The sequence below is a fragment of the Aquimarina aggregata genome (assembly GCF_001632745.1).
Taxonomy (GTDB): domain Bacteria; phylum Bacteroidota; class Bacteroidia; order Flavobacteriales; family Flavobacteriaceae; genus Aquimarina; species Aquimarina aggregata.
Genome location: NZ_LQRT01000060.1, coordinates 57,672 through 173,014, shown reverse-complemented (window position 1 = coordinate 173,014; position 115,343 = coordinate 57,672). Strand labels below are relative to the sequence as shown.

The 115,343-nt window shown below is 32.5% G+C and carries 98 protein-coding genes (2 of these 98 cut by a window edge); 46 read left to right on the top strand and 52 right to left on the bottom strand.

All coding sequences use genetic code 11. From position 1 onward, the window contains the following. From AWE51_RS25395 to AWE51_RS25380, 8 genes are all read right to left on the bottom strand, one after another. Window positions 1–123: the 5' portion of a hypothetical protein gene (locus tag AWE51_RS25395; RefSeq protein WP_066320078.1), read on the bottom strand. The gene continues 69 nt to the left of window position 1, outside the view; the window shows 123 of its 192 coding nt (coding positions 1–123); its start codon is at window positions 121–123; its stop codon lies off the left edge, out of view. A gap of 28 nt (window positions 124–151) precedes the next feature. Then, window positions 152–304: a hypothetical protein gene (locus AWE51_RS26780; protein ID WP_157766228.1), complete on the bottom strand. Its 153-nt coding sequence runs from the start codon at window positions 302–304 to the stop codon at window positions 152–154. Between the two features lie 346 nt (window positions 305–650). Next, entirely contained in the window at window positions 651–818 is a 168-nt protein-coding gene (locus AWE51_RS26775) for a hypothetical protein (protein ID WP_157766227.1), read from the bottom strand. Window positions 819–963: 145 nt separating this feature from the next. Beyond that, the gene (locus AWE51_RS25390) at window positions 964–2,664 is read right to left on the bottom strand and encodes a helix-turn-helix domain-containing protein (RefSeq protein WP_157766226.1); all 1,701 of its coding nucleotides are present in this window, start codon (window positions 2,662–2,664) and stop codon (window positions 964–966) included. Between the two features lie 119 nt (window positions 2,665–2,783). Continuing rightward, a complete protein-coding gene (locus AWE51_RS26770) occupies window positions 2,784–2,951 on the bottom strand; it encodes a hypothetical protein (protein ID WP_157766225.1) in 168 nt (55 codons plus the stop codon). A 44-nt stretch (window positions 2,952–2,995) separates the two neighbouring features. Continuing rightward, window positions 2,996–3,169, bottom strand: coding sequence for a class I lanthipeptide (locus tag AWE51_RS26765; protein ID WP_157766224.1), 174 nt, complete (start codon window positions 3,167–3,169; stop codon window positions 2,996–2,998). Between the two features lie 43 nt (window positions 3,170–3,212). After that, a complete protein-coding gene (locus AWE51_RS25385; RefSeq protein ID WP_066320072.1) occupies window positions 3,213–3,392 on the bottom strand; it encodes a class I lanthipeptide in 180 nt (59 codons plus the stop codon). Between the two features lie 146 nt (window positions 3,393–3,538). Beyond that, a complete protein-coding gene (locus tag AWE51_RS25380; protein ID WP_066320071.1) occupies window positions 3,539–5,173 on the bottom strand; it encodes a helix-turn-helix domain-containing protein in 1,635 nt (544 codons plus the stop codon). Between the two features lie 232 nt (window positions 5,174–5,405). Between AWE51_RS25380 and AWE51_RS25375 the strand changes: the two genes are divergently transcribed. Together AWE51_RS25375 and AWE51_RS25370 are read left to right on the top strand one after the other, a co-directional pair. Then, on the top strand, window positions 5,406–6,788 hold the full coding sequence (locus tag AWE51_RS25375) for a hypothetical protein (protein WP_066320068.1): 1,383 nt from the start codon (window positions 5,406–5,408) through the stop codon (window positions 6,786–6,788). Window positions 6,789–7,007: 219 nt separating this feature from the next. Next, window positions 7,008–9,062 (top strand): SMP-30/gluconolactonase/LRE family protein, encoded by a 2,055-nt coding sequence (locus tag AWE51_RS25370; protein WP_066320065.1) that lies wholly within the window; start codon window positions 7,008–7,010, stop codon window positions 9,060–9,062. Between the two features lie 126 nt (window positions 9,063–9,188). On the opposite strand, the gene AWE51_RS25365 is transcribed toward AWE51_RS25370, so the two are convergent. The 6 genes from AWE51_RS25365 to AWE51_RS25340 form a co-directional block, all read right to left on the bottom strand. Further along, complete coding sequence (locus AWE51_RS25365; RefSeq protein ID WP_066320062.1) at window positions 9,189–9,575, bottom strand: thiol-disulfide oxidoreductase DCC family protein; 387 nt, start codon at window positions 9,573–9,575, stop codon at window positions 9,189–9,191. A 25-nt stretch (window positions 9,576–9,600) separates the two neighbouring features. Continuing rightward, entirely contained in the window at window positions 9,601–10,269 is a 669-nt protein-coding gene (locus AWE51_RS25360; protein WP_066320059.1) for an ABC transporter ATP-binding protein, read from the bottom strand. Further along, on the bottom strand, window positions 10,266–11,483 hold the full coding sequence (locus tag AWE51_RS25355) for an ABC transporter permease (RefSeq protein ID WP_066320057.1): 1,218 nt from the start codon (window positions 11,481–11,483) through the stop codon (window positions 10,266–10,268). The genes AWE51_RS25360 and AWE51_RS25355 overlap by 4 nt, the downstream gene beginning before the upstream one ends. Window positions 11,484–11,520: 37 nt before the next feature. Next, a complete protein-coding gene (locus AWE51_RS25350) occupies window positions 11,521–11,880 on the bottom strand; it encodes a TfoX/Sxy family protein (protein ID WP_066320054.1) in 360 nt (119 codons plus the stop codon). A 3-nt stretch (window positions 11,881–11,883) separates the two neighbouring features. Continuing rightward, window positions 11,884–12,549 carry a DUF2461 domain-containing protein gene (locus AWE51_RS25345; RefSeq protein ID WP_066320053.1) on the bottom strand — a complete coding sequence of 222 codons (666 nt, stop codon included), beginning with the start codon at window positions 12,547–12,549 and terminating at the stop codon, window positions 11,884–11,886. Between the two features lie 87 nt (window positions 12,550–12,636). Beyond that, window positions 12,637–12,999 (bottom strand): VOC family protein, encoded by a 363-nt coding sequence (locus AWE51_RS25340; protein WP_066320051.1) that lies wholly within the window; start codon window positions 12,997–12,999, stop codon window positions 12,637–12,639. A gap of 93 nt (window positions 13,000–13,092) precedes the next feature. Between AWE51_RS25340 and AWE51_RS25335 the strand changes: the two genes are divergently transcribed. The 4 genes from AWE51_RS25335 (at window position 13,093) to AWE51_RS25320 (ending at window position 18,320) form a co-directional block, all read left to right on the top strand. Then, complete coding sequence (locus AWE51_RS25335; protein ID WP_066320048.1) at window positions 13,093–14,484, top strand: hypothetical protein; 1,392 nt, start codon at window positions 13,093–13,095, stop codon at window positions 14,482–14,484. A gap of 654 nt (window positions 14,485–15,138) precedes the next feature. Then, a complete protein-coding gene (locus tag AWE51_RS25330) occupies window positions 15,139–15,663 on the top strand; it encodes a hypothetical protein (protein WP_066320045.1) in 525 nt (174 codons plus the stop codon). Between the two features lie 119 nt (window positions 15,664–15,782). Next, window positions 15,783–17,192, top strand: a complete 1,410-nt coding sequence (locus AWE51_RS25325) for a S41 family peptidase (protein ID WP_066320042.1) — start codon at window positions 15,783–15,785, stop codon at window positions 17,190–17,192. A gap of 96 nt (window positions 17,193–17,288) precedes the next feature. Then, the gene (locus AWE51_RS25320) at window positions 17,289–18,320 is read left to right on the top strand and encodes a PorV/PorQ family protein (protein ID WP_066320040.1); all 1,032 of its coding nucleotides are present in this window, start codon (window positions 17,289–17,291) and stop codon (window positions 18,318–18,320) included. A gap of 80 nt (window positions 18,321–18,400) precedes the next feature. Here the strand turns inward: AWE51_RS25320 and AWE51_RS25315 are convergent, their stop codons facing one another. Continuing rightward, complete coding sequence (locus AWE51_RS25315) at window positions 18,401–19,981, bottom strand: solute:sodium symporter family transporter (RefSeq protein ID WP_066320038.1); 1,581 nt, start codon at window positions 19,979–19,981, stop codon at window positions 18,401–18,403. Window positions 19,982–20,450: 469 nt separating this feature from the next. Here AWE51_RS25315 and AWE51_RS25310 point away from each other — a divergent pair, with 469 nt between their 5' ends. Beyond that, window positions 20,451–20,993, top strand: a complete 543-nt coding sequence (locus AWE51_RS25310; RefSeq protein WP_066320037.1) for a hypothetical protein — start codon at window positions 20,451–20,453, stop codon at window positions 20,991–20,993. A 16-nt stretch (window positions 20,994–21,009) separates the two neighbouring features. Then, the gene (locus AWE51_RS25305) at window positions 21,010–21,504 is read left to right on the top strand and encodes a nuclear transport factor 2 family protein (RefSeq protein ID WP_066320366.1); all 495 of its coding nucleotides are present in this window, start codon (window positions 21,010–21,012) and stop codon (window positions 21,502–21,504) included. Here the strand turns inward: AWE51_RS25305 and AWE51_RS25300 are convergent. The 7 genes from AWE51_RS25300 to AWE51_RS25270 form a co-directional block, all read right to left on the bottom strand. Then, window positions 21,501–22,154 carry an HAD family hydrolase gene (locus tag AWE51_RS25300; RefSeq protein ID WP_066320036.1) on the bottom strand — a complete coding sequence of 218 codons (654 nt, stop codon included), beginning with the start codon at window positions 22,152–22,154 and terminating at the stop codon, window positions 21,501–21,503. The two genes, AWE51_RS25305 and AWE51_RS25300, sit on opposite strands and share 4 nt — an antisense overlap. A gap of 20 nt (window positions 22,155–22,174) precedes the next feature. Beyond that, window positions 22,175–24,583 (bottom strand): TonB-dependent receptor, encoded by a 2,409-nt coding sequence (locus AWE51_RS25295; protein ID WP_066320034.1) that lies wholly within the window; start codon window positions 24,581–24,583, stop codon window positions 22,175–22,177. A gap of 4 nt (window positions 24,584–24,587) precedes the next feature. Next, complete coding sequence (gene recO, locus AWE51_RS25290) at window positions 24,588–25,307, bottom strand: DNA repair protein RecO (protein WP_066320032.1); 720 nt, start codon at window positions 25,305–25,307, stop codon at window positions 24,588–24,590. An 81-nt stretch (window positions 25,308–25,388) separates the two neighbouring features. Further along, a complete protein-coding gene (locus AWE51_RS25285; protein ID WP_066320029.1) occupies window positions 25,389–26,582 on the bottom strand; it encodes a DUF5018 domain-containing protein in 1,194 nt (397 codons plus the stop codon). 328 nt (window positions 26,583–26,910) lie between these two features. Continuing rightward, window positions 26,911–27,432: a DUF4136 domain-containing protein gene (locus AWE51_RS25280; protein ID WP_066320027.1), complete on the bottom strand. Its 522-nt coding sequence runs from the start codon at window positions 27,430–27,432 to the stop codon at window positions 26,911–26,913. Window positions 27,433–27,522: 90 nt separating this feature from the next. Continuing rightward, a complete protein-coding gene (gdhA, locus tag AWE51_RS25275; protein ID WP_066320023.1) occupies window positions 27,523–28,866 on the bottom strand; it encodes an NADP-specific glutamate dehydrogenase in 1,344 nt (447 codons plus the stop codon). A gap of 103 nt (window positions 28,867–28,969) precedes the next feature. Continuing rightward, entirely contained in the window at window positions 28,970–30,109 is a 1,140-nt protein-coding gene (locus AWE51_RS25270) for a cystathionine gamma-synthase (protein WP_066320022.1), read from the bottom strand. 114 nt (window positions 30,110–30,223) lie between these two features. Here AWE51_RS25270 and AWE51_RS25265 point away from each other — a divergent pair, with 114 nt between their 5' ends. Further along, window positions 30,224–31,003 (top strand): DUF3298 and DUF4163 domain-containing protein, encoded by a 780-nt coding sequence (locus AWE51_RS25265; protein WP_066320020.1) that lies wholly within the window; start codon window positions 30,224–30,226, stop codon window positions 31,001–31,003. 6 nt (window positions 31,004–31,009) lie between these two features. On the opposite strand, the gene AWE51_RS25260 is transcribed toward AWE51_RS25265, so the two are convergent. Then, window positions 31,010–32,494: a serine hydrolase domain-containing protein gene (locus AWE51_RS25260; RefSeq protein WP_066320017.1), complete on the bottom strand. Its 1,485-nt coding sequence runs from the start codon at window positions 32,492–32,494 to the stop codon at window positions 31,010–31,012. Window positions 32,495–32,582: 88 nt separating this feature from the next. Next, window positions 32,583–33,038: a DinB family protein gene (locus tag AWE51_RS25255; protein WP_066320007.1), complete on the bottom strand. Its 456-nt coding sequence runs from the start codon at window positions 33,036–33,038 to the stop codon at window positions 32,583–32,585. A 235-nt stretch (window positions 33,039–33,273) separates the two neighbouring features. Between AWE51_RS25255 and AWE51_RS25250 the strand changes: the two genes are divergently transcribed. Beyond that, the gene (locus tag AWE51_RS25250) at window positions 33,274–33,621 is read left to right on the top strand and encodes an arsenate reductase family protein (protein WP_066320005.1); all 348 of its coding nucleotides are present in this window, start codon (window positions 33,274–33,276) and stop codon (window positions 33,619–33,621) included. A gap of 4 nt (window positions 33,622–33,625) precedes the next feature. Further along, window positions 33,626–34,519, top strand: a complete 894-nt coding sequence (locus AWE51_RS25245; RefSeq protein WP_066320003.1) for a DMT family transporter — start codon at window positions 33,626–33,628, stop codon at window positions 34,517–34,519. Here AWE51_RS25245 and AWE51_RS25240 read toward each other — a convergent pair. After that, on the bottom strand, window positions 34,511–34,987 hold the full coding sequence (locus tag AWE51_RS25240; protein ID WP_066320364.1) for an acyl-CoA thioesterase: 477 nt from the start codon (window positions 34,985–34,987) through the stop codon (window positions 34,511–34,513). The genes AWE51_RS25245 and AWE51_RS25240 overlap by 9 nt on opposite strands. An 86-nt stretch (window positions 34,988–35,073) precedes the next feature. Continuing rightward, window positions 35,074–36,777, bottom strand: a complete 1,704-nt coding sequence (locus tag AWE51_RS25235) for an AraC family transcriptional regulator (protein ID WP_066320001.1) — start codon at window positions 36,775–36,777, stop codon at window positions 35,074–35,076. 1,183 nt (window positions 36,778–37,960) lie between these two features. On the opposite strand from AWE51_RS25235, the gene AWE51_RS25230 reads away from it, so the two are divergent. Then, window positions 37,961–38,650 carry a LuxR C-terminal-related transcriptional regulator gene (locus AWE51_RS25230; RefSeq protein ID WP_066319998.1) on the top strand — a complete coding sequence of 230 codons (690 nt, stop codon included), beginning with the start codon at window positions 37,961–37,963 and terminating at the stop codon, window positions 38,648–38,650. Window positions 38,651–38,719: 69 nt separating this feature from the next. Here the strand turns inward: AWE51_RS25230 and AWE51_RS25225 are convergent, their stop codons facing one another. The 7 genes from AWE51_RS25225 to AWE51_RS25195 form a co-directional block, all read right to left on the bottom strand. After that, window positions 38,720–39,586: an acyl-CoA thioester hydrolase/BAAT C-terminal domain-containing protein gene (locus AWE51_RS25225; protein ID WP_066319995.1), complete on the bottom strand. Its 867-nt coding sequence runs from the start codon at window positions 39,584–39,586 to the stop codon at window positions 38,720–38,722. A 21-nt stretch (window positions 39,587–39,607) separates the two neighbouring features. Beyond that, window positions 39,608–40,831 (bottom strand): aromatic ring-hydroxylating oxygenase subunit alpha, encoded by a 1,224-nt coding sequence (locus AWE51_RS25220; RefSeq protein ID WP_066319992.1) that lies wholly within the window; start codon window positions 40,829–40,831, stop codon window positions 39,608–39,610. Between the two features lie 25 nt (window positions 40,832–40,856). Beyond that, window positions 40,857–42,230, bottom strand: a complete 1,374-nt coding sequence (locus tag AWE51_RS25215; protein ID WP_066319986.1) for a hypothetical protein — start codon at window positions 42,228–42,230, stop codon at window positions 40,857–40,859. Between the two features lie 61 nt (window positions 42,231–42,291). Beyond that, the gene (locus AWE51_RS25210) at window positions 42,292–43,134 is read right to left on the bottom strand and encodes a SagB/ThcOx family dehydrogenase (RefSeq protein ID WP_066319984.1); all 843 of its coding nucleotides are present in this window, start codon (window positions 43,132–43,134) and stop codon (window positions 42,292–42,294) included. Window positions 43,135–43,208: 74 nt separating this feature from the next. Then, window positions 43,209–44,525 carry a YcaO-like family protein gene (locus AWE51_RS25205; RefSeq protein WP_066319981.1) on the bottom strand — a complete coding sequence of 439 codons (1,317 nt, stop codon included), beginning with the start codon at window positions 44,523–44,525 and terminating at the stop codon, window positions 43,209–43,211. 52 nt (window positions 44,526–44,577) lie between these two features. Continuing rightward, the gene (locus AWE51_RS25200) at window positions 44,578–45,492 is read right to left on the bottom strand and encodes a TOMM precursor leader peptide-binding protein (protein WP_066319974.1); all 915 of its coding nucleotides are present in this window, start codon (window positions 45,490–45,492) and stop codon (window positions 44,578–44,580) included. A 197-nt stretch (window positions 45,493–45,689) separates the two neighbouring features. After that, window positions 45,690–45,956, bottom strand: a complete 267-nt coding sequence (locus AWE51_RS25195) for a hypothetical protein (RefSeq protein WP_066319973.1) — start codon at window positions 45,954–45,956, stop codon at window positions 45,690–45,692. 458 nt (window positions 45,957–46,414) lie between these two features. Between AWE51_RS25195 and AWE51_RS25190 the strand changes: the two genes are divergently transcribed. The 25 genes from AWE51_RS25190 (at window position 46,415) to AWE51_RS25075 (ending at window position 74,090) form a co-directional block, all read left to right on the top strand. Next, window positions 46,415–46,657 carry a hypothetical protein gene (locus tag AWE51_RS25190; protein ID WP_066319970.1) on the top strand — a complete coding sequence of 81 codons (243 nt, stop codon included), beginning with the start codon at window positions 46,415–46,417 and terminating at the stop codon, window positions 46,655–46,657. 61 nt (window positions 46,658–46,718) lie between these two features. Continuing rightward, complete coding sequence (locus tag AWE51_RS25185) at window positions 46,719–49,625, top strand: T9SS type A sorting domain-containing protein (protein ID WP_066319967.1); 2,907 nt, start codon at window positions 46,719–46,721, stop codon at window positions 49,623–49,625. 73 nt (window positions 49,626–49,698) lie between these two features. Then, window positions 49,699–50,700, top strand: coding sequence for a bestrophin family protein (locus tag AWE51_RS25180; RefSeq protein WP_066319965.1), 1,002 nt, complete (start codon window positions 49,699–49,701; stop codon window positions 50,698–50,700). A gap of 6 nt (window positions 50,701–50,706) precedes the next feature. Further along, window positions 50,707–51,675, top strand: a complete 969-nt coding sequence (locus AWE51_RS25175; protein WP_066319962.1) for a YheT family hydrolase — start codon at window positions 50,707–50,709, stop codon at window positions 51,673–51,675. Between the two features lie 196 nt (window positions 51,676–51,871). Next, window positions 51,872–52,036 (top strand): hypothetical protein, encoded by a 165-nt coding sequence (locus AWE51_RS26760; RefSeq protein WP_157766223.1) that lies wholly within the window; start codon window positions 51,872–51,874, stop codon window positions 52,034–52,036. A gap of 103 nt (window positions 52,037–52,139) precedes the next feature. Next, window positions 52,140–55,514: a S8 family serine peptidase gene (locus AWE51_RS25170; RefSeq protein WP_099098820.1), complete on the top strand. Its 3,375-nt coding sequence runs from the start codon at window positions 52,140–52,142 to the stop codon at window positions 55,512–55,514. 642 nt (window positions 55,515–56,156) lie between these two features. Then, the gene (locus AWE51_RS25165; RefSeq protein ID WP_066319958.1) at window positions 56,157–59,618 is read left to right on the top strand and encodes a fibronectin type III domain-containing protein; all 3,462 of its coding nucleotides are present in this window, start codon (window positions 56,157–56,159) and stop codon (window positions 59,616–59,618) included. Between the two features lie 140 nt (window positions 59,619–59,758). Continuing rightward, window positions 59,759–60,940: an outer membrane beta-barrel protein gene (locus AWE51_RS25160; protein ID WP_066319957.1), complete on the top strand. Its 1,182-nt coding sequence runs from the start codon at window positions 59,759–59,761 to the stop codon at window positions 60,938–60,940. A gap of 169 nt (window positions 60,941–61,109) precedes the next feature. After that, window positions 61,110–62,090 (top strand): NAD(P)-dependent alcohol dehydrogenase, encoded by a 981-nt coding sequence (locus AWE51_RS25155; RefSeq protein ID WP_066319955.1) that lies wholly within the window; start codon window positions 61,110–61,112, stop codon window positions 62,088–62,090. Between the two features lie 13 nt (window positions 62,091–62,103). Next, window positions 62,104–62,511, top strand: a complete 408-nt coding sequence (locus AWE51_RS25150; RefSeq protein WP_066319953.1) for a hypothetical protein — start codon at window positions 62,104–62,106, stop codon at window positions 62,509–62,511. Next, a complete protein-coding gene (locus tag AWE51_RS25145) occupies window positions 62,504–62,944 on the top strand; it encodes a DUF5655 domain-containing protein (RefSeq protein WP_066319950.1) in 441 nt (146 codons plus the stop codon). The genes AWE51_RS25150 and AWE51_RS25145 overlap by 8 nt, the downstream gene beginning before the upstream one ends. A gap of 142 nt (window positions 62,945–63,086) precedes the next feature. Next, window positions 63,087–63,506 (top strand): hypothetical protein, encoded by a 420-nt coding sequence (locus AWE51_RS25140; RefSeq protein ID WP_066319948.1) that lies wholly within the window; start codon window positions 63,087–63,089, stop codon window positions 63,504–63,506. A 158-nt stretch (window positions 63,507–63,664) separates the two neighbouring features. Then, a complete protein-coding gene (locus AWE51_RS25135) occupies window positions 63,665–64,426 on the top strand; it encodes a cyclase family protein (RefSeq protein ID WP_066319946.1) in 762 nt (253 codons plus the stop codon). Window positions 64,427–64,755: 329 nt separating this feature from the next. Then, complete coding sequence (locus tag AWE51_RS25130) at window positions 64,756–66,135, top strand: tryptophanase (protein ID WP_066319942.1); 1,380 nt, start codon at window positions 64,756–64,758, stop codon at window positions 66,133–66,135. A 119-nt stretch (window positions 66,136–66,254) separates the two neighbouring features. Continuing rightward, entirely contained in the window at window positions 66,255–66,776 is a 522-nt protein-coding gene (locus tag AWE51_RS25125; RefSeq protein ID WP_066319939.1) for a GNAT family N-acetyltransferase, read from the top strand. Window positions 66,777–66,790: 14 nt separating this feature from the next. Beyond that, window positions 66,791–67,507 (top strand): phytanoyl-CoA dioxygenase family protein, encoded by a 717-nt coding sequence (locus tag AWE51_RS25120; protein ID WP_066319937.1) that lies wholly within the window; start codon window positions 66,791–66,793, stop codon window positions 67,505–67,507. A gap of 17 nt (window positions 67,508–67,524) precedes the next feature. Beyond that, window positions 67,525–68,286: a molybdate ABC transporter substrate-binding protein gene (modA, locus tag AWE51_RS25115; protein ID WP_066319933.1), complete on the top strand. Its 762-nt coding sequence runs from the start codon at window positions 67,525–67,527 to the stop codon at window positions 68,284–68,286. Next, on the top strand, window positions 68,283–68,681 hold the full coding sequence (locus AWE51_RS25110; protein WP_066319932.1) for a TOBE domain-containing protein: 399 nt from the start codon (window positions 68,283–68,285) through the stop codon (window positions 68,679–68,681). Before modA ends, AWE51_RS25110 begins: the two co-directional genes overlap by 4 nt. After that, entirely contained in the window at window positions 68,678–69,352 is a 675-nt protein-coding gene (modB, locus tag AWE51_RS25105; protein WP_066319930.1) for a molybdate ABC transporter permease subunit, read from the top strand. The genes AWE51_RS25110 and modB overlap by 4 nt, the downstream gene beginning before the upstream one ends. Beyond that, on the top strand, window positions 69,349–70,224 hold the full coding sequence (locus tag AWE51_RS25100; protein WP_066319929.1) for a sulfate/molybdate ABC transporter ATP-binding protein: 876 nt from the start codon (window positions 69,349–69,351) through the stop codon (window positions 70,222–70,224). Before modB ends, AWE51_RS25100 begins: the two co-directional genes overlap by 4 nt. Window positions 70,225–70,299: 75 nt before the next feature. Continuing rightward, window positions 70,300–70,731: a hypothetical protein gene (locus AWE51_RS25095; RefSeq protein ID WP_066319927.1), complete on the top strand. Its 432-nt coding sequence runs from the start codon at window positions 70,300–70,302 to the stop codon at window positions 70,729–70,731. Window positions 70,732–70,888: 157 nt separating this feature from the next. Then, window positions 70,889–71,719, top strand: a complete 831-nt coding sequence (locus AWE51_RS25090) for a helix-turn-helix domain-containing protein (RefSeq protein ID WP_066319925.1) — start codon at window positions 70,889–70,891, stop codon at window positions 71,717–71,719. Between the two features lie 59 nt (window positions 71,720–71,778). After that, the gene (locus AWE51_RS25085) at window positions 71,779–72,363 is read left to right on the top strand and encodes a hypothetical protein (RefSeq protein ID WP_066319923.1); all 585 of its coding nucleotides are present in this window, start codon (window positions 71,779–71,781) and stop codon (window positions 72,361–72,363) included. Window positions 72,364–72,366: 3 nt separating this feature from the next. Then, window positions 72,367–72,909 carry a DUF4287 domain-containing protein gene (locus AWE51_RS25080; RefSeq protein ID WP_066319921.1) on the top strand — a complete coding sequence of 181 codons (543 nt, stop codon included), beginning with the start codon at window positions 72,367–72,369 and terminating at the stop codon, window positions 72,907–72,909. A 206-nt stretch (window positions 72,910–73,115) separates the two neighbouring features. Continuing rightward, a complete protein-coding gene (locus AWE51_RS25075) occupies window positions 73,116–74,090 on the top strand; it encodes a hypothetical protein (protein WP_066319920.1) in 975 nt (324 codons plus the stop codon). A 577-nt stretch (window positions 74,091–74,667) separates the two neighbouring features. Here the strand turns inward: AWE51_RS25075 and AWE51_RS25070 are convergent. The 11 genes from AWE51_RS25070 to hemB all read right to left on the bottom strand — a co-directional run bounded on the left by AWE51_RS25070 (window position 74,668) and on the right by hemB (window position 84,505). After that, window positions 74,668–75,381: a 3'-5' exonuclease gene (locus AWE51_RS25070; RefSeq protein ID WP_066319918.1), complete on the bottom strand. Its 714-nt coding sequence runs from the start codon at window positions 75,379–75,381 to the stop codon at window positions 74,668–74,670. Further along, window positions 75,371–76,531, bottom strand: coding sequence for a serine hydrolase domain-containing protein (locus tag AWE51_RS25065; RefSeq protein WP_066319917.1), 1,161 nt, complete (start codon window positions 76,529–76,531; stop codon window positions 75,371–75,373). Before AWE51_RS25065 ends, AWE51_RS25070 begins: the two co-directional genes overlap by 11 nt. A gap of 211 nt (window positions 76,532–76,742) precedes the next feature. Further along, window positions 76,743–77,654, bottom strand: a complete 912-nt coding sequence (locus tag AWE51_RS25060) for a M57 family metalloprotease (RefSeq protein ID WP_066319912.1) — start codon at window positions 77,652–77,654, stop codon at window positions 76,743–76,745. A gap of 164 nt (window positions 77,655–77,818) precedes the next feature. Next, window positions 77,819–78,577 (bottom strand): LytR/AlgR family response regulator transcription factor, encoded by a 759-nt coding sequence (locus AWE51_RS25055; protein WP_066319910.1) that lies wholly within the window; start codon window positions 78,575–78,577, stop codon window positions 77,819–77,821. Further along, entirely contained in the window at window positions 78,574–80,457 is a 1,884-nt protein-coding gene (locus tag AWE51_RS25050) for a histidine kinase (RefSeq protein ID WP_066319908.1), read from the bottom strand. Before AWE51_RS25050 ends, AWE51_RS25055 begins: the two co-directional genes overlap by 4 nt. A gap of 103 nt (window positions 80,458–80,560) precedes the next feature. Next, window positions 80,561–81,043 carry a methylated-DNA--[protein]-cysteine S-methyltransferase gene (locus AWE51_RS25045; protein ID WP_099098819.1) on the bottom strand — a complete coding sequence of 161 codons (483 nt, stop codon included), beginning with the start codon at window positions 81,041–81,043 and terminating at the stop codon, window positions 80,561–80,563. After that, window positions 81,043–82,125, bottom strand: coding sequence for a CNNM domain-containing protein (locus AWE51_RS25040; RefSeq protein ID WP_066319906.1), 1,083 nt, complete (start codon window positions 82,123–82,125; stop codon window positions 81,043–81,045). Before AWE51_RS25040 ends, AWE51_RS25045 begins: the two co-directional genes overlap by 1 nt. Before the next feature lie 58 nt (window positions 82,126–82,183). Further along, a complete protein-coding gene (locus AWE51_RS25035) occupies window positions 82,184–82,699 on the bottom strand; it encodes a DinB family protein (protein WP_066319903.1) in 516 nt (171 codons plus the stop codon). Continuing rightward, window positions 82,699–83,100, bottom strand: a complete 402-nt coding sequence (locus tag AWE51_RS25030; RefSeq protein WP_066319900.1) for a c-type cytochrome — start codon at window positions 83,098–83,100, stop codon at window positions 82,699–82,701. Before AWE51_RS25030 ends, AWE51_RS25035 begins: the two co-directional genes overlap by 1 nt. A gap of 19 nt (window positions 83,101–83,119) precedes the next feature. After that, on the bottom strand, window positions 83,120–83,512 hold the full coding sequence (locus AWE51_RS25025; protein WP_066319898.1) for a tellurite resistance TerB family protein: 393 nt from the start codon (window positions 83,510–83,512) through the stop codon (window positions 83,120–83,122). An 18-nt stretch (window positions 83,513–83,530) separates the two neighbouring features. Next, complete coding sequence (gene hemB, locus AWE51_RS25020) at window positions 83,531–84,505, bottom strand: porphobilinogen synthase (RefSeq protein ID WP_066319897.1); 975 nt, start codon at window positions 84,503–84,505, stop codon at window positions 83,531–83,533. 166 nt (window positions 84,506–84,671) lie between these two features. On the opposite strand from hemB, the gene AWE51_RS25015 reads away from it, so the two are divergent. From AWE51_RS25015 to AWE51_RS24975, 9 genes are all read left to right on the top strand, one after another. Then, window positions 84,672–85,562 carry an ABC transporter ATP-binding protein gene (locus AWE51_RS25015; protein WP_066319895.1) on the top strand — a complete coding sequence of 297 codons (891 nt, stop codon included), beginning with the start codon at window positions 84,672–84,674 and terminating at the stop codon, window positions 85,560–85,562. 88 nt (window positions 85,563–85,650) lie between these two features. Next, window positions 85,651–89,253 carry a M1 family aminopeptidase gene (locus tag AWE51_RS25010; RefSeq protein ID WP_066319893.1) on the top strand — a complete coding sequence of 1,201 codons (3,603 nt, stop codon included), beginning with the start codon at window positions 85,651–85,653 and terminating at the stop codon, window positions 89,251–89,253. Window positions 89,254–89,640: 387 nt separating this feature from the next. After that, complete coding sequence (locus AWE51_RS25005) at window positions 89,641–91,062, top strand: hypothetical protein (protein WP_066319890.1); 1,422 nt, start codon at window positions 89,641–89,643, stop codon at window positions 91,060–91,062. Window positions 91,063–91,097: 35 nt separating this feature from the next. After that, window positions 91,098–91,850: a hypothetical protein gene (locus AWE51_RS25000; protein ID WP_066319888.1), complete on the top strand. Its 753-nt coding sequence runs from the start codon at window positions 91,098–91,100 to the stop codon at window positions 91,848–91,850. 36 nt (window positions 91,851–91,886) lie between these two features. After that, complete coding sequence (locus tag AWE51_RS24995) at window positions 91,887–92,825, top strand: hypothetical protein (RefSeq protein WP_066319884.1); 939 nt, start codon at window positions 91,887–91,889, stop codon at window positions 92,823–92,825. 36 nt (window positions 92,826–92,861) lie between these two features. Next, on the top strand, window positions 92,862–93,605 hold the full coding sequence (locus AWE51_RS24990; protein WP_066319881.1) for a hypothetical protein: 744 nt from the start codon (window positions 92,862–92,864) through the stop codon (window positions 93,603–93,605). 38 nt (window positions 93,606–93,643) lie between these two features. Continuing rightward, entirely contained in the window at window positions 93,644–94,420 is a 777-nt protein-coding gene (locus tag AWE51_RS24985; protein ID WP_066319879.1) for a hypothetical protein, read from the top strand. A gap of 59 nt (window positions 94,421–94,479) precedes the next feature. Continuing rightward, entirely contained in the window at window positions 94,480–96,669 is a 2,190-nt protein-coding gene (locus tag AWE51_RS24980) for a S8 family serine peptidase (RefSeq protein WP_198403869.1), read from the top strand. A 199-nt stretch (window positions 96,670–96,868) separates the two neighbouring features. After that, entirely contained in the window at window positions 96,869–98,374 is a 1,506-nt protein-coding gene (locus AWE51_RS24975) for a carboxypeptidase-like regulatory domain-containing protein (protein ID WP_066319877.1), read from the top strand. A gap of 62 nt (window positions 98,375–98,436) precedes the next feature. Here AWE51_RS24975 and AWE51_RS24970 read toward each other — a convergent pair whose 3' ends face one another. The 8 genes from AWE51_RS24970 to AWE51_RS24935 form a co-directional block, all read right to left on the bottom strand. Then, window positions 98,437–99,099, bottom strand: a complete 663-nt coding sequence (locus tag AWE51_RS24970) for an ABC transporter ATP-binding protein (RefSeq protein ID WP_066319875.1) — start codon at window positions 99,097–99,099, stop codon at window positions 98,437–98,439. A 73-nt stretch (window positions 99,100–99,172) separates the two neighbouring features. Further along, entirely contained in the window at window positions 99,173–101,578 is a 2,406-nt protein-coding gene (locus AWE51_RS24965; protein WP_066319873.1) for an ABC transporter permease, read from the bottom strand. Window positions 101,579–101,589: 11 nt separating this feature from the next. Beyond that, a complete protein-coding gene (locus AWE51_RS24960; protein WP_066319871.1) occupies window positions 101,590–104,097 on the bottom strand; it encodes an ABC transporter permease in 2,508 nt (835 codons plus the stop codon). A 30-nt stretch (window positions 104,098–104,127) separates the two neighbouring features. Then, entirely contained in the window at window positions 104,128–106,512 is a 2,385-nt protein-coding gene (locus AWE51_RS24955; RefSeq protein WP_066319869.1) for an ABC transporter permease, read from the bottom strand. A gap of 34 nt (window positions 106,513–106,546) precedes the next feature. Beyond that, on the bottom strand, window positions 106,547–109,015 hold the full coding sequence (locus AWE51_RS24950; RefSeq protein ID WP_082832617.1) for an ABC transporter permease: 2,469 nt from the start codon (window positions 109,013–109,015) through the stop codon (window positions 106,547–106,549). Between the two features lie 18 nt (window positions 109,016–109,033). After that, complete coding sequence (locus tag AWE51_RS24945; RefSeq protein ID WP_066319865.1) at window positions 109,034–111,457, bottom strand: ABC transporter permease; 2,424 nt, start codon at window positions 111,455–111,457, stop codon at window positions 109,034–109,036. Window positions 111,458–111,483: 26 nt separating this feature from the next. Next, entirely contained in the window at window positions 111,484–113,895 is a 2,412-nt protein-coding gene (locus tag AWE51_RS24940) for an ABC transporter permease (protein ID WP_066319860.1), read from the bottom strand. A 27-nt stretch (window positions 113,896–113,922) separates the two neighbouring features. Next, on the bottom strand, window positions 113,923–115,343 hold the 3' portion of the coding sequence (locus tag AWE51_RS24935) for an ABC transporter permease (RefSeq protein ID WP_066319857.1). It continues 964 nt past the right edge of the window; the window shows 1,421 of its 2,385 coding nt (coding positions 965–2,385); the start codon falls outside the window, past its right edge — the gene reads right to left on this strand; the stop codon is at window positions 113,923–113,925.

Sequence of the window (115,343 nt, the reverse complement as noted above, 5' to 3'; positions counted from 1 at the left end):
AACAATAAAACAGTCTCTTCGTGTTCTACAACCAATCGGGAATTGTATACCACCGTTAATTGTTTCTTGTTGTTTCTTGTTCAATTGTTGAACATCTTTTAGGTTTAAAATTTTTGAAAACATATGGATTTGATTTTAAATTAGAAAAGTATTAAAACATATGGCACCCAATACCACCTAAGTGTCTTGGTACACTATTACACATTATAGCAGTAGGCCCTGTGCCACCACCTTTTACAGCATTAGCTTCAAATTGCGAAATTGTAACCTTTTTAAGTTCAAGTTTTTTTATTGTTTTTTTCATGATAAAAATTTAGATACAATACCTACTCTATTTATGGTTTTCGGTTTCCCCAAAATCAAAAGACAACCAGCAATCTGAATTCGATTATTATTTCCATCAGTCCAGCCAAGCGGAGTCGAGAGCTAATGGTTTGATTAAAAATCACCTCTCGACTCCGCTTGAGGCGACAGAAACAAACAAATCAATACCAATAATCAATAGATTAATAATCGAACACATTTAGTCATCTTCTGACTCTAATGTATTGCAATATTGTATCGCACAAAAACAACATATCCGCATATTATTGAATATGCGGATATGTAAAAATCCTTAATAAGCTTTATTAAAAAAACAGGTTGCTTTTCTAAAAAATATTCTGAGTTGGAACGCAAACGCAAATACTGTTATGGGTATCTGTATCATCGGTTGTTACATTACAATCTCCTCCTTGTATTTGTAGTAGCATTGTATTATTAATCCTTGCTATAGTTAGTTTTCTTAAGTCTATTCCCTTTTTTTGTTTCTTTTTCATAATGAAGATAATTTGCAGAGTCTTTGTTATTAAAAACAATTGACCTCGAAGTTAATTTTATTGAAAAAAGATACTTGTAACATTAGTAACATCATAATTAGCGCACCTCAATTTCATAAAATTGAGGTGCTTTTATACTTGATTATTAGGATACCATCGTTTTTTCTAACTTTTCAATTTCTTTGATATAAAATGATGGATTAAGTCCTGTTTTGGCTTTAAAATGTTTTGTAAAAGAATTATCACTTTTATACCCTATTTCTGATGCTATAGAGGTGATCGAGAATGATCTAAATTTTTTATCGGTTTGTAATCGCTGTAGTACATATTCGATTCTTAAATCATTAATATATTCATTAAAACTCTTTTCCTTATGAGTATTGATAATTTTAGAGAGATAGGTCGTATTAATTTTTACTCTTTTTGCCATAGCTCCCAAGGTACAATCTGTATGTAAAAAATATTCTTTCTCTTCTAATCGATCTAACCCTTTTAAAACAAGGGCTACTTTTTCATCATCAATAACAACTTCTTTGGCTTTTTTATCTGTTATAACTTCAGCTGTTGTTGTATTTACTTTCTGGATTAGATCATCAAAACGTAATTTGTTTTTTTTATATTTTAAGTAATAATACCCAACAATACTAAGTAGCACTATAAAGATTACAGCAAACATTAAGATCATATAATTTCTGGATTGCTTTTCTTTATGTTGCGCATCGGTAAGAACAGCTATCTCCTCTCCTAACTTATCAGTATCCTTTTTATATATTTTAGTAACCGTTTGGTCTTTGGCCTCAACAAATTTATCTCTTAATCGTGTATGTTTATCAATCCAAAACGCAAACTTTTGGTCGTTACCACTTGCCTTATAGCTATCTGCTAATAAACGATACGTATCTAATGTTCTTACATTTCTAGGATCTTTATCATCTAACTTGCTTAGGTTATCTTCTAGTAGTGTGATGGCTTTTGTATATTCCTTTTGTTTGGCATAACAATTTGCTAAAAAATAATTAAGATTAACCACAGATTTTTTATCTGTAATGGTATTGGTTTTTAAAAGTGACGCTGCCTGCTCCAGGTACTTAAAAGCAGTTGCAATATCATTTTGATAAAAGGATGCCGCTCCTTTTTTAGTATACAAATCAATAACCCCAATAAGGTGTTTAATACTGTTACCTATAGCAATACCTTTATCTGCATATAGTATTACAGAATCATACTTCTTTTGATCCAGATATACCTCGCTAATAATGGTATATAGATTAACATGATTTTTTTTGTTTTTGTACCCAGAATTTTCAACCAGTTTTAGGTTATGTTTAGCTATTGCAAGTGCTTTATCTAGTTGTTTTGTTCTTTTTAAAATAATCGTAATCCCAGAATTTGCAATAATCTCATGCTTACGGCTTTTGTTTTGTTTTGCTATCGCTAAAATGGTATCATACACGTCTAGTGCTTTTTGATTTTTCCAATCTTTTAGGTATGCCTCGGCCTTTTTTGTATAAATAGCATACAAAAACTGATCATAGCTGGCAGCTTTTGCTGCTTTGGCTGCATGCCCATAGTAGTAAGCACTGCGCTCATAGTTTTCTTGTGTATTAAAATGACGTCCCAGATAATAATAGGTATTGGTTTTAGCACTATCCTGATCCTTAAGATTAGATAACACCCGCTCGTAGATTTTAGCTTTTTGAGGGTTATTTTTTTTAATATAACTACCTAGCACGTTTGATGGCATAACAGCGATACTATCAGGAATGATGAGTTGTTTTTCTTGAGTATACCCTACTACCGTATAAATACTACAGCAGATAAAAAAAAGCCTTTTAAAAAAAATCATAGATCTTGTGATAAACAACAAATCAAAAATAGGAGTTTTCTTTTTAAGAGCATTTTGATAAAATAAACACATAAAAAAACCTGCATGATGATGCAGGTTTAGTACTATACTATTTTACCTTAATATATATGAACACAAGCCCCATTAACACGGCGTGCTGTTCCTCTTTCATTATTTAGACTAGGAGGAACACTACTCCCTCCTTTAAGCAATAGCAATGTCTCTGGATTAATTCTTGCAACCGTTAGTTTTTTTAACTGTAAAGTATTTGATTTATGTGTTTTCATAGCGTTTGTAATTATGATGTTACTCTGTTTATGGACTTTTAAAGTTAACGCGCCTGTAGATGACACATGCCTCCTCGCCTTCTTATAGTTCCCAAATCATCAGGGCTAGTAGTAGGAGGATAACTACTCCCCCCTTTAAGCAATTGTAATGCATCTGAGTTGATTCTTGCAACGGTTAATTTTTTTAAAGACAAAGTATTTGACTTATAAGTTTTCATAGGATTTATAATTATGATGTTACTCTGTAGAGTTTTTTTTAACTTAACGAACTATCTGGTGGCAAGCAAAACCATTTACACCAGGACGATGAGATCCACCACAATTTCCATTTACTGAAGGAGCAACACTGGTTCCACCCTTAAGCCTTTGTAAGGCTTCTGGATTAATTCTTGCAACTGTTAGTTTTTGTAAACGTAAAGCATTTGATTTGTGTGTTTTCATAACATTAGTATTTAGAATTTATTTCTTATGGCTTTTAAAATTGCCTTTATTAAGACAGTAATGTATTGATTTTTTATAACTTCAAAAAAAAACACCATAAATCATATCAAGACAAGCTTTCTCGTACTATCAAAATTGATACTATTTTAAACTAACTGATCCCTAGTATGTTCTTGTTTTGCTATTTTTTTGATATAATAGGATGGGTTAAGTCCTGTTCTTGTTTTAAAGTGTTTGGCAAAAGAGTAATCACTTTTATACCCAATCTCGGTCGCAATCGATTTGATAGAAAATGCTCTAAATTTTTTATCGTTCTTTAATCGTTTTAAGGCATAATCAATACGTAACTCGTTAAGATAGTCGTTAAAATTTTTCTTTTTATGTAGATTAATAATTTTAGATAAATAGGTCGCATTGGTTTTTACTTTTTTGGCTATGGTACGCAAATTACAATCAGACCGTAAAAAAAACTCTTGTCGCTCTAATCGATCTAAACCCTTAAGAATTTCATTAACCGTATCTTCATCAATTACAACCTCTTTAGCAATCTCTTTGGTTGTTTCTTTAACTGTAACAACTTCTTTTTCTTTTGTTTCTAAAGCAGTGATCTGTTGCAATAACTCATTAAAAATACGTTGATTTGATCTTTGCTTTCGCTTATACAACACTACCAAAATAACGAGACACCCTAACAGCAAACCTGCAATACCATAGGCATATGTTGTTCTTGTTTTGTCCTTATTTCTTTGAGATTGTAATACTTTAATGCCATCTTCTAACTGTTGTGCTTCTTTTTCATAAATTTTATTAACAGTTTGATCCTTCCGCTTTTGATAAGCTTCATTTAGACTTGAATACTTAGCATGCCAATAGGTAGATTGTTCAAAATCTTTTTTAGCTGCATAACAGTTGGCTAGTAACAGATGGGATTGTCGTACGGGTAGTTTTAGCAAATCATTTTTATCTGAGGCTTTTATGGTTAGTAACAATCTATTAATCGCTTTATCATATAGCTGTTGTTGATAATAACAACTAGCTACAAAATAGTTACTATTTACTGTGGGATAAAATCTATTGTTGATATTATTATTTTGTAAAATCTTTTCTGCTTTATATAAATAGTCTAAGGACTGCTCATAATCTTCTTGATAATAGAACACAACTCCCTTTTTAATATAGAGGTCTATCAGACCTTCTTTATGGTTTAAGATTTTACTCATAGCTATCCCTTGATCGGCATAATATACAACAGAATCATATCGCTCTGTATCCAAATAAACTTCAACATTAGTTGTTATTATATCTACATGAATCTTAGTATCTTTAAAAGAAGTTTGATCAATTGATTGTAATGTTTTTCTAGAAACCTTAAGTGCTTTATCAAATTGATTTGTTTTTTTATATACTAATACCAAACCAGAATTTGCAATCGCTTCTTGATCCAAATCTCCTATTTTTTGAGCAATAGCTAAACTCGTATAATAAGCATCTAGAGCTTTCTGATTTTGATCATTCATCATATAGGCATGACCTTTTAAGGTAGACGTCAGGCATAAAGATTTTTCTTCTCCTAGTTTTTTGAAAATTTCTTCTGCATTTTTATAATACGCTACACTTTCTTTGTAGTTTTCTTTACGGTAATAAGACCTTCCCTTTTCAAAAAATTCTTGAGCGGTATCTATTTCACTTTTTTGAGCAGTTATACTGTGAACTCCTACTCCTAATAGTATACAGTAGCTTATACTAAAAAAAAACAAAAATCGTGTTCTAGATAAAATCATATATACCAGTATGTAGTCACTCAAAAATAAGGATTCCTTTTAAAATGAGGGTATCCCTAAAAATGTTGATTAAAAAATACTCTTATTTGATACCAACTTTGTTCAATAAAACTTTAATTAAGTTATTATTAAAAAACTTTCAGTTTCAAAAAATGAAACTGGAAATACTTAGTATTGCAAAACGATGGTGACTTTAAATTATAAAAAGAAAACTGGACAATAAGTACTTCATATGGCACATCCAAAAATTACACAAACCACAACATTTACAGATCAGTTTACAGAAATCTTAAAACTATCTCCCAGTCAAATTCTCGAAATTGATGAGCTAGATTATTATACGCTTAGGGACAATATGTTTTCTATCAACCCTGATTATGATGAAAACATAGTGAAAAGAAAATACTTTAAAGCACTGTTAACACTTTTAAACGATACGCAAATCGCTACATTGCGTGAAGAAAGAAAAGCCTGGAAAGCAAAATCTAAACGTAGTGAACAGGATTTTGGTTTGGATTTGGATTATATGTATAACAAGTTTGAATCGTTAAAATTATCACCAAAAAAATATAAAGAATTTGTAGATACATATGGTCAGACACACAAAACGCTTATCCAACAGCGACAGAGCGAAACATATGACAGAAAGGAACCTATACCCAACTATCAAGACGAATTATTAACCCTTGCTAATCAGATGCTTAACACTTTGCTAAATCAAGAACAATTGGCACAATTTAATGCTATTGAAGCAAAAGAAAAGCAAGAGCTTTTGGATATGACGATACAACAGGTTCAAAGCAGATATAATAATCTAAAACTAAATAAAAAGCAGGCTCATGCTATATTTAACTATGAAGAAGAGGAATTTACGCGTGCTCCTGTTGATGGAGGCTACTATAGCGAGTTTGAAAAACTAGCGCTCGAAGAGCAATTTATGGCGTCGATTCTGGATAAAGCCCAGTTAGATAATTATCAACAGTATATGCAGCAAAAAAATGAAGATATTATAGCATCGATTATCGATAGTAATCAACGTGAAACTCCCAAAATAGAGAGGTTAAAAAACCATAAACAATATGTTATAAATCATTTTTTACCGGCACTATGCAGGTGGCGTAGTGACATAGAAATTCTATTACCAGAAAACGTAAAAGAAGATATTGTTATATTAAGGCAAGAATATTTTGAAGAAAATATTAAAACATACATCGAACATAAAGCAGAAGGAATTCGAAATTATAAAGACTTGTATCCAAACTACTTTTTAAAACTAGAGCTAGAACTGCAACTTAGAATTCTAATCCCGAATGGTTTTTACATTCAAAAAGACATAAGTAATTTCATTTCAAAATTAACACCACAGGTAATAGAAAAAACATCAAATATCTCAGAAGAACTTAAAGCCGCACGGGAGCAATTTAATCAATTTCAGGTCGAAAATTATGAAAATACCGGCGGCACCTATGGCGGTTGGGTGTATAATATACGATCTAATGATCAAAAACATTTGGATGCTGCTACAGTCTCTAGCTTACTTCTTATACCTAATCCAAACGAAAATATCGCACTTATGGATTTTGGAACTCGTAAAATAAAGACAAAAGATCACTAATCCATAACACCTGATATGATCCAACATTCGCTAAACTACTTTTCAATTATTATAATTTATAGTATGATATAAGGCTTAAAGTTTCTGGATAAAGTCTTTTTAACCTATTTCATAAAGTTATAAGACATATATGATATACAATAAGTTATATGTTCTATTTATGATCTTGTTACAGGATCATTAAGGTTATATATTACAAGCACACAAAATAATATTCTTATGACCTATAACCTAACGTACAAAGTAGTTCTCTTTTTTTTATTGACTACTACATTAACCCTTACGGCACAAGCGCCTATAAAACTTAGTTCTGATCAATTTAAATTTACAGAGGGTCCCGTTTGGGACGGAACAAACACAATTTATTTTACCGATATACCTAATAGTAAAGTAATTTCTTATGCATTAAACTCAGGAACTTTTTCTGAAGCCTTTGGCAACACTAATAGAGGTAATGGTCTTATGTTCTCTAAAGATTATGATTTATTAATTTGCGAAGGAGCAGCAGGCAAAATCAATAAAAGATCAGTCGATGGAACTATACTTGAAACTTTAGCGGCGACATATCAAAACAAACGATTTAATAATCCTAATGATTTATGCGTAGATAAACATGGAGGTATTTATTTTACCGATCCTACTTGGGGCACACAATATCAATCATCTAACAATTTATACTATCGCAATAAAAATGGGGTGATTACACAGTTAGATTCGTTCGGAAACGATAAACCTAATGGAGTTATAATTTCACCTAACGGAAAATATCTATATCTTAATAATTCCTGGAGTACCACGATCTACCGATACGACATCAATCAAGAAACAGGAGCACTAAGTAATCGAATAGATTTTGCTACTATCATAGATCCTGATGGATTAGATATCACGGGAGCCGACGGTATGGCTGTAGATACAAAAGGTAATTTATATGTTACTGCAAAATTTACAGTACAGGTATTTGATACTAATGGAAAACCAAGTACTACAATAAATTTTCCTGAAAAAACCACGAACTGTACCTTTGGAGGAAAAAACAAAGACATTCTTTTTGTAACCGCGGGTAAAAATCTATATAAAGTAGAGATGCCTGGCGTAACAGGGTTTCAGCACCCATTTGATCTGTTAGCAATGTATACTACTGTTCCACCGATAGGTAAAGTAATCACATTTCGCAAAGGAGGAGGAGATAAAAAATTTATAACTACGCAAAACAGCAATAACAATCAGTTGGTCGCTGAAACTTCTACGAGCAATACCCGCGCAGAAAGATTTTTGGTAGAAGTACATCCAAAAGGAGGAGTCGCATTAAAATCAATGCTCAATAATAAATATATTCGAGTCTTCAACAAAAATACAGATATCCCAATAAGAGCTGCAGCTACGGGTAAAGGAGGTTGGACTCAATTTACCTGGCTAAGTAAGGGTAATGGTAAAGTTGCTTTAAAAAGCGTACACGCCAATAAATGGATACAAGCAATCTGGACTACTGATAATGCAATATTATTTCCTAAAGGAGAACGTGCTTCTGACTGGGAAACATTTTCCTGGGAAATAGTAGCTAATGTAGATCCTGCACCAGATACAACAGATGCACCGATAGGAAAAACAATATCGCTTCGTAAAACAAACGGAGATAAAAAATACGTAACTGCAGAACAAACGGCCAATAACAAACAATTAATCGCAAGAGCAATTGCAGTTCAGGGTTGGGAGAAATTTAGTATCGAAACACATCCTGATGGAGGAATTGCTTTAAAAGCATTGTCCAATGCTAACTATGTGCAAGTTCAAGGTATAAATGTTAACGCAGCAGCGGCAAAAAAAGATAAGCTTACGCAATTTATATGGAAAAATAAAGGAAATGGTAAAGTTGCTTTAAAAAGTGTATCTGCAAACAAATGGATACAAGCATCTTGGTCATCAGACAATGCAGTTCTTTTTGCAAAAGGAATAGAGGATAAAGGTTGGGAAACTTTTGATTGGAAAATAGAAAACACTCAAAAAACAAAAGCAATCGGCACAACAGATCAAAGTTTAAACGCACACCCTAATCCATTAACAGAAAATACATTAAACATAGATCTTCCTATTAAAGAAACAACAAAACTCATCCTATACGATACTACTGGTAAAGTAATTTTTAACGAAAAGGTTATGGGTGGTACTACTATTGCACGTAATTGTGATGAACTAGGTATTAAAAGCAGTGGGCTATATACTTTAAAAATAACATCAAAATCAACAACAAAAACTATTAAGATACTTCGATAAAGAATAGTGCACTAATGAGTCGTAGTAAAAGACAAACAGTTACTTTTAAAAGCCATATTACAAATTTTGTAGTGTGGCTTTTTTAGAGAACATATATGATCTAAAAGAATGAAATTGTTTAAGTTACTACCTAAAATTTATGGTACAGCTTTTAGACTCACCAAACCATTTTAAACGATTACGAGAGGCTAGATTGTAAACTGCATCTCTAAGCATTCTTGGGATAAATGCTAATAACGCTGCTGCAACTCTCCATCTTGGAATTTTGGCTACTATCTTTAAAAAACCATCAGAATGCGTATGTGCACCTTGTTCATCGATTAAAATAACAGTTTCCAATTGCTGCAATGGATATCCAAAATGTTGTAATAATTCTTGCCCTTTAGGAGATTGAAAAGGTATAAATTCAAAAATCGAAGCGGGAGCAAATTTCATCAACCACCCTACTACACCATTACATAAACTACACTCTCCGTCAAATATAATAATACTTTTTGCTTTATGAGACTCCATTTGATTGGTTTTTAAATTGTTACAACTATAGTCGTATCGAACCATCAATCATTTCAATTGTTCTGGTAGAATTTTTATAAATCTTAGGATTATGTGTTGCAATAAGAACTGTTTTGCCCCTATTTTCTGTAATATTTTGCAGTAGTTTAAATACTATATCTGTATTTTTCTGATCTAGATTGCCTGTGGGCTCATCGGCAATAATAAGTGTTGGGTCATTAATCAGTGCTCTGGCTATAGCAACACGCTGTTGCTGTCCTCCTGATAATTTATAAGATGGGCGATGCGCATACTCTGCAATACCAACCTCGTCTAGTAATGCTAAAGCATCTTGTTGTATAGCTACGCGACTCTTTTCTCTAAGTTTTAAAGCCGGAAGCATTACATTTTGCAACACATTAAACTCTGGCAATAAATAATGAAATTGATACACAAAACCAATGTGCTTGTTTCTAAAATCTGTAAGTGCCGTTGAGTCCAATTTTTTTATATCCTGACCTTGTATAAACAGTTGTCCCTCAAAATCGGTATCTAGTGTCGATAAGATATAGAGTAATGTTGATTTTCCGCTCCCCGACTCTCCGTATATCGAAACCAATTCTCCTTCAGAAATCTGTAGCGAATTATCCTTAAGTACTTGATGTTTATCCGGATCATAAAAGTATTTATTAATATGTGTTCCCTCTAAAATCATATTCCCCTAATTATAGTTACAGGATCTACTCTACTTGCTTTTTTTGAAGGAAAATATCCCGCTAAAACTGTAGTTATTACTCCAAATAAAAACCCTAAAATATAGTATGATAATTTAAAATTGATTGGATACGTTTCTACAATAATAAAATCAGAAGTATCCAATGGTGTGGTAGAAATAATATAGCTTATCAAATATCCCAGGCTAGTGCCAAATACTGCACCCAATAATCCGATGATAATAGATTGAATCAAAAAAATAAAAACAATATCTCGAGCGGCATATCCTATGGTTTTTAATACTGCTATATCCTTCCTTTTTTGAATAACAGTGATATTCAAAATATTATAAATTCCGAACCCTGCCACTAGAAGCAATGCAAAAGAAACCGACCACGTTAGAATATCACGTACTTTATTACCAATTACAATGGTTTTATTACTGTCTTTCCAATCTTGGGTAGTAATTGCTTTGAAATTCTCTGATAGAACTGTTTTTAATGCAACATCATCACGGTTTTTTAATTTTACATGAATATTTGTAATCTTATTTTCTTGATGCATTAGTTTCTGAAGTGTTTTTGCAGAAACATAAGTACGTACATTATCTATTGTTGTAATCCCGAAACTAAAAATACCCGAAACCTCGAGCTTCATATTTTTCCCGTTTGAGAGTAGCATATTTACCTCATCCCCAACTACGACTTCTAATCGTTTAGCCAAACTTACACCTAGCAAAATTGTATGCCCTTGCAATAAACTTTTAAACCCTTTACCGGACAATAATCTGCGATCAAGATCAACCATTTTACGTTCTTCTAAAGGAAATACACCATTTATACTACCTGGTAATTGAGCGGTAGTACTTATTAAGATAGCAGGTGAAATAATTTGGTGTGCAAAAGAACTAACGTTTTGATCATTCTCTAAGAAATGGTCTATTTCTTCAACTTTAGCTAAGGCGTGTATAGCCGTACCAAAATTTTGCTTCTTTTTTTTACCATCTGGTGTGGCGCCAACAATGATATCTGGGCTTCCGTTAAAGACTGCATCATCCAAAAAATCATTAACTCCGGTCATAAAATTAACCATCACAATAAATGTTGTAACACCCAACATCACTCCTAAAGTTGCCAAAATACTTTGCTTTTTTCTCGTTAAGAGATATTGAAAAGCAATAAATAAATTAGTTGTATTTAAAACGGGTTTTGGCATAAGAGATCGGTCGAATAAACCTTGTAAGCATTACAAGTTAGCGTTTTTTGCTTCGTTTTGCTAATGGATTGAAATTTAAACATAACTGAACCCAATATGCTAAGTCTTCATCCAGATCAAAACCATCGGCTGTTACAAAAACATAACCCTTCATGGGTCTTCCAGTAAAATCCATAGGTAAGCATCCTTCTTTTTGCATTGCTTCTTCTACCGCATCAGGACCTATTCTTGCCATTAAAAGATCCATCCCTTTTTTCTTATCAAAATGAATCCCACAACACATCTTATCTTCTACCATAAAACATAACCCGCCCATCATTTTTTTTTCATAAAAATTTGCCTTTTTTTCTTTAAATAGTTGACGTATTCGATCTGCCATAAATTCATTATATGCCATAATTTATCGTATTACTTTACTTAAATACTCATTTACAGGTTGCATTGTTTTCCAATAGTTCATCATTTCTTCAATTAGTGATGGATTGGTAAGAAGCGTTGGTGCTTCTTCCCCAACAAAATAAAACTGTTTATTTTTAATGAGAGGCTCTTGATTACAGGCATCAATCCATTCTTTAGGAATGCGTTTCATGGTTTCACCACGTATTTCTCCAAACTTTTTAACAAATTCTGCGTTATCTATAAGCTTTTTAAAAGTACTAGGGTTTTTATGAATTGAAGTTCTTATTTTATGCAATTGTTCTTTAGAAGGGCCAAAACATCCCCCCATAATACCAATTGTTTCTGGAGAAAATCTAAGAAACATTCCAGGTATACTTTTATCCTTGCGTCCGCCTTTAGAAATAAACGCGGTATAATGTAAATTGTATGGTGATTTATCTTTTGAAAATCGGATATCTCTATTAATTCTGAGTATACAATCTTTAGGTTCAATTTGTAATTCTGTATCATACTTTTGAATGTGTGAGATCATATCTCCTACAAATTGTTCAAAAGGTTTTTTGATACTGGTTTCATATCTTTTTTTTTGAGCATGAAACCAATCTTTATGATTATTCTTTGCCAGTTCTTTAAAAAAACATGTGAAATCTTCTGTAAAATAGGTCATAGGTATAGGTTTACTCTAGTTTTAACAATAGAACTCATTTAGTAAAACAAAAAGTCAAAATGAGTTCTATCTTTAAAACGTTACATATTATTTCATAGAATGAAAAGCCACCCTATTGCCTTCAGTATCTAAAAAAATAGCCATAAATCCATTTTCTCCCAGAGAAGTTTTAGGCATAACAACTTTACCCCCTGCTTTTTCTACTCTGGCTAAAGGTACAGCAAGATCATCACCTCCATTAAGATAGGCAAACGTACCTTCTTGCGAAGGTTTATTTCCGTTACCATGGGTGACACAACCTCCTACTCCTCCATCTTTGTATGGAAAGAATGCCATTTTAAAATCGAGTTCCATAGGTTGTAATTCAACTTCAAGCAATTCGTTATAAAACTGAACTGCTCTTTCAAAATTAGTACTTGGTATTTCAAACCAGCTAATTGCATTAGACATAATAGTTATATTTTATTGATGAATACTATTTCAAAGATACCTGATCATATAAACGAAAAAAATTATATTTTTGAAAAAACATAGGTTTCTAAAATGAAGAAAAAAGAAGAGTTGTTTTATTTGATCCAATCTTTGAGTAAAAGTGAAAAGCGTTATTTTAAGGTAAGTGCTCAAGGAAGTGATGCCGCCGAGTATCTGATTTTGTTTGATGCAATCGAAGCACAAAAAACCTATGATGAATCCAAAATAAAACTACTTTTTAAAGACAAAGCATTTGTAACACAACTTACTACCATAAAGAACTACTTAAAGCATCGTATTTTGCAGGCTTTAAGAAATTACCATGCTCATATCTCTAAAAACGCCGAGCTTCTGGATATCATTCGTAATGTTGAAATTTTATTTCATAAGGGACAATACTCTATTTGTGAAAGTGAACTTAAAAGAGCCGAAAAAAAAGCGAAACACTTTGAACAGGAAATTCTTTTATTTCATATTCAAGAATGGAAGAGAAAAGTACATCAAGCTATGTTTCCACAAGACTTTTCGACTTTAAAAGCAATCACCCTAGAACAAAAGAATATTGTTAAATCTACTCAAGAATACATTGATCTTTTACTGGCTAATATAGATCCTTCACAGTTTTCTTTATCTCATAAAAAAAGTGCTTCTCTTCAAAACAGAACCTTAAAAGCACTACACAAATACCGTAAATCACTACTTTCTAAAGATCATAACAAAGCGAAGCGAAGTATTGAGGACCTAATAAAAGAATGGGAACAGCACCCCGAGTTACTTAAAGAATACTTTACCATGTATTTTTCGATTAGCAATAATCTTCTAGGTTTTTTGGTCTACAAGAAACAATACAAAGAAGCTTTTGTTAGAATTTTAGTTTTAAAACAAAAGGCCCACGCAGTACAAACTATTTCTGCATCTTTTATTAAAGAAAAGCTACGCCTTTACAATATCGAACTTGAAATCCATAGAAACCTTAAAGAATTACACACTACTCATGAAATCATAGAAGAAATTCAGGATTTTATGCAGCAACATAACACGCTAATGCCTTCGACTTACAGATTGTCTTTTTCCTTTCAGTTTGCTACTATTTATTTTCTAAAAAAAGATAATAAAAAGGCGCTACGATGGATTAATGAAATCTTAAATCATCAAACTAAAAAAGACCGTAAAGACTTAATAACGTATACCTACTGGTTAAATCTATTAGTGCATTATGAACTTGGCAATGGATTTACGTTACGTTATCTCGTGGATTCTATGAAAAAACATCTAAAAAAAGAAAAAAACATAGATTTCTATGAGAAAATACTATTGAAATTTATTTCTAAAACAGTAGAACATAGTAACTCTGAAAAAAGAAAAGAGTTTCTTACTCTTCAAGAGAATTTGACAGCACACCCTATTCCAAACACAGTATTGGGTTATGTTGATTTTAACGAATGGATTTCTAGAAAACATTAACCTAAGAAATATATAGTTAATCACTTTCAAAAAAACTAGTAAATCGGTGTATTCTTGTCTTAATACCAAAGGTTATATTTTGCAATAATTGTCCATAAAATTCTACCGGTTTTATATCATGAAGAACATATCATTTTTACATTAGATGTTTTTTTTCGGAAGGAAATTAACAAAAAGTTCTTTTACTATTCAAGAGAATAAAAAAGTATCGGTGACTTTGATTACATCTTTTTATCATAACCTGAGTTCGATTGTTAATTGTTTGATTTTAAATGATTATTCTTTTTCTCTGTTACCTCGAGCGTAGTCGAGAGGTTATTTTTAGTAAAATCTAAAGGTCTCGACTACGCTCGACCAGACAGATGTAGATAACAAATAAGTGACCAGTAGAATATAAATCGAACTCAGGGTCATATGTTTTATTTTAAGTAAGCTTGTATCTAGTCTAAAAATTTATATGCTCTATCAAGAACATGTTACTAATTTTTTAAATAGTCTCTCTTTTCTTTACCCCATTCATAGTCTTTAGAAAGCTTAAAAAAAACGTCCTGATTTATGTATCTGCCCTTTATTAGGACTTCTACAGGCCTAAAATTGCATTTTTATTTTTTCGATCATTATACTTTTAACCGGATAAATCAAAAAACATAAAATATGGTTAAAGTAGTTTTTGCTTCTCTTTTAATAATGAATTCTTATTTCGGGTTTTCTCAAAACGAAAAAGATATATCGGTAGAAAAATCAGTTTTTGGTATTCAAACTGGATTATTGGGTATATGGGCACACAATGAATTAAAATTATCTAATCAAGTTGCCTTACGAAGTGAAATTGGCTTAGGAGGTCTTAATACATCAAATATTAAACCTGTTTTAGCATTAGAACCCCGTTGGTACTACAATCTAAAAAAACGCGCTGACAAGAATAAAAGAATAGACGGTAATAGTGGTAATTACATGTCGCTTAGAGCTCGTTATCATTTTCATAGCACTGAAGAAGCCGAAAGATCTGATCTATACCATCTATTGACCGTTGCTACTTGGGGAATTAGAAGAAATATTGGCAAGCATTTTAATTACGAAGCTGGAATTGGTACAGGGCTTGGTTTTGAAAAAGGCAATAATAGAAATATTGATGTACTGGTACTTTATGCTACTTTCAGTATTGGATACCGATTTTAGCAACCCTCCTAATCTTTAAATAACACAGAATACCTTTTTCTTTAGATCAAGTGTGTTTTTTTAAAAGACAATCAAACTTTACAATTTTTCAATAATAACAATTTCAAAAATAAACAACGATGAATTTATATATCAACACAAAAACAGAAACAATAAAACTTGTTAAAACGTATTTGCTAGTATTTATTCTATCAATTTTTACAGCCTGTCAATCTGATGATGATACCCCTACTATACCAGAAGATTCAAAAAATGGTTTCTGGTTGGTAGCTGATAAAGGGTGGGTTTTTGAATTTACTGACGAAAAAGATGTGTTTTTTAATGTAAACACTGCTGGATGTGTGATTCAGGATGACAATTTTATTCCCGAAGATTTTTTTGGGTTTACATTAAATCAAGTAAACGAAAATGAAATTATAGGAACTTCGGATTTATCAGATTCAGAAATAAAATTTACTCGATTATTAGATCCAAATCCAAGCTGTCTTCCTGATCAAATTTCTGCTACAAAAGATCCTAAAGTAAATTTTGACCATTTCTGGAATATTTTTAATGATTATTATGCTTTTTTTGAAACAAGAAATGTAGACTGGTCTCAATACGAAAACTTAAGAGATCAAGTTACAGAAGATAACTTATACGATATTCTAGAAGAACTCGTTTACTTGTTAGAAGACAGTCATGTAAGCATCTATGACGAAGAAAGTGGTGTCGAAATCCAATCTGGAGATCCAAAATTATTAGAAAGACTTAATGCTAATCTAAGTGGAGATCTTTTTATAGAAAATGAAGATGATTATGCTACTCTTGAAAATCAAAAAGGAACAATAATACTAACAGAATATTTAGGGGGAAATTTTGAAATAGATGAAAACGGAAATATCTTATGGGGATTGATCAATGATACTATTGGGTACATTGTTATTTCAACGATGGAAGGTTACGGAACAAATTTCGGCAATGAGTTGTCTGCACTAAACACTGTATTAGATACTATTATGAATGATCTTGAAGCATCTGGAGTTACTAAACTGATTCTTGACATTCGTTTTAACGATGGAGGATATGATACAGTAGCTTTAAATATGGCATCCCGTTTTATGGATCAGGAACGAACTTTATATTTCAAAAAAGCAAGACTAGGTGATGGCTTTACTGAAAATAAATCCTTTTCTGTAGCACCTAAAGGAAATTTTCAATTTACTAATGATATCGTGTTACTTACAAGTCCTGCTACCGTAAGTGCAGCAGAACTTTTTACACTATGTTTGAAAGATTTGCCATATGTTACTATTGTAGGAGAAAACACGAATGGTGCCTTTTCTACTATCCTTGAGCATGTATTACCTAATGGAGCAGAAATAGGATTATCAAATGAAATATATAGTGATGCACAGGGAGTAGTCTATGAAGTTGTTGGAATTGGACCTGAAAATCAAGAAAATCGAGTGCCATTTTTGTCCTCCTTAGATTTTCAAGAAGAAAAAGATAGTGGTATAGATCGTGCCTTAGAATTACTAAATCAGTAGATCTTATTCAATTTTAGTTAAACTAAACAAGGCCATATTAGTAGTACCGGCCTTGTTTATTTATTAGTGAGATTACACCGTTTATAATCTAAATTTATGAAAGAAAGTGTATTTATTTTCGCATTAATCAGTTTTTACCATCTGTCGGCTCAACGCACTACTGTATCCCCGTTAAGAGATAGTTTTATAAGTATTGCTACAGATGCTAGATCTTCTGGTCAAGGGGATATTGGAGTAGCAACATCTGCCGATGCTTTTTCTCAATTATGGAACCCTTCTAAATATATGTTTTCTAATAAAAAATTCGAATTAGGGATCACTCAAATTCTCGGCGGTGGTGAAGTTTTTAACGAGTTTAATCAATTAAATTTAAGTTTTTACAATAAACTCAATTTCCGAAGTACATACAGCTTAAGTATTAGAGGTTATGCCTATACTATCAGACAATTTCAACTTGTTGAAGTCACTTACGGGGTAGTAGAAGTATCAATCGATGGTTCTTACACACTAAGATTAAGCGATACATTTGCGATGTCTGTCGGAGGCCGTTACTTTTTATTAGGCGGTAAAGAACCGCTTGCCAATGATTTCGATAATTCGTCAAATTTATATGGTATAGATGTTTCGGGATTCTATTACGGAAAAGAAATAGCGTACACTAAATTTAATGGTAGATGGAGAGCTGGTTTTAATTTTTCTAATTTAAGAGGAGAATCTTTCGGTGACAATAAGGCTATTGAAATTTATGCACCTTCTACTGTAAGAGTAGGAACAGGCTTTGATTTTATTATTAACCAAGATGAAATGTTTAGTATCACTACAGAGTATAAAACATTACTTGATTCTTATGTTGAGGATGCCAATGGCGAAAACCTTGAATTTGGCTTAACAGGCTCAGTCATAGCATTAGGATTAGAGTTTGTATATAAAGAAAAAATAATGACAAGAACCGGTTATTCACATGGTATAAATCGATTAACAGATTCTTTTGCCACAATAGGCCTCGGTTTTCAAGGAAAATATGTTGTAGTAGATGTTGCATATCTATTGGGGTTATCAGAAGAAGAAAACCCCGTACGAAAAAAATTGCGCGTCTCATTAAGTCTTAATTTAGAAGAAGTACTTTAATCAAGTAAATCGGATAATCAAGGCCAAAAAATAATAGCTTATTTGCAGGAATAGCTAAATCTAAAAGAATACGCACGTATTTAAGAGAAATAGATATAAATTCCGATTACAATTGCACAAATTAAACCTCCAACAATTTTTACATTCTTCCATGGAGTAATATCCACCTCTCTGGTATACTCTTGCTGGTATGGTACTTCTCTAGGGTGCAGTTTTCCAATAACCAACATAATAACAACATTAAGAACAAAAAGAATCGCCATTACATGTAAAAAATGAGGAAACTGCCCTTTCATTATCGTACTATCAAGAATCATATAAAGCAAATACAATACTGCCCCTGACCCAATTGCAATCTTAGCCGCAATAGCCGGAACATTTTTAGTTAGATATCCCACTACAATAATAGTTAAGATAGGAATACTATAGCAACCATTTACTTGTTGTAAATACCCGAACAATCCGTCTGGCGCATTGGCTATAAAAGGCGCTATAAACATTGACAATAGGGCTAAGACGACACCAAATAATTTTCCTGCTTTTACTACTTGTTGTTCTGAAGCTTCTTTGTTAATGTATTCTTTGTATATATCGATCCCAAATAAAGTAACTGAGCTATTTAATGCACTATTAAACGAACTTAATATAGCCCCAAAAAGAACTGCCGCAAAAAAGCCTACTAACGATAACGGCAATACTTTACTAACTAAAGTCGGATATGCCTCATCAGCATTAGATAGCGTATCTCCAAACATATGAAATGCGATTACTCCTGGCAATACAACAATAAGAGGTCCTAGAATTTTTATAAAAGAAGCTAAAATCAATCCTTTTTGTCCTTCTTTTAGATTCTTTGCTCCTAAGGCCCGTTGAATAATAGCTTGATTAGTTCCCCAATAAAACAACTGCACTAACATCATTCCCGTAAAAATCGTTGCAAATGGCACAGAAGCTTCACTCGAACCTATAGAATTAAATTTTTCTGGATTAGTATCCATCAAGGTAGTAATTCCTTGTCCTAAATTGCCATCTCCTATTTCTAACAATCCAAATATCGGAATCATAACTCCACCAATCAATAACCCAACAGCGTTAATCGTATCAGAAACAGCTACAGCTTTTAATCCTCCAAAAATTGCATATATAGATCCTGTTATACCAATTCCAAAAACACAAATCCAAATAGACATATTTTTAGATACACCTAGTACTTCTGGCACATCAAACATCGTACTAATTGCCAGTGACCCTGAGTAAAGAACTATTGGCAAAAACACAACAACATATCCCGACAAAAACAATCCAGATGCAATTGCCTTGGTCGTGGTATCATATCTTCTTTCTAAAAATTGTGGCACCGTTGTAATACCTCCTTTTAAATATCTAGGTAATAAAAAAATAGCTGTCACTACCATTGCTATGGCAGCAAGTGTCTCCCAAGCCATAACCAAAATACCCTCTGTAAAAGCCTGACCATTTAATCCTACTATTTGTTCTGTAGAAAGGTTAGTCAATAATAAAGAACCAGCAATAACCACTCCTGTAAGACTACGTCCTCCCAAAAAATATCCGTCTGAAGAACTCTCATCAGTTTTTCGAGTAGCCAAATATGAAATAATACCTACTAGTAAAGTAAATCCTAAAAAGGAAAGTATGCCCATGATCTATGTGTTTAGTATAATAACCTCTAAATATATATGATTTATTTTAAGCTAAACTCTAGCACATGCCCCAAACAACATAATATAAATCTCATTTTCAGATTATTACACCCTTCTTCTTTATAGTATCTTAACTTTTGTTTCTGGTTTTTAGAAACCTTAATTTCATCTTAAAAAAATGTTAAGTTTTTAATTTTTATGAAATAAATATACAAGTACAAAGTTACAATGCACATATAGTTTATTGTTCTAATCTTATCACTCTACGTGTATTGATGAACATAGGTATATCATGTTTTATGAAATTTCATTTTCGGTAAAACCAATTTATAGTGCATAGAAAACTACCCAGAATTTTGACCTACACTTATGCATTTGTTAGACCTCAGGTAAATTTTATCTGAGGTCTTTTATTTTCTGTTTGTCATATAATACCCTATTTTTGAGTCTTTATTCATAAACAATACTAATGAATTTGTCTCGACTTCTTTTTTTTGGAATTATAGCACTCCTGTTTTCGTGTAACAGTAAAAACGATTCTAACGCGCAACAAATAGAGACTGTTGCCAAATTAGATAGTCTATCAAAGGATAAAATCACACTTGATTTATTAAAACTTTCTACAGAAACCGAAAAAGATCTTGAAAGTTTCGAGGATTTTCAAAACCTTAAAACACTATTGTATTCTCTTCGTGATGCCAACCCGTATTACATAGACAAATACACCGACAGTTTAGAATTACTGATTCAAACTTTTGAAGAAAATCTTTCTGAAGATTTAAATGTAAACACGATCAATTCTCGAATTACTGTATTGCAAACAGAATCTGGTTTATTAAGTTTACTATCTTCTCACAAAAACCCAAAAGCAGAAAAACTTTTGGAAGCAAATACTCGTTTAGCCAAAGCTTATAATAGTTTAGTTATCCAACTAAATGAATTATCGCTTGCTATACCCGAGAGTATCGAAAAAGAGCTTTTAAGAGAATTAGAAGACGAGGATAACAAATAAACAAACTCGAATGAATATGCAAAAACTAGTCTTATTATTGTTATTATCAATCTGTGGTTTTTGTTTTTCGCAAGAAAAAGATCAAATCAACACGGCTTTAGAAAACTGGCATAAAGCTGCTGCAGACGCCAATTTTGACAACTATTTTAACTTAATGACATCTGATGTCATTTTTATAGGTACTGACCCTACTGAAAACTGGAATCTTAAAGACTTTAAAGCATTTTCTAAACCCTATTTTGATAAAGGAAAAGCTTGGAGTTTTTCTACATTAGAAAGAAACATTTTTATCCAAGATGATGCAAAAATTGCCTGGTTTGATGAGCTTTTAGATACACAAATGGGTATTTGCCGTGGTAGCGGCATTATGCAAAAAACAAACAATGGTTGGAAAGTAAAGCATTATGTTTTATCAATAGCTATCCCTAATGACAATGTTAAGGATATTACGGCTATGAAAAAGAAGTTTGATACTGATTTAATGAAAAAATTAAGAGCGGAAAGAAACTAAACCAATGTTTTTTTAAATTCGTTTAAATCAGTAAAACATTTTTTTGCACCTTCTGCGATAAGCTTTTGTTTATTTTTATCTCCCACTCCCACAAAATCTAAAGATAAGTTTTGGGCAGTTTTAAGATCCCAAAGCCCGTCCCCAATAGATACAATTTGATCAAAATTCTTTTTACCATAATACGATTTAGCTTTTCGGATTGCATCGTTTACAAAGCCTTCTCGCGATTCATGAGTTTTTGAAGTGGATAAAAGATTTTGATCATACCAAATATCACATTGATCAAGCTTTATCATTGCTGGTTTTGGCAATGCACCTGTTGCAAAGCAAAACGGCACTTCTTGCTCTCTAAAAAACTGAATTAATGATTTTGCTCCTTCTATTTCTCGTACTGGATCAAATCTGCTCATTTGATAAACTAAATCATTTTCAAAATCATCAAGCAGTCCAGCATGAAAACCCTGATTAAAATTACGTTCGTAATTATACCTGAGCGCATAACTATCTGTGTGATGTTTATAATTATTATAGTCTGTATCTATATTAGCAATCCCTAGTGCAGCTAATGACCTAGTTACCGATTCTAGATACATCGGTACACTATCTGTTAGTGTTCCATCAATATCAAAAATGAATAAAGTATTTCTCAAAGCTTAGTTGTATGTAAATTTTAAAGGGAATATTTTAAAGACATTATGAAATTTCTTCCTGCCGCTGCTACTCCAGATGAATATGGCCTATATCTCTGATCGGTAATATTTTCAACAGAAAGAATACCCTTAAGTTTATCTGTAATTTGATATTGTGTTCTTAGGTTTAATGTATACCAAGAAGGAGAGTATGGATTTCCGTTTTCATCGGTAGCATATAAAAATGCATTATTTTGTTGGGAAGGAGCTAGATCTTCAAAATCAAATTGACCATTATATTCTGCAAATGTAGCTACGGTCCATTTTTGTGAGGTAAATGTAAAACGTGTAGTTCCAAACTGAGGTGACACATGTCTAGAAGGGCTTGTTATACCATCTTCAAGTTCTTCTTCTCCTCCTACAAAAGTATATTGCGATTCTAATTTAAAGTTTTTAGTAAAATCATAACGCATTCCTGCTTCAAAACCATAAACTCTTGCCCTGGCAGCATTTTGAATAGCTTGCACATTACTTAACTCATCTCCAAAGATAATTTGGGTTTCCCCATTAAGATTAAAATCTCTTCTTACCAATGCATTATCTAAATATGTATAATAGGTTGCTAAATCTAACGAGAGTTTTTTTCCAAAATTTGCAGTTAATCCTAATTCACCATTATATGCGTATTCTGGCTTTAAGTCAGGATTAGGAACCACTACAGAACCTGGTTCTGAATCAAAAATCTTACCAACATCATCAATATTTGGCGCTCTAAAAGCTGTAGAAAAGTTTAGTTTCCACTGTAGTATATCATTTGGTAACCAACTCAAACCTGCGGTACCTGTAAGTGCATCGGTATCTATATTAGCTTCGTCAAAGGGGAAATTAAAAAAGTCATTATTAAACTGAGAGTATAAAATGATCCTATTGTATCTAAGTCCACCTTGAAACCTTAATTTTTCACTGAATTTATTCTTTACACTTGCGTATGCTGCGATAGACTGCCAAGTTGATCCATCTGGATATCTAGACGGCGCTGCCTTAACGAGGCCTGATTCTATATTACGTTCAGAACCTTCAGAAAACACATTATTTAATATGTATTCTAACCCGTAATAAAATGATGTCTTATCATTGAATTTCTTTTCAAAATCCAGATTAAGAGAGTACACATCTACTTGTTCCTGAGTTCTAGACAAAACATCACTACCAAAATCGCGATCATTTCTGCTTTCTTCAAAATACTGATACGCTGCTGTAATTTTCATCTCATTATAAAGATCACTTTCTGACTTATGGTATACTTGAAAATTTCCCATCCCCCATCTTTGAGGCCCATAATACCACTCAGCAGATCTTAACTCTCCATCTGTACGTCTTATTAAACGGTCATATCTAGGATAATCTGATGTGGTAGTATATATAAGACCTACATTAAAATCCCATTTATTATTAGGCTTGAAATGTATTTTTTGTAGTAGATTTATCTGATTATAGCCTGTGAAGACTTGTTTTTCAGGATCTTTATTTTGCACCACAACATCTTCTCCATTAATTCTATCTACAAACTCTGTTCGTAAATAATCATCTGGACCGTGACTTCCCATTTTTAAGTCATCAAAATCAGTATAACTTACACTTGTTAAAAAAGCCCACTTTTCTAAACCAATATTAAAATCGATGTGCCCTGTCTTTTCTTGACTTGCGCTAGCATATCTCGCTAAGGCATTACCACTAAATTTATGTTCTCCTTCACTGGCAAAAGTTGGTTGTGCTGTGTAAAAATTCAACACTCCCCCTACTGCATCACTCCCATACACCACAGAACCTGGTCCCAAGATCACTTCTGTTCTATCTATTGTAAAAGGATCAACTGATATCACATTTTGTACGTTTCCACCTCTAAAGATTGCGGTATTCATTCGCACACCGTCAACGGTAAGCAATAATCTATTTGTAGAAAATCCTCTAATAATAGGACTACCACCGCCCAACTGGCTTTTCTGAATAAATACCTGCCCACTGCTCTGTAATAAATCTGCAGAAGTTTGAGGAGTCGACATCTCAATATCTTCAGATGATATACTTACTATTTTTTGTGCTATATCTTTTTTGTCCTGTTCCCATTTAGAAATCGAAATAACAATTTCGGATAATTGATTTTCATTTGCCTCTAAGAACACCTTATTATTTCCTTTCTTCAATTTAGATTTTAGAATGGCATATGAAATATGTGAAACATGGGCAAAATGCAGTATTTCTTGATCAGAAAACATAGAAATATCAACTAGTCCGTCGAAATCAGTAATAGCGCTTTTTGTTTTTTCTTTATTGTAAACAGTAACATCAGGAATCGGTGAGTTTGACGATTTGCTTAACACAGTAATTGTTTGTGAATTTGCAAATTGTACAGAAAAGAATAACAGTAAAACCGAGGTAAATAAGCGCATTACTCTAATTAAAAATTTCGTTTAAAACCGAAAGTGATTTTGGCTTCTTAAAACCGTGCAAATGTAGTTCAAAATATACTAATAGCATAGTAAGAATCTCACTTCGTGTATTTTTAGACAATCTAATATTTATACTCTCTTCAAATGTTGTGCCTAAAAATTCTTTAAACTCAAATATATGTTCATCGTTAGTACAATATATATTAGTATTCGTACTTTGAAAGACGCCATCCTGCATATTAAAATATTCCAAAGATATCTGTGAAGTATCTGGATAAAATCCTAAAAATTGAGTTAATTTAATCAAGAAGGTAATGTGAAAATTACCTATTGTGTTATGCGAATCTAACCACAGTAAAGCGGTTTCGATATACTCAAACAAATCAGTATTAGCTTCTTCTTCTTGAATAGCATTTTTTAAGATATCTGCAATAAAAAAGACTAATGCACTCTTAACAATATCAGTATGTAGCGTGGCATATTGCTTTATAACCTTAGCATCTTTTAATCGTTCTAAGGTACCCTTGTTTTTATGTAACGCTTCAATTTCTAGAAGCATTAAGGGTTGAAAAAATGATGCACGAATTTTACCTCTTTTCGATTTTAAAACTCCTTTTTGCAAATATGTTCGTAATCCATCAGTCTTGGTAAATAAAGTCACTATCAAGTCTGCTTCACCATATCGCAAAGAATGAATTACTATTGCTTCAGAATTTATAATCATAATAGGTGAAAATAACCAAAAAAAGCCGGTTGATTTATAATCAACCGGCTTTAGATCTTAAAATTAGTTTTTATTTAACGCTTATTGCTTTCCTTCTAATCTAAAATTAAAATTAACACCCCAAAATTCCCAAATTTCCCAATTTTCAAGAGATGAATTCTCCTCTTTTCTGGAAGTTCCACAAAAACCTCCATTTCCACAAAAGCCTAAAGAAGTATCATCTATATTTCGTCCTTGCGAACCAGTATTAACCCCTAAACGCTCACCATCCAACAAGTACCAAGTAAAATAATACTTTCTTTTTTCTTTTAAAATCAAACTTAATGATGATACATCAAAATCTACTCGACCACCATCAAAAGGCGCTTTAATTGTTACTCTAGCACTTTTTATAATACTTCCATCTTCTTCTCTAATATCCAAATTCAATTCTAAGTCTTCTATATATACCGTGTTATTTTTTGAACTTAAGAAAGGGCCACTTAAGAATATTCCGAATTTAGTAGGATACAAATCCTTGTCGACAATAATTGCTTGACCCGCTCCTACATTCCTAGGTTTAAATGCACCAGGGAAACTAGGATCCGGGTCTCGGTCATCTCCACCAAACCATTTGGAAAAATCTGAAATTTGACATCCATCAGAAAAATCTTCATCCATCAATGCCAGTGTTACTAAATATTCTTTTGTTTCTCCATTTTCTGCGGTAACGGTAAAAGCAACAGGACTACTATAATCAAAAATTGTTTTTGGGTCAGGAGTTATAGTTGCTCCATTAGATACCTCAATAGTTGTTTCTATATCAGTCAAAACTGTACCTGGCAATACTCTTTGATTAATTGTTCCAGTTTCATTATCAATATCTGCGTTAGTTTCGAATAGAGATGTTTTAACTTCAAAAGATACGATTGTATTTTCTGGGCTTAACTCTCTTTCTATATCGACCACATATTCTCTTTTTGTTCCATCTTCTGCAATAACTACAAAATTGGCAATCCCATCTATGGTTGTTATTGCACTAGGATCTGGAGCAATAGTCGCTTTTTCAGAAATAGTTATTCTTAAACTAATATTTGAACCATCTATAGTATAAGGAACTACACCTTCTATAACATCATTGTTTGTTTCGAAATCTTTGGTAAAATCTCCTGCAGTAAGCGAAAACGAAATTATTTCATTTTCATTACTTAAAGTACCCTCTCCCTCACAAGAGATGTTAATAATCAACAGCATGAGTACTGCTATTTTAAATACGTTTTTAATTTTTGTTTTCATCCAGTTTTAAGTTTTAAATGTTTATGATTTAATAATTGAGATTACTACCCCAAGTATTAATGTCACTAAACAACCTATCGTTACCGTATATTTTTGTTTTTTTTATCTTTTTTTAAAACAAAAAAACACAAAGAAAAGCCAAGTAATTAAGTGGTGTTCCTTATTACTATATTTTTATTAAAAGAGAATAAAACTAGGTGAAAACAAGTCGTAAGATGTACTTGTATTTATATAATAATATAGTGGTTACCGTTTTCTTAACCTTATACAGGTTTTGACTAAAAAGAAAAGTTTTTTAGCATGGTCATATATTAATCTTACTATCGCGCTATTTCTTTTTTGGAGGGTATTTCACAAAAGATTTTTCTATTACCTTTTGGAAAAAATGGGTATGCGCATTAGGTGAATCTTTAGGATTAAATTGCTTTCTGGCTACTGCTTGCCATACAAGCGCATCTTTTTTTACATCCACAAAATCTGTAGTAAGTTCTAGGAATATTCTTGGTCCACCTATAGGAATTGCACCCCCGATACCGATACCAACACCACCACCATTACTACCTACGCCCACACCTATGCTATTATTTGAAGCTTCTTTTGTGATTATGCTACTAAAATTTACATATATATCGGGTGTTTCGGATTTTGTAAATCCTTTGGCTTGCATTGCCGCTTCTGTTATTGATAAAAGTCGCTTTTGATCCAGTTCATTAAGACCAGAATCCATTTTAGGAAAAAAATTGTACGTTTTATATACTGAAAAATTTTGTTGTTCATCATAATCATGAACTGTACTAGTTATACCGCAAGAGGATATTAACATCAGAAACAAATAAAAAGCGTATTTCATAGCAAGAAATTTCTTATAAAAATAAGCAACAAAAATTAAAGTCGTTTAGAGCATGCTCTAAACGACTTTAGTATTATTTAAAAAACAAAATTAAATTACCCCTTGGGCTAGCATTGCATCAGCAACTTTTACAAAGCCTGCGATATTTGCTCCCTTAACATAATCTACATATCCATCTTTATCTGCTCCATATTCTAAGCATGCAGAATGAATATCTTTCATAATTTGTTTTAATTTTTCATCTACCTCTTCACGAGTCCATTTGTAACGTAATGAATTTTGCGTCATTTCTAAACCAGATGTAGCCACACCCCCTGCATTTGAAGCTTTACCAGGGGCAAAGAAAATCTTTGCTTCATGAAAAGCTGTAATTGCTTCTGGTGTACTAGGCATATTAGCTCCTTCGCTTACACAAAGACATCCATTACCTATTAGTGTTTTAGCATCTTCTCCGTTCAATTCATTCTGTGTTGCACATGGTAATGCAATATCACATTTTACATTCCAAGGTGTTTGTCCTTTATGAAATTCTGCAGATGGATATTTATCTGCATACTCACTAATCCGGCCTCTTTTTACATTTTTAAGCTCCATTACAAAAGCTAATTTTTCTGCATCAATACCGTCTTTATCATAAATATATCCTGAAGAATCTGAAAGTGTTACTACTTTAGCTCCTAGTTGCGTTGCTTTTTCTGTAGCATATTGTGCAACGTTTCCTGATCCAGAAACCGTTACCGTTTTTCCTTTAAAAGAGTCTCCTTTAGTTTCTAACATATTCTGTGCAAAATACACAGTACCATACCCTGTCGCCTCAGGACGGATAAGAGAACCTCCCCAAGTAAGTCCTTTTCCTGTAAGAACTCCTGTAAACTCATTACGCATCTTACGATACATACCAAATAAGAAACCTATCTCTCTACCTCCTACACCAATATCACCAGCAGGAACATCTGTATCAGGGCCTATATGTCTAAAAAGTTCACTCATAAAACTATGGCAAAAACGCATAATTTCATCATCCGATTTCCCTTTAGGGTCAAAATCAGAACCTCCTTTACCACCTCCCATAGGAAGTGTAGTCAAACTGTTTTTAAATACTTGTTCAAAAGCAAGAAACTTTAAAATACTAATATTTACAGAGGGGTGAAAACGCAATCCTCCTTTATATGGACCAATAGCAGAATTCATCTGGATACGATATCCTCTATTAACATGAATTTCTCCTTTATCGTCTACCCAAGGAACCCTAAACATAATTGCTCTTTCGGGCTCTACCATTCGTAAAAGAATGTTTTTACCATTATAAATTTCTTGTGAAGAAATGTAAGGAATTACTGTTTCGGCAACTTCTTGTACTGCCTGTAAGAACTCTGGCTCATGTGCGTTACGAGCTCTTACTTCTTCCATAAATGCATCTATTTTTGCTTGCATATGTTAATGATATTAATAGATTCTTATCTAAAAGTTGATTTATTAGGTCAAATATATGATATTCTTAAAAAAAGAGGTTTGTTTTTTTCAATTTAATAACAGTTTATTGAATCGCTTGTTCTAAATCTGCAATTAAATCATCAACATCTTCAATTCCAACACTCAACCGTATTAATGAATCAACTACTCCTGTTTTTTCTCTTTCTTCTTTTGGAATAGAAGCATGTGTCATACTTGCTGGATGTCCTGCTAAACTTTCTACTCCTCCTAAAGATTCTGCAAGTGTAAAAATTTTCAAATTCTCAACAATCCCAATCGCTTTGTCATAATCACTTCCTTTTGGCACGAAAGAGATCATACCTCCAAATCCGTCCATCTGGGCAACGGCAATCTTATGATTTGGATGATCTTCGAAACCGGGCCAGTATACTTTTTCTATCTTAGGATGATTTTTTAAATATTTTGCAATTGCTTCTCCGTTTTCACAATGCCTTTGCATGCGTATGTGAAGTGTTTTTATTCCTCTTAATACTAAAAAACTATCTTGTGGTCCACAAACAGCACCACTAGCATTTTGGATAAAATATAATCGTTCTGCTAACCTCTGGTCTTTTACGACCAATGCTCCCATAACCACATCACTGTGTCCTCCCAAATACTTTGTTGCACTATGCATAACGATATCAGCACCAAGATCGAGTGGTCTTTGCAAATACGGTGTAGCAAAGGTATTATCTACAGCTAACAACACATTACGTTTTTTAGCGATCACTGCAATACCCTTGATATCTATTATATTCATCATTGGGTTTGTTGGTGTTTCTACCCAAATTAATTTTGTGTTATCGGTAATATAATCTTCTACATTATCTGCATTTTCCATACCGATAAACCGAAATTTGATACCAAAGCCTTCAAAAATTGAAGTAAACAAACGATATGTACCCCCATAAAGGTCATTCGTAGAAACCACCTCATCACCTGGTTTTAATAACTTAATCACAGCATCTATTGCCGCTAATCCAGATCCAAAAGCTAATCCAAATTTTCCATTTTCTATACTAGCAAAAGAATCCTCTAATGCTTTTCTTGTGGGGTTGTGTGTTCTACTATATTCAAATCCCTTATGTCCGCCTGGAGTAGTTTGAGCATACGTTGATGTTTGATAAATTGGTGGCATAACTGCTCCGTAAGCCGGGTCATGCTGCTGTCCTCCATGAATTGTTTTAGTGTTAAATTTCATGTAGCTCTATATTTTTAACAAGAATAAACTACCTTGTCTTTTTTATGTTAAAAAGTTAAACAAATGTATGATTTAATTCATTCTAATCATATTTGAATGATTACCTTTTAGTAGATGATTAACACAAAACCTAACACCCTTTTAAAGTTTGTTTTTTCTTTGGGAATTTTTCTCTTGATCTATAGTTGTACAACCAACGAAACTTTCACTTTTGAGAAACAAAATTTTACCGTTGACAACCTACCTAATTGTAAAGATTCCGACTGTGCTTCCTTAGAAATTAATTTACTTCAGGTCATAGATGACAGACCAATTTGTAAAGACATTAACAAAGAAATAGAAAAAGCTGCCTGTTCTATACTTAATACAGAAGAAAAAGCTTCTGAAGAAAACATGAACGATGCAATACATCAATTTAACCGTTCATATCAAGAAATTAGTAATGAGTTTCCTGACGAAACGGTGCCGTATGAAGCCTCTATTGATTGCAAACTTAGTTTTACATGCCAAGGGCTAATTTCTGTGAGTATAGATTCTTATATTTTTACTGGAGGTGCACATGGATACAGTAGTCTTTCTTTTATTAATATAGATTCAAAGACGGGTAAACGAATACCAAATCGAAAGCTTTTAAAAGATCCAAGTGAATTTGAAAACTATATCGAAAAAGTCTTTAGACAGAATTTTGAGATTCCTGAAACAGCTTCTATCAATAGTACAGGGTTTTTCTTCGAGAATGAAACTTTCAAATTACCAGAAAATATTGGTTTTACAGCCACAGATATCATCTTACATTATAACCAATACGAAATCAGTTCTTATGCAGAAGGACCGGTAGTGCTAAAGCTGGATAAAAAAGAGATCTCATCTTTTTTTGCCATCAATATTGAATAAAACTATCTAATCTTTCTGGTTTTTAAGCCAGTTCTCGGCTTCGATAGTATACCAGTTTTTTGAAAAGTTCTCTGCATTGATTAAAATCTGAAAATGATTACGTGCCTTATCAATATTTCCTTTTCTATCATAATATACTCCCATATAAACATTTGCATATGGGTTTTCAGGATCTTCTTTTAATACTTTCTCTCCTACCTCCTCTATTTTTTTATCAAATTGATTGAATTCTCCTAAGTCTTTATAAAAGGCCACATCTTTTAAAAAAGTAAGGTTATGTAATAGGTTCAGGTTTGCATAGGTTAGGTAATCTGGAGACTCTGAGAACACTTTTTCTAACAAAGCTGCACTGGTTTGCATTTTTGAAGTATCGAATCTTGCCATAAATGATTCTGCTAGTGCTTGTGCCAACAGTTTTTTGGTATAGAAGTCCTGGTTTTTATAGGCTTTCTTACTCTTTACACCTTCTATTGATTCCAACAAAACCATATCCTCTATTTGATAGATATAGTTCTTTAAAAAACTAAGCGCAAAAAGTGATGTAGTAACATCCCCATAAATTAATCGCGCAGGATCACTTAATAAATTATTATTTGCTAACAACAATAATGTTATATTCTTTGAAGGCACTTTTAACCATAAACTTGAATAACAATCATACTGACCATATCCCCAAATTAGTTCTAAATCATTAAACTGTTGACTAAAAACTCCATACCCATACGGTAAGTTTTCATTTAAGCCCGAAAACATTAGTTTTTTTGATTTTTCAGAAATGATTGTATTATCATCAAGAGCTTTATTAAAGACTTTTAAATCGTTTAAGTCTGTAACTATACCTGCCGAAGATGAATATCCATAATCAACAAACCCCTTTTCGGTTCCATTATCTAATATATATGGGGTAGGTATTTTTAAATTATCCTGATTTACCTGTACAGAATCTCTAAGCAAATGTGTATTCTGTAATGCCAAAGGTTCTAGTATCTCTGACCTCATATATTCATCAAATGATTTTCCTGAAGCTTTTTCTAGTATGGCAGTTAAAATTCCAAATCTTGAACTATAATAAAATCTTTTTCCCACTTCTCCTTGAGAAGTATGTGACAAAACATGTTTTACTAAAATTGAATCTGGAGCATTTATTTGCGGAACATATTTTTGTATTGGTGCATCCAGTGAAATTTTTTGTTCTTCAACTAATTTCTGCATCAAAACTCCAGAAAACACCTTTGTAATAGACGCTATCGGAAAAACAAATGTGCTATCCAGTTTTGTTTGTGATGCTACATCTGCATATCCCAAATAGTTTTGATAAATAGTTTTATCACCTTCTATAACAGAAACAGCTATACCCGGGATATGAAAAAATTCTTGTAAACTTTGAAGTTCATTCTCGAATTTATTAGCGCTATCAAAAAGCGGTTTTTCTTTCTTAGCACAGCTAAAGACTAATAAAGCAATGCAAACAAATTTTGGTAGTGATTTCATATTTATTTTTTATTGTCTATACTCAAACACTACCATTGTAATCGCTTACTAAACGATTTATAGAAAAAACTGATCTTTATAAACCTACTTAAACAGCTTTCTTTAGTGCCAAAATATATCCTAAATGAATTCCTTCGTGGAAATTATTAAAATTAAGAGCATCTTGAACAGATTTTAACACAAATCCTGTACTCGTCTCGTATTCATTATAGTTCTTAAAAATACCTGCGGCTAAATCTTCTTCGGTTTTATCTAAAGTACTAAATAATAAGGATTTTACTTTTGACACCTCTTCTGCAGTTACTTCTCTGTAAAATTCTGTACCTTTTTTATACAAATTCACCATCTCTTCTTCTATCATCATAGGTAAACCGCTCAATTTGTATACCAATAATTGTTGTGTTACAACTACATGAGCAATATTCCAGATCAAGTTGTTTCTAAAACCATCAGGAACTTTGTTAAGTTGTTCAAGTGTATGGTTATCTAGTATTTTTTCGATTAGCTTTCGATTAACTCTAGTAATTACGATTGGATCTTGCATGATATGTATTTGTTTATGTATTGTTTTTCAAAAATCAGAAATTATTTATCGATCCTTAACGTTCATAACGACAAAAAAGGATCAAACCCATTTCATAATTTTTCGCCAAAAATAGGGGTTTTAACTCTGAAATGATTTTCCTTTGTGATGATTTTTACATTTGGAATATATCTCTATATAAATTGAATAGGTTACTTATATGAATTGGCATATAAAACCATAAAGTTTTAAACTAATGAAAAAAATATATCATCTATCTACCTGTGATACATGTAAGCGTATACTTAACGAATTAGCTCCTTCTTCTGACATTATTTTACAGGATATTAAAACTGAAGAAATAACCAATGATCAGTTAAACGAAATGCAACAACTTGCTGGTAGTTATGAAGCATTGTTTAGTAAACGTGCTAGATTGTATAAAGAGCGAGACCTTAAAAATCAAGCATTATCAGAAGATGATTACAAAAACTTAATTCTCGAACATTACACGTTTCTAAAGCGTCCCGTTATTATTTTAAATGATCAAATTTTTATTGGTAATAGCAAAAAAGTAGTAGCAGCCGCTAAGGAAGCTATTTAGATTTATGAGTAAAAGAACTCTAGCTCTTATTGCTGCAAGTTTTGTAGCTGTTTTTTATGGAGCTAATTATACTATAGCCAAAGATGTAATGCCACATTACATGAAACCCTTTGGTTTTATCTTGTTTAGGGTTATTGGCGCGTTTATATTATTTTGGGCAATTAGTTTTCTGGGGCCTAAAGAAAAAATAGAACGAAGTGATTTTCGTATAATTGCTGCAGCTGCAATATTTGGAGTAGGTATTAATATGCTTGCTTTTTTTGAAGGACTGAATCTCACCACCCCCATTAGTGCTTCTGTTTTAATGGTTACTGCACCTATTATTGTATTAATTCTTGCTGTAATTTTTTTAAAAGAAAAGATAAGAGCACCTAAAATCATAGGAGTTTTAATTGGTCTCTCAGGCACATTACTCATCATATTATATGGATCAGGAAATACGACAACGGCAACTAATCCTACATTAGGAAACTTTTTGGTTTTCGTTAATGCTGCTTCATATGCATGCTATATTATTATCGTTAAAAAAATTACGCAAAAATACCATCCATTTACTATAATGAAATGGATGTATGGTTTTGGTTTGTTATTTGTTTTTCCTTTTGGAATTTCTCAATTACTTGAAGTGCAACCAAATGCCATTCCCCTAGAAGGATATTTAAAAATAGGATATGTTACTCTTTTTGCAACCTTTGGCACATATATACTTAATGTATTTGCGATAAAAGAGCTAAAACCTACAACTGTAGCTTTTTTTATTTATTTGCAGCCAATGCTAGCTTCGGTATTTGCTATTGGTTTGGGCAAAGATTCTCTCGATATTATCAAAATTGTCGCAACACTACTTATCTTTGTCGGGCTGTATTTGGTAACTAAAAAACCAAAAGAGTTAGCTTAAATCTACCGGAGTTTTGGCAAATTTTCGAGTATCTTCTTTGGTAAGTATTCTAAAATTCTCTGGGCGTTCAATTTTATCCATAAACGGCAATATTTGTTCTGGTAGCGGAATTAATTTACGCTCACCCAAATCCATCCAAGCCCCCATCATTTCGCATTGTGCAAAATTTCTTCCCTTATGATCATAAAAATTATGTCTAAACTCAAAAAACTTACCATCTTCACTTAATCCAGAGACCTCAAGAGAAACCTGTATTGGTTTACCATAAAAAACTTCTTTAAAATAATAGATATGTTCATAAAATACCACTGGTCCTATATTTAATTTCCCCAGCAAGCCTCTATCAAACCCTTGTTCTGTTAAAAAAGACATTCTTGTATGTGCTGCCAATTCGATATATGCTTTGTTTGCCAAATGTCGATTCGCATCGATATCATTCCATCTAATCTCAAAATCTTTTAAATACATCCCTTCTATTTTATGAGCGACAAAAATACAAAACATTGTTTATGTCAATATAACTACTATTGCATTTATGATATGTTTATAAAAAATTAGGTTGGCTCATCATTATCTTCTATTCTTTTAATAAAATATGAAGGATAAACACCTGTTTTTTTATAGAATGATTTAGAAAACGCATCTCTAGTATTAAATCCACATGATTCGCTTATTGCCTTAATAGTATATTGTCGTAACGTTTTATCTTCATTTAATTTAGAGATGATATAGTCTATTCGCAAGTCATTTATATACGTATTAAAATTTTTTTGCCTGTAGTGATGTATAATTTTAGATAAATATTTTGGATTTGTTTCAAAATCTTTTGCCAGAAAAACACAAGTAATATCAGGTTTTAGAAAACATTCTTTCTCTTCAAAATTAATCAAATCATGTAACACTCTGTTTACTATTTCTTTTGGTATTTTAAAAACATAATCTTCTTTTGATACTTTTGCGTTTTCAGATTTTTGTGCATTATCTAAAGAATTAGCGTTTAAAAATTCTTCAAAATTTTCTTGATTAATTTTATGCCTATCGTAATTAAAAAGAAATAAACCAATTGCTAATAACACTGTCAAAAAGATAACTATTATTAGCATTGTGAAATTTTTATTTTCTAACCCACCAATAATTTTATCTTTTTCGAAGAGTAACTCTAGAGTAGAATACTCTTTATTCATTTTTTCTTCTATATACGTATTATTAATTTTTGTTAAACTATCAAATTTTAAAAGCTTTTCTATATAGACTAATTCTTTATTAAACTCACCTTTAGATTTGGTATATTTTATTAAATGCTCATACGTTTTTCTGATTTTTTCTGACGGATTTTTGGTTATTTCATGAATGGAGTCAACTTTCTTGAAATGTATCATAGCCTCTTCTTCATTTCCCTTATCTAACTCTATTTCTCCTAAATAGAAATGACCCGTAATTAAAAACGATTTATCGTCTATCCCTTTTAAAAATGTAATAGACTTATGAATACTATCATAAGCCTTATCATAATTATTACTATAAAATAGATTTACACCTGCATTAAGTATTAGTCTATTATAAATCTCTTTACTATTTTCTTTTGCAAGTTTAATTCCTTTATTAATAAAAATTGATGAGGAGTCGATCTTGTTTGCCTTCGTATATGTTTCACTTAATATCACTATAGACGATAGGTAGGAATATATATCTTTTGATTTCTTATCTTTTTCATATTCATAACATTCTTTTAAAACAAGTAGTGCCTCATCATAAAAACCGATTTTGGCTTTTATTTCTCCTATATTATGTTTTGTAATATATATATACTCGGTATTACCCGTTTTGTGAGCAAATTTTAAGGCTAGAAGATAGTTATCTAACGATTTCTTATAATCACCTTTTTTATAAAAATGTCCTCCTTTAAATGAATATGGAACCGTAGGGAAAAAATTATGTTCACTGTACTTACTTAGATGTATTGCTTTATCTAGCATTTCAAGCTTTGTGGTTTCATTTTTTTGATAAAAGTGCAAAAAACTATACGCCTGAGCGATCTTAATTTTATTCTTATCTCGAATACCTTTTTCTAAAAAAGCATTTAAATACACTAAAGACTTCACAGTGTCTTTAGAGGATAGTTTATACGCATCGTATAAATCTTGATAAGTAAATTTTTTTAATGAATCTTGTACTACCTGATTATTTTCTTGAGAATTTATGATTAAACAACAAAAGAAAAACACTATCAAACAAAAGTTTAATTCTTTAATTTTCATAGGCTTTAAGGTATAATTTCAATTAAGTTGGTTTTAAAAGAAAAAGAATCTCATGTCCCTTAACGCAATACTTCGAAAACCTAGCTTAAATAGTCTTTTTTTTCAAAAATTTACTTGGGATTACAGTTTATTTGAGGAATCATCTATCTATGGGAAGAATCATAAATTTAGTGGTTTTAAGTTGGTTTTAAGTTCCTTTTAAATATCTAACAAACTATGCTTTAATAGTTATTCAAAATGTTAGGCACCATATCAAATACTTATATGATTATTAACATTATTTATACTAAATATGCATTTTAAAAATTCATTGATTTGCATATATTCAATACTATCGTTAATAATACAAGGAATTATCTAATAATCATTTGAAAATCATTTCTATTACTTCTTGACATTGATTAAAAAATTATACCAATATAGGAAAGATACTTTTTGATTAAGAAAACAGAGCATAATTCTAATTTAAATAAATTAGGATGCTGTACGTCGTTTAAGATTTTCTTTCCTTACATCATCTTTTCTTAAAAATTAGTTAAATGTTAAGCTTGCTTTCTAGAAAACAAGTCAAAAACTGCGTCTGTTTTCTAGAATACGTGCTATGATCTCTAAATTTTATACTTCACTCAACAAGTTCAATATACCTTTGAAATCCGATATTAACCAATACTAAACTTTAAATTTATTACATGAGAAACGCAAACAGTAAATTAAAAATCAATAAGATAAAGGTATACGCATTTAAAAATTTAACGACTATTCGAGGAGGAATTAATAATAAAAATAATATCAAAAGTGATGTCCCACAATGCCCTGTTTGTAAGTAATAACTAGTTTGCTTAAAAAAAATAACAATTAAGAATCTTAACAATGCTATTCTATACTATAACATATTAAAAAATAAGAAATATAAAGGTGAACTACTACAAGAAAAAAAACAGTAATTCTCTTCTTTTCAAAAAAACTTTAAGCACCTAAACCTTTGAGTCATCTAATTGTGGTAAAAAATCTATCTGGATTTCACATCATCTCTATCAATTACACAAAAAGCATTATTGATCAACTATAGAAATTCAACAATCATAGTATTGAATTGCACATATGGTTAATCTAAAACTAGATGCTTTGATTATTTAACATAGATACTTCTACACAAAAGCATCTACATATAACCCTATTAATTATGCCTTGTAAAATTTTACATTTTGATAATTGCCAAATGACTAAACTAGGTTTTCGGCAAATTGCCAGTGAATACTCTCATATAGATTTCACAATCAACTATGAGAATAGTAATAACGAATCAATATCAAAAGTTCTAACCCAGCATAATCCAGATATTTTAGTCATCAATTTAGATACTATACCTTATAAAATTGTTAGTTTAATCATAAATTACAATACTAAAAATTTAAAAAAAATAAAAACTATCCTTGTTTCTAATTTTATTTCTAAACAAGTATTCGAATCTTTTTATACTAAGGGTATTCTTGGTTTTCTGTATCTAAACTCCAAAAAAATAGAAATCATAAGTTGTATAAAAAAAGTATGTGAGAAAAAGATTTATATAAGTAATGAATTTAGAGAGAAAATAAATCAATACAAAGATGATCATTATTTTATTAAGAGTAGTTTTAAAACACTTACTCCAAAAGAAATTCAAGTTATCAAATTTATTATTTTAGGAAAAACCAGTAGTGAAATAGGTGAGATTTTACATAATAGTAAACGTACAATCGAAACACACCGACAACATATTGCAGAAAAATTTGATATTATGGGGCAAGGAAGATTATCACTGTTTTTAATTGAATACAAGTCTCTTATTACTGCCTTACTTAATGAGCAAATAGAGATTTCTGGTTACTCATAATTATATTCTAGTTGTATAAGCAAGAAAGTATTTAAACCAGATTATTTTATGTTTCCTGATTTTATAATTTCAGATTTGATTAATACTCTTTAAAAACTCCTTTATCTTCTTGGTTGAATCGATATTGGCTTTATGGTTTGCCTCTTTAGTTCCACCTAAATCAAACCTTTCGTCTAACAAATGCCCTGCATTTTTATAATTAAAATGAGTACATAATGGTCGATTGATATGATTAAGCTTATTTAATTTTGTACAAATATATCCAGCCATCATTTCTGATGGCCAAATAACATCTAGACTTCCACTTAAAAGTAAAACTGGATTTTGAATCTTATCAAAATCTATCGTTTCCTTATTAGAATCTTCTAAAACTTGTAGTGATCTCATATACAAATCAACCAATTTTTTTGGAGCTTCGTTCTGTATGACAAAAGAGACAAATGGTAAAGGTTTTTTATTAATGCTCCAGCTAGAATTAGGCTTTCGATGCCAATTTTTAATAATTCCAGGCCATACTGCAGAGCTTGGACCTATCGCAACTACACCTTTATAAATTTGATCGCGCGACGATAAAATTAAAGCCAATTCTGCTCCTTTTGACCAACCCGCCAAAATTAGACCATCTTTTCGAATTTCATTTTTTGATAATATCCATTTTTTTGCATTTTCAAAATATTCTAAAGGTATCATTTCTAATTCACTAGGAAGAAATTTATTGAAATTAAAATATGCCAAGGACAGTACGGCATATCCTAATGAAACAATTTTTTCTGCAAGATATGTCGGTTTGCCACCCTCGGATCCACCAAGAACTACAACCGCATAATTCCCATCTGTATTTGGTGGATAATAATCTGCTATAAAACCAAACTTTTCGAAATCGTCAATCCTATCAATTGTGAATTCATTATCTCTTTTATGTAAAGTTGTTACCATTATATTTTGAGAATACGTTTTTTATTTCTTTACCCGTTCCTGATCATTTCTTTGTTTCCATTGCTGCCACCAAGCGGTAAAAGCCTGCGTGCGGTATTCATCTGCTTGAAACGGGCCTGGTGTATAATATAATGAGTTTACGCCTTGCTGGGTTTCTTCAACTAATGTAATATCTTGTTGTATGGTTGTGTTCCATAACCAAGTGAGTTCCTCGACAGGAGCTTGAAAATCCTTAGAGGTTAACCAGATCAATTCTACCTCGGTTTGCATTGTAGACTGAGGTCGAATACAAAACAGCACTACATAATCAACATAAGCCATGTAAAACAAAAATGGTCCTATTCCTCCAAAAATTGCTCCACCTTCTAGTCCATCGGCACCTCCCAGGGTAGCCCCCATTCTTTCACCTATCTTACTAGCTGTCTTTCTACCTCCACCAAGAGGCATACTTACATTAAAATTGAATAAATCTTCATCCATTTCAAAATCACGATCTTGAGGAGGCACCCACCCTTTAGTATATGCTTGAGAACGCCAATTAAAATCATCTTCTAGATATAAATCATCTCTACCATTTTCAAATTGATTAATAAATCCTTTTACCTCGGATAATTCTGGATGATTAGGTGCGCAATGCCAACACTCTAAAAAGTTCTCTACCCATAGTTTCCAGTTTGCTTTTACAGTATAGGTTTTTCTTTCTCGAATTTTTGCTTCTTCTAGTTTTAAAACACCCAAAACAGCATCTAGCTTTTGAAGCTGTAGATACTCCTTATTACGTCCATGATAAAAAACCAATCCCGCTGATTCTTGAACCTGCAATTTGCGTAAGCATAAATGTCTAAAAGAATGGTTAGATTGATCTCCTCTGGCAACAATCAATTTACCATCTAAGTCATAACGCCAAGCATGATATGGACAAACAACAGAATTGAGTCCTCGTTGTTGTGGTTCTAAATCACATGTCTTTTCTAACAATCGTTTACCACGGTGGCGACAAGTATTTGCCATTGCATTAATAACTCCTTCCTTATCTCTAACCACGATAATACTCTCTGATGCAATATCGGTTACAGAATAATTACCTTTTTCTTGTAATAAGCAACTTGGCGAAGCCATTACGGGTAAGTATCTAAATAAGGTGTGTCGTTCTTTTTTAAAAATATTGTCATCGGTGTACGCATGTCGCGGCAGTGACTTTACAAATTCGGTTTCTGCGTATACGTCAGTATTAAAATTCTCCATGAATTCTTTTTTTAAAGAGGTGATATTATAAAAATCGTGAGTGGGCTAATAATTCTTCAACTGCCCTAGAAAATAATGGATCAGAATGTAAATTTTTTAATTTTTCGCGCCAGTCACTAATTGGCATAAAATCATGTATTGATCGTATTTGCGTTCTGGCACTAGCTATAATAACACTGGGATTCTCTGGATAATTTGACAAAAGTTCACGAAATGCCTTATGTGCTTCAATGCCGTTAGTTCGCATAGCAATAGCATGACCTGCACTACGCAATTTTAGTACATAGATATATGCATTAAAAATTGCAATAGACATTTGATCTATATTTCGAGATTTTGACCAATCGATAGCTACCAAAGCTTCACTTCTATAAACAGAACCTGCATTAGGGTCTTCTCGGTTATTGCCCAAAACAATGAGTAGTTTTATTAAGGCCACCAGTCCCTGGTCATTCCTGTACGCTTGTACTCTTGCAAATGGTAACCAAATTGCAGCTGTTTCTTTATCTTCTTCTGCTAGAACCTGAACAGAAACATCTGTTAAAGACCTATCCGAGGGTGGATTAATTATTGCAGCTTTGGTTACAAAAAACTCAGTATCAATTTTCCAGAGATCTACAGAGAAAATTTCTTTCATAACGACTGCACTCCTGCCCTCTCGCAATTGTGATTTAAGAGAAGACCAGTTATTTACTAAAAAAGACAATGATTTCTCTTTAATAATTTTGGCAATAAGATGAGCCGCTAATTCATGAACTCTCAAATCCTGATCAGACAAGTCTGAAGAGTCACTCTTAGTTGGAATAATTTTCGAAAAATAAGGATCATTACTCCAATCAGTCTCTACAAGTGCAGCAAGACTAGGGCGATCCCAATATTTTTGTTTTTGTAGAAATTCTTCATTCTCATTAAAACGATGTTGTAATAAAGTTGCCAATCCTTCATCCAAAAATAAAGACCTTGACATTAAAGAGCAATGTGTAATTTCATGCACCAAAAGTGATTTATCTTGTAAGGCATTTTCACTGGCCGCAATAAATCCAAAACCATTAATCCCAGTAATGGCATGAAGTGGCGTACCTTCAGTACAAATTTCAATGATCAATGTTGGCGCAGATATATTTAATTGCGTACCCACCCATTTTCTGGCATATTCTATTGTTTTTATTTCAGTATCTGATAAAGACCGTTCTCCTAATGAAAACAAATCGTCTGTTACTTGATATAGGCTTTTTAATCCATCTGCCAAGTCAAATGCCAAATCTAACCAAGCTCCTTGTGCTCCTCGATTTGCCAATTGTTCTGCAGCATCTCTAGCCTCTCCCCAAGATTTTTGAGCGGCAAGAACGCATAGAGATTTAAATAACTCGTCTGGTTTTTTTTCTATTATAGTGTTCATTAGTACTAGAATTTTGTGTGTTTTGATTAGTTGATAAAAGAAAAACAGGTTTCTACTATTTTTATTTATGTCCTACAATAAAACTGGTTAAAAAGGTTTCATCAACCCCATCGATTTTTAGAAACTCACAAATCTCATTATCATATGACCCTCCCCAAGCTAATGTTCCTAAGCCCATTCCGGCACTTGCTAATCCGAGTTGTTGTAGTATACCTCCTGCTTCAATTAAACTAAAGCGATATCCTAAAGCTCCATATTTATCTAAGCTTCTTTTTAGAACTCCTGTTAAAAAAATGATCGCTCCACAATCTTTACTATATTCTTTATGATCTTGTAATGATTGTATAACTTTGGCTTGTTTTATACAAGAGTTAATCATTGTAAGGTTGTGAGTTTTTGGTGCGTAGTGGTATGCTTTCCATTCTGTATGCGTATGATCTGGTCTTAGTACATATATTTCTACTGGATAAAGTCCTCCTGCAGATGCATACGTTCTAAAAGTAAGTTGTGCTTTTTTATTTAAATCTGGTATATGATATCTGGTCACTCTCAAACTTGATAATAGATCAGAAAGTTCTTGATCTGATAAAGGTGCAGAATTAAAAGCTCGACAAGATTCTCGTTTCAGAGAAACATTTTCAAATGACATGTCAACAGGCCTTGCTTCAGGTAATGTGATTTCCGGTTTTAAAAAGTAGTTTTTGTTATTTCGAGAATCTGAAAATATTTGTGCTGGATTATAAAGGTGGTTAAATATTGATCTATCTAACATAGGTCTCATAGTATGAGACTGTTTTGTATTCTCATGAAAAACCTCTACTATATTTTGTTGTTCTTCTTTATAAATCATCCCAGCAGATGTTTCCTCTTTTTTTAAATAGTAACTGATAGTCTTTGAATTCATAGCATGAAATTTATAGTAATAGTGATAAAGTAGTTGGCCTTATCTATTTTGGTTAGTAATAAGAGTTGAGTTTATTAAGGAAAAGGGTGAATTTCCTGATTTATGGGCGTATTCAAATCTTTTTCTTTATATGCTAAAAATTGATTAAAACGTCTCCTATCAAGAGGTACTCTGCCAAAACCGCACCACATAGGCTGTAAACTTGGAATGACAGCTCTTGTAACGCGTAATCCTAAACTCGCTACATCTTCTGGAGAAATATCGATTACATAGGAAGGATGTCCTAGATCGTCTAAAAGATTAACGATTGTTTTTTGATCATGAACATGATCAGGAGTGGTACTAGGTGTAAATTCTAGTCCATCTAATAAAGTGGATCGCTCAGTAGAGCTCCAGAAAAATTCTGCTTGATGTTCTCTACCTTCTTGTAAATAGTATAATACGTGATCAGAAAAAGCTTTAACATCTTGCTCCTCTACTCTTTTATTCCATCTATGCATTTCTATACACCAGTTAAATGTATGAAAACACTCTACGACTGCTTTGCGTAAAGCAGTTTTAGCACATAAATTAGTTGAAGCTCCCAATGCAATCCCTGGTTTATCGGGGTGTTTTGCAATGACCAAAATAGTAGGCACACCTAATTCTGTCGTGATATCACCAAGGAATAAATCTACTCCTTCATGTTGTAGTAGTTTTTGCAAATCAGGTGATGCGCAAGCTATGGCTTGATCAAGATCTATCTTTTTTGCAGGTTGACGCGCTGCCCAGTGCAATGCATAAGCATCTCGTTCTATCACTTCATATAGACCTGAACAAACAGCCCATTCTTCTGTAGGACCACAAGCTAAACCTGTACTATAGGAATCGGTCAAAAATTCGCTTTTATGTTTATTATCATATGCAAAATATGCTAATGACGCAGGGAAGTATATATTTTTTTGATCCCTTAATCGTTTTCCTATGGTCCAACCAATAGGTATTTTAGGATCATGTTTTTCATATTTAAAATTAGGGTCATTGTATTGATCTCTACTAAAAAGAATAAAATCGTTCGGGTCAACAAAACTATCATTGTCTAATTCATTAGACGCTGCCCAAGTAATAAGTTGAGGATCATAAATTGCTCCGGCATATCGTTCTATCCCTTCTCCTATTGCAGACCAAATAGCCGATACTCTATCCAGAGCCGCACCAGCAGATTGTTTTCCCATCTGAAAACGTTTTCTACTTTCTCCTTCTTGTGAAACTATAAAGGGGTCTTGAAATTCTGTGATAGCAATAAATATATCAGGCTCATCTGGCATTAACGGAATTTCTTTTATATAGCGAATAATACCATATTCTAAATCTAGTACGCGATCTAGCAATTTAAATAATTTAGGATCCATCATTTTTCTTTTTGTAATTAATCTAATTGTCTATAATAAATTATCCTATCTATTATAATTGATCGCGAATAGCTCTCAATGGCTCGTTTTCATAGTTACTGCATACTCGACAACGAGGAATTCGTAAAATTGGAGAATGTTTGATGTTTAGTAAAACAGGGTCAACAGTAATCATTGTTGACGGTTCAGATAAATCATAGTTTCCACTAAGTATGGTAAGAACCTGTCTTGTAAGTAAAGCTCCCGCCATTTGATCTAGAACTGGACCACCGTTATAAACGGGTAAGTCATCACGTCCTGATGATCTATACGCAAGTAACTCATTAGGAAATAGGCTAGAAGCCAATTCTCTTTGATGCGCACAATTCAAACAAGCTGTTTCTCCAGGAACTACAAATGGTCCTAATTTAAAACTACGATGAAACCATCTAAAAAATAATATAGGTTGCTTATTTTGAATCGCTTTTGCATTCATCTTTTGTAAAAAATCGTGATCTTCTTGATCGCAGATCACAATCATTAAAGGGAGCTTATCTTCCGAAATTGAAAATTTATCTTGATCATCTATTATCTTAATTCCTGCTTGTAATAATGAAGTTTTTGAGACACTTGCAAGCTTACCTTCTCCCATAATAGTTACTGAAATAGGATTCTTACCAGTAGCCACTTTACCTCCAGACACACCATGTTGATCAATTAACCTCTGAATTTGAAAACTAGAAGCATTATCTTTATGTATCAACAAACCTCTTGTATGTAATATCTCTTTGATTTGTTCAGAAATACTCTCATCAACCTTAATATCATTTATTGATGGTGTTCTTAAAACCTTAAGCGCATTTAATATATCATTGGCATGTTCATCAAATGTGATATGCTCTCCATCAGGTTGACGAAGTTGGATTCGTTTTTCATCAACTTTTACCCAGTGAACATCTGGATGTAAAATTAGATTTTGTTCTTCCATATATCTTGTGAGACTAAACAAATGGTCTCGTTTTTTGGATTACAAACCTTATATGCTTTATTTATTAAATATAGTTTTCTAGTATTCAGTAAAAATCAAAGGAGTAATCAGTTAAAGCTATTTTAAAATGATCGTCTTATGGTTAGCAAACCATACCAATAGTTAAAACTATCGGTATGATTATGTGCTAATTAAGATTACTCAACGATACCACAACTAGAAGAACAACATGTACATGCTCCTGCAGTTAATGATTCGTCAAACTCAGAAACTGTTGCTACAGCTTGTGGAGAGGAGTAATGACTAATAGTTTTAGCCTCAGCTACACCACTAGAACAAGAACTACAAGCTCCTGCTGTCATTGTTGCGTCAAAGTTTGCAATAGTAGCCACTGCTTCTGGAGAAGAATAATGACTAACTGTTTTAGCTACGATAGCTCCTGTTTGAAAATTTACATTTTTCATGATAAAAAAATTTGTTGTTAATAATTAGTCATAAAGAAAATGATACTTTGTAATCATATCCTAAGTGTATACACGTATATCTTAGTTGTTTTCAAAAAAAGCTACGCATTTTTTGATTTTTTAACATACTTGCAACACTATCAATTTTATTAAATACTTTTATAATTATTAAAACAACTGAAGTATAGTTAGGATCATTATAAAGTCAAAAACAACGATCGCCCCGTATAGTGGTAAAAATGAAAATTAAAAAACCAGGTGTTTTTCTTTTACCATCTAACGGTATAAGTACTAAGTATTCTAAAAGTATACTTATTCTAAAAAAATGTACTCTTAATGTCTACATAGACAACATCATATTTTCACCACTATTTTAACACCTTAGCATATTCGATTTAAAGTTTTCACAACTTTAAGTTATGTAATACAAAGCCAAACTCTTAATCCAAATCTTACTCATGAAAACAATTCAGTTTTTTGTTTTTGCAATGATGTTTATTTCATTCTCAAAGACAAACTCTCAAACTAATATTAGTAAAGAAAGTGAATTAAAAACATGTGATCTTTTAGGAAATAAAACCATAAAAGAGAATATGAAATGTCCAAGTCAAGAAATTTCAGTTGCTAATCTAACTACAGGAGTATCATCACTTTTATTAAAGAAAAACTTAAGCATCAACCCACTGTTAAACAACAATTAGATTACTAAATAGTATTCATTATCATCTTATTCATTACAAACGATATCAAATAAATTTAAATATGAAATCATTAAGATTTATACCTGTCTTAAACAAGGCCTTTATACCTTCTAAAAGCTTTTGCCTATTAGCTACTTTTTTATGCGCAAGTATTGCCCTTTTTTCGCAAACACAACAACATGATTGGCAACGCACTAACCCTGGTGGAGGCGGATGGTTTGGTTGCGTAGGGGCTAGCAAAAACGGAATTGTCCTTGTTGGCAGTGATCTAAGTGGGGCATATAGAAGTAAAAATGGAGGACAAACTTGGGATCCCATTGGTGCTAGTCGTGGTTTAAAAGACACCCATATTGGTGGAATGGGCTTTCATCGAAAAAATGGAAATATTATGTTCTTAGGCTCTGGTGGGATATACAAAACAGAAAACGGAGGAGATTCTTGGAAAAATGTACTCAATACAGGTTATGTAAGTGATATAGAATTTGCTACAGATAAACCTTGGATTGGTTATGCTGCATGGCATAAAGCTTGGAATTCTAAAAATGCTCAAATATATAAAACTACAAATACTGGAAACTCATGGTCAAAAGTAAGTATTAACTTACCTACTACTAGAATTATTAAATTGGTTGTTAACCCAAAAAATGCGAACGAATTATATGCCCTCGTTGGAAGTAGTCGTTTTGCCTGTTCAGAGGCCGATTTGTACAAAAGTACTAATGGAGGAAAAAATTGGAGTAATATTACAAAGAATACTAATTTTGACGGATTTCCCGATATAATCGATATTGCTCTAAACCCTAAAAAACCAAATATTTTATATATATCAACCGCCAAAGGAAATTGTAATAATAAACATTGGTTTGATGGTAGAGATGGTAGGCTTTTTAAGAGTACTAATGGAGGTAATACTTGGTCCAAACTTCAAAACAAGTCAGGTCAAATTTTTATTAATGCTAATAATACCGAAAAAATCACACTAATCGCATCTCGAACATTGGCAGAATGGAATGATCAATCAGGTGTTTATACATCACTTGATGCCGGAAATACATTTAGTAAAACAAGTAATGTTAATCAATGGGGAAGTACTTTTCATGGAGAAATTCAAGGAACTTATGCAACTGTTAAAGATGGGTATTCAAGAACAATTGGGGAAGATCTTTCGAACCCCGATAATTTATACTGGGCAAACTCTCAATGGGTATTAGGATCAAAAGACAGCGGTAAACTGTTCAAAGTTCTCCATGCTAAAGAAGTAACAAAAGATCATTGGCAAAGTACAGGTGTAGATAATGTAAATATGGTCGATATCGATATTAATGAAGTTGACAAGAATATCATATATACATCTTGGTATGATATTGGTGTTTGGCGAAGTTTAGATCGTGGTAAGACTTGGGAAAGCTGTAATAATGGAAAATATGGATGGAGAGGCGGAAAAGGAGGTAATAGTTTTTCTGTTATTTCAGATCCTCAACGTTCTAACGTTGTTTGGACAATATTAACTAGTGGTCAGAAATCGGAAACGCCAACATACCTATTAAAAAGTAATAATAGAGGAGAAAAAAACAGTTGGATAGAGTCAAATAAAGGGCTACCCAATAAAAGATTATCTGGATTGTCATTAAACAAAAAAAGTCCAAAAAATACGAGAACTTTATATGTTACCGCAGAAGGTGATGTTTACAAAAGTATTGATGATGGTGCAAATTGGTCAAAGGTATACGATTGTAATGGGTGTAGATTTACAGCTGTTGATCAATTTAATGGAAACATAGTATATGCCGGAGGTGAAGCTGGCATGAAACGATCGAATGACTCAGGTAAATCATGGAAAGATATTAGTCATTCTGAAATGAAAGGAAAACCCAATATTGACATCTGGAATTTCAATCAATATACAGGAGTTTATGATATTAAAACAGATCCCAATCATAAAAATTGGATTTTTGTAACAGCTACTGGGCAAAATAAAGGACTTTACAAAAGTATAGACCAAGGAAATAATTGGACCAAGTTAATAACAGATGACTATATGAGAAAAGTGGCTATAGCTCCGCAAAACTCTAATACCATTTACGCTACCTCATCTAGCGCAATACATTCAGGAGGATATAAAAATAATTCTAATGGTATCTTATTTTCAAATAACGGAGGCCAAACATGGAAAAAGCAAAACAAAGGAATGGCTTATCAATTTGCTATGGCAGTAGATATAGATCATTCTAATAAGCCCAAAGTTTTTGTTGGTTCTCCAGGAACCGGTTTTCAAATGGCAGACGTTCCTAGTTTTATAAATGAAACAAACATCACACTAAATGGAATATTCAATATACAAAACCACTCCAATGGTCAAAATATAATAGCTCCAACATGGGCGAATCATAATGCAAGAATGTACGACTCTTTATCAGCAACCGATCAACAATGGGAATTTAAACATCTGGGAAATAACCAGCATCAAATTATAAATATAAAAACTAGACGTTTTTTAGAAGTATCTGCTGCTAAATGTGGCAATAATTCAAATGTCAACACATGGACTTCTGGAGGAGCCAACCATCAGAAATGGTATATCACCAAAAAAGGAAATAATCATTATCTACGCCCAGTACACTGTCAAAATTTTGCTCTGGATAAAAGTATAAGTACTAATGGAAACGTAAAACTTTGGTCCTATAACACCGAAAATGAAAATCAGAAATGGAAAATTGTTCCCGTAAATAACAAAATTTTAGAGTATAAAAATGAGATCAAAATATACCCTAATCCAGCTCATGATTTTATCAAAATTAATAACCTAACAAAAGGAGATCAGGTAAGAATTTATGATATTTTAGGTACTTTAATTTCAAAAAAACACATACAACACCCTAATCAAGAAATTTCTATTTCTAATTTCCCATCAGGTATGTATATAGTATCAGTTTTCGGAAAACCAAACCACTATCTTATAATTGAATGATAGCGACTTAAAAAAGACCCGACACGTTTTGATAAACTGTCGGGTCTTCTTACTTTAGAAGAAAAATTAACTCATGTATATCAAACGAAATATTGGATGGGGACTTATTCTTCGTTTTGCCTGGAAAAATATTATCTTCTTTACTATATATACAGCTGGTATCTTTTCTATGTATCATTTTCTTGACTGGAAATTCATTGACATCCCATTTCAACCTCTTACAGTTATAGGTATTGCAGTGGCTTTTTATATTGGTTTTAAAAACAGTCAGAGTTATGATCGATTTTGGGAAGGCCGCAAAATTTGGGGAGGAATCGTAAATTACTCCAGAACTTGGACCAATCAGGTATTAAGTCTTGTTAATGATGATCATGAAACAAAAAAAATTCTCGTTTACCGACACATCGCATGGATCAACGCCCTTAGGATCCAGTTAAGACAACCCACTTCGTTTAGTATTAAAGAAAATATAGCAGTAGAAAAACTTTTCAAAAAACATGCAGAGCAAAAACCAGCTTGCGATGCCACAAAACACTTTGTTTCTCCAGAAGAATACAATGACCTTCTTCAAAGAAAAAATCCAGCTACACATCTTGTGAAAAATCAAGGATTGCATATTAAAAAATTATTAGAAGAAACTAAAATCACAGAGTTTGACAAGCTACTCTTTCATAATACCTTAGAAGAGTTTTATAATCTACAAGGTAAATGTGAACGTATAAAAAACACCCCTTTTCCGAGACAATATGCATATTTTAGTACGCTTTTTACTTGGATATTTGTTCTTTTACTACCTTTTGGATTACTTAATGTTTTTGAGATTGAGTTAAATCAAATGTCTCACCACATAAAACCATGGTTTATTTTCTTAATGATTCCCTTATCAGTATTAGTTGCATGGATTTTTCTTACTATGGAAAAAATCGGAAGTAATAGCGAAGATCCTTTTGAAGGTAGAATTAATGACGTACCTATGACTGCTCTATGCCGAACTATAGAAATTGATCTTAGAGATATGTTAGATGAGAGCAATCTTCCAGAAAAGGAAAAACCAAAAGATAACATACTATATTAGTCATAAATGCCATTACTACAATCAAATTACACTCCAACATTTTTATTCAAGAATGGACATGTATCAACAATTTTTCCTAATGTTTTTAGAAAAATCAAGGATGTTACACAAAAAAGAGAGCGCATTGAACTACATGATGGAGATTTCATAGATATTGATTGGAGTTATACTATATCCAAAAATGTTAAAAAAGTCGCGATTATTGTTCATGGTCTAGAAGGTAATGCCCAAAGACAGTATATTCTTGGTACCGCCAGACATTTAAATCACAACAATTGGGATGTGATTGCTGTTAATTTAAGAAACTGTAGTGGTGAAGTAAACCGACTATACAGATCATACAATGCAGGTGTAAGTGAAGATATAGATCAAATCATAAATCATGTCATATCGAAATACTCATATACAAACATATCTTTATGTGGATTTAGTTTAGGAGGTAATATTATATTAAAATACCTTGGTGAAGATCGACAATTAGCTACACAAATTAAGGCGGCAACAGCAATATCTGCTCCTTGTGATCTTTACGATTCGTTACTAGCAATAAACAAGACTAAAAATATTATTTATGAAAAACGTTTCATTCGACACCTAAAAGAAAAACTACTTGAGCGACAAAATGTATTTCCAGATAAAATTACTGTTGAGGAGATCACGACATGCAAATCTTTAATGGATATTGATAATCTATATACCAGTAAAGCACATGGATACAAAGATGCTATTGATTATTATACCAAATGTAGTAGTCTTCAATTTTTAAAGAATATTAAAGTACCTACTCTGGTTCTTAACGCTAAAAATGATTCTTTTTTAGGTGATCAATGCTATCCAATTGATGAGGCTAAAAAAAATGATCACCTATTTCTTGAAATTCCTGATTATGGTGGACACGTCGGATTTTATCTTCCTGGAAAGGCATATTACAATGAACAAAGAACTCTTGATTTTTTTGAAAAACAAGGGGGTTAACCTTCTAGAAATGAAAGATTTATCCTACCTGATTTCAACATTAAACAATAGTTAAGTCTTTGTTAAGGCTATATAAAGTGATTATATCCCACTTAATCGAAAAATTTTTTTTTATTAGGAATATTTTAAGAGTTTTGGCTGTTTTCTATTAATTATTCAATAGAATCAAACTAACACGAACTCAAACTGAACTAAAATGAAAAAAATTTACAGAAGTCTCAATTCTATATTGAGCTTCAAAGAGGGCGACCTCAACAAATGGGGTATACTTGTTTTGATAACAATGGTGCTCTTTACGAACGAAATCTCTGCACAAACCGCAGATCAAAAATCAAAAATCAAAAATTGCCCAACAAAGTAACCTAGCCAAATTAGGACAATTAGAACAATCTTATGCTCGAAAAGCTGCATTAGAAAAGAAAGAAGCGATACAAATTGCCAACAAAAATGGATGGCAAATAAAAATGACTAATGAAGATGGTAGTTTCTCTGAGTTGCAGAAAATAGACCAAGGGTTACCTATTTACTTCACTACATTTAATGCTGCTGCTGCTAGATCAACTAGAGCAAACCATCTTAATTCTGGAGGGTCTTTAGGGCTTAGTCTTGATGGGCAAGGAATGACTGCTCACGTATGGGATGGTGGTCATGCCAGAGTATCGCATCAAGAATACGATGGACCAGGTGGTAGCAATCGTGTTACTATAAAAGATATCGCTTCTGAAGGAGGAACAAGATTAAATTTTCATGCTGCACACGTAACAGGAACTATTTCTGCATCTGGAGTTAGAGCCGAAGCAAAAGGCATGGCACCTCAAACCAAAATAGATGGATACATGTGGAATAATGATATTGCAGAAGCTACTACTGCCGCTGCAGATGGAATGTTATTATCTAACCATTCCTATGGTTTTAGAGGAGATTTAGTTCCTGACCAATACTTTGGAGCATATATTGATGAATCAAGAGCATGGGATGAAGTAATGTTTAATGCACCATTTTATCTAATGGTAGTTGCCGCTGGTAATGATGGTAATAAAGACACTTATAATGCGGCCCCTCTCGACGGTAATTCTTCTTACGATAAATTAACCGGGCATTCTACATCAAAAAACAACTTAGTTGTTGCCAATGCGCAGGATGCAAACGTGAACACTAATGGTACTTTAGTAAGTGTTTCTATAAATAGTTCGAGTAGTGAAGGGCCTACTGATGATTATAGAATTAAACCTGATATTACAGGAAACGGTACTAATGTGTTTTCTACTTATGAAAGTAGTAATACTGCATATAATAGTATTACTGGTACATCAATGGCCTCTCCAAATGTTACAGGATCACTTTTATTAGTACAACAACATTATAATAACCTGAATGGTAATTTTATGAAAGCTGCTACCCTTAAAGGTTTAGCTTTACATACTGCCGATGATGCAGGTCCTTCTGGTCCTGATGCTGTGTATGGTTGGGGATTATTAAATGCTAAAGCCGCAGCCGAAACTGTAACTACTAATGGAAATGAATCTAAAGTAGAAGAATTAACACTAACGAATGGTCAAACGTATACAATTACAGTAGATTCTGATGGAAGTAGTCCTTTACTAGCATCTATCTCTTGGACAGATAGACCGGGTACTGCAGTTACTGCTACAAATTCTAATAATGCTGTTTTGGTTAATGATTTAGACATTAGAGTTTCAAAAGGTGCTACAACATACAGTCCTTATAGATTGACTGGTATTACAACAAACGGAACAGGTGATAATAAAGTTGATCCTTTTGAAAGAGTAGATATTGTTAATGCATCAGGAACATATACAATTACTGTTACTAATAAGGGAACTTTAACTGGCGGGAGTCAAAATTTCTCTCTTATCGTTACAGGATTAACAGGAACTCCTGTTGTTTGTAATGCAACAGTTCCAACAGGTGTTAATTCATCTTCTGTAGCAGGAACTACAGCTACAGTTAACTGGACCGCGGTAGCAGGAGCATCATATGATGTTAGATATCGTCAAACCGGTGCTTCTTCATGGACAACTTTAGCAGCTACAGGTACTTCTCAAGTACTTTCTAGTTTAACTCCTTCGACATCATATGAAGCCCAAGTAAGAAGCAAATGTTCTGACGGAACTAATTCTTCCTACAGTGTTGCTGTTGGTTTCACAACTACAGCAGTTCAATTAAACTATTGCGCATCTAATGGTCAAAATGTTTCAGACGAGCATATATCTAATGTACAAATAGGAACTATTAACAATACCACCGGTGCCGGAACTGGAGGGTATAATGATTTTACAGCAACTTCTACAAGTCTTGCAAAAGGAAGCACGAATACCATTTCAATCACTCCAACATGGTCAGGAACAAAATACAATGAAGGATATAGTGTTTGGATAGATTATAATCAAGATGGTGATTTTACTGATGCTGGTGAACAGGTATGGTCCAATTCACCTTCACAAACTACACCTGTAAGTGGTGACTTTACAATTCCTACATCTGCTAAAGACGGGAATACTAGAATGCGTGTATCTATGAAATACAATGCTATCCCTACATCATGTGAGTCTTTTCAATATGGTGAAGTAGAAGATTATACTATAAATATTACAGGAGCAACAGCAGACACACAAGCACCAACTGTTCCAACAGGTTTAGTTGCATCTGCAGTCACAGAAACAACATTAACATTATCCTGGACGGATGCCACTGATAATGTAGCTGTTACAGCTTATGATGTTTATCAAGGTACTTCTAATCTTGGATCTGTAACAACAAATACTGCAAATATTACAGGGTTAACAGCTAATACAGCATATCAATTTAGTGTAAGAGCCAAAGATGCTGCAGGAAATGAATCCGCAGCAAGCACGACACTAAATGTAACGACTGCAGGAAGTACTGGTACAGCTTGTACATCTGGAGTATCTACTTTTCCGTATAACGAAGGCTTTGAAAACACTCTTGGTGCATGGTCACAATCTACCGCAGATGATATCGATTGGTCAGTAGATGCTAACGGGACACCATCTAATGGAACCGGCCCGGCAAGCGCAACACAAGGGTCTTATTATATTTATGTTGAAGCTTCTGGTAATGGAACGGGATATCCGAACAAAAGAGCAATTTTGACTTCTCCTTGTTTCGATTTAACAGCAACAACTCAAGCTAGTTTTTCCTTTAGCTATCATATGAATGGAGCCGCTGATATGGGAAGCATTGCCGTTGAAGCGAGTACAGATCAAGGATCTAATTGGACAAGCATTTGGAGTCAAACAGGTAGCCAAGGTAATTCCTGGATAAATGCCACTATAGATCTTAGTTCATATACAGGTGGTGGAGTTCAGTTGCGATTTAACAGAGTAACGGGAGCCACATGGCAAGCAGATATTGCTATCGATAATATATCACTTACAGATACTAGTAGCACTCCTGTCAATCAATGTGACGGTGTTGAAGCGTATAGCAATACTAAAGCATATCAGGTTGGCAATAGAGTAACCTTTCAAGGAAGTCTTTATGAAAGAACAGCAACAGGTTGGACAAATCTAGGGTCTTGTAGTACTACAAATTCTTTTGTCACTACAACAGATTTAAATGGCCCTCCTGTTACCAATCTCTCAACTAAGATTTCTGTATATCCTAACCCAGTAATGGGCCCAACTATTAATGTTCTTACACAAGATACTAGCACAAAATCTTATGTTATATATAATATATTAGGACAAACAGTAGATCAAGGAAGATTTAATACATCCATTGATGTTCAGGCTTTAGAAGCTGGATCGTATTTTATCCAAGTAGGCAATAAGAATGCACGTTTTATTAAACAATAAAACCAACACATAAACAATCTAAAAACCTCCAATCTAATAGATTGGAGGTTTTTGTTTATTAGTTTTCTACCTAAACTATAACAGATGTTATAGTTTTATAAATCATTTAAATAAGTAAGCTTTATAGTAAATTCTAACCATATAAATAAGTATTTTTGAGCAACTAACATCACACATAAACTCTTAATACCTATGAAATTAATTCCTCTTTACCACAAAAAAGAATTTCAGTATTTAATTTACAAGACAAAATTATTAGCCCGTCATTCAAAGGCCTAATAAATGCTTTTGCAGATTATTTTAAAGTAAGTTTCAAACTGTCTTGTTTATAGATCTATTTACTACATAAATATAGTACTACTTGTAAGTCGAATTCTAGTTTTTGATTAGCGAATTATGCACATTAAATAACGAATACTAGCTTTCGAGGATTTATGCGCAAAGTAGGCGCTACTTTCGGTCTTGAACTCAACTTAATTTTTTATAACGGCTATGAAAAGGAATAGTGACTCTTTAAAAAAACCTATTCAAATTCATGATGTTTCATACAAATTAGATACTATTTAAAGTAAAATGTTTGCTCGGCAATCGCCTATTTTACTTTTAAACCAAACTCAACTATTAATCTTTTAACCTAATACAATGAAAAAAACTCTAATTACTTTAATGCTGTTTACCTGCTATTGCGCAATAGCACAATATAATGCTTCGGCTCCATGGATGGCAGAGCTCGAAAATGAGAAAAAAACATCTGGAACAGATGAAAAAATTACCTTTGACGAAATTACTACTGCATTTGACAACTACTGGAAAAATCGTGATCACACTAAAAAAGGAAGTGGATACAAACCATTTATGAGATGGAGAGAATACTGGAAAAATGCTGTATTACCTGACGGAACATTACCTTCTCCAGCATATTTCTTTACTACTTCAGATACAAAAAACAAAATGGCACTTGCTAAAAATGGTAAGGCCGCATCGAGTTGGACGCCAATGGGTCCTTTTGACCATAATCAAGCCTCTTCATGGTCTCCTGGTCAAGGAAGAATTAATGTTGGAATTATTGATCCAAACAATGCAAATATTATGTATGCTGGAGCACCAGCCGGAGGAATTTGGAAATCTACTAACAAAGGAGTTAACTGGTCACCCTTATCAGATAATTTATCTCAAATAGGAGTTTCCGGTATTGCAATAGATCCTAAAAATTCTAGTATAATTTACATCGCAACAGGAGATGATGACGCCAGTGATAGTTATAGTATTGGAGTTCTTAAATCGACTAATGGAGGTGCTTCTTGGTCACAAACCGGTTTAAAGTTTACAAATACACAAACTACAGCAAACGATATTTATATCGATCCTAATAATTCAAATGTACTGTGGGTAGCCACCAGTGTAGGTGTATATAAAACTACAAATGCAGGTACTAACTGGACAAGAACGTTACAAGGAAATATTAAAGACATAAAACTTAAACCTGGTAATACAAATGTAATATACGCGGCAACAGCATCATCCTTTTATAAATCTACAAACGCAGGTGATAGCTTTTCAAAAATCCAAAGTGGACTACCTTCAAGTTCAGGAAGACTAGTAATCGATGTAACTCCTGCAAACCCAAATTACGTATATGTACTAAGTGCACGTCCAAGAACTTCTAGTTATTCTTTTCAAGGATTATATCGCTCAACAAATAGTGGTGCTAGTTTTACAAAAACAGCAGAAACTACAAACATTTTTGAAAGCTCTCAGGCATGGTACGATCTAGCACTTGCAGTTTCTGATAAAAACGCCAATACTGTCTTTGTAGGCTGTTTGAATGTTTGGAAATCTACAGATGGCGGAGGTAACTTTTCTAAAATTAATAATTGGTCTTCTCCAAGACAAGCAACATATACACATGCTGACATACATTTCTTAAGATATTATGATGGAAAACTTATTTGTGGAAGCGATGGAGGAATTTATATTTCAGAAAATAACGGTCAAAGCTTTAAAGACCTTACTAAAGGATTACAAATAGGACAGTTTTATAGAATTTCTGTAGCAGAAAATAGTAGTTCTGATCACGTAGTTGGAGGTTTACAGGATAATGGTGGTTATGCTCTTAATGGAAATGAGTGGAATAACTATTATGGTGCCGACGGTATGGACTGCGCTGTAAGCGGAAACAATGATAATACATATTACGGTTTTATTCAAAATGGACAAGCTCTTTATGTAACTACGAATAGAGGAGCTAGTCAAAGGCAAGTTGCAAATGGTCCAGAAACTGGAAATTGGATTACACCATTAGTATCTGATAAAAATGGTGTTTTATATGCTGGGTATTCTAGTTTTTATAAACTAAACGGAAGATCTTTCCAAAAGTTAACTAACTTCAATTTTGGAGGAAAGATTGATCATATAGAACTAGACCCTATTAATGCAAACATTATGTATGCCGCACTTAAGAAAAATCTATTTAAAAGTACTAACAAGGGTGCAAACTGGACAAGAATCGAAACTTTTCAGACTAATATCTCTTCGATAGAGGTTCATAATGATAATAACCAAATCGTATACGTTTCTACAAGTGGTTCTAGTAACGGAGGTGTTTTTAGATCAACAAATCAAGGAAGTAGTTTTACAAATATTAGTGGTAATCTTCCTAACGAAGGTAAATTTATCGTAAGACATCAAAAAGGTACAGAATCTATTTATTTAGGTACATACCTTGGGGTATATCATAAAAATGGAAATAATGATTGGCAAGATTATTCTCAAGATTTACCAAATGTAGCCGTTCGTGACTTAGAAGTTAACCTTAAAGATCAAGTACTTCTTGCAGCAACTTATGGTCGTGGTGTTTGGAAAGTTCCTCTTGCAAACTCGACAAACCCAGGAGACACACAAGCTCCTTCTGCTCCAACAAATGTAACTGCCTCTTCGATTACAGACACAAAACTAGTTTTATCATGGACCGCTTCTACAGATAATGTAGCAGTTACCGGATATGATATTTATAGAGGAAATACAAACCTTGGATCGGTTTCGGGAACAGCAACTACAATTAATAACCTAACAGCAAATACAACCTATCAATTTAGAATAAAAGCTAAAGATGCAGCGGGTAATGAATCTGCATTTAGTACTACTATAAGTGCAACTACTACTGGTGGTGGTACAGGTAATGGATGTACATCAGGCATATCTTCATTTCCGTATAATGAAGGGTTTGAAAACACTCTTGGTGCATGGTCACAATCTACAGCAGATGACATCAATTGGTCTGTAGATGCTAGTGGCACACCATCTAACGGAACTGGACCTGCAAGCGCAACGCAAGGATCTTATTATATTTATGTTGAAGCCTCTGGTAACGGAACTGGATACCCTAACAAAAGAGCAATTTTAACCTCTCCTTGTTTCGATCTATCATCAACAACCCAAGCCAGTTTTACATTTAGTTATCATATGAACGGTGCTGCAGATATGGGAAGTATTGCTGTAGAAGTCAGCACAGATCAAGGTGCAACTTGGACAAGTATCTGGAGTCAAACTGGTAATCAAGGAAATTCCTGGAAAAATGCCATTATCGACCTTAGTTCATATACCGGTGGTGGAGTTCAGTTACGATTTAACAGAGTAACAGGAGCTACATGGCAAGCAGATATCGCTATTGATAAAGTATCGGTGACAAATACAATTGCTTCAGCAGATCGATGTGATGGTATCCCACAACATAGCACATCAATTTCATATCAAACAGGTGATAAAGTAGTGTATCAAGGTAATCTATGGGAAAAAACAGCAACAAGTTGGACAAACCTTGGTGCTTGTGGAACTCCTGCAGCATCAATTGCCTCTGGTATAACACCAAAAGCGCCTCCTACTTTAGTAGATAATGGATTAAGAGCATATCCTAATCCTGTAAAAGATGCTATCCTTACTATTATCACAAAAGACCTTGGACCTAAACCATATACAATCTATACGATATTAGGTCAAATAGTAGATCAAGGAAATGTTACAAATACTATTAATGTTGAAGCCTTAGAGGCTGGATCTTACTTTGTTAAAGTAGGTAACCAAAACGCTAGATTTGTAAAAGAATAATAAGACCATACAACACATGCCAAACCCCTCTTGAAAATTAATTTTCAAGAGGGGTTACTTTTTTAGACAAAAACTAAAGTAGTTTCAAAAAATGAAACTCACTTTAATTATCTTGCCTCAAAATTAATCGTAAAAAAAACATGAAACAGAAACTACTAATAGTTCTAATTACAATACTAAGTTTTAATTGTTATTCACAAATCGCATTTAACCAAGGATATTTCATAGATAATTCAGATAACAGGACAAACTGCCTAATTGCAATTATTAATCGAAAAGGGGATACGAAAAAATTTACATATAAATTATCTGAAAACTCAGAAGAACAAAATATCAATATTGAATCCGTAAAAGAGTTTGGCGCAACCAACAAATTTAAATTTACTCGACAAACAGTAAATATTCAAAATAATATTAACAACGAAAGAAAACCAGAGTTTGAAGAGAAAATTCTTTTTTTAGAAATATTGATTGAAGGAAACGCTAATTTATATCAACTTGTAGAAGATAAAACAACTTTGTTCTTTCTTAAAACAGATTCATCAAACATACAACAACTTATTTTTTATAGTTACAAGACACCAGAGAATACCTTAGCAAAGGTTGAAATGTATAAACAACAACTATGGGATAATTTAAAATGTCCAAATATTCAACTTAGAAACATTTCAAAAGTTAATTATAAAAGAGCAGAATTAGCTAATCTATTTGTAAGATATAATAAATGTACTGATTCAAATTTCATTAATTATGAAATAAATAAAAGAAAAAAATTATTAAAAATTGCGATTAGACCAGGGATAAACCTTTCCTCTCTTGAAATTCAAAACAATACCTCAATTATTAATGATAATGATTTTGGCAGTTCTGTTAGTTTAAGATTCGGTATTGAAGCCGAATATACCCTACCAATTTATAAGAATAAATGGGCTGTATTCGTAGAGCCTACTTATCAATATTTTAATTCGGAAAAAGAAATCATCGTAAATTCAATATCAAGAAACATAAAAGTAAATTTTTCTTCAATAGAAATCCCTATTGGTTTAAGGCATTATGTATCATTAAATAAAAAATCGAAGTTGTTCTTAAATGGAGCATTTGTATTTGATTTTGGACCAAAATCACAATTTGACTTTGATAGTGCTACAGATTTAACCATTAAGACTAATAGCAATTTTGCTTTTGGTATTGGTTATAACTATAATAAAAAGTATTCTATCGAACTAAGACATCAAACTAAACAAGACCTGTTATCTGACTCATCTGTTTGGAGTTCTGATTTTATAACTTCTTCTGTAATATTTGGATATTCTTTATTCTAAATAAAAAATATATCTTCTACACCATGAAAGCAAGAAACAAAAGTTTCTTGCTTTATTTATCTTCATAAGACAGTAACTTTTCTAAAATCAACTAAGCTAAGTTTATAAGCTATATTGTAACAATTTAACATCATAATCGTCAAATACATATACCTTCTAACCAACAAAAATGAAAGCAATTGTATGGACCAAATATGGTTCTCCTGATCTTCTCGAGTATGCAGACGTCCCAAAACCTGTTCCAAAAAACAATGAAATACTTATTAAAATAAAAGCAGCAACAGTAACTGCGGGTGATTGTGAGCTACGCAGATTCGATATTGCACCATGGATTTGGTTACCTGTTCGATTATATATGGGTATACTAAAACCAAGGATTTGTGTACTAGGTCAAGAATTCTCTGGTGAAATTGAATATGTGGGTAAAAATGTTACTCAATTTAATAAAGGAGATAAAATTTTTGCAAGTGCAGGTATGGGTATGGGGGCATATGCGCAATATAAATGCTTACCAGAGACTAATACAATTGGGTTTATACCAAATAATATGAATTTTGAAGAAGCTGCAACTATAGCGACAGGGGGAATTAACGGACTTCATTTCCTTAGAAAAGCTAATGTTGAAAAAGGACATAACATCTTAATTAATGGCGCCGGAGGAAGTATTGGTACTTATGCACTACAAATTGCTAAATCACTAGGTGCACAGGTAACCTGTGTTGATCGTGCAAACAAATTAGAAATGTTATCTACCATAGGTGCAGATTATGTTATAGATTATAAAAATGAAGACTTCACCAAAAATGATAAAAAATATGATGCTATAATTGATGTTGTAGGAACAAGCTCATTTAAAAGAAGTCTAAAATCTTTAAATAAAAATGGCAGGTATATATTAGGTAATCCAAGGTTTTGGGGAATGATGAAAGGTATACTTAACAATCTAAAAAGTAACAAAAAGGTCATCTTTCAACTTGCAAATGAATCCAAAAAGGATTTAGCATATCTTACAAACCTTATTGAAGCGGGAAAAATAAAATCTATAATTGATAAACGATTTTCGTTAGAACAAGTTCCTGATGCACATAAATATGTAGAGGCAGGATACAAAAAAGGTAATGTTGTAATTTCTATTCCTCAAGATCACTAAAAATAAAACACCTATGAGAGGTCTACAAAAAAATATTCGGATTATTTTTGGTGTTGTACTTTTTTACTTACTTAATAAATTTATAGTAAGGCCTTATATTTTAAAAGGTGATTTTATTGAAGAATTAAATATTCTTGTTCTTTCTTTTCCAAACTTATGCGAAGCTATTGTAGGTTCTCTTTTCCTAACTAACGTTGGATTAATTGCTAACGCGAAAATTTTGAAAACAAACGAGATCTATATTTATAGTATTGCTATTATTTTTGCATCTATTTACGTAATATTACAAGAATTAAAAATTCATAATTTGGGTGGAGAAAATGTATATGATCACTACGATGTATTGTTTTCTGTTGTTGGATTACTAATAACTTTTATATTCTTAGTTATTGATAAACCTAAATGGATGAGTAATGAATAAACCACAAAAAATTCATAGTGATTTTCAGCATTTCTTAAGTCTTAAGAATGAAAAACTAATTGATTTATTTTCTGATTTAAGAACTTACATTTTAGAAATATACCCCAATAGTAACGAATTGTTATATCATACACACGCGCTAACTTCTGTGTATTCTATTTCAGAGAAACTATCAGATGCATTTTGTATGATTCCCATTTATAAAAACCATCTCAATTTAGGATTTAATAAAGGTACCCTACTAGAAGATTCTCACTATCTTTTAAAAGGCACAGGAAAATGGATCCGACATATTCCTATAACTACTTCAACCGATTATAGAAACGAAAAGACACATCAACTTATTAAATCGGCAATTGCATTAGCCATTGAAGATATGGATACACCATCCAAATCAATAGGAAAAACCTATTCAAAAATAAAGTTAAGCTAGTATTCTACTCATTTTCTAAATCCCGCTACAGCTAAAAATTGCATTTCTAAAAACGGCACAAAAATCGGTCATTGACAATTATTTTATGCAACCTTTAAGTTGGTTCTGCATCTAACTAATGAAAAACATAATTTAAATCACAATGAAATATTTATTTTTTCTAACCTCTTTGTTGCTTTTCTCCAGTTGTAGCAATACTGATGACAATACATCATCATGTAATGGAGCAGTATGCACTTTTGATTTTAGAACTATCACTGTTGAGATAAAAGATAGTTCTGATAATCCTGTTGCATTGGACGTTTTTAAAGTGACAAATGTTAAAACTGGAGATGATCTTACATTAGAAATTTTTGAAAATCAATGGGAGATAATGAGAAAAAATGGAAGTTATCCAATATTTAGTGATCGGTACTCAAACGAGTTTCGAAACAAAACATTGAAAATAAATTTTAAAGGATTTATTAATGACAAAGAAGTTATTAGTTCAGATTTTATAGTAGGTGCTGATTGTTGTCATGTATCTCTTATCGAGGGGGAAAACTCGATAACCATTAATTAGAACATTGTTTTACTCAAAAAGTCTTTGATAGTGTTTGCTATATTTCAACCGAAACATTTGAAAAAGTTACAGGTTGAAGAATAACAAAAATCAATAATTATTTACTAAATTTCATAGCTTGCAAAATGATTTTTTGATATTCTTTTTAATTAACCAACATGAAAATTATAGATCTATCCAAACCTATACAATATAACAAATCTGATCCTTGGTTTATGCGTGTAAAAATTAAGCACAAACCGCATAAAAAGGCGAAATGGTTGATTCGTATTCTTGGTTTACCTTTTAAGCTTTTTCCTAAAGATTTTATAGGATGGGCAGACGATAGTATACAAAAAATGGGAGTTCATGCCACCACTCATATCGATGCCCCTTGGCACTACTCCCCTACTACAAATGGAAAAAAATCTAAAACTATAGATGAAATTCCTCTAGATTGGTGCTACGGCGAAGGTTTAGTAATAGATATGAAACATAAAGCAGATTTTGACCCTATCACTGTTGCTGATATCCAAGGGTTTTTAAGTAAAAACAAACTTAATATTGTTCCAGAGATGATTGTACTTATTAAAACTGGACGTGATATCTATAATGGCACTAAAGATTTTCATAAAATTGGAACTGGGATGAGTGCCGAAGCTACAGAATGGCTTATTGATCAAGGCATAAAAGTCATGGGTATAGATTCTTGGGGGTGGGATTTACCTTTGCCATATATGATGAAAAAAGCCAAAGAAACTGGAAACCCAGAATTATTTTGGGAAGCACACCTTGTTGGAAAAAACAAAGAATATTGTCATATGGAGCAGCTGGTTAATCTAGATGCCTTACCCTATAGTGGCTTCAAAATAGCTGTTTTTCCTTTAAAAATAGTTGGTGCATCCGCTGCACCTGCGCGAGTAGTAGCTCTGTTAGGGTAGCCATTAATTTTATTTTTCTTAATTTTATAAACTATAAAGTACTACAAATGAAAAATAGTATAACTTCGCTTTATAGCATTTATCTAAATATTAAAAGTAGAGACTCTTACTTTTATCTATAACACTCTGTACCCTTTATTTAAATAAGGTACTTTTCATTTTATTTATTTCAATTATTAATATCATATCTGGGCAGTACATCTCTATACAATTTAGGATTAGGTTCTAAAATGTTATAAAGTAGATCGCGTGTATAAATAGTTTTTGATATACGATCAAAATACAAATCGCTTTGTATTACATGCCCTATTTAAAAAATCAGTTTAGACATGAAATTACCATATATAGAACCATATAAAATAAAAATGGTAGAAGCTATCAATCAATCTACCATTGCGCAACGTAAAGTTTGGATGAAAAAAGCCAAATACAATTTATTTAAACTATCAAGTGATCAGGTGATTATTGATTTGTTAACAGACTCTGGTACAGGCGCTATGTCTGATAAACAATGGGCAGAAATTATGTTGGGAGATGAAAGTTACGCAGGATCTAAGTCTTTTGAAAAATTAGAAACCACAGTTAAGAAAATTACTGGTTTTGAATATTTCATACCCACACATCAAGGAAGAGCAGCAGAAAACGTTTTATTTTCTGCTCTAGTTAAAGAAGGAAATCTTATCCCCGGAAACTCCCATTTTGATACCACAAAAGGCCATATCGAATTTAGAAAAGCGCATGCTATTGATTGCACAATTGATGCAGCGTTTGATACTACTATAGAGCATCCTTTTAAGGGAAATATAGATCTTCAAAAGTTAGAGCATGTGTTTCAATCTAACGAAATAAATACTATTCCATTTGTGCTTATAACCATCACCTGTAATTCTGCAGGAGGGCAACCTGTTTCAATGCAGAATATTCATGATGTTTCTGTTTTATGTAAGCAATACAATGTTCCTCTATACTTTGACTCTGCTAGATTTGCAGAAAATGCCTACTTTATAAAAACACGTGAAAAAGGTTATGAAAATATATCTATTAAAGACATTGTAAAAGAACTATTCTCTTTTGGAGATGGGATGACAATGAGTGCTAAAAAAGATGGTATCGTGAACATGGGTGGTTTTATAGCACTAAAAAGTCAAAAAGTATATAAAGCCTGTGTTACATATAACATCATGTATGAAGGATTTGTAACCTATGGTGGAATGTCTGGACGAGATATGGGTGCATTGGCAGAAGGGCTAAAAGAATCTACAGAATTTACCTATCTAGAAAGCAGGATAAACCAAGTACGTTATTTAGGCAAGCGTCTTGTAGAATTTGGAGTCCCAGTTCAACAACCTTTTGGTGGGCATGCGATTTATCTAGATGCTAATAAATTTGTAGCAAATATCGCTCAAGAAGAATATCGCGCACAATCATTGGCTATCGAGCTATATATCACCGCAGGAATTAGAAGTGTAGAAATAGGAACTATTCTAGCCGATAGAGACCCTATAACTCGAGATAACCGGTATCCCAAACTAGAATTAGTTCGTTTAGCTATTCCTAGAAGAACATATACCTTATCCCATATAGAATACATTGCTATAGCTATTAAAAATGTATTTGAAACTAGAAATGAGGCAAAAAGAGGGTATGACATCACCTGGGAAGCACCAATTATGAGGCATTTTACTGTAGAACTTGAAAAATTGTCCTAAAAATCAAGTTTGGCAAATTACTAAATGCCCTACCCGAATGAGTAGGGCATTTAATTTCTTAATTTAATAAAAAATAGCACGTCTAAAAAGTTTAGTTTTGTATTATATAACTAGTTTTTATGATCTTCGAAACACAAAAGCTTATTGTTAGATATCTTACTATACAAGACAAAGATGCATATTTTGATATGATGGGCAATCCGAATGTTATGAACCTTGTTCCAAGGCCAGCAATGTCACGAGAAGATAGTGACAAACATCTACATTGTGTTATGAACATTGATCATATGACTTCGGATACAAAAGTATGGGCAATCGAGAGTAAACTTGAAAACGATTTTATCGGTCTATGTGCTTTTTTAAAAAATGATGCAAATCAAGACGAAATTGGATATCGTTTAAGAGAAACGTATTGGGGAAAAGGATACGGAACCGAGATTGCCAAAGGACTAATTGATTATGGATTTTATACTATGAACTGCGATATAATTACCGCAGATGTCACCATAGATAATAGTAGATCGGCAAAGATTTTAGATAAGTTCTTATGTCGTGATAAAGAATTCTTTAATGCCAATGATAACTGTAATAATCGAAGATATAAGATCGATAAGATGTCTTGGATGAAAAAAAATAAGTAATTATAAATTCGAAAATGGATTATACACTAAATAAAAAAGCTTTAGAAGAAAATGGGTATTCAATCATTAAGAGTTTATATACAGAATCCGAAATTGATCAAATAGCAACATGTATAAAACACTCTCAAAAAAAAGAAGAGTCATTTTTAAGAACTAAAGACTTATTTGCTATAAGACAACTAAACAATGTAGTTCCTAGACTACGGGAATTGTTATTTAATGTAAAACTAACAAACCTTTTATCAGAATTATTTGACACCAAGTACTTTTTAACCAAAGCTATTTATTTTGACAAACCAAGTACATCTAATTGGTTTGTTGGGTATCATCAAGATTTAAGTATTTCGGTAAACAAAAAAATCGATATTCCAGGATATACTAATTGGACATTCAAAAGAGGCCAGTACGGCGTTCAACCACCTATTGAAATTTTACAAAACACCATCACATTAAGAGTTCATCTAGATGAAACAGACAAAAACAATGGTGCACTAAAGGTAATTCCTAAATCACATTTAAAGAATATATATCGTCCCGAATCCATTGACTGGAATATAGAAACAGAACACGTTTGCGCTATTGAGGAAGGTGGTGTCATGCTAATGAAACCTTTGACTTTACATGCATCTAATAAGACTACAAATGGTAAGCGAAGACGTGTGATCCATTTAGAATTCTGTAACCATGAACTGGAAAGCTCCTTAAATTGGCAAGAACGTTTTGAATTATAATAGATACTCAAATTCAAATGAAAAACTTCACACAGACCATCTTATTTTTTTCATTCATCTTATCTGTTGGGTGCTCAAAAAAAGATCATGCAAAAATTACTGTGGCCACAGCTGCAAATATGCAATTTGCAATACAAGAAATTGTTAAATCTTTTACCGAACAAACCGGGATTTCTTGTGATATAGTGATTGGCTCATCAGGAAAACTTACCGCACAAATTAAAGAAGGCGCCCCATATGATATTTTTATCTCTGCAGACACAAAATATCCCAAAGCATTATACACTCAAGGATTTGCAACGAACCCCCCTGAAATTTATGCTCATGGTAGTCTGATACTTTGGTCTATTTCTGACACGCTACGACCAAATCTTAAATTTTTAGATAAAGACTATATTCAACATATTGCACTAGCAAATCCAAAAACAGCCCCTTATGGTGAGGCAGCAATTTCTGTATTAAAACATTATGATATTTATCCTCAAATTCAGAACAAATTAGTGTATGGCGAAAGTATTTCGCAAACCAATCAATTCATAGTTTCTGGAGCAGCTCAAGTTGGTTTTACTACCAAATCAGTAGTATTATCACCTCAAATGAAAGGAAAAGGCAATTGGATCTCAATCCCTAAAAACAGCTACACTCCTATTGCTCAAGCGGTAATTTTAATACAAAAGGAAAAAGTATCAAAAAATGCAACCAAATTTTATGAGTATCTATTCTCGTTAAAATCCGAAGAAATTCTTGAAAATTTTGGATACCTTGTGACTGAAAAATGAATACACTTACTGGACAAATATCAACTATTGAAGTAAACGGAAGCTTAGCACTTATTACTACTAGAGTAAACGATGTATTTTTTACTGCGATTATCGTAGAAACTCCCGAAACCGCCTCTTATCTTAAATTAGGAGCCACTATTAAGGTATTATTTAAAGAAACTGAAGTTATCATTGCTACCCAAACCCCAGAATATCTAAGTTTACAGAATAAAGTTATAGGACAAGTCACCCAAGTAGATAAAGGTGTTTTATTAAGCAAACTAGTAATTAACACAAGTGTTGGAGACATCGTTTCTGTAATTACAACAAAAGCCGTTAACCAATTAGGTCTTACAAAAGGTAATCACGTTACTGCTATGATTAAGACCAACGAAATTTTATTAAGTGAATGATAGATTGGGAACCCTTAATATTAACTTTTAAGTTAGCATTAATAACTACAGTATTGTTGTTGTTTTTAGGCATTCCTTTGGCGTATTGGTTAGCGTATTCAAAATCAAAAATTAAACCTGTTATTGAAACTCTGGTGAGCATGCCGTTGGTGCTTCCGCCCACAGTAATAGGGTTTTATTTATTACTAGCCTTTAGCCCGTCAAATACATTCGGAAACTGGGTGAGTGAATGGTTAGGGTTACATCTTATATTTTCTTTCGAAGGGCTTGTTATTGCATCGATTTTTTATAGCTTGCCTTTTATGGTACAACCTATACAAGCTGGATTATCAAGTCTGCCAAAACAATATAAAGAAGCGTCGTATGTACTTGGTAAATCTAAATTTAAAACATTATTAAAGATAATCTTACCCAATATTAAACCTGCTTTATTAACAGGTATTGTACTTTCCTTTGCACATACAATAGGAGAATTTGGCGTTGTACTGATGATTGGAGGAAATATTCCGGGTAAAACGAAAGTAGCCTCTATTGCTATCTATGATGAAGTTGAAGCATTAAATTATAGCACTGCCAATACGTATTCATTAATATTACTGATCATTACTTTTAGCATTTTATTAATCGTATATCTTATTAATGGGGGGTATCTTAAAAAAATGAACAGATGATTCAACTGCTGTTGCATAAAAAATTACATACAGCAAAAGGCATGATGCCTCTTGATATCGATTTAGCTATTACTCCTGGAGAATTTGTGACACTTTATGGTGCCTCAGGGGCAGGAAAAACATCTACCTTAAGAATGATATCCGGTTTACTAACTCCTGATAACGGTAAACTTGTTGTTAATGATGTTGTTTGGTTAGACACGAGTAAAAAAACCAATCTCAAACCCCAACAACGAAAATTAGGTTTTGTGTTTCAGGATTATGCGTTGTTTCCTAACATGTCTGTTCTTAAAAATTTAGAATATGCTCTAGAAAAGCATCAGGATAACAGTATTATTACAGAACTTATTGATATGATGGAGTTAGGAGAATTACAGCATCAAAAACCTAGTACTTTATCTGGTGGACAACAACAACGTGTAGCATTGGCAAGAGCATTGGTACAACAACCCGAAATACTATTGCTGGATGAACCCTTATCTGCATTAGATACTAAAATGCGAATTAAACTTCAGGACTATATTTTAAAGGTGCATCAAAAATATAAACTCACTACAATATTGGTGAGTCATAACATTGGTGAAATTATAAAATTATCGGATCGTGTTTGTCTTCTAGAACAAGGAAAAATAATAAAATCAGGAATACCTTCTACCATATTTGCTACGCATCAAATGAGCGCTAAATTTCAATTTACAGGAGAAGTCCTAAGTATACAAAAAGAAGAAGTTGTCTTTATTGTTACCGTTTTAATAGGCACTAATGTTGTAAAAGTAATTGCTCAAGAATCTGAAATCGCTAACTTAACTACAGGAGATACCGTGATTGTTGCTTCAAAAGCTTTTAATCCAGTAATTCAGAAAGTTCTTTAATAAAGAGCGCAACGTATTTTCAAAAACAACATCTATAAAACATCTCTAAAGTATGAACTTTATAATTCAAAATATATGAAATTTAAGTTTACTATAACTCTGTCATTACTTTTGTTCATAGGTTGTACTAAAAGTGATGATAGCGGAATAATTATTGAACCTGCAGGGGCAGCAGAATATAGTATTACCAATCAAAGTGATCTTGATTTGGAGGTTGTTTTTACTCTTAACGGTCAACTTAATAATCAACCTGATCAATCCAAAATTATCAAGAGCAAAACATCTACCATAGTATTTAATGACGGTGCTTTTGGGTTTAATCCATTTCCATCATATACTTTTAACCAGATTAAATTCTATGAAACTCCAAAAGAAGAAAATAATCTCTTACTAACAATCTCTACTGTATCCGATGATGATTGGACTATTATTGGAAGAGAAGATTTCGAAACTGGCTATGGGTTAACTAAATTTGAATTTACTATCACACAAGAGAGTTTTGAATAACCCTATTGCTTAATGTGCGTAAAAATCTTGTTTTTAGGTATTTCATAAAGAGAATTCTATATTTACTACGTTATAATAATTAGTTCGTACTTTAAACTAAGTAAAAACTAATCTTATAACAATCATTCTATTGCAAACATAAACACTATAGGAGGCATTGATTTTTGAAACACATACACTACAAAATTCATTACAAAATTATATAGAGTCTATTTTCTATTTTAAAGACTTTATACCAGATCATTCTATAGAAAGAGTGGTTCCTACTGGGCATGTTTTTGTCATATTTGAATTGGACGGGATATCTAGAAATACTTTTGATAATGTCTCCTTAAAACCCAATGGTACTTTTACTAAAGTTTGGATTTCAGGTATGCATAAAAATTACCTATCTATCTCTGCTCATCAAAATTCAGAGATGTTTGTAATCCAATTTAAACCTTATGGCGCGTATCCATTTTTAAATATTCCTATTTATAAACTTAATAATCAAGTACGTGGGGCGCAAGAAATTTTAGGTAGAGAAATTTTAGAACTACGAAAATCACTTGTAGAAAATTCTACTCCAAAAGAAAAATTTGACCTTGCCGAAAATTGGCTGTTAAAAAGATTTGATACCGGTAAGTTACCCAATAAAGAACTAGTATCTACAATACAGAAACTCATAGACCAAGCACTATCCCAGCATAAACAAATTGTGGATAGCTATCCCAAAACACAAAAACATTTTATTGATCAAATGAAGGTGTTTTGCGGACTTACTCCAAAAGTTTTTCATAGAATAGTTCGATTTAACGAAATTCTACAACAAATTCGACAAGAAAAAAAAATAAATTGGTCGCAAATTGCGTATCAATTTGGCTACTCTGATCAATCACATTTTATCAAAGAATTTAAAGAGTTCTCTGGTTTTAATCCACAAGAATTTATTGATCAAGATTATGATAAAGGAGAACCCAATTTTTTTCCTTTAGATAGAGAAGGTTAATTTTTTACTATACATCATAATTTTGATTTGCTTTCTTTAAGATCGTAAATACATACTAGATGAAAAATATAATATGTGCCGTAAATTTCCTTTTACTATGGAGTATTTCTTATTCTCAAAACAGAACTATAAATTCAGAAAAAAGAGTTATTTCTAGAGTTGATTCTACGTACATCAACGAATTAGCATTGATCCAAGAATTTAAAGTAAATGTTTCTCTTGATTCTGTTTGGAACGCTTTTACTACGCAAAAAGGATGGGAAAGTGCATTTGTACCCATCGCCGAAGTTAATTTCAAAATCAATGGTACCATAAAAACTAACTATAACAAGAAAGCTACTATTAATGACCCAACCACAATAGTGTTACATGTTCTTAACTATGTGCCAAAAAGACTTATCACACTACAAGCAGAGATTTCAAGTTATTTTCCAAAAATTATGAAAAAAGATGAAAAAGATCTTTATAATATTATCTATTTTGAAGAAATTGAGCGTACTGTAACAAAGGTAGTTTCATATGGTATTGGATACAAAAACAATCCTGAATATAATAAACTTATGGCTTTTTTTATTCAAGGCAACGAAATGTCATATCAAAATTTAATTTCCTATTTAGAAACTGGTAAACCTGTAAAACACTAAGTCATGGATAAAGCACTACAAACAATGATCAATAATATGCCTCAAAAGACCGGGAAGACATTAGAAGAGTGGAAAAAAATCTTAAAAAGTAAGGCCTTTGAAAAACATGGACAAGCAATGACGTTTTTAAAAAAAGAACATGGTGTAACACATGGTTTTGCGAATACTATCATACAATTATCAAAAGAAAATACAGATACGCCATCAGACCTTGTGCATAAACAATATTTAGGTAAAGAAAACCTAAAACCTATTTATGAACAATTACTTGTTATCGTCGAAAAATTCGGAAAAGACATCAAAATAACACCTAAAAAAATTAGTGTAAGTATTATTAGGAAAAAGCAATTTGCCTTAATAAAACCTGCAACTAAAACAAGAATCGATTTAGGACTAAAATTAAAAGATAAACCAACTACCGATCGACTTGAAAATTCTGGACCTTTTGGCGCCATGTGTACACATCGAGTTCGAATAACGAATATAACCGAAATTGACGATGAATTAATCCACTGGCTTAAAGAGGCATACCAAAAAGCAGAATAAAAAAAATAAAAGGATTAAGCATTTTTATCTATTGATTTAAATCTTAATGTATAATTTATCAATCTACATTATTTAGAGAGTTTATATATTTACAATACTAAACGTATATTTTTAAAACTTTTTCTTTTTATACGTAAGCCTACAACGGTATAATCTTTGTTTTGCAAAACACGATTATTAATATTAAAATCACACAAAAAGTAATTATGTTCAAAGTAGTTTGTATTTTTTCGATATTTCTTATTTCTTGCTCAAACAATACAACGCGTAAGGATAATACCTCATCTCCTACAGCAGAAAGCACAAAAAATAACTTAAAAAACAATGTCAATAGTGCTAGCGACCCAATTAAAACTAATGAACAGATAATTACAGAAATTCGTCAGTTATATAAAGAGACTCTTGACAACAAACATTCATATCATCATCAAGACCTTGATGATTTTGAAAACTCTTCAGAAGGAGGGCAATTAACCATCTTCAAATCAGATAAGAAAATAAGGCTAATTGAAACTGTTTACTTCGGGCATTTAGGAAAGGTGAAACATGAATTTTATTTCCTTGATGATAAATTGTATTTTATGTATTCACAAGAACATGCATATAATGCTCCTCCAACACAACCTGAGTTTGATGATACAAAAACCTCGGTTGAAGAATCTCGATTTTATTTTTGGGATAACAAGATGATACGATGGATCAAACCTGATGGCCAACATGTCGATTCAAAGTCTGCCGAATTTGACAAGGAATTAAAACGAACCATGGAGATTGCAACCAAAACTCTTGAAACTTCCTATAAAAATTCTTTATCGAATCCCACAATTAAAGAAGAAATCGATCATTTTATTTGCTTTAAAAACAATGATGGTAACACTCCTAACATTACCATTGGGTATTCAAAGAAAGAAATAGCTCTTAATGTACGTTATGAGGGGCAGAAAGATGCCATGAGATTACAATTTGTGAAAAAAGAATTTAAGGAAGGGCATCCTAGTTATACAACAACATATAACGAATTGGTATATAGTGAATCTCGCGGGCCTGAGATAAATGGGAGATATGAAATAATTCATTCTGGAGTATGGGACTATGTAAAATATACCAGAGGTCGAGACAGTAAAGTTTTCAATTTTACTATCATTCATGACAAAAGTTATCAAAAAACACCATGCTTTTAGATTATGTTATAAGAACTATTACAAAAAAACGCAATGAGAATCATCATATACCATATGTTTTTTGTGAAGTTCATAACCATTTAAACATAGAAATAAAAAGACTTACCCTTGTAAACAAATCAAAAAAATTAGTCTAAAAACAGCTATTTTAAACTCTTAAAAAAATGTTAACTAAATAATTCGTCTTGTTAAAATAATTTTTCTATATTTGTCTCATCAAAATATTCTCACACACACTCATCTTTTCACTTAAGGTTTTATTCAAAAGCAGCTAAATTTCTAGCTACATTATCACTCAGTATTGATCATGTAATGATCTATTATTTACTATTAAATTACAATAGCTATTAGATTAGCTTAATGATATTAATATATGGTAAGGGTATTTATTTTCCACCCTGCTACATAGTAATTATATCGAAGGGAAAAGGCTCAAATGTATATACTTGCAAGGTTGTTAATTTGGGTTTGTTGGGGGACACGACGGGTATATAATTACAAAAAATCCCTCTCCTTTATGGAGGGGGAATTTTTTTTACATCTGATTTTTATAAAAATACAGAAGTTTATGAAAATGTCAGACAGAAATCACCTCATCTTCACTTAATAACTCTTCTTGCCGCAAACGTAGTATTATTTGTGCAACAGCTACAGTATCTTTTTCACAATAAATAATAATTCGATCGATATCTCCTTCTTCATAATACACTTGTCTTACTTGACTTCCATCGATATCGTCCTTTGGCGAAGGTATACCTAAAATTCCTGTCAATAACTTTAATGATGTATAATGCTTATAATCTCCAAATTTCCAAAGATCCAAAGTATCCAAATGTGCCACTTCCCATGGTTTTTTACCAAATAGATTAAGTTTATATGGTAGCGTAATACTATGAATAATCATTCTTCTGGCTATATATGGAAAATCAAACTCTTTACCATTATGAGCACAAAGCAAATGATGGGGCCTATTAAAATGTGTTTCTAAAAGGTTTTTAAAACCTAGTAACAATTGTTTTTCTTCTCCATAAAAAGAAGTTGTCCTAAACGATCTAGTTTCACCTTTAAATGTAAAATATCCTACAGAAATACAGACAATCTTACCAAACTCTGCCCATATTCCTGCTCGATCATAAAACTCTTCTGCAGAAAAATCTTCTTTTCTTTGATATTTTGTTTTGTCCGCCCAGAGATACTTCATTTCATCACTAAGATCATCAAAATCTTTATGTTCTGGTACTGTTTCTATATCCAAAAACAAAATATGTTCTAGGTCTAATTTATGAAGCATGAGCTAACATTTTATAAGCTTCTTCAATAAAAATATAGAAGTCTTCACTAAACGATTTTTGAGGTCCTCCTCTTTGATGTCCTAATCGCACAATGATCACATTATCTTCTGGGATGCAGATTACATATTGTCCTAAAATTCCTCTCATGGCAAAGATTTTTTTATCTAAATGATCCGATATCCATAAACCGTAACCATACATATCATCTTTTTCAAATCTAGGTTTGGTTATTTTTTCTGTAAACTCTGCTGGTAAAATTTGTTGTCCGGCAAAAACACCTTTATTTTTAAACAAGATACCAAAACGTGCAAAATCTCTTGCATTACTAGCTACGCAACAATACGCTTTTTCCATACCGCTATTTTCACTGTCTAATTGCCATATTGCTTCTTGCTCCATTCCCATAGGTTTCCAAAAATTTTCGCTTAAATAAGCAGATAAGGTTTTACCGGTAGCTTTTTCTATCACCATACCCAATAGTTGAGTATTACCACTTAAGTATTTAAAACGTTGACCTGGCTCTTCTGTAACTTCTAATCCCAATAATACTTCTCTAATATTTGTATCATAATATGCTTTGGCTGTTATCGAGAATGGGCTTTTGTAACTTTCTTCCCAGTTTAATCCCGAAGACATTGAAGATAAATCTCCTACTGTAGTTTTTGCCGCTAGACCTTCAGAAAACTCCGGAAAAAAATCTCCTAATGGCTGGTCTAAACTCTTAATATAACCATCCATAATAGCTTTTCCAAGCATAGCAGTAACCATACTTTTTGCCATAGAGAAGGAGTTTGTTTTAGATGTCTCATTAAACCCTTCTGCATATTTCTCATACCATATGCTATCGTTTTTAATAATCATATAGGCAATAGTTCCAAACTTTTGATTGGTTTTATGTAATCTATCAGTTGCTTTTACGGCATTATATTGTTTATGTATAGCCCAGGGAATAGTTGCATTTCCTTTTTCTATAGTGCGATTATCAAAATAACGATAATCGTCTAAATACGCAGTTGTGTGGCCTGTCATATACACAACACGAACTCCTTTAAGAATATATTCTGAATCAAAAATGTACAATAACACTACACATAAGAGTATAATAGCAAGAAGTCCCTTTAAAAAGAATTTGAGTATACGTTTAATCATTTTTATATAAAGTTGATTTTAAGCCAATTTAATTAAAAAAAACGAACGACTTAGAACGCAATGATAAAATATAACAGTTTCAAAAAATGAAACTGCATGAATTATTTAATATGCTAAACAAATTGTATTTTCTTTGCTTTTATAATGTAGAAAGAGCGCTCTTAGAGCGCTCTTTCTATGTGTTTACAGTTGAATTGAGTTGAGAGTTGAGTTAATAATACTTAGGGTATAAAAATCTTAGTCCAGATCTGTCATTAAAGTTAAGTTCTCCATCGGTTGTTCTAAAGTTGAAACAAGCATTCATTATAGAGTTTTCTTGTTCTAGAATACCTGGTATACTAGGAAGCGTTCCAAATATTATAGATGGTACAGGAAGATCGTTTTCTACCGTTGATTCTGTCTCTAATCCTTGGTCTACGCAACTTTGTCTAGAATTCCAGTCTGTATGCCTAAAACCAATTGCGTGCCCTATTTCATGAGTAAGAAGGTGCTCGAAACCATCAGGAAAATTAGCATTAACCCTGCTATTAATTAAAACAAAAGGACCTGGTTTTCCTTCTGCATTAGGAAAATCTGCTAATCCATCAGAGTTTATGTCAGAAGCAGTGTTTACTCTAATTTCAAAAACATCTGAATCGAATGTTGGTTCTGTGGTAAAAGTAAGTGTTAGCTCTAATTTAGAAGAGACTTCATTCCAGTTTTGAACTGCAGCTACTAATCCATCTTGGGCTAATTGACTTAAACCAAAAGGACCTTCACCAATAAATGCAATGATATCCACGGTAGGATATTTATCTGTATCAATTAAAAATTGAGATCTATACTGTTTAGCATTTAAACCTCCTTGATTACTTGGAATTGCTAAAAATCTATCAACATCAATTGCCATATCTCCTGATGTAATCACTATTTTTTTTGTTGACCCATCAAATAATTGTATTTCTTGATAATTAAAGAGAGAAGGATCCATTTGCAAATCCAATACTTTATTTAATACATTATCAGGAAGGTTAGTTACGTTTACTTGTTCTGGAGTTCCAAACTCTTCATTAGAACAAGAAGTAGTTAATAGCGTAACAGTCGACAGGAGTATTATACCTGTTTTAAAAAAGTTGAGTTTCATATAAATGTAATTTGTGTTACCGATATAAAGACAAATCTAAGTTGTCTTTAATAACATAATCACATCTATTGTTTAAACTGCTTATTTAGATGTATAAAATGCAGTTTTATTTACATTAATGTAGTTTGTAAATGTTTTATTAACATAATTTTACCTTACCAAACTTATAATATATTCATTTTTTTATAAAGTTCTTTTTTACAATTTCTCGATACTGGTAAGGATTTTCCGTTTTTCATAACCACAGATCCTCCTTGTTCTTTTGCCAAAAAATCTATGTGATTTAAATTTACTAAATACGATTTATGAATTCTTAAAAAGCTATAATCTTTAAGTTTGGTTTCAAAATGTTTTAAGTTCTTAGAAATGACTATTTCTGTCTCATCAATCATAATAAAGGTAGTGTAGTTTCCGTCACTAACACAATACAGCACATCGATGGTTTTAATCATATGAACTCCTTTTGCATCTGTGATAGAGATTTTTGCTGGCTCCATGACCTTAGCATATAAATCTTTAAACTCGTCTATCTTATTTTCTTCAGAACGCAAACGATCTCTAAGTCTAAATGTTTTATCTATAACCTTAACTAGTCGTTTTGCCTCAACAGGTTTTAACAAATAGTCGATAGCATCATATTGGTATCCTTGAATTGCATACTTATCAAAAGCCGTTACAAAAACTATTTTAAAAGTAATACTATCTAATTCATTTAAAATGTCAAAAATTGAAATCGCTCCCAATTGAATGTCTACAAATACTAAATCCGGTTTTAATTGTGATAATATCGTCAAAATTGATTGCCTATCTCTAGCTTCTCCAATAATCTCAACTTGGGGACAGTATGATTCCAGAAGCATTCGGATATTTTCTCTGTCTTTCTGTTCATCATCTATAATTATGCATTTTAGCGTTTCTATCATTCTTCTACTTTACTATTCAATATTGGTAATACTATCACTACTTCTGTTCCTTTCGATTCTCCATGCTCATAAAACAAATCATTTATGGTTACACTGGCAGGTTGATACCCAATTTTATCTAAGAGTCGTAATCGCTCATCTGTATTTCTTGTTGCTATAGATAGATGAATGGTATTATTTCCTTGTTTTTTTATCTCTTGGGCCTTAGCTCTACCTATGCCATTATCAAGAATTTTACAGATAATTATGTCATTTTCTTTGATAAAAGATACCTTTAAAATTCCTTTTTCTTCGGCATGTGAAAATCCATGAATTATTGCGTTTTCTATATATGGCTGTACAACCATAGATGGTATTGTTGGGTTATCCTTGATCAATTTATCATCAATATAATAAGAAACTTCGAAACTTTCATTGAATCGTTCCTGCTCTATTTTGATATATGATTTTAAAATATCTAGTTCCTTTTGAAAACTAATATATATGCTATCAGAACTTGAAAGAATATTTCGAATCAAGTTCGAAAATTCTGTCATGTAATCATTGGCTTTAAGACTATCTTTTTTCAGGATATAGTTCTGTAACGTACTAAATGAATTAAACAAAAAATGAGGATTCATCATTGATCTTAAAGATTTAAGTCTATTTAGACTTAACTCTTTATTAAGTTGATGAAATCGAACTTCACTTTTATGTCCTCGGTATAAAAAAACAGATAAAGTTAACATCAAAAAACTTCCTAAAACATAACTAAAAACTCTGGTTTTATCTATTCTTTTTACAATTTCAACATTTTGTTGTTCTAAGTTAGATATTTCTGCCTCTTTGACATTTACAATACTCTTACTTTCTATTTTTGCAATTTCTTTTATGATTTTAAGACTATCCAAGGCATTGGTCAATGGTCTAATTTCTCTCAAAATCTCGATACTTGACTTTAATTTTCCAATCTTTTCGTAGGCTTTAGATAAATCTTCCTTGGTCAATACAATATTTATAATATCCCCTTTGCCAATGTAATCTTTGTGTGCGATTTCAAAATAGTTTATTGCTTTCGTATATTCTTCAAGGTCAAAATAAATAGACCCTAGAGTATGCATTAGTGCGGGACGTAAATTATCATTCTCATTTTGTACAATAGAACTCAAATCAATATTAGTCTCTATCATATCGAGAGCTATTTTAGGTTTACCCTTTAAATAATATCCCCACGCCATATTATTATATGCTATTTTACACGATCTAGAAGTTCTATCATCTTTACAAAATTGTGTTGCTAATCTAGAATAGTAAATTACCGAATCTGGTTGCGAATTCCCAAAAGACGACCCTATATTGCTATATCCAATACTTTGATCGTATATCGAGGATTCTTCTTTATCGATATACTGCAATGCGTCTTTAAAATCTTTTCTGCACTGCGCCAGGTCTCCAATATTTATTAATAGCAAACCTCTGGCTGTGAGCGCATCCCAGTATAGTTTATTGTTGTTTATTTTTTTAGCTCTGTACATCGCTAAATTATAATACTTCAATGCACTAATAAATTGTAATTTTTTTTGATCTAATTTTCCGTATCTAATGATACTTCGTACCACACAGTTTTCATCATTGTGTTTAATACCATATATTAACAAAAAATCTAAAATTTCCTGAGCTTTATTATATTGTTTTAACGAAGTACGAGTATAACGCTCTAAACGAAATCCAGCGGTAATCATTTCGTCTTTGCGTTTTCTTTTTTTTGCTAAATCAAAAGCTCTTCTGTAATACACCTCTGCCTTACCAAAACTTTTAGAATTATTAAGACTATCTGCTATATTGATCAATTGATCTACAGAATTGATTTCTAACGAGATCTCTTTTGAGTCTAAATCCACTATTTTTTGACTATAACTCTTTATAAGAATTAAGACACACGTTACAATCAAACACAATGAGTTTTTCATATCTACTACTAATCATTAGAGATATAACGCATCTTTAAAATAAGGATTGTTGTTTGACTGGATTTTCGTGATCAAGTAACCATTTTTTTCGCCATAGTCCCCCTGCATATCCTGTAAGTGAACCATCGCTACCAATAACACGATGACAAGGTATCACGATCCACAATGGATTTTTACCATTAGCTGTAGCTGCTGCGCGAATACATTTTGGATCTCCTAATCTTTTGGCGATATCAAGATAAGATACTGTTTTACCAAATGGAATTTTTAATAGTTCATCCCATACTTTTTTTTGAAATTCGGTTCCTGATGGGTTTAATTTGAGATCAAAGACATCTCGTTCGCCATTGAAGTATTCTTTTAATTGAAGTACTGCTTCTTTTAAATAAACCGGGATATTATCTTGTGATGGTTTTGTTTTAGGTTCTTTTGTTACTGAAACACTTGTAATACCATTTTCATCACCAGATATAATGGCGGTTCCTAATGGAGTTTCTATACATGTTTCTATTTCCATTATTCTTCAGTGTCATCTAAAATCCCAAGGCGTTTGGCTCTTTTTTCCCAGTTTTTACGTGCCAATTCCTGCATATTTTTATCTGTATCACTCTCATCCATAATCTCTAAACCTAAAAGGGTTTCGATTACATCTTCCATACTTACTAAACCGCTCACCGAACCATATTCATCTACTACAAGAGCTACATGCTCTCGTTGTTCGACCAGCTTTTCAAATAAGCTAGGTACTGCCATATTTCTATCAACAATAAACAATTGTCTTTTTAGTTCTCCAAGTTTTTTATTGTGGTTATCTTCAGCCATTTCCTTGTACACCTCATCTTTAAGCACATAACCTGTTATATCATCAAGTTTATCCTTATATACTGGGATTCTAGAAAATCGCAACTCTTTATTAGCCTCAAAAAATTCTTGAACATTTTGACCTTCAGAAGCTATTTTTAATACCGTTCTTGGTGTCATGATATGTTTTACTAAAATAGCTTCAAAATTGAGTAGATTTCTAATCACTTTTGATTCTGACTTTGCAAAAACACCTTCTTCTTCTGCGATATCGGCCATTGCTGTAAAATCTTCTCTACTTAGTACGGATCCATGATGCCCTTTACCACCTATTAGTTTTGTTGTAAGTTGAAGCAACCACAAAATTCCGGTGTATTTTAAAGGTGCTATAAGCACGATTAATGCTTTTGATGTAAAGTTTCCTAATTGTTTCCAAAATGTTGCACCTATCGTTTTAGGAATGATTTCTGAAACCACTAGAATTAACATGGTCATAATCGCAGAAACAATACCTACCATATTTATCCCTAATACTTCAAATTTATAGGGTAGTTGTTCTGCTTGTACTCCTACTAAAATAGCACCCACAGTATGTGCTATTGTATTAAGTGTAAGAATAGCGATTAGTGGTTTATCAACATCTTTCTTTAGGTTTTCTAAAGTAGTCGCATATGGTTTACCTTCTTTCTTTTTAACATTAATAAAAGTCGGAGTTACACTAAGTAACACTGCTTCTAATATTGAACATAAAAACGAAAAGAAAATAGAAAGTACTGCGTAAATAATTAATAAGGTCATCTTGTTTTAAATATTGTACTAAAGTACGGATTTTGCAATGTATTTTTCAAACATTTAATTACCAACCCACATATTGAGGAGGTTCTACTTGGTTAAGGTTTAAATATACGATAAGTTGTCCTCGGTGATGCGTAACATGATCTTGCAACAGATTAAGGATTTGCAATTTTGATTTCCTACCAGCAAAAAAATCTATCTCAGTTTGTAAATCTTCTGATTTAGAGTTTTGTACTTGGGTATATACACTATCAAATGCCTTAGTAAGTTCTGTAATAACTTCTAACTTAGTTTCAGGAATATTTTCTTTTAATTTCTCTCTATCAAATTTAACAGAAGAAAAATATGTAGTTCCTAACCAGAGCATGTTTCCTCGTATATGTAATAATTGACTCTTAAAGTCCATTTCTCTATCCGTAGGTTTATAATCAAAATGCTCTTCTGGCATTTTCTCTGCGATTTGTAAAAGATATTCTTTAGAGTTTTTCCACTTTTCAAGAAATGCATCTTTTGGAGTAAATTGTTGCGCCATCAATGGTGTTGTGATCAAAAAAATGATACTTAAAAATCTATTCATTATTTGGTTTTACTAGTACTTACCTCATTCATATATATTTCTAAAGCTTTTAATTCTTCTTCAGAAAAGTTTTTGATAATTGCAAAGTTTGTTTTCATAACTACATAGGTTTCAGGATCTACAATAGGATCTGCTTTTTGTTTTAGAAAAGCTATTAGATCTGCATCTTTTTCTTTGTAAATCTTTACAATTTCGGTTACTCCGGGACCAATAGATTTTTTGTCAATTTTATGACAAGTATAGCATTTACCTTTACCGTCAAAAATCTTTTTTCCTATTTCAAAAGGGGTCGATTCACCTTTTTTTGTTCCTATTTGTATTGTTTCTTTTTCTTTTTTTTCAGATTGGCAGCCAATAGATAACAAAATTAAAACGGCCAATACTACACTAATCTTTTGCATATAAAACGTTAATCGAATATTATTTACTATTAAATTTGTTTTTAATTTTCTCGATGTCTTCTCTAAACCTTTTTAATAAATCCTTTGAAAAGTTGGTGATAATCTTTTCTTCATCTGGTGCAATACCTTTACTAGCTTCAGCAATTTTGGTAAGTGCATAAATCATAAAGTCATACTCTTCATCAGGACCATTATCAGAAAAAACTTCTATTACTTTTTTATATAAACCTTCAATATCATTTTGGTTTTCATTTTCATAATCAAAAGACCACTTTATTTCAGCTCCCATAGGGTGACTCTTCAAAATATCCTCAAGGGTTTCAACTTCTTCTTTCTGGATAACACCGTCACTCATTGCTATAACATATAGCAGCTCTCCGAAAGTTTGATATAACCGATCTTTACTTACCATACACCTCTCTTATAAAATTTAACTTAATAGCTTTACTACATCTTTGGCAAAATAGCTGGCAATAATATGTGCTCCTGCTCTCTTAAACGCCATAATCTGTTCTAACATTACGGCATCATGGTCTAACCATCCTTTTTGCGCTGCCGCCTTTAGCATCGCATATTCTCCACTAACTTGATATACCGCTACAGGCACATCTACAGCATCTCTAACGTCTCTAACAAGATCAAGGTAACATAATCCTGGTTTTACCATGACGATATCTGCACCTTCATCAATATCCATTATCGTTTCTTTAATAGCTTCGTCACGATTTGAGAAATCCATCTGATATGTTTTTTTATCTCCAAATCCGGGTGCCGAATCAAGTGCATCTCTAAAAGGACCATAAAATGCAGAAGCGTATTTAGCACTATAACTCATAATGCCTGTATTCTTAGAATTTTCTTTTTCTAATAATTCTCTAATAGCAAGAATTCGCCCGTCCATCATATCACTTGGTGCAACAAAATCTGCCCCTGCCTGAGCATGAGATAATGACATTGCTGCTAATACTTTGCATGTATCATCGTTTACTACATACCCCTCTTCTACAATACCATCATGACCATAAGAAGAATATGGATCAAGAGCAACATCGGTCATCACCAACATCTCGGGAGCAGTATTTTTTACTGTTTTAATTGCACGTTGCATTAATCCATCTGGATTTAAAGCTTCTGTACCTTTATTATCTTTTAAATCGTCTGGCACTTTTACAAATAGCAGCACTGATTTTAATCCTAAAGACCAAAGATCTTTAACCTCAGACACTAATAAATCAAGACTATACCTATAATATCCTGGCATAGAAGCTATTTCTTCTTTTATGCCTTTTCCTTCTACTACAAAAAGGGGAACTAAAAAATCGTTAGGAGTAATGACATGTTCTCTAACCAAAGATCGTATTGCATCATTGGTTCTTAGTCTTCTGTTTCTACGAAGTTGTTGCATTATAAAATGTAAAATTTAATAGCTGTAAAGATACTCATATATATTGTATCCCCATGATTTACAAATATCGTTTAAAGGTAATTTTATATAAAAAACAGAGATGATCTTGTAACAAAATCTTAACAAGACATACTAATATTTAAAAAATAAATACCGCTATACACATATGCTCAACATAAAAAACCTTAACAAAACGTATCCTAATGGAACGCAGGCATTAAATAATGTCAATCTAACTTTAGAAAAAGGAATGTTTGGTTTATTAGGACCAAATGGTGCAGGAAAATCTTCATTAATGCGAACTATTGCTACATTACAACTTGCAGATACAGGTACCATTGAGTTTGATGGCATCGATGTATTTAATCAACCAGAAGAATTACGAAAAGTCTTGGGGTATCTACCACAGGATTTTGGTGTATATCCAAAAGTATCTGCAGAGATGATGTTAAACCACATCGCCAAGGTAAAAGGTATTACAAATGCCACAGAACGCAAGGGTTATGTTGCCGATTTGTTACAAAAAGTGAATTTATATAAATTTAGAAATAGAAATCTTGGAGATTACTCTGGAGGTATGCGACAACGTTTTGGAATTGCACAAGCATTATTAGGTAATCCAAAATTAATTATTGTTGATGAGCCTACTGCTGGACTTGACCCTCTGGAACGAAACCGTTTTCACAATTTATTAAGCGAATTAGGAGAAAATGCAGTAGTAATACTAAGTACGCACATTGTAGATGATGTTACTAATCTTTGTAAAAACATGGCTGTTTTTAATGAAGGGAAAATTTTAGTGCAAGGAAATCCGCAAGAGTTATCAGACACCTTAGACGGAAAAGTCTTTAAAAAACAAATTGAAAAATCTGAACTAGCAGAAATTGAAACTGAATATACAGTCCTATCAAGTTATCTACGAGGAGGTCAGTTCTATGTAAATATTTATAATGATACTAATCCTGGAAACGGATTTGAAACATTCAATAACAACTTAGAAGATTTCTACTTCTACAGCATTAATAAAAAAGAAGAACCGCAAACAGCAACTACATAAAATGTAAGCTAAGAAATGTATTAATGTTAACTGAAATCATCTTTGGACAATTGCATCTGGCAATTAGAAAAATAATAAAAAAGAACAGATGAAAGAAATATTCATATTTGAACTACAATATCGCTTAAAAAGACCGGCGACTTGGATTTACTTTTTCTTGGGTTTAGCTATTGCAGCCTTAGTAGCGGGTCTACAAAGATCTTCTACTGCAGAGTTTATTAATAGCCCAGAAAACATTGCTGGTGTTATTTCTCGCGTTTCTGTACTCTCGATTTTCTTTTATGCTGCCATAATGGGGGTGCCAATATTTAGAGATCAAGATCATAAAACAGCGCAAACTTATTTTACCTTTCCTATTAAACAAAAATCGTATGTTCTAGGCAGATTTTTAGGTAGTTTTACTATTGTGACATTAATTAATATTGGTGCAGTACTCGGTGTTATCATTGGGTACGCTTTTGGCATGTATTTAGATAGGCCAGATTATGGTGAATATGGACCATTTAGTTTTACACCTTATTTATTAACGTTATTATTTTTTTTACAAATCAACTCTTTCTTAATAGGCTCTTTGTTTTTCTGTGTTATGGCCTTTTTTAAGAAAATGCCAATTATATATCTTGGCGGAATCTGTTTGTTCTTACTAAATACTATTTCTGGCAATCTTTTGGCAGATCTAGACAATCAATCCTTAAGTATCTATTTGGATCCTTTTGGGGGTCAAGTATTTGATTATGTTACAAAATACTGGTCTATAAACGAATTAAATACGAATCAATTACCTATTTACGGAAGCTTCTTAATAAATAGAATTCTTTGGTTTACTGTCGGTTTACTGTTTTTTGTCATAACACTTTTTAAATTTGACTATAAAAAGTTTTTACTTTCTAGTAAAAAAGAAAAGAAAACCAATACTGATGCCTATACGCCATCATTAATTACATCGATAACACAGGTTTTTTCTAAAAAGAGTGAACGAGAAAATTTGATTTCATTAAGCAAAATTGAATTTTTATCAATCATTAAAGACCCTGTTTTTAGCATTCTTTTAATTATTGGAGTTATCATTTCTATTGTTACGGTTTTTCTTGCCAATGAAACTTTGGGTACTCCCAATTTACCTTTAACTAGGTACGTTGCAGTATTTATTTCTGGCGGAATTACATTTTTATCTGTAATTATATTGATTATTTATTCTGGTGAAGCTGTGCATCGTACCCGTACTAATAAGACTTTTGTTTTTTACGATGCATTGCCGATTAGCAATACCAGTTTATACACTTCGAAAATTGTATCCCTATTAGGGGTCTCTGTTATTCTTACACTAGCAAATATAATAGCTGGTGTGCTTTTCCAAACGTTTAATGGGCATTTTGACTATGAACTTGGATTCTATTTTACCTATAATTTTGCTATAGTATTACCCGGGCTTATTTCGACTGTTTTACTGGCATTCTTTGTGCACGTATTAGTTAACAATAAGTTCTTAGGACACTTCATCGTTATTGTTGTATATATAGGTTTACCTTTATTAGTAACTCTTGCATTCAAAACTACCAATCCAATGTTGATTTATGGCGGTATTCCACAAATGTTCATGAGTGATCTTAACGGTTTTGGGCATTATCTTCCAGGAGTCATTTGGTTACAATTGTACTGGATTTTACTAACGGCAATTTTAGTAGTTATTGGAAAAGTATTCTGGACTCGTGGTTTTTTTGCTACCGCCAAAGAACGATTAACGATTGCTAAGCAAAGATTTAGTACTCAAACTATAGTGCTATTAACAACGGTAATTTTAGCCTTTGTTTCTGTTGCAGGATACAGTTATTATAATCTAAATGTATTAAACTCTATTACTAACGGTAATACCTCTGAAAAAATAGGTGCCGAAGCCGAAAAGAAATATGAAAAATACATAGGCCAACCGCACCCGCAGGTAACTGACCTAAAAACGTATATCGACCTTTTTCCTAAAAAAAGAAGCATTAATGCCAAAGGAGAGTTTAAACTCATCAATAATTACAATACAGTAATTGATACCTTACTCTTAAATGTTCAATATCCAGGTGAACATATACAATTAAAGAAAATAATTTACAATGGTAAAGAGTTAACCCCTGTGGTTTCAGATTCTGCTTATAGAATATATTTCTATAAATTACCAGAACCTATGTTACCCAATGCAACTGCCAAATTAACAATTGATGTTGCTGCCGAGACTAAAGGTTTTGCTAATAATATGGAAACAGAAATACTATATAACGGTTCCTTTATTAGAAACGATATTTTTCCAAGATTTCATTATGATCGAGATATAATCGATAATGGGGTACGTAGAAAACATGGTCTTAAAAAGTTAGACTATTTATTACCCTCTAGAACAGATTCGACCGCTGTCAAGAAAAATTTGTTTAATGAAGATGCTAACTATATCAATTTTGAAGCAATCGTAAGTACATCAGAAGATCAAATCGCATTGGCTCCAGGTAAACTTATCAAAGAATGGAAACAGGATAACAGAGCATATTTTCATTACAAATTAGAATCACAAACTGATCTGTTTTTTAATGTTGTCTCGGCAAAATACGATGTCGAAAAGTCAAGTTGGATTGCTCCTAGTGGTAAAAAAGTAGCTATCGAAATCTATCATTCTCCTAAACATAAGCGTAACCTTAGCCATTTTATTGATGGCACTAAAGTAGCTTTAGACTATTGTTCTAAAAAGTTTTATGAGTATCCAAATTCTGTAATTAGGATAGTAGAATTTCCTGCACATGCAACTTTTGCGCAATCTTTTGTAACGACAATACCTTATTCTGAAGATTTTGGTTTCTCTGCTAATTTTGACAAAGCCGAAGATTTTAATTATGCATTTAGAGTCACTGCACATGAAGTGGCCCATCAATGGTGGGGTCATTTGGTTACTCCAAGTAAAACTTCCGGAGCCAATATTATTTCTGAAACTTTAGCAGAATACACTTCACTCATGACCATGAAACATGAATATGGTGAAAACGGAATCAAAAATTTTCTAAAATATTCTCTAGATCAATATTTACAGCAGAGATCCTTTAGTTTTAAACCCGAACGTTCATTACTAAATGTAGAGTTCGGACAACACATTTGGTACCGTAAAGGATCAATGATCATGTATGAGTTACAAGATATCATTGGTGAAGATAAAATTAATACCGCATTAAGAGACTTTGCTCTCGAATACAAGAACTTTGAAAAAGGAGTGTATCCCACTTCTCAAAATTTATATGATGCCATTTACAATGTTGCACCAGATTCTTTACAGTACGCTGTAGAAGATGGATTCAAGAAGATTGTATTATATGAAAATCGAGCTGTATCAGCCAAATCTAAGAAACTCCCTACCGGTAAATTTGAAACTACATTTACAGTGGATAGTAAAAAAATCTATTATACTGATACGGGTAAAGAAGACCGTACCGATGACAAAACTAATTATATAGAAATTGGTTTGTTTGGAGAAGATCTAATAGATGATCAAGAAGTGCCTCTTAAAAACCCTTATTACTTAGCTAGAAAATGGTTAAAACCAGGCGAAAATACGTTTACGATAACTACAGACAAACAACCACTAAAAGCTGGTATAGATCCGTATAATAAACTTATTGATAGAAATTCTAATGATAACCTTAAAAGTGTAGAGCAAGAATAATTATTCTTATTTTATACATGCAACCCCGATCAAAATGCGCTGTTTTGATCGGGGTTCTTTTTTGGGTCGAATCTAAGGTTTTTAAAATTAATTTTTAAACGCAATAATTTTATGGAAATCACCTAAAAAATATATTCATACTTGTACATAATCATTTAATTTCTTCTAACTAAAAGACTTAACAAAAAAAACATCTTGAAATTTTATTTCCTTAAAACTTTATCGCTACTTTTATTAAAAATACCCCATAGCTGTATCCAATTGGATACAGCTATGGGGTATTTTTATATCAAACGGACCTTATGTACAAAGATGAGCAAAACATCTATTAGTACTCCTTTGATATAAATCATTACAACCAACGCAATCAACTTAAAACCATACATAATGAAAAAGTCAATTTTGTTTCTAACTCTACTTGTCTCAGTAGGCGTCTTAGCTCAAAAAAAGGTAAAATTAGAAGATAATAGTAATGCCACTAATTTCTATTTCTTAAGTGGAAAAGTAGGGCTCGGGAGTAGTAACCCCAAATCTATGTTACAAGTTTCTGGAGGATCAAATAATTGGAATGAATCGATACAAGGACTAGCTACTGGATCAATTCATTTAGATCCTGAAAATGCCACTAACAATTTTGGAAATGCAATAACATTTGGAGCTTCTGATAGCGGCAATGGTGAAAATGCACAAGCAGGAATTTATGTAAGAAGTGATGGAACCTATGGAACAAAAATGTATTTCTCTACAACAGATGCATATATAGCAGGATCAAAAACAGCAATGACCATAGATCATAAAGGAAAAATTGGGATTGGCACCAACAGTCCTAAATCTAAACTACAAGTTTCTGGAGGGTCTAGTAATTGGAGTGAATCAATACAAGGGTTAGCTACTGGATCAATACATTTAGATCCCGAAAATGCTACTAACAATTTTGGAAATGCAATAACCTTTGGAGCATCGGATACTGGTAACGGTGAAAATGCACAGGCAGGAATTTATGTAAGAAGTGATGGTTCCTACGGGACAAAAATGTACTTCTCTACAACAGATGCATATATAGCAGGATCAAAAACAGCAATGACCATAGATCATAAAGGAAAAATTGGAATAGGCACCAATACGCCCAAATCTAAACTACAAATTTCTGGAGGGTCTAATAACTGGAATGAGTCAATACAAGGATTGGCTACTGGATCAATACATTTAGATCCCGAAAATACTACTAACAATTTTGGAAATGCAATAACCTTTGGAGCTTCTGATAGCGGCAATGGTGAAAATGCACAAGCAGGAATTTATGTAAGAAGTGATGGGGCCTATGGAACAAAAATGTATTTCTCAACGACAGATGCGTATGTTACAGGTTCGAAAACAGCAATGAGTATAGATCATAAAGGAAAAATTGGAATCGGAACAGAAACTACCGGAAGTCACAGACTTGCTGTACAAGGTTCAATTGGTGCAAGAGAAATCCTAGTTGAAGCAAGTGGATGGTCAGACTTTGTTTTTGAAAAAAAATACCAACTTCCTAGTCTTGAAGAAGTAGAAGATCATATCAACACAAAAGGGCATTTAAAAGATATCCCGAGTGCAAAAGAAGTTGAAAAAAATGGTATTCTTCTGGGTCAAATGGATGCTAAACTTTTACAAAAAATAGAAGAATTAACTCTTTACACTATCCAACAAGAAAAAAGAATAAAAATTCTCGAATCTAATAATCAAAATCTAGAAAAAGAAAACAAGCAATTACACTCACTATCTCAAAGACTTAATGAAATAGAAAAACTTCTAAAAACCAACAAATAGAAATCCAAAACACTAGCAACTTAAAACCATATATAATGAAAAATGTAATCTTAATCATCTTTTTGATTGGCACAGCTATTATAGCAAAGGCCCAAGTACTTGTGGTTAATCCACAAAATAATACTGGCGAAGGTGGAGAAATTCTGCTCTTAAAAAGTAATTCAACATTTAATGATTGGAGAATTGATAATTACAGAGGGGTCTTTCGACTGCATCATTCAGGTAAATCTTACTTTAATTTGAGTAAAAGTGGAGATTTGTCCATTTCAGGAAAAATTAAACTTAATGCTACTACGAATATAGAAGGTGGAGAAATTGAACTAGCAGGAGCCGCATCGTTTAATGACTGGAGAATTGACAATTACAGAGGATATTTTCGATTACACCATTCTGGTAAATCCTATTTAAACCTTAATAAAAATGGTAACCTTTCTTTAAATGGAAAAATAGAAACTAAAGAAATCAAAGTTACTAATACCCCAACCGCAGATTTCGTATTTGAGGAGTCGTATAAACTACCATCATTAGATTTTATTGAAAATTACATCAAATCCAAAAAACATCTTCCAGAAATTGCTTCTGCAGAAAAAATGAAACAAGACGGAGTAAACATTGGGGATTTTCAAATACAATTACTTCAAAAAATAGAAGAGCTTACTCTGTACACAATTCAACAACAAAAAGAAATTGGCAACCAACAAAACAAAATCCAAAATCAAAACGAAGAACTAAAATCGTTATCTCAAAGGTTAAATGAGATAGAAAAACTTCTAAAAACCAATAATTAGAAGGTATAGCACACAAACAACTTAAAACCTTACATAATGAAAAAAATAATTTTCACTATAAGCTTTCTTGCTTTTATTTTTGCAAGTAACGCTCAGATTACAGAGCTACCAAATGGCAATGTAGGTATTGCAACTCCAACTCCTTCTGCATTATTAGAGATTAGACAAAAAGAAGATCCAAATACCGATAGAGCACTATTAATTACAGAACCTAATAATAGTCAAAAGATTTACTTACATCTTGCTGATAACGCCTCTGGAGAATATGGTTATTTTCATCTGGGAGGAAATACAAATCTTAGAGGTAATGGGGTACATTCTTCTTTTGATGGTGCATTAGGAATAGGAACTCCAAATCCTGGTGCCTTATTAGAAATTAAACAAAAAGAAGATCCAAACACCGATAGAGGGTTATTAATTTCTGAACCCAATAATAGTCAAAAAATATTTTTACACCTCGCCGATAACGCCTCTGGAGAATATGGGTATTTTCATTTAGGAGGAAATACAAATCTTAGAGGTAATGGAGTACATTCTTCTTTTGATGGTGCAGTGGGAATTGGTGTTACAAATCCAGGTGCTTGGAAGTTAGCTGTAAATGGAAAAATAAGAGCTAAAGAAATTAGTGTTGAAACGGGATGGGCGGATTTCGTGTTTGATAAAGACTATGATTTACCAACATTAAAGGAAGTAGAAAATCATATCAAAAAAAATGGACATCTAAAAGATATCCCAAGCGCAAAAGAAGTTGCAAAAAACGGTATTTTCCTTGGTGAAATGAACACTAAATTACTTCAAAAAATAGAAGAACTCACTTTATACACAATCCAACAACAAAAAGAAATTAGTAACCAACAAAAAAATATCCAAGATCAAGAACAAGAAATTATCCACCTTAAAAATCAAAATGAAGAACTAAAATCGTTATCTCAACGGCTAAATAAGGTAGAAAAACTTCTGAAAATCAACAATTAGAAGGTATAGTACACAAACAACTTTAAACCTTACATAATGAAAAACACGCTATTCGCATTTCTAGCATTAGCAATCTCAGTTGGAGCTTATGCACAGAAAAAAGTCAAATTAGAAGACAATAGTAATGCTTCAAATTTCTATTTTAATAATGGTATGGTAGGCATAGGTATTTCAACTCCTAAGGCCAAATTAGATGTTAAAGGCTATACTAAACTTGTAAACCCTAGCGGTAGAAGCCTAATTGTAGAAAAAGATGATGATGATTCATGGCTAACATTTCACGATCCAGGACAATATTGGTATTCTGAAGGTATCGATAGATCAAATGCCGGTGCCTTTAATATAAACTTTGGAGGTACATTAAACAGTTCTCAATTTGTAATGTACCAAAATGGAAACGTTGGTATAGGGACTTCTAATCCTGGAACTTGGAAACTAGCCGTAAACGGAAAAGTTAGAGCCAAAGAAGTACAAGTAGAAACAGGCTGGGCAGATTTTGTTTTTGAAGCTGATTATGTACTTCCAACATTATCTGAAGTTGAAAATCATATCAAAGAAAAAGGACATTTAAAAGATATCCCTAGTGCAGAAGAAGTTGAAAAAAATGGAATTTCTCTTGGTAAAATAAATGCCAAACTTCTTCAGAAAATAGAAGAACTCACCCTCTATACTATTCAACAGCAAAAGGAAATCCAAAATCTAAAAAATAAAAATGAAAAGTTAGAATCACTATCTAAGAGACTAAATGATATCGAACAACTTCTAAAAACCAATAAATAGAAGTGTTAAATACACTATACAACTTAAAACCTTTTAAAATGAAAAAAATAATTTTCACTCTAGCACTAGTAATAGGATGCAATTTTTTGATGAAAGCTCAAATTAATAGTGATGGCAGTCTACTTCTTAAAAGTAATAAGGATGCCATAGCTACTTTTCAGACCTTAGACGATAAATGGTTATATACCAGTTGGAAAAATAAAGCCGGCGTTCGAAAAGCTTATATGGGCCTTAATGCTAACCTTAGTAATTTTATACTGGGTTTAGAGAACGGAGCCAATAAATTTACTGTAAAAGGGGGTACAATTACCGTTCAAAGTAAATCAGACGGCATAGCAACATTTCAAACCTTAGATGATAAATGGTTATATACCAACTGGAAAGATAAGGCAGGTGTTCGAAAAGCTTATATGGGATTTAGCGCAAATCTCAAAAACTTTATTGTTGGTTTAGAAAATGGTGCAAACAAATTTACAATTCCAAATGGTAATGTAGGTATTGGAACACTTAATCCTGGAGCTTGGAAATTAGCTGTTAATGGAAAAATAAGAGCTAAAGAGGTGCAAGTAGAAACAGGATGGGCCGATTTCGTTTTTGACACTGATTATGCACTTCCAACATTACAAGAAGTTGAGAAACATATCAAGGAAAAAGGACACTTAAAAGATATTCCTAGTGCAGAAGAAGTTGCAGAAAATGGAATTTTTCTCGGTGAAATAAATGCTAAACTTCTTCAAAAAATAGAAGAACTTACCTTGTATATCATTGAACAAAATAAGCGAATCACCGCTTTAGAAGCTGAACGTAAAAATTAAAAAAACGAATCATGACTTCTAAACAAAAACCTCAAGTAAAAACTATAAAAACAAAAACAATGAAAAATATATCATCCAAAATATTTTCACTAATACTATTGTTCTGTACTATTGGCATTTATAGCCAACAGCAATTAGATAATTACTACTACTACAAGGGAGAAAAAGTATTTTTAAATATAAATACTAAAACTATTTCTGTTTCATTTGAGGGAGAAAGTTCAATAAACGCATTCTCTTCATTGCAAAGTAGCACAACTCAAATATCAGAAATTGTAGAGGATCATACCCGAACCTCTATGAATTCTATTGATAAAAGTGCTACCCAAAGAAGAAATATAAAAACGTATTATATGGAAATCTCAACAGACAAAAATCTGTCGCGTAAAGCATATCTCGATCGAATAGAATCCTATAAAAAGCAACGTAATATTTTGATCATTTCTCCAACCTATACAACCAAAGAAGGAGGAGATCTAGGGCTTTCAAATAATTTTTATGTAAAACTTAAGGATCAAAAAGATGTAGATATTTTATATAAAAAAGCAAAAGAAATGAATGTTGAGGTATTAGGACATGATAAATACATGCCACTTTGGTTCACATTATCAATAGTTTCTCCACAGAAATACAATGCACTAAACTTGGCAAACATTTTTCATGAAACAGGCTTGTTCGAGATTGCTGAACCAGCATTTATGTATCATGATTTACAAACGTCGAATGATACTTTTTTTAATAATCAATGGTCATTAAAAAATACTGGTCAAAACGGTGGGACTGTCGGTATGGATATTAATGCTGAGCAAGCATGGGCAATTACTACTGGGTCTCCAAGTATCAAAACAGCAGTTTATGATCACGGTTTAGAAATGAATCATCCAGATTTACAAGCAAATATTTACGGTACTGGTTTTGACAGTACAAACGGATCTTCTCCTTCTATAGTGCGTGGTAATCACGGGACAGCTTGTGGTGGAATTGTAGGTGCTGTACAAGGTAATAATTTAGGGATTTCTGGTGTTGCGCCAAGTTCAAAATTAATGTCTATTAGTATTCGACTTCTATTTTCTGACACTCCTGCACAATTGGCGAGTGGTTTCAACTGGGCGGCAACTAATGGCGCTGATGTAATTAGTAATTCATGGGGAGGTTATGCTCCTTCTGGTATTATAGATAATGCAATTAACAATGCTCTAGCTAATGGTAGAGGAGGAAAAGGTTGTGTAATTGTATTTGCTGCAGGAAATGAAAACAACACTAATATTCGTTACCCAGGAAATAGTAATCCTGACATATTAGTTGTTGGTGCTATGAGTCCTTGTGGAGAACGTAAAAGCCCTAGTTCTTGTGATGGCGAAACTTTTTGGGGTAGTTGCTTCGGAACAGAACTTGACATTGTAGCTCCGGGTGTTAAAATGCCAACTACCGATAGACAAGGATCAAATGGATATACTGGTACAGATTATACCCAAACCTTTAATGGTACATCATCTGCTTGTCCTGTCGTTGCAGGTGTAGCTTCGTTAGTTTTAAGTGTAAATCCAGACTTAACATTTCAAGAAGTAAATGACATTATAGAGCAATCTGCACAAAAGGTTAGAACTGATTTATATACATATTCAAATACAAGTGGGCGTTCTAATGGGACATGGAATAACCAACTGGGTTATGGTCTTGTTGATGCCCATCAAGCCGTATTATTGGCACAAGCTGGTAATTGCCAGGATAACGTTATTGTTAACCAAAATGTAAATTCTGGTCAAACCGATATCCAAAAAGCTACAACAAGTGTTACTGCTACGAATACAATTTTTTCAGGAGGAACAGCAACATATACTGCTGGAACGCGTGTTCGATTAAACCCTGGGTTTAGCGCAAAATCTGGATCATCGTTTAAAGCTTTTATAGAAAATTGCTCACAAAGTAGTAGAGAAGAGTTATCAAAACCAAAGGTAATGATTACTTATGAAGAAGTTGAAATAGAAACAGAAAGTGTTTCTTTACAAAAAGAAGAAGTTCTTAAAGCTTTTCCTAACCCAACTAAAGACAGACTTACAATAACAAGCGATGAACAAATGACCAATTGGGAATTAAGAAATCATATGGGGAATTTAGTTAAACAATCAAAAACTAAACGTTTCCAGAAAGATGAGCTTAATATAAACCAATTACCAACGGGCCTTTATATCTTAAGAGTAACTCTAAACAATGGCGAAACTATTTTTAAGAATATTCTTAAAAACTAGATCCACTATCTAATTTTAATAAATCCCGATTAAAACAATGTTTTAATCGGGATTTTACTTTTTTAGTAACCTGTGTAACAAATACTTCTCTTTACAGTCTTATTTTTATCCGTATCTTTTGTAAACTATGAGGCAACGTTGTCGACTTAAATAACGTCTATGGATATATAAACTTATTTCAGACAATAAATTAAAATCTATGAATATTAAACTGGCTTGCATTATCACGATCATATTTTCGTTTTTTACAGTGCTTGTAACTGCACAGACCATTACTTCAAAAATAGTAGACAAAAAAACTAACAAGCCTATCCCCTATGCTACTATTCAAATAGCCGAAAATCAAGGAATCATTACAAATGAAGAAGGTCGATTTAGTGTTACACTAAAAAAAACAACGCCGCCAATAGATTCTATTTATATATCGTCGATGGGATATGAAAAATTAAGTCTTGCTACTCAGAATCCTATTGATACCATTATCTATATCCAACCAAAAGCTATAGAATTAAAAAGTGTTTTTGTATCTAATAAAAAATTAACTATTGATGAGATCATCGATAATGTTGAAGATAGACTAGAGCAAAATTATCATTTTGACATCACCCAAAAACGATTGTTTTTTAGAGAGTCAGAATTTAATACCATGAACAAATTAGATATTGAATTTAAAAAATCAACTATCGAAGAGCTTAACAAAGAGTTTATCGATAGTATTGCTAAAATCATACCTCGAAAATCTGAATATTATACAGAAACCTTATGTGATTATTACGGAGGTCCTGAGAAACGAAAAATTAATATCATCAAAGCTGCTGAGTTGTATGATAAAAACAACTCAGGTTCTATGGAGGCCCTATCAGAAAAACTAGAAAGAATATTTAAAGAAAATGTAAAACCAGATTCTTATCTCAAAATTAAATCTGGGATTTTTGGAACCAAAGTACAAGTGGATTCTATATTAGAAAACAGTGAGGAAGCTAGTGCTGCTAAAGACGAAATTAATGACAAAAAAGAAGATAAAAGCAAGTTCCTAAAATATCGAAGATCAGCCATAAAAGGACTTTTTAAAAATATGTTTTTTCAAGACGACCCTACCTTAAATTTTATTCGAAAATCAGGGCGTTACGAATTCAAACTAGTAGACTACACCTATATGGATGATAGTAGTGTATATATTATAAGTTTTGAACCTAAACGAAAAGAGGATTTCAAAGGGACTCTTTATGTAAACACTGAGAATTTTGCAGTCATGAGAGTTGATTATGAAAATGTAAAACTATTGCGAAACTTTAAACTATTAGGGCTTAGTTACAAAGAGAATATCTATAAAGGAACTACTATCTTTACCAAAGGCCCTGATAATAAGTATACCGTAAAATACTTAGAAAAGATAAAAGGTAATATTTTTGGAGTCGATAGACCTTTAAAGGTTATTGAAAAAAACAAACATGTAAAAGGAAAGCGTAAACAAAATGAACTCGCTTTAGAAATTGACGCGGGGGTTGGTAATGTAAGTAAATATGAAATAGTTGTTTTTGATGCTAAAACATTAACAGAAGACGATTATAATAACAGTAAAGAAAATACATCTATAAAACCTGAATATCTATCCAAATACGATCCGCAATTTTGGAAAGGATACAATATTATAGAACCAAATGCGGCAATTCGACAATTTACAGTTGCACCTGAAACCGAATAGTATAAAATAATCTCATCCCAGATAGATTGGGATGAGATTATAATTTTTTTATATTCTGTTTTTTATTGAATACTTCCATCTAAAAGGTTAATAACTCTTGAACCATATGCCGCATTCTTTTCTGAATGTGTTACTTGTATTATGGTCACTCCTTCATTATTTAACTCCTTAAAAATCTCCATGATTTCCTCTCCTTGTTTAGAATTTAAATTTCCTGTAGGTTCATCTGCAAGAATTAATTTAGGATTTGCTATCAATGCTCGTGCAATACCAACCAATTGTTGTTGTCCCCCACTTAACTGACTTGGAAACAAATCTTTTTTACCAACAATATTAAAACGATCCAGCATATCAGCAACCAGAGCTCTTCGTTCTGAACTACTTTGTTTTTTATATAATAATGGCATTTCTAAATTCTCTCTTACCGTAAGTTCATCTATAAGATGATAGGATTGAAAAACAAATCCGATATATTGTTTGTACAAATTTGCTCTGTGTTTTTCTTTTAATTTATGTACAGATTCATCAAGAAAAGTATATTCTCCTTCATTAAAATCATCTAACATTCCTATGACATTAAGCAAGGTCGATTTACCCGATCCAGATGGTCCCATAATAGAGATAAAATCGCCATCGTGTACCCAGAAATTAATATCTTTTAATAAATATATTTTCTGTCCTCCTGATTGAACCCATTTCGATATGTTATTAAGTTGTAAAAGCATACTTTATTTTTTTAGTGCCTAAATAAATAGACAAGTTGATATATTATGATTTAGTTTTTTCAATTTTATATATTTATTCTTCTCTTAATGCATTGATTGGATTTGAAAATGCAGCTTTTATAGATTGAAAACTACAGGTTACAAGTGCAATAAAAAGTGTCAAAACTCCACCCCCTAAAAACATCCAAATCGATATCGTTATGCGATATGTAAATCCTTCTAACCACAAATTCATCATGTAATATACAAATGGTACTGCCAGGACAAAGGCTAAGACTACGATTTGTATAAATTCTTTCGAGAAAAACGAAATAATCTGCGCAACATTGGCCCCCAAAACCTTTCTTAGACCTATCTCTTTCTTTTTACGAGATATTATAAAAGACATTAACCCAAAAAGTCCGAGACAACCAATACTAATTGCCAATATAGAGAATAGTGTAAATCCTTTATAGATCATACCCTCTACAACGTACTCTTTTTCTATAGCATCATCCAGAAAATGATAATCATATACAGCATTAGGAAAGGTGTTTTTCCATGTTTTTTCTAAAGAAGCCAACGCTTCAGGATTTGGATCATTAATTTTAATAAAAGCTTGATTATGATAAAAGCTCCAATTTAGAAGAATACAAGGTGTGATTTCATATTGAAAAGAATTATTATGGTAATCTTTAACAACACCAACAATAGTGGCTTGCCCTTCATTAATTTCGATTTTTTTACCGATTGCTTCTGCTGGAGTCCAATTATATGATTTTACTAAAGTTTCATTAACAATAAACTCATCAAATGCTTCCTTATTAGTTGTAAAATTTCTACCGGCTATAAGTTTTAAATCATAAAATTTCAAATAGTTCGTACCTGCTACTTTCATTTCGGCATCTTTAGCTTCTTGAATATTTTGTTCAGGAAGACGAAAACTTGTTCCTAATTGAAAACCATTAACAGCCATTGGAGGACCGGAGCCATATGCCACATCTGTTATGCTAGTATTTTCTAAAAGTATATTCTTAAAAACATCTAGTTTACTATGATTCGGTACAGAAGTGGTGATCACTGCGCTTGAAGAAAATCCCTTGGGTTCATTTTTAAAATAATCCATTTGAAAAGCAACAATAATCGCCGCAATAACAAAAATTTGTACGATAATGAACTGAAATACAATCAAGGATCTACGAAAATTAAACGCTCCTGTTTTACGTATTCGAATTTTATTTTTTAACGCTTGTACAGGTTTAAAAGCAGAAAGAACAATAGCAGGGTAAATAGCTGCTAAAAGAATTGTAAAAGTACCTATGGCTATAATTATACCTATATCTTTTATGCCAAATTCTAGTTTTAAATTGATAATTGATAAATGCGAATTAAGTTGATGAATTAAAACATGTACAATAAGTATTGATGAAATGAGTGTTATTATAATCATCATTCCGTTTTCAATCAAAAATTGTATCACAATATCTAATCGTTTACTTCCTAAAGCTTTTCGGATCCCGACTTCTTTTGATCTTGATACAGATTGAGCGGTTATTAAATTTACAAAGTTTACAATAGCAATTATCAAAATAAATAATGCCACTAACAAAGCTGTATATAAAATATGAGTGGGAATTATGTATCCTCTTGGACTACTGCCATAAAGGGTTTCATTATGAATCTCTTGTAAGGGTTGTAATGCATACGAAATACGAGCATCATCTTCTGGTTTTAGGTATTTCTTTTTCCAAGTTGTTATTTTAGACTCAAGAAGTTTACGCTGATCTTTATTTTGTAGCACAACAAAAGTAGTCCCTTGGTAGTTTCCAGACCAATTATTAGCAAAGAAGGTGTTATTTACCTTAAAAAACTCGTAGGGAATTAGTAGTGAATATCGCTGATTAGAGTTTGGGGGTGGATCTTTAACTACTCCGGTAATTTTAAGAGGATCTTTACCTTGTAAAAGAATTGTTTTACCCATAATGGATTGCAAATTGTCCTGATCCTTAGGAAAATATTTCTCTACTAAAGTTTGAGTAAGAACTATAGAATTTAAGTCGTTAAGAGCTGTATCTGGGTTACCAGCTAACCATTTAGTATCGAATGTTCGTAAATAATATGCATCAGCAAATAACACCTCTGATTCTTCAAAACGACTTACATCTCTTTCTTGATCTTGAATACTAAATTCACGACTCATAGGTCCCGCAGTCTGAGTAACCATATCGATATCGGGAAAATCATTCCTTAATGCTTCAGCCAAAGGATATGCTGTAGTATTCCAGTACAAAGTTTGATCTGGCAATTTATTATGTTGCACTACCCTATAGGTTCGAGAGGCATTCGTATGATAATCGTCAAAACTAGACTCATAGGTTACAAAAATCAAAATCAAAATGCAGGCACTAATTCCGATAGAAAGTCCGATACTATTAATTATAGTACTCACTTTGTTCTTAAGAAGATTTCTCCAGGCAATTTTAATATAATTTTTAAACATAACTTTTCTTTTTATTCTGTTCTCAAATTGATTATAGGGTTTGACGAAGCTGCTTTAATTGTCTGAAATCCTACCGTTAAAAAGGTAATAACTACTGCGCTAATTGCTGCTAAAACAAATACCCAAATATCTATTGGGGTTCTATAGGCAAATCCCTTAAGCCACTCGTCTACTAAAACATATGCTAATGGCGCAGCCAAAAGAATAGAAACACATATCAATTTGGCAAATTCTGACGAAAATAATACTGCCAATTCTGATACTTTAGCACCTAATACTTTTCGTATACTTAATTCTTTTACGCGTTGCTCAGCAGTAAAAGCAGCAAGACCAAAAAGTCCAAGACAAGCAATAATGAGTGCCATAAGCGTAAATATATTGAGCACAATACTCATACGTTTTTCTGATTGAAAAGTGTTCTCAAATTCTTGATCCATAAAACTATACTCAAAAGGGATCGATGAATCGATTTGTGCCATATCATCCTGGACATTTGCAACCAAGGCTTCTAGATCACCTGTATTTTGTATCACTTCTGGATTAAGCCTCATAGAATAGAAGGATAATCCAGCACCATAGTCCCAAACTTTATCATTTTGATGATGAATAATAACTAGTGGTCCTATCTCCTGACGTACACTATTAAAGTTAAAATCTTTGACCACACCCATAACTTCAAATTCATCCTCACCTCCTGATGCAAGTGCTACTATTTTGCCAACCGGTGAATCTGTAGTGTATGTGTTTTGAGAGCCCCAGCCTAAGGTCTTAACTGCTTCTTCATTTAAAATCACTTTATATTTATCATTAGGTCGAGACGAATCAAAATTTCTACCTGCTAAAAATTCTACTCCTAATACCTCTAGATAATCCTCTTCTGTTCTTACATTTCTAAGTTGAACCACATCATTTTGAGAACCTTTTGCTTTATATCGGTCTCCTGACCAAATATTAGGAGGTAGCCCAAAAGATTTACCTACATTTAAAAATGCCGGATTTTCTTCTAACTTTTTCTTAAGAACCTCTGTATCAAAACCTATTTGTTCAATATTATGAATTTGAAGTATATTATCTTTCTTAAAACCTATATCAAGTGAAGAAGTGTATGATAACTGTTTTTGAACAAAAAAAGTACATATGACTAATGCAATAGATATCGTAAATTGAAAAATCACTAGTCCATTTCTAATTCCTTTTCCTCTAAACTTTGTACTTATCTTTCCCTTTAAGGTTTCTACAGGCTCAAACATCGATAGATAAAAAGCAGGATAACTTCCTGATAATAAACCTAGTCCCAATACAAATACTAATACTATCCCTAAAAACACTGGATTTATCAAATAAGGAATCAATTCTAATTCTACTTCGGCAATTGAGTTAAATATCTTTAAAGTAGATTGAACCAATAACAAGGCTATAATAGTACCTGTCAAAACAAAAAGTGTTGATTCTAAAACAAACTGTTTTATAAGCGCCTTTCGTTTCGATCCTAAGACCTTTCTTACCCCTATTTCTTTTGCTCTTTTAGACGATCTAGCTGTAGAAAGATTCATAAAATTAATACTGGATAATAAGAGTACTAAAATTCCGATAGCGCCAAATATGTTTACAAACATAGGATTACCACTAGGCCCAAATGCATTAAAAGCAGGAGAGTCAGAAAGGTATATTTCTTTAAGTGGTTGAAGATCTAATATCCAGGCATGTCCCGCGGTGAACTCTTCAAAGGTCTGGTTAAAGATTTTTTCTGTTGTTGGAGGTGCCCATTTTGGTGGTATTTTCTGAAGCTTATCTGTAAACGCCTGCATATCTGTTCCTTCTTGTACTAAACCATAGGTAGTAAAAGCTGTCCAAATCCATTTCCACCCATGAGCGTCCATCATTTCAGAATAGCTTTTTAAAGATACAATCATATCAAACTGAAGGTGTGATTTATAAGGCACCTCAGCTATTATTCCACTTACCGTATACGTATCCCAAGTACCGTCATGACTCTTAACTTCGACTGTTTTACCAATGGGGTCTTCATTTCTAAAATATCGTTTTGCAGTCTTAGTTGTCATCACCATGGTCATAGGTTCACTAAGTGCTGTTTTCGGATTTCCTTGTGAAAAATTAAAAGAAAACACGTCAAAGATATTCTCTTCTGCTGCAAAATAGCGTTCCTCATTATATAAGGCAACATCTCCATTATGGTTTGCTCGAATTGTCTGTGTACCTGTGCTAAAAAGCCTAGTGACTTCTTCAAACTCTGGTGCGTCTGATCGCAATGCGGTTGCTACGTTAGGTCCTGTACTAGAAACCATCTCATCCCAATCCCCCCAAATATTTGGTTGATTTACTCTATAAATGCGATCTGCATTTTCATGAAACGTGTCATATGTGATTTCGTTATGTACATACAAACCAATAATAAAACACGTACAAATACCTATACTAAGTCCAAGAATATTTAGGACGGTAAATTGTTTTTGTCGGATTGCATTTCTCCAGGCGATTTTGATATAATTCTTAAACATGATTATCGTTTTTTGATATTAAAAACCCTTTTATTCTTCTTTTAACCCGTCTACAGGGTTTTTATTTGCCGCACTTATGGCCTGTGAACCCACGGTAAGCAATGCAACTAAGAGAGATATACAACCAGCACCAATAAAATACCATAATTTTAGGGGTACTTTATAAGCGAATTCAGAAAGCCAATTACTTGCCAATAGATATGCTATGGGAATAGCTATACCAGTAGCGATCAAAACTAATTTTGTAAACTCTCCTGATAACATTACAGTAACTTGAGATGCACTCTGCCCCAATACTTTTCTAATACTTATTTCTTTACGTCTTCGTTCTGCGGTATACATTGCCAAACCAAATAGACCTAAGCAAGAGATCAAAATTGCTAAACCAGCAAAATATTTAGAAAGAGAGGCTACTTGCTGTTCTGCTGCATATTGTTTCTGGAAATCAGCATCTAAAAAACTATATTCAAATACATAACCAGGGTTAAATTTTGCGTATAGATTTGTTAGTTTACTAAGCGTTTCTTTTTCTGTTCCGTTAGCGATTCGAACCACGAATTCTAGACTACGCCTATTATCATGTAACCTAAAAAACATAGGTCGAACAAGTTCTCGAAATGATTGAAAATGAAAATCTTTTAGGACGCCTATAATCGTATAATACGTCGATCCGTAACGTACTGTTTTGCCAATCGGATCATCTATACTCATCATTTTTATAGCAGTTTCATTAAAAACTATTGCAGCACTGTCGGCTGGAAAATCTCTAGAAAAAGATCTTCCCTCTTTTAGTTTCATATCCATAGTCTCAATAAAATCATGCCCTATTCGAAGTTCTTTAAAACGGGATTGACGTTCTTCTTCATTACCTGTCCAAACCAGTCCTCCTGTTGTATTAATATTAGTGCCAATAATATTTTGACTCGTCATAGCGGCATTTACCACATTTGGGATTGCATTCAATTCTTTTAAAAAGGTTTCTGCATTTTGCCTTAATTTTCCTTCTTGTTTAAAGTAAACGACATTGTCCTTATCCATTCCTAAATTTTTGGATTGGACATAGTTAACCTGTTGAGAAACTAACAAAACAGCAATAATTAAAATAATTGATAATGAGAACTGAAATACAACTAAGCCTTTTCTAACCCAAATTTCTTCCCATGAATTTTTTAGTCGCCCTCTTAAAATCGATACAGGCTTAAAACCAGAAAGATGTAATGCCGGATAGCTTCCTGCCAAAATTCCTGTAAAAAAGGCAATAAGGAATATTAAACCAATAGTTAATGGATCAAAATTTAGGGATAGTGATTTGCCTGTTATGATATTAAACTGCGGAATAAAAAGGACAACCACTAAAAATGCCAATACTAAAGAAACAAATGCCGTCATTATCGATTCTGCAAAATATTGAGTAATCAGTGTGATTCTTTTAGATCCAAGAGCTTTTTTTACTCCTATTTCTTTTAAACGCCTTGATGCATTTGCAGTAGAAAGATTCATAAAGTTGATACAAGCAATGATTAAAATAAACAGTGCAATACAAGAAAATAGATAAACATAATTCATACGTCCTGAGGTCTGTTTTCCGTTCTCAAAATTACCATACAAATAGTTAGATGAATATTTTGTCATTATAAGATCTGCTGTAACATCCTTGTCTTGTAACTTAGAAAAAGCTTCTATTTTAGTCGCGAATTCTTGTATATTGGTTCCTTCATTTAAGACAATATAGGTTATCGGATTATTGTTGACCCAATCATTTTTACCTCCATTAAACAATACGCCTTTTTTATACGTTTCTAAGGGTAATATAAAATCGAATTGAGTTGTAGAATTAGACGGGAAATCTTGAAAAACACCGCTTACTTGATGTTTTTCTAACATACCCATTGCTTCCCACTCTATTACTTTTCCTACCACATTATTTACAGAACCAAAAAGTCTATTTGCTAATGATTGAGATATCACAATCGAATTAGTACCTGTTAGTACTTGATCTTTATCTCCTTTTATCAAGGGATACGAAAACACATTAAAATAATTTGTGCTAGCAAATACACCATCTGTCTTTATAATTTTACTATCTACATGAAGTGGTACATTTGCAAATTGCTCTGGTACGGTTTGAGCTACGGCATATTTTATCTCGGGCAATTTATCTGCCATTGTTTCTGCCAGAATAGTTGGTGTCCAATTAAGCACTCTAGGTCCTTCTTTGCTTTCAAACTTATTCCATACCTGATATAAGTATTCATCATTTTCATGAAACTTGTCAACTTTAACTTCATCTAATACCCAAAGAGCTATTAATAACACACAAGCAAGTCCTGAAGACAAGCCTATAACATTAATCATAAAAGTAGTCTTATACCGCTTTATCGTTCTAAGAAATAGTTTTACATTGTGCTTAAACATAACTGTTTGGTTTTGATTTGATTGATATTAAAATTTATTCGTTTCTTAACGCCTCAACTGGATTTCTATTGGCTGCTATAAAACTCTGCCAGCTTACTGTTAATAACGCAATGCCTAACGCTCCAAACCCTGCAATAAGGTATATCCAGATTCCTAAGTTTGTTTGATATGCAAAATTCTCTAGCCATTTATTCAATGCATACCATGCAATAGGACAAGCAATCACATATGCAACCACTACCCATTTGATAAAATCTATATTAAGCATCACTAAAATCTGATTGATTTTAGCTCCGTTTACTTTTCGAATTCCAATTTCTTTAATTCTCTTTTTTGTATTAAACAAGGCTACCCCTAATAGGCCTATACATGAAATAAGAAGGGCTAAAACAGTAGCGTAACTTAAAATCTGATTAAACTTTTGATCTTGGAGATATTGAGCTTCAAATGCAGCATTAGAAAAATTAAAAATAAATTCTTCTTTAGGGTATAGGTTATTCCAAATCCGCGACACTTGATCCATTGTTTCTCCTATTGCATTCGAATTCAATTGAAATGAATAATACCCTACAGAATGATCCCAGTTTATATTTTGGGCATAAATTGTTGGAGTTACAGGATTATGTAAAGAGACATGATGGTAATCCTCGACTATGCCACGTATCTGATAATTTTTCTTTCCTATACTAATATACTTTCCTATAGCATCACTAGCTTTAGTGATATTCATTTTAGAAAGTGCCGTCTCATTAATTAATACCTCATCAGAATTCCAGTCATTTTGCGATGCAAAGTTCATACCTGCTATTAATGAAATATCATATGTTTTTAGAAACTGGTTATCAATACTAATCTGGTTAAACGTTACAGGATAAGGCCTGGGTTCTCCTAGTTCTGTTACTTGATTATTTAAACGATTAATCGACTTACCTGGAATAGATGAGCTTACCGAAAATGAAGTGATACCACTCAAGGCCGAAACTTCATTTCTAAATGTTGTTAATTTACTAGACAGCTCTGGATGTTGATTCATGGTCATAGGCGTAAAACTGTACAGCGTTTGTTTGCCGTTAAAACCTAATTCTTTATCCATCATATATTGCATTTGCGTATAAATTCCTGTAGTACAAATTATCAATACTATCGTCACAGAGAATTGCAATGTGACCATTACCTTTTGGCTTGTCCATTTTTGTTGAAGCTTTTGCTTTCCTCCTTTTATTACAGAAAAAGCTTTGTTTTTTACAACAGATAAAAATGGAACGATCGAAGCAAGTGCCGTTATTGATACCACAATTACACTAAGTATCAAATAAGTAAAAGAAGATATGCCGTTAATCGAAAGTTGCGAATCAACTAGATAATATGCTATGGTTATCGCTACTGCAAGAGCAACAATATTAAATACTACACTCTCAATACATAATAAACGAAGTACCTGTATATATCGAGAACCATTAAGTATTCTTATCGAATAATTCTTTGCATTCTCTATTGTTGAAATCGTATTTAGATTAACAAAATTAATCAAGCAAACTAGTAGTACAACAATAATGATCATCGAGAGAAAAAGTACTTGTCTTTGATCCCCATTTACTGATAATTCATGATCAAGTTTAGATTTTAGATGAATATTTGCTAAAGGCTGAAAGATAAAATTCATCTCGGCCGTTTTCAAATTTTCAGGAAGCGCTACCTTTTTAAGTGCATTTTTTAAGTTAGCCTCTATAGTGGTTATCGACGTATTATCATCTAACTTTATATAACAATAAGAACGATACTCTACAGGGGTTTGCCATCGTTGTGTCTCGTAAGGTGTTGCCTTTAGGTATTGATATGCAGGATTTTCTACTAAAACCTGATTTTTATTATCAAAATTTCGCATATAATAGAACAATGTTTTAAATGTTCCTATAACATCGATCTTCATATGACTATTACCCGGAATATCTTCAAAAACAGTATCGACTACAAATTTCCATCCTTCATTAACGGTAAGTTCTTTACCCAAAGGGTTTTTATTTCCGAATAACTTTTTTGCAAAAGATTGTGAAATCGCAACACCATGAATGTTTTCGAGTAATAAACCTGATTCTGAAGAAATGATGTTACGATCAAAAACAGAGAAAAAAGTAGGATCACTCCAAACAAAATCAACATTTTGTATTTTTTGTTTAGGGCCATTAAAAATAGTTACTACATCTCGACCAATATTACATTGCGTAAGAACGCCTTCAAATTCTTTAGCCAACAGTTCTGATGATCCGCCAAAATTCTTTGCAGATTTGACTTCTTTACCATTTTCATATTGTACATCAAGGCCAACTCTATAAATAGATTCAGAGTCTTTCCAAAACGTATCATAACTGGTTTCATGTTGTATTTTTTCGGCTAGAAAAATAAATATTGTGTATCCAACGATCAGTCCTATAATTTTGGTAGAAGTCATGAATTTCTTTTTCAATAAACTTCTAACAATAACTTTTAATTCATGTATATTCATAACCGTTGTTTTATTAGATTATTCATCTCTTAACGCATCTACAGGATTGCTGTTGGCTGCAGTAAAGCTTTGCCAGCTTACTGTTAATAGTGTTATCCCTAATGCCATAATCCCTGCTAATGCAAATATCCACCAGCTTAGATCAGTTTTAATTGCAAAATTGGATAACCATGAGTTCATTGTATACCAAGCAACCGGAACAGCAATAAAAAAGGCAATTCCTACCCATTTAATAAAATCTATATTTAATAGTTTTAGTATTTTAAAAATACTGGCTCCATTGACCTTTCTGATCCCTATTTCTTTTTTACGTTGTATACATGTGTATGAGGTTAATCCAAAAAGACCTAGAGCCGCAATAAAAATTGCCAGTGCTGTAAAAATTCTAAAAGCACTACTAAATTTGGCATCTTCATCATATTGTGCTTGAAATTTTTTATCGATAAAGGTGTAACTAAAAATACTTTCGGGAAATACTTCTGACCAAACTTTTTCTAATTGTGTGATTGCGCTTTGATACCCTGATATAGCTATAATATTTGGATCTAACTTTACTAATACATTGTCTCTAGTGGGTTGTTGCCTCATCATCATTGGTTGCACAGGGGTTTTTAGTCCAAAATGATGGTAATCTTTTACAACTCCTATAATAGTCCAATCTATACCCCAAAACTTTACTGTTTTATTTATCGCTTCTAATGGATTAGAAATACCTATTTCCTTTGTGAATTTTTCATTGATCACCATGTCTCTTTTAGTACCTTTTCCTCTACTATTGGATTGAAAAGTTGTTCCAGCTAAAAATTCAATATCCATAATATCGAAGTAATCCGCTTCTACCTTATAGTTATAGTATACTTTGTTTCCTTCTTCGGTACCGTCTGGATAGGTAATACCCATAAAAGAAGATAAGTTTTCATATCCATCTCCTGGATAAGTTTGTGCAGTTGTTGCATACTTTACAACAGGTAGTTTTTTCATTTCTGCGCTTAGTGCAGAAAACTCATTTAAAAGTATAGAATCGGATGTTTTACTTAAAATTTCTCCATGAATCGCTATTATATGATTTAGATCTGAGCCAATGGGTTGATCTTTCATAAAATTAATTTGCTTTGTCACCACAATAGTTCCGATTAACAATACAATGGTTGCTAAGAATTGTGTGATGATTAGTCCTTTTCTTATATGTAACCCACTAGCAGAAGTACGAACTTTACCTTTTAGTGCTCTTGATGGAGAATAACTACTTAAAAGAATTGCAGGATATACTCCTGCCAATATCATCCCAAAAAGAATTATCCCTATTATTAATAGTATACCAGTTAAACTACTTACCTCAAAGGTTAATGCTTTTCCTGTAAAAGAATTGTACAATGGAAGCACTATAATAGCAATTACTATTGCTACTAGTATAGCCAGTCCATTTAGAATTACAGATTCTAATAGCGACTGCCCTATGAGCTGTCGTTTATGTGCTCCTGCTACTTTTCTAATACCAACTTCTTTGGCTCTTTCTAGAGATTTAGTAGTTGAAAGGTTAATATAATTTAACCAAGAAAGAATTAAGATAATAAATGCAATTGCCATTAAAAACTTTACTCGTGTTACGCTGCCATTAGCTTCTGCCTCATAGGGTTTATTAGAGTATAGATGTATATCCTGTATGGGCTCTATATTATGCCGCTCATCTGGATCATCTTCAAAATCACTTTCTATTATTTTTTTTTGAAGTAATCCTATATCTGCATTTTTATCTAGTTTTAGATAGGTAAAATAATTATTTCGACTCCACTCGAGTTCTTTTTGACCATCGAATTCATCCCATGTTTTTATTGTTTTAAAAGACAATAAATAATTGATTTTAAAATGGGTGTTTTCGGGAACATCTGCCATTACACCAGTTACTGTAGCCAAGGTTGGAGATCCCCAAAAAATAGATATGGTTTTACCGATAGGGTTTTCTTTACCAAAGAGTTTTTGAGCTACTGTTTGGGTAAGTACAATAGAGTTTGGCTCTTTTAATGCAGTTGCAGTATCTCCTTTAATTAGACTTTGATTGAAAATATCGAAATAAGACGGATCTGCTAAGCTACCGCGGGTTTCTTCTAACGTTTGCTCCCCTATTTTAAAAGTAACTTTATCCAATTGATAAAATCGTACAAAATCCAATACTTCTGGAAACTCTTGTTTAAATGTTGGTCCAGAAAGATTATAGGATTGCGCATCACCTGCTACAAAAGTATCGCCTTCTAAATAATCCATATACACCCTGTATACGTGTTCAGATCCTTTAAATTGATCATAACTACGTTCATAATTAACATAGACCATAATCAAAATAAAGGAAGCCACTCCTATTGCTAATCCAGATATATTAATAAAAGAATAGAGCTTATGCTTTAAAAGGTATCGAACGGCTATTTTAAAATATAAAGTATACATAATTTTCGTTTCCTTTTATTAATAAATTATTCAGAACGCAAACTTTTTACAGGATTTTGCAATGCGGCTTTAATAGTCCCAAAACCAATTGTTCCCAAAGCAATACCAATGGCAGATAATCCTGCAGCTATAAAAAACCATATGCTTAGGTCCATTCTGTAAGAATACTCTTGTAACCATTGGTTTGAATACCACCAAGCCACTGGTATAATAATTATAAATGAAATGATTACCAGTTTAACAAAATCTTTGGCCAATAGTACTATTAATGAAAATACACTTGCTCCAATTACTTTGCGCACACCAATCTCTTTGGTACGCATATTAACTACCAAAAGTGATATGGCTAGTAAACCGATACAACTTAACAACACTGCAATCGCAGCACCACTAGTAATAATCGTGATCATTATCCTCTCTTTTTTAAAAGTCCTATCAATATTTTCGTTTAAAAAGGATCCCAAAAACGTAGCGTTTGGCTCTAATTTTTTCCAGATACTTCTAATGTGATCATATGTTTGGGATATATTGGTAGGTGCTATTTTAAAATAGGCATATCGTACATCTTTTTGACTGCTCATGAATAGCGTCATTGGTGCTATTGTCTGATCTAATTTTTTGAAATTGAAATCTTTTACGACTCCTACAACAGTATAATCAATACTATTCATTCTGAGTTTTTTTCCGATAGGATCTGTTTCTTGAAGCTCCTCTACCATGGCTTCATTAATGACTACTGATAAGCTATCAGACCCGAAACTACGATCGAAGGATCTACCAGAAAGTAATTTTATATCTAAAGTTTTTAAATAATCATAATCAACTATGAACATATGACTTCGCGCTTGCCGATTTTTATAATCAAAACCTATCTGACTGGTATATTGACTCCCGTCTCTTCCTCTTCCTAAATTACCTCTAGATGCGGTTATGTTAATAATATCAGGTTGATCCTTAAACTCTTCTCTTAATAGGTTTACCAGTTTATACCCGTTTCTCTTTCCGTTAAGCGGCACAGAAATTACTTGTTCTTTATTAAAACCTAAATCTTTCGTTCGCATATATTGTAATTGCCCTCTCAATACAAAAGTTCCGCTTATCAAAAGGATTACGATTGCAAATTGTATGATCATGAGTATATCACGAACCCTGTCTCTACCATTAATTTGCACTTTACCCTTAAGAGCTTGTAACGTTCCTAGTTTACTAAGTAATAGTGCAGGGTATCCTCCAGTAATCCCCGTTAACAAAAGGAAGATCACCCCAAAAACAAATATTGTACCTAATGACAACGTGTTATTAAAGGTTGCTCCAGTATTAAACAAAGATTTGAATTCGTCTAGCAGTAAGAAACTTAAAAAACCTCCTAAAAGAAGTGTTACCAAAAACACTAATACGCTTTCACTCCAAAATTGTAAAAACACATGTTTTTTTCCAGCGCCTAACGTTTTACGCATACCTATTTCTTGTAATCTGTTGGTGCTTTTTGCGATACTCATGTTTACAAAATTTACACAAGCTATAAAAAGTAAAAGAATTGCTATCCCAAGTATAACATAAGGCAATGCTCTACTTACTACTACCTCATTTTTTTTATAATTGCTAAAATGAGCATCTTTAAATGAGTTTAACTTTAATTGAACAAATTGTCCATTTTCATCTGGAGAAGCTCCATCTCTTTTTGTGTTCTCTATTTCTTCCTTGAAATGAAGGTTTACTAAGGATCTTGTGCTTTTTTCAAACTGAGATACAGAAACCCCTTCTTGAAGTTCCATATATACTTCGTGATTCGAATGATCCCATCTATTCTTCACTTCGTGATATCTTGGAGAATCCTTAAAATTACCTAAAACACCTATCTGTATCGTACTATTATCTGGCACATCTTTTAGGATAGCCGTAATAACAAATGGTGTCTTTTTACCTTTTATTAATAAATCTATTGTTTTGCCTATAACATCACTATTTCCAAAAATAGTGGTTGCCATTTTATTGGTCATAACAACGGTATTGGCTTCTTGAAGTAGCGTATCTTGATTTCCTGTCTCTAATGGAAATGAGAATATTGAGAAAAAATCAGGATCCACCCATGTCATATCCACGGTAAGTTCTTTCTTATTATGTAGTAATAAGGTATGTCCATCTAGATATCTTGAAATTTTACTTATTCCTGGTACTTCATCTTTTAAAGCCGTAGCAAGTGGCATTGGCTGTGGTACATTAATATCGTTACCTCCTGGTATTTGCCAATCTGAGTATAGTTGATAAACAGTGTCGCCTTTTTTATGAAAATTATCATAAGAAAGCTCAAAAAAAGCAGCCATGCTCAATAATATTGCTACTCCAATTGCAACAGATAAGCCAACAATATTAAGCAAGGTAAAAGCCTTATTCTTTAATAGATTACGCCAAGCAATTATAATATGATTTTTAAACATAATTTTTTGTTTTATTGATGATGATAACTACTCTGTCCTCAAACTTTTGATAGGATTTGCGGTTGCTGCTTTTAATGCTTGATAGCTTATTGTCACAAAAGTGATTAGAACTATACTTCCTATTGCCAAGGCAAATATCCACCAGTCTATTGCGATTCTATATTGATAATTTTGAAGCCAGTTATCCATAAAATACCATGCTAATGGTGATGCGATAATACCTGCAACAAAAATGAGTTTAAAGAAATCTTGTGTAAACAAGATCAAAATATCACTTACCTTACTTCCTAGTACTTTTCTAATACCTATTTCTTTTTTACGTTGAGCTACAAAAAATGAAATCAATCCATAAAGCCCTAAACAACTAATAAAAATTGCCAGTGCAGAAAACAGTTTTGACATTGATAAAAAGCGTTGTTCGTCGGCATATTGCTCTGCGACACGCTCATCCATGAATGTGAATTCATAAATGTATTTTGGAAATACTTCTTGCCACAATTTTTCGACTTCTGCCAAGGTAGATTTTGCGTTTTTACCTTGAATTTTAATTGCAAAATTAGAGTACCCACTAACGTAAGGTGCTATAAAAATTGGACTAATACTTCTTTGAAAATTGCGATCATGAAAATCTGCAACAACACCTACAATGGTACCTTTGGTATCTCCTCCATTTACTTCTATTCTCTTTCCGATTAACTCATCTGGCGACTCAAGTCCTAATTTTTGAGCTAGCCTTTCATTTACTACTAATTCTGTTACCGAATCTGTTGGGAAAAAGTTACGTCCTGCAATTATTTCTAATCCAAAAGTTTTGATGTAATCAGCATCGGCTAGTTTAGCCGAAATTGAGAATTCTTCTGCCTCTGCTCGGTTATTGTATTTTATTCCTGTACCCCAATTATTGTAAGAAGCTCCTGGGCTAGATAAGCATGCTGTCATTTTTTCTACTCCAGAAAGTTTCGTAATACGTTCCTTTAATCCTTTTAACTTAACATATTTTATATCTTCTGGAATCTCGATCATTATAATGGCATCTTTTTCAAAACCTAAATCAGCATTAACAGCATAGTTTATCTGCTTTCCGATAATAACTGTAGCTACTATAAGAACAATTGAAATTGTAAACTGTGCGGTTACCAAGATTTTTCTAGTTAGTTTTCCACCAGTATCTTTTTCAGTTAGTTTTCCTTTAAGTGCTAAGGTGGGAAGGATTCTTGCTAATAATATTCCAGGATAGCTACCTGCAAAAAGAGCAACTATTACGAGCAATATTATTATAAAACCTATTATTTTGAATTCTAGTAGTGATTGTATAGAAAGATCAAGTCCAAAAAGTGTATTAAATGATGGTAAAGTTGCAGCTGCAATTACTAAACCAACTACCATAGCAAAAAGGCTAATAATAAACGTCTCTGAAATAAACTGCCAAAAAAGATGTTGTCTAAAAC

What these genes read in the sequence shown, in the direction of transcription:
- AWE51_RS25365 (WP_066320062.1), bottom strand. Translation starts at nt 9,575, where the DNA reads ATGGAGTCTCATAAAGCAAAAAGTATTATTATATTTGACGGAGAGTGT.
- AWE51_RS25330 (WP_066320045.1), top strand. Translation starts at nt 15,139, where the DNA reads ATGGTTAAAGTAGTTTTTGCTTCTCTTTTAATAATGAATTCTTATTTC.
- AWE51_RS26760 (WP_157766223.1), top strand. Translation starts at nt 51,872, where the DNA reads ATGAAAAAAATTTACAGAAGTCTCAATTCTATATTGAGCTTCAAAGAG.
- AWE51_RS25110 (WP_066319932.1), top strand. Translation starts at nt 68,283, where the DNA reads ATGAATACACTTACTGGACAAATATCAACTATTGAAGTAAACGGAAGC.
- modA (WP_066319933.1), top strand. Translation starts at nt 67,525, where the DNA reads ATGAAAAACTTCACACAGACCATCTTATTTTTTTCATTCATCTTATCT.
- modB (WP_066319930.1), top strand. Translation starts at nt 68,678, where the DNA reads ATGATAGATTGGGAACCCTTAATATTAACTTTTAAGTTAGCATTAATA.
- AWE51_RS25315 (WP_066320038.1), bottom strand. Translation starts at nt 19,981, where the DNA reads ATGGGCATACTTTCCTTTTTAGGATTTACTTTACTAGTAGGTATTATT.
- gdhA (WP_066320023.1), bottom strand. Translation starts at nt 28,866, where the DNA reads ATGCAAGCAAAAATAGATGCATTTATGGAAGAAGTAAGAGCTCGTAAC.
- AWE51_RS25065 (WP_066319917.1), bottom strand. Translation starts at nt 76,531, where the DNA reads ATGATTAAACGTATACTCAAATTCTTTTTAAAGGGACTTCTTGCTATT.
- AWE51_RS25120 (WP_066319937.1), top strand. Translation starts at nt 66,791, where the DNA reads ATGGATTATACACTAAATAAAAAAGCTTTAGAAGAAAATGGGTATTCA.
- recO (WP_066320032.1), bottom strand. Translation starts at nt 25,307, where the DNA reads ATGATTATAAATTCTGAAGCAATAGTAATTCATTCTTTGCGATATGGT.
- AWE51_RS25375 (WP_066320068.1), top strand. Translation starts at nt 5,406, where the DNA reads ATGGCACATCCAAAAATTACACAAACCACAACATTTACAGATCAGTTT.
- AWE51_RS26780 (WP_157766228.1), bottom strand. Translation starts at nt 304, where the DNA reads ATGAAAAAAACAATAAAAAAACTTGAACTTAAAAAGGTTACAATTTCG.
- AWE51_RS25270 (WP_066320022.1), bottom strand. Translation starts at nt 30,109, where the DNA reads ATGAAATTTAACACTAAAACAATTCATGGAGGACAGCAGCATGACCCG.
- AWE51_RS25155 (WP_066319955.1), top strand. Translation starts at nt 61,110, where the DNA reads ATGAAAGCAATTGTATGGACCAAATATGGTTCTCCTGATCTTCTCGAG.
- AWE51_RS24960 (WP_066319871.1), bottom strand. Translation starts at nt 104,097, where the DNA reads ATGTTTAAGAATTATATCAAAATCGCCTGGAGAAATGCAATCCGACAA.
- AWE51_RS26765 (WP_157766224.1), bottom strand. Translation starts at nt 3,169, where the DNA reads ATGAAAACTTATAAGTCAAATACTTTGTCTTTAAAAAAATTAACCGTT.
- AWE51_RS25170 (WP_099098820.1), top strand. Translation starts at nt 52,140, where the DNA reads ATGACTAATGAAGATGGTAGTTTCTCTGAGTTGCAGAAAATAGACCAA.
- AWE51_RS24975 (WP_066319877.1), top strand. Translation starts at nt 96,869, where the DNA reads ATGAATATTAAACTGGCTTGCATTATCACGATCATATTTTCGTTTTTT.
- AWE51_RS25370 (WP_066320065.1), top strand. Translation starts at nt 7,008, where the DNA reads ATGACCTATAACCTAACGTACAAAGTAGTTCTCTTTTTTTTATTGACT.
- AWE51_RS25145 (WP_066319950.1), top strand. Translation starts at nt 62,504, where the DNA reads ATGAATAAACCACAAAAAATTCATAGTGATTTTCAGCATTTCTTAAGT.
- AWE51_RS26775 (WP_157766227.1), bottom strand. Translation starts at nt 818, where the DNA reads ATGAAAAAGAAACAAAAAAAGGGAATAGACTTAAGAAAACTAACTATA.
- AWE51_RS24995 (WP_066319884.1), top strand. Translation starts at nt 91,887, where the DNA reads ATGAAAAAAATAATTTTCACTATAAGCTTTCTTGCTTTTATTTTTGCA.
- AWE51_RS24970 (WP_066319875.1), bottom strand. Translation starts at nt 99,099, where the DNA reads ATGCTTTTACAACTTAATAACATATCGAAATGGGTTCAATCAGGAGGA.
- AWE51_RS25385 (WP_066320072.1), bottom strand. Translation starts at nt 3,392, where the DNA reads ATGAAAACACACAAATCAAATGCTTTACGTTTACAAAAACTAACAGTT.
- AWE51_RS25070 (WP_066319918.1), bottom strand. Translation starts at nt 75,381, where the DNA reads ATGCTTCATAAATTAGACCTAGAACATATTTTGTTTTTGGATATAGAA.
- AWE51_RS25025 (WP_066319898.1), bottom strand. Translation starts at nt 83,512, where the DNA reads ATGGTAAGTAAAGATCGGTTATATCAAACTTTCGGAGAGCTGCTATAT.
- AWE51_RS25280 (WP_066320027.1), bottom strand. Translation starts at nt 27,432, where the DNA reads ATGAAATACGCTTTTTATTTGTTTCTGATGTTAATATCCTCTTGCGGT.
- AWE51_RS25230 (WP_066319998.1), top strand. Translation starts at nt 37,961, where the DNA reads ATGCCTTGTAAAATTTTACATTTTGATAATTGCCAAATGACTAAACTA.
- AWE51_RS25135 (WP_066319946.1), top strand. Translation starts at nt 63,665, where the DNA reads ATGAAAATTATAGATCTATCCAAACCTATACAATATAACAAATCTGAT.
- AWE51_RS24980 (WP_198403869.1), top strand. Translation starts at nt 94,480, where the DNA reads ATGAAAAATATATCATCCAAAATATTTTCACTAATACTATTGTTCTGT.
- AWE51_RS25000 (WP_066319888.1), top strand. Translation starts at nt 91,098, where the DNA reads ATGAAAAATGTAATCTTAATCATCTTTTTGATTGGCACAGCTATTATA.
- AWE51_RS25160 (WP_066319957.1), top strand. Translation starts at nt 59,759, where the DNA reads ATGAAACAGAAACTACTAATAGTTCTAATTACAATACTAAGTTTTAAT.
- AWE51_RS25265 (WP_066320020.1), top strand. Translation starts at nt 30,224, where the DNA reads ATGATTAACACAAAACCTAACACCCTTTTAAAGTTTGTTTTTTCTTTG.
- AWE51_RS25040 (WP_066319906.1), bottom strand. Translation starts at nt 82,125, where the DNA reads ATGACCTTATTAATTATTTACGCAGTACTTTCTATTTTCTTTTCGTTT.
- AWE51_RS25005 (WP_066319890.1), top strand. Translation starts at nt 89,641, where the DNA reads ATGAAAAAGTCAATTTTGTTTCTAACTCTACTTGTCTCAGTAGGCGTC.
- AWE51_RS25380 (WP_066320071.1), bottom strand. Translation starts at nt 5,173, where the DNA reads ATGATTTTATCTAGAACACGATTTTTGTTTTTTTTTAGTATAAGCTAC.
- AWE51_RS25130 (WP_066319942.1), top strand. Translation starts at nt 64,756, where the DNA reads ATGAAATTACCATATATAGAACCATATAAAATAAAAATGGTAGAAGCT.
- AWE51_RS24945 (WP_066319865.1), bottom strand. Translation starts at nt 111,457, where the DNA reads ATGTATACTTTATATTTTAAAATAGCCGTTCGATACCTTTTAAAGCAT.
- AWE51_RS25185 (WP_066319967.1), top strand. Translation starts at nt 46,719, where the DNA reads ATGAAATCATTAAGATTTATACCTGTCTTAAACAAGGCCTTTATACCT.
- AWE51_RS25180 (WP_066319965.1), top strand. Translation starts at nt 49,699, where the DNA reads ATGTATATCAAACGAAATATTGGATGGGGACTTATTCTTCGTTTTGCC.
- AWE51_RS25220 (WP_066319992.1), bottom strand. Translation starts at nt 40,831, where the DNA reads ATGGAGAATTTTAATACTGACGTATACGCAGAAACCGAATTTGTAAAG.
- AWE51_RS25235 (WP_066320001.1), bottom strand. Translation starts at nt 36,777, where the DNA reads ATGAAAATTAAAGAATTAAACTTTTGTTTGATAGTGTTTTTCTTTTGT.
- AWE51_RS25030 (WP_066319900.1), bottom strand. Translation starts at nt 83,100, where the DNA reads ATGCAAAAGATTAGTGTAGTATTGGCCGTTTTAATTTTGTTATCTATT.
- AWE51_RS25225 (WP_066319995.1), bottom strand. Translation starts at nt 39,586, where the DNA reads ATGGTAACAACTTTACATAAAAGAGATAATGAATTCACAATTGATAGG.
- AWE51_RS25215 (WP_066319986.1), bottom strand. Translation starts at nt 42,230, where the DNA reads ATGAACACTATAATAGAAAAAAAACCAGACGAGTTATTTAAATCTCTA.
- AWE51_RS25175 (WP_066319962.1), top strand. Translation starts at nt 50,707, where the DNA reads ATGCCATTACTACAATCAAATTACACTCCAACATTTTTATTCAAGAAT.
- AWE51_RS24950 (WP_082832617.1), bottom strand. Translation starts at nt 109,015, where the DNA reads ATGAATATACATGAATTAAAAGTTATTGTTAGAAGTTTATTGAAAAAG.
- AWE51_RS25390 (WP_157766226.1), bottom strand. Translation starts at nt 2,664, where the DNA reads ATGATTTTTTTTAAAAGGCTTTTTTTTATCTGCTGTAGTATTTATACG.
- AWE51_RS25100 (WP_066319929.1), top strand. Translation starts at nt 69,349, where the DNA reads ATGATTCAACTGCTGTTGCATAAAAAATTACATACAGCAAAAGGCATG.
- AWE51_RS24985 (WP_066319879.1), top strand. Translation starts at nt 93,644, where the DNA reads ATGAAAAAAATAATTTTCACTCTAGCACTAGTAATAGGATGCAATTTT.
- AWE51_RS25190 (WP_066319970.1), top strand. Translation starts at nt 46,415, where the DNA reads ATGAAAACAATTCAGTTTTTTGTTTTTGCAATGATGTTTATTTCATTC.
- AWE51_RS25080 (WP_066319921.1), top strand. Translation starts at nt 72,367, where the DNA reads ATGGATAAAGCACTACAAACAATGATCAATAATATGCCTCAAAAGACC.
- hemB (WP_066319897.1), bottom strand. Translation starts at nt 84,505, where the DNA reads ATGCAACAACTTCGTAGAAACAGAAGACTAAGAACCAATGATGCAATA.
- AWE51_RS25335 (WP_066320048.1), top strand. Translation starts at nt 13,093, where the DNA reads ATGAAGAAAAAAGAAGAGTTGTTTTATTTGATCCAATCTTTGAGTAAA.
- AWE51_RS25355 (WP_066320057.1), bottom strand. Translation starts at nt 11,483, where the DNA reads ATGCCAAAACCCGTTTTAAATACAACTAATTTATTTATTGCTTTTCAA.
- AWE51_RS25325 (WP_066320042.1), top strand. Translation starts at nt 15,783, where the DNA reads ATGAATTTATATATCAACACAAAAACAGAAACAATAAAACTTGTTAAA.
- AWE51_RS25360 (WP_066320059.1), bottom strand. Translation starts at nt 10,269, where the DNA reads ATGATTTTAGAGGGAACACATATTAATAAATACTTTTATGATCCGGAT.
- AWE51_RS25045 (WP_099098819.1), bottom strand. Translation starts at nt 81,043, where the DNA reads ATGGAAATAGAAACATGTATAGAAACTCCATTAGGAACCGCCATTATA.
- AWE51_RS25260 (WP_066320017.1), bottom strand. Translation starts at nt 32,494, where the DNA reads ATGAAATCACTACCAAAATTTGTTTGCATTGCTTTATTAGTCTTTAGC.
- AWE51_RS25165 (WP_066319958.1), top strand. Translation starts at nt 56,157, where the DNA reads ATGAAAAAAACTCTAATTACTTTAATGCTGTTTACCTGCTATTGCGCA.
- AWE51_RS25310 (WP_066320037.1), top strand. Translation starts at nt 20,451, where the DNA reads ATGAATTTGTCTCGACTTCTTTTTTTTGGAATTATAGCACTCCTGTTT.
- AWE51_RS25150 (WP_066319953.1), top strand. Translation starts at nt 62,104, where the DNA reads ATGAGAGGTCTACAAAAAAATATTCGGATTATTTTTGGTGTTGTACTT.
- AWE51_RS25095 (WP_066319927.1), top strand. Translation starts at nt 70,300, where the DNA reads ATGAAATTTAAGTTTACTATAACTCTGTCATTACTTTTGTTCATAGGT.
- AWE51_RS25340 (WP_066320051.1), bottom strand. Translation starts at nt 12,999, where the DNA reads ATGTCTAATGCAATTAGCTGGTTTGAAATACCAAGTACTAATTTTGAA.
- AWE51_RS25195 (WP_066319973.1), bottom strand. Translation starts at nt 45,956, where the DNA reads ATGAAAAATGTAAATTTTCAAACAGGAGCTATCGTAGCTAAAACAGTT.
- AWE51_RS25240 (WP_066320364.1), bottom strand. Translation starts at nt 34,987, where the DNA reads ATGTATTTAAAAGATTTTGAGATTAGATGGAATGATATCGATGCGAAT.
- AWE51_RS24955 (WP_066319869.1), bottom strand. Translation starts at nt 106,512, where the DNA reads ATGTTTAAGCACAATGTAAAACTATTTCTTAGAACGATAAAGCGGTAT.
- AWE51_RS25060 (WP_066319912.1), bottom strand. Translation starts at nt 77,654, where the DNA reads ATGAAACTCAACTTTTTTAAAACAGGTATAATACTCCTGTCGACTGTT.
- AWE51_RS25305 (WP_066320366.1), top strand. Translation starts at nt 21,010, where the DNA reads ATGCAAAAACTAGTCTTATTATTGTTATTATCAATCTGTGGTTTTTGT.
- AWE51_RS25205 (WP_066319981.1), bottom strand. Translation starts at nt 44,525, where the DNA reads ATGGATCCTAAATTATTTAAATTGCTAGATCGCGTACTAGATTTAGAA.
- AWE51_RS25125 (WP_066319939.1), top strand. Translation starts at nt 66,255, where the DNA reads ATGATCTTCGAAACACAAAAGCTTATTGTTAGATATCTTACTATACAA.
- AWE51_RS25075 (WP_066319920.1), top strand. Translation starts at nt 73,116, where the DNA reads ATGTTCAAAGTAGTTTGTATTTTTTCGATATTTCTTATTTCTTGCTCA.
- AWE51_RS25200 (WP_066319974.1), bottom strand. Translation starts at nt 45,492, where the DNA reads ATGGAAGAACAAAATCTAATTTTACATCCAGATGTTCACTGGGTAAAA.
- AWE51_RS26770 (WP_157766225.1), bottom strand. Translation starts at nt 2,951, where the DNA reads ATGAAAACACATAAATCAAATACTTTACAGTTAAAAAAACTAACGGTT.
- AWE51_RS25035 (WP_066319903.1), bottom strand. Translation starts at nt 82,699, where the DNA reads ATGAATAGATTTTTAAGTATCATTTTTTTGATCACAACACCATTGATG.
- AWE51_RS25255 (WP_066320007.1), bottom strand. Translation starts at nt 33,038, where the DNA reads ATGCAAGATCCAATCGTAATTACTAGAGTTAATCGAAAGCTAATCGAA.
- AWE51_RS25055 (WP_066319910.1), bottom strand. Translation starts at nt 78,577, where the DNA reads ATGATAGAAACGCTAAAATGCATAATTATAGATGATGAACAGAAAGAC.
- AWE51_RS24965 (WP_066319873.1), bottom strand. Translation starts at nt 101,578, where the DNA reads ATGTTTAAAAATTATATTAAAATTGCCTGGAGAAATCTTCTTAAGAAC.
- AWE51_RS25250 (WP_066320005.1), top strand. Translation starts at nt 33,274, where the DNA reads ATGAAAAAAATATATCATCTATCTACCTGTGATACATGTAAGCGTATA.
- AWE51_RS25010 (WP_066319893.1), top strand. Translation starts at nt 85,651, where the DNA reads ATGAAAGAAATATTCATATTTGAACTACAATATCGCTTAAAAAGACCG.
- AWE51_RS24990 (WP_066319881.1), top strand. Translation starts at nt 92,862, where the DNA reads ATGAAAAACACGCTATTCGCATTTCTAGCATTAGCAATCTCAGTTGGA.
- AWE51_RS25295 (WP_066320034.1), bottom strand. Translation starts at nt 24,583, where the DNA reads ATGCGCTTATTTACCTCGGTTTTACTGTTATTCTTTTCTGTACAATTT.
- AWE51_RS25345 (WP_066320053.1), bottom strand. Translation starts at nt 12,549, where the DNA reads ATGACCTATTTTACAGAAGATTTCACATGTTTTTTTAAAGAACTGGCA.
- AWE51_RS25015 (WP_066319895.1), top strand. Translation starts at nt 84,672, where the DNA reads ATGCTCAACATAAAAAACCTTAACAAAACGTATCCTAATGGAACGCAG.
- AWE51_RS25085 (WP_066319923.1), top strand. Translation starts at nt 71,779, where the DNA reads ATGAAAAATATAATATGTGCCGTAAATTTCCTTTTACTATGGAGTATT.
- AWE51_RS25285 (WP_066320029.1), bottom strand. Translation starts at nt 26,582, where the DNA reads ATGAAAACAAAAATTAAAAACGTATTTAAAATAGCAGTACTCATGCTG.
- AWE51_RS25350 (WP_066320054.1), bottom strand. Translation starts at nt 11,880, where the DNA reads ATGGCATATAATGAATTTATGGCAGATCGAATACGTCAACTATTTAAA.
- AWE51_RS25245 (WP_066320003.1), top strand. Translation starts at nt 33,626, where the DNA reads ATGAGTAAAAGAACTCTAGCTCTTATTGCTGCAAGTTTTGTAGCTGTT.
- AWE51_RS24940 (WP_066319860.1), bottom strand. Translation starts at nt 113,895, where the DNA reads ATGTTTAAAAATCATATTATAATTGCTTGGCGTAATCTATTAAAGAAT.
- AWE51_RS25320 (WP_066320040.1), top strand. Translation starts at nt 17,289, where the DNA reads ATGAAAGAAAGTGTATTTATTTTCGCATTAATCAGTTTTTACCATCTG.
- AWE51_RS25140 (WP_066319948.1), top strand. Translation starts at nt 63,087, where the DNA reads ATGAAATATTTATTTTTTCTAACCTCTTTGTTGCTTTTCTCCAGTTGT.
- AWE51_RS25210 (WP_066319984.1), bottom strand. Translation starts at nt 43,134, where the DNA reads ATGAATTCAAAGACTATCAGTTACTATTTAAAAAAAGAGGAAACATCT.